The sequence below is a fragment of the Xanthomonas sp. GW genome (genome assembly GCF_014236815.1).
Taxonomy (GTDB): Bacteria; Pseudomonadota; Gammaproteobacteria; order Xanthomonadales; family Xanthomonadaceae; genus Xanthomonas_A.
Window position 1 is genome coordinate 4942254 of sequence record NZ_CP051189.1, and the last position, 115343, is coordinate 5057596.

Here is a 115343-nt window from a genome sequence, read left to right on the forward strand (position 1 = left end):
CGCCGCGCAGCGCGTCGAGGACACCCAGCGCAGCACGCTGGATGCGGCCGATCCGGTCTACGACGCGACGCGCCAGCGCATGCTGTTCGTGCGCAACGGCGACGTGTTCCTGCGCGACCTGCGCAGCGGCGCGTTGACCCAGCTGACCCGCAGCAACGAGGCGGCTTCGCGCCCGCAGTTCGGCACCGACGGCGGCGCGCTGTGGCGGGTCGGCAACGACTGGTACCGCTGGAGCGCCGGCGGCGGCACGCTGCAGGCGGCGGTGCTCAAGGCCGAGCGCGATCCCGACGCTGCGCCCAAGCCCGACGCGCTGCGCGAGCAGCAGCTGCGCACCCTGGAAACCCTGGCCCGCGACCGCGCGCAGCGCGAGCTGGCACGGCAGCAGGAACAGGCCTGGCGCCGCGCCGACGGCAGCCGCGCGCCGGCGCCGGTATACCTGGGCGAGGACGTGGCCATCGACGACAGCGCGCTGTCGCCGGACGGCCGCCACCTGCTGGTGGTCACCCACGCCAAGGGCGGCGACGAAGGCCGCGACGGCAAGATGCCCAAGTACGTGACCGAATCGGGCTACGAGGAATTCCAGGAAGCGCGCACCCGCGTCGGCCGCAATCCGCCACTGGCGCAGACTCTGTGGCTGGTGGACGTGGTCGCCGGCAGCGCGCGCAAGCTCGATGTGGCCGGCCTGCCCGGCATCGACGCCGATCCGCTGGCGGCGCTGCGCAAGGCGGCCAAGCAGGAACCGCTGAAGGGGCCGCGCGTGATCCGCGTGGAGACCGACGGCGACGGCGCCGGTCCGGCGCTGCACTGGAGCGCCGACGGCCGCAATGTCGCGGTGATGCTGCGCGCGGTCGACAACAAGGACCGCTGGATCGCCAGCGTCGATCTGGACAAGGCCACCCTGCTCAACCGCCACCGCCTTACCGACGCGGCCTGGATCGGCTGGAGCTTCAACGACTTCGGCTGGCTGCCGGACAACCAGACGCTGTGGCTGCTGTCCGAGCAATCCGGCTATGCGCACCTGTACACCCAGCGCGGCACCGACAAACCGCGGCAGCGCACCTCGGGCAAGTGGGAAGTCTCCGCACCGGTCGCCACGGCCGACGGCCAGGGCTTCCTGTTCCTGTGCAACCGCAAATGGCCGGGCGACTACGAAGTATGCAAGCTCGACCTGCGCGACGACCGCATCAGCGAACTGACCGCACTCGACGGCGTGGAAGACTTCGCGCTGTCGCCGGACGGCCAGCAGCTGCTGGTGCGCTATTCGGGCAGCTACCTGCCGCCGCAACTGGCGGTGGTGCCGGTCGCCGGCGGCAACGCGCGCACCCTCACCGACACCCGCAGCGCCGCGTTCAAGGCGCGCAACTGGATCCAGCCGCAGTACGTGCAGGTGCCATCCAAGCACGGCGCCGGCGTGGTCTGGGGCAAGTACTACGGCCCGCAGCATCCCGAACCCGGCAAGCGCTATCCGATCGTGATGTTCGTGCACGGCGCCGGCTACCTGCAGAACGTTTCGGCGCGCTACACCCCGTACTTCCGCGAGCAGATGTTCCACAACCTGCTGGTGCAGAAGGGCTACGTGGTGCTCGACCTGGACTACCGCGCCAGCGCCGGCTACGGCCGCGACTGGCGCACCGCGATCTACCGCAACATGGGCCATCCGGAACTGGAGGATTACCTGGACGGCCTGGACTGGCTGGTCGCCGACAAGCAGGGCGACCGCGACCGCGCCGGCATCTACGGCGGCTCCTACGGCGGTTTCATGACCTACATGGCGCTGTTCCGCAGCCCCGGCACGTTCAAGGCCGGCGCCGCGCTGCGCCCGGTCGGCGACTGGACCCAGTACAACCACGAGTACACCGCCAACATCCTCAACACCCCGGAGCTGGACCCGGAGGCCTATCGCACCTCCTCGCCGATCGAATACGCCGCCGGCCTGCGCGACCACCTGCTGATCGCCCACGGCATGATCGACGACAACGTGTTCTTCCGCGATTCGGTGAGCATGAGCCAGAAGCTGATCGAGCTGCACAAGGACAACTGGGAGATCGCCCCGTACCCGCTGGAAAAGCATGGCTTCACCCGCGCCGATTCGTGGCTGGACGAATACAAGCGGGTGCTGAAGCTGTTCGAGCAGCAGTTGAAGTAGCGCTGCCTGTGGCGAGCGGTCGCGGCTGAAGCCGCTCCTACAGGGGTTTCCTGCTAACCGCAGGGTCTGTTGTGGGGGCGACTCCGGTCGCGACGGGCGAAGCGCCGGCTTCCCGGTAACCGACGGGCGAAGGGGCGCAGCTTGCGCCGGCGGCAACCCGCCCTATCCTTGCCGGATGCTTCGCGGCGCCCTCATGCCGCCACCCCATCGAAGGACCGCCGATGCCACCCCCGCCGCTGCCTGCCGCACGCAATCCGATGATCGACACGATGGCGAAGATCTCGCTGGTGGTCGGCGTGGTCTGGCTGCTGTACGCGCTGGGCCAGCTGGCGGTGCTGGCGCTGCTGCCCGATGGCGCGCTGCAAGAGGTGGTCGTGCGCATCGGCATCGCGCTGCCGGCGCTGTGGCAATGGTGCCTGGACCATCTGTTCGCGCTGTCGCTGCTGTCGGCGTTGCTGGCGCTGCTGTTCAGCGCCTCCGCATGGGGACTGCAGCAACGGCGCGAATGGGCACGGCTGAGCTTCGTCGCCTTCCTGGTCATCACCGGCCTGGCCAACTTCGCCAGCCTGCCGCTGCTGTGGCAATTTTTCGGCGCGATGCGCCAGATGCTGCCCGAGGCGATGCTGCATAGCGCCGACGGCGCGCAGTTGCTTGGCCAGCTGCAGAACGGACGCATGATCAGCATGGCCACCGCCACGGTGACCGCGCTGGTGTTCGCCGCGCTGCACGGCTGGATCGTCTACCAGTTGTACCGGCCGGCGATCCGCGCCGAATTCCGCAGCTGATCCCACCCGCCGGCATCGCGCCGGCTTCGAAAAGGACTTCCGATGACATCGCATTGCCCCAGCCGCCGCTTCCTGGCCGGCGCCACCCTGTCCGCCCTGGCCTGGTTCGGCATCGCCGCCTGCGCCGACGCCGCGCCCGTCGCCCCCGTCTGCGGCCTGTACGTGGACGGCGCACAGAATGCGCTGTATCTGGAAAGCGCCGACAGCGCGCGGCTGGAACCCGAGCAGGACACGCCGCGGCGCTTCCATCTGCTGCGCGAGGGCAACGCCTTGCAGTTGTTCGATCTGGCCAGCGGCCGCAGCGAGCGCTACACGCTGTCGGCAGACGCCGCGCAGGTCAGTGCGGCGGACGGCACCGTCTATCGGCGCGGCAACAGCACGCCCTGCGCCGCATCCGCCCCGGCGCCGACAGCGGCGATCGCCCAGTGCCGCGCGGACCTGCCGGCCTGCGCACAGCGGCTGGCGCAAGGCGACCGGGCGCAGGCCGCGGCGCTGTGCGGGCCACAGCTGCCGTTCGCCTGCGGCGCGCTGCTCGATCCCGCAGCGGCGACGACCGACGCGCCCACCCAGGCCAACGCCGCAATGCAGCCCGAAGCCGTGTGCCAGCGCAGCGCCTCCCCGCAGATCTGCACCGCGGCGGCGGAACGGCAGTGGGACGCCGGCCAGTTCCTGCGGGCCAAGGCGCTGCTGGAACAGGCCTGCGCCCTGTCCGATCCGGTGGCCTGCGGCCGCACCACGGCACTGGAAGACGTGGACGCGGCGCTGCTGCAGTCGCCGCCGGCCACGCGGCTGCCATGCGGCCGCTTCGTCGCCCCCATCGGCGACGCGATCAGCCTGCAGTTCGGTGCCGATGGCCGCGTGCGCAGCGGCGAGGGCGAGGTCATGGAAGCGCGCCTGGAAGATGGCCAGGTCACGCTGCGCCAGCAGGATGGACAGCAATGGCGGCTGCGTCCGCTTGGCGCGAAGCGGCTGCTCGGCCTGGATCCCGCGCACCGCTTCGTGGTGTTCTTCGGCGACGAAGCCGGCCACTGCGGTACCGCGGCGCGGTAACGGCGCAATCAGCCGGCCACAGGGCCGCAGCGCCAGCGCTTGCTGGCACTGTCCGACAGTGGCCCCCTTCTCCCCACGGGGGAAGGTGCCCCGAAGGGGCGGATGGGGTTACGGGCGAAGCTCCTCGGGCAACTCGAACGCCGCGCCCGGCCGCCTGGCAATGCCGGTCGGGTTAACAGGCTCTGGCGATCGGCACGCAATAATGTGCGCCGCGCCGCTGCCTGCCGCCCAGCGCAGGCGGCCCGCCCCCTCCCCGCCGCCTGACTGCCATACCGCCACCATGACCGAGTTCGACCGAGTACGCGATTACCTGACCGGGCTGCAGGACCACATCTGCGCCGCCATCGAGGCCGCCGACGGCCAGGCCCGCTTCGCCGAAGACCTGTGGCAGCGGGCCGAAGGCGGCGGCGGGCGCACCCGCATCCTGCGCGACGGCGCGCTGTTCGAGCAGGCCGGGATCGGCTTCTCCGACGTGTCCGGCACGCGCCTGCCGCCCTCGGCCAGCGCCAACCGCCCGGAACTGGCCGGCGCCTCGTGGCGCGCCACCGGCGTGTCGCTGGTGTTCCACCCGCACAGCCCCTACCTGCCCACCACCCACGCCAACGTGCGCTTCTTCCGCGCCGAGCGCGACGGCCAGACCGTGGCCTGGTGGTTCGGCGGCGGCTTCGACCTGACCCCGTACTACCCGTTCGACGAGGACGTGCGCCACTGGCACCGCACCGCGCAGGCGCTGTGCGCGCCGTTCGGCGAGGACCGCTATGCCGCGCACAAGCGCTGGTGCGACGAGTACTTCTTCCTCAAGCACCGCAACGAGACCCGCGGCGTGGGCGGGCTGTTCTTCGACGACCTGCACGCCGATTTCGAACGCGACTTCGCCTACCAGCGCGCGGTCGGCGACGGTTTCCTGGACGCCTACCTGCCGATCGTCGAGCGCCGCCGCGCGCTGCCGTGGGGCGAGCGCGAGCGCGAGTTCCAGTTGTACCGGCGCGGGCGCTACGTCGAGTTCAACCTGGTCTACGACCGCGGCACCCTGTTCGGTCTGCAGAGCGGCGGCCGCAGCGAGAGCATCCTGATGAGCCTGCCGCCGCGGGTGCGCTGGGAATACGGCTTCCAGCCCGAGCCGGACAGCGCCGAGGCGCGTCTGGCCGACTACCTGGTGCCGCGCGATTGGCTGGCATGAGCGAGGCGCGCCATACGCCGCTGCCGGCAAGCGTGCTGGGGCGCGAGGACAAGGAGCACATCGCCGAGCAGTTGCAGCGCTATCTGCGCGAGGAACTGCAACAGGAGATCGGCGGCTTCGAGGCGCAATTCCTGCTCGATTTCGTCGCCGAGCGCATCGGCGCGCAATTCTACAACCGCGGCCTGCAGGATGCGCGCGCGCAGCTCGCCACCCAATGGGACGCGCTGGACGACGCGCTGTATCAGCTGGAGCAACCGACCGAGACGCGCCGCTAGTCGCGGCGACGCCGCCGCCCCTGTAGGAGCGGCTTCAGCCGCGACCGGGCGTTACCGGGAAAGCCCCGGTCGCGGCTGAAGCCGCTCCTACAGGGGTTTACAGGGATCAACCGTCCTTGGCGGTCAGGATGGTGATGTGGCCGTTGGTCTCCAGCAGCGCCAGGCGCACGTTGTCCAGGCCCGGGCAGCCCTGCTGGCGCATCGCCGCCTCGAAATCGGCGTTGCTGACCAGTTCGCGGCGCAGCACCTGGCGGAACACATGGCCGTCGCGCGCCAGCACCACCGGCTCGCCTTCGATCAGGCGTTCGGCGCGATCGCTGCGCGAGGTAATGAGGCCGACCCCGAAGTTCAGCGCGATCAGCGTCGCCGCCAGCAACAGGCCGCCGCCGAGCGAGGTGTCCTGGCCCAGCAGGGCGTTCTGCACCGCATTGCCGAGCAGCACGATCAGCAGCATGTCGAACGGTGTCAATTGCCCCATCGCGCGCTTGCCCGATACCCGCACCATGGTCAGTACCGCCACATACACCACCACCGCGCGGAAAATGAATTCCCACCACGGCATCGACAGACGAAAAAGATCGGGCATCGCGCGGCTCGCAGGTAGGTGGTTGCACCCCGGCGTGTGCCGGCGGCGATGGCGCTGAGCTGGATTTTTTCGCAGGCAATAAAAAGCCCCGCGGACCAGGGGGAGGTCGGCGGGGCCAGGGAACGGAGACTTGGGGAGGAGTCGCCGTTCCTAGATCTGCTCCAGGGGATGGGAGGAGATCCGCGACAGGTATTGCGCCTGTCGAGGGATATAAAACCATTTTGCACCTTGCTAGTTCGTGAAGATTTTAGTTAAAAATTCATCGAATTAAGGACCGATTCATTCACGAAATCCAGCGCAACGCAGGGTTCCAGAAACAACTGCTTTTTATAGGATGGATCCGTGCACAAGAACGCGGCGGACGCGCGTTTGTGATGCGGAGTGGATCCCGAAACTGTGCGCTGTTCGCCGGTCTGGCGCATGGATGCTCCAAAACCGGTGCGATGCGATCCAATCCGCCACGCAAGCAACGACAGGAGCAGCGCGTAGACAGTTGCGCCGCGACGCTCCCCGCGCGGCCCATCGCCAAGCCGCGCGGTTTCGAATAAAGGCGTTCAGGCGTGCCGCAACATCACCAGCACGGCCCGACCACCACTCCTGCGCCTGCGAATCGGGCCGCCCACGGCAACGCGCGCCCATCCCTGCTCACCACACCCAGCCCCGGCCGCTGGCCGGCCCGGCTTTCCCATTCCCGATTCACGATTCCCGATTCTCCATTCCCCGCCCCAACTAATGCGCCTCGTCCCAGTTGTCGCCGACCCCGCTATCCACTACCAGCGGCACCTTCAGTTCGGCGGCGCCGGCCATCAGCCGGGTCACTTCCGGTAGCAAGGTGTCGACGAAGTCGGCATCGGCCTCGAACACCAGTTCGTCGTGCACCTGCAGGATCATCAGCGCGCGCTCGCGGTGCTGCTCCAGCCAGGCGTCCACGGTGACCATGGCGCGCTTGATGATGTCCGCGGCGGTGCCCTGCATCGGCGCGTTGATCGCGGCGCGCTCGGCGCCGGCGCGCAGCCCCTGCTGCTTGGCGTTGATGTCGTTCAGGTACAGGCGGCGGCCGAACAGGGTCTCCACGTAGCCCTGGGTGCGCGCCTGCTCGCGCATGCGCTCCATGAAGTCGCGCACCGCCGGGTAGCGGCTGAAGTACAGCGCCACGTAGTCCTGCGCCTCGCCGCGGCCGATGCCCAGGTTGCGGGCCAGGCCGAACGCGCTCATGCCGTACATCAGGCCGAAGTTGATCGCCTTGGCGGCGCGGCGCTCGTTGTTGGTGACGTCCTCGAGCTTGCGCCCGAACACCTCGGCGGCGGTGGCGCGGTGCACGTCCACGCCGGCACCGAAGGCGCGCAGCAGGCCTGGGTCCTCGGACAGGTGGGCCATGATCCGCAGTTCGATCTGCGAGTAGTCGCAGGCGATCAGCTTGCGTCCCGGCGGGGCGACGAAGGCGCGGCGGATGCGGCGGCCGTCGTCGGTGCGGATCGGGATGTTCTGCAGGTTCGGATCGGCCGAGGACAGCCGCCCGGTGGCGGCGCCGGCCTGGTGGTAGCTGGTGTGCACGCGGCCGGTGTCGGGATTGATCATCTCCGGCAGCTTGTCGGTGTAGGTGCTGCGCAGCTTGGCCAGGCCGCGGTATTCCAGGATCACCCGCGGCAGTTCGTGCTGGTCGGCGATCGCCTCCAGCGCCTCTTCGTTGGTGCTGGGCTGGCCCTTGGGGGTCTTCATCAGCGCCGGCAGCTTCAGTTCGTCGAACAGCACCGCCTGCAGCTGCTTGGGCGAGTCCAGGTTGAAGGTGCGCCCGGCCAGCGCGGTCGCCTTCTGCTGCGCGGCGAGCATGCGCTGGCTCAGGTCCTGGCTCTGCCTGCGCAGTTCGGCCATGTCCACACTGACGCCGTTGGCCTCGATCCGCGCCAGCACCGGCACCAGCGGCATCTCGATCTCGCGGTAGACCCTGGCCAATGCCGGCTCGGCATCCAGCTGCGCGGACAGCGCACGGTGCAGGCGCAGGGTGATGTCGGCGTCCTCGGCGGCGTAGCCGGTGGCATCGTCGATGGCCACCTGCGAGAACGCGATCTGCTTGGCGCCCTTGCCGGCCACGTCCTCGTACTTGACCGTGTCGTAGCCCAGGTAACGCCGCGCCAGCGAGTCCATGTCGTGGCGGCTGGCGGTGGAATTGAGCACGAAGCTCTCCAGCATGGTGTCGTCGGCGTAGCCGCGCACGTGCACGCCGTGGCGGCGCAGCACGTGCAGGTCGTACTTGCCGTGCTGGCCGACCTTGGGCTTGGCCGGGTCTTCCAGCAGCGGCTTCAGCGCCGCCAGCGCCAGGGTCCGGTCCAGTTGCACCGGCGCCCCCGGGTAGTCGTGGCCCAGCGGCAGGTACTCGGCACGGCCCGGCTCGATCGCGAAGCTGAGCCCGACCAGGTTGGCACGCATCGCGTCCAGCGCGTCGGTCTCGGTATCGAAGGCGAAGCCGGCGGACGCGCGCAGGCGCTGCAGCAGGTGTTCGAACTGCTCCGGGGTCATGATCGCGGCGTAGTCGCCCTTGGCGGCCAGCGCCGGGTCCAGCGTGTCGTCGATCGGCGCGGCGGCACGGGCGTAGCCGGCAGCGGTACCGCGCAGGCTGGGGGTCACCTCGGCGGCGCCGGCCGGGGCGGCCACGCCGCCGTCTAGGTCGCGCAGCGCCTGGGTGAAGCCGTAGCGCTGGTACAGGCCGCGCAGCAGGTCCGGCTCCTGCTCGCGCAGGGCCAGCGTGCGCGGGCCGCCGGGCAGCGCCACGTCGGTCTTGATCGTGACCAGTTCGCGGTTCAGCGGCAGCCGCGCCAGCGCCGCGCGCAGGTTTTCGCCGATCTTGCCCTTGATCGCGTCGGCATTGGCCATGACCCCGTCCAGCGAGCCGTATTCGGCCAGCCACTTGGCCGCGGTCTTGGGCCCGCACTTGTCCACGCCCGGCACGTTGTCGATGGCGTCGCCCATCAGCGCCAGCAGATCGACGATCTGGCTCGGCCACACGCCGAACTTCTCCATCACCGCCGCGTCGGAGTCCATGCGGCTGCCGCTCATGGTGTTGACCAGCTGCACGCCGGGGCGCACCAGCTGGGCGAAGTCCTTGTCGCCGGTGGAGATGGTCACGTCCAGGCCGTCGCTGGCGCCCTGCAGGGCCAGGGTGCCGATCACGTCGTCGGCCTCCACCCCGCCCTCGCGCAGGATGGTGATGCCCAGCGCGTGCACGATCTGGCACATCGGCTCGACCTGCGCGCGCAGCTCGTCGGGCATCGGCGGGCGATTGGCCTTGTACTGCGCGTACAGGTCGTCGCGGAAGGTCTTGCCGGGCGCATCGACCACGAAGGCGACGTACTCGGGACGCTCCTTCAGCGTGGCACGCAGCATGTTGACCACGCCGAACAGCGCGCCGGTGGGCTCGCCGGCGGGGTTGGTCAGCGGGGGAAGCGCGTGGAACGCGCGATACAGGTAACTGGACCCGTCGATCAGGACTAATCGGCTCATCGGGCAATTCTACGCTGGGCGTGGGTGGGGACCGGAGACCAAAGCCCCTCTCCCCTCGGGAGAGGGGTTGGGGTGAGGGTAAGCCGCGAAGCGTCTCGTGGAGTTTGGATGCACGAGGCTTCGCCCGTACCCTCATCCGCCCCTGCGGGGCACCTTCTCCCGATGAGAGAAGGAACAGCGCTAGCCCCTCTCCCATCGGGAGAGGGGTTGGGGTGAGGGTCCGGCGCGAAGCGACTCGCGGAGTTTGGATGCACGAGGCTTCGCCCGTACCCTCATCCGCCCCTGCGGGGCACCTTCTCCCGAGGGGAGAAGGGACAGCCGCTTTAGCCCCTCTCCCACCGGGAGAGGGGTTGGGGTGAGGGTAAGGCGCGAAGCGACTCGTGGAATTTGGTTACACGAGGCTGCGCCCGTACCCTCATCCGCCCCTGCGGGGCACCTTCCCCCGAAAAGGGGGCCATGGTCCCGATGGGAGACGGAACAGCCGCTAGCCCCTCTTCCATCAAGGGAGGGGTTGGGATGAAGCGCTACGCGCGTCCAGCCGTTGCGCGCCGAATACGGCGGCTCGGCGCATAATCCGTGGCGACGACTTCAAGCTGTGGAGAATGCTGCGATGAAAGCCCTGATGCTGGTTCCACTGTTGCTGCTGGCGGGCTGCGCCTCGACCGGGATCGGCCCCGACGGTCCGCCGGTGGACGTCCGCGGCGCCGACGTGACCCACCGCACGATGGACAACGGCGACAGCGTGGACGAATACCGGGTCTCCGGCCAGCTGCGCGCGGTCAAGGTGACCCCGGCCAATGCCCCGGCCTACTACCTGTACGACCAGAACGGCGATGGGCACATGGACGGCAGCAAGGACAACGTGTCGCCGGTGTACTGGAAGCTGTACAGCTGGTGAGGCCGGCGCGCCGGCCTCCAGGCGCCAGCGCGCGACCGCTGCCCAGGGCATGTCACCCATCTCTTAGCGGCTGGCGCCACGCCTGCGCGCGCGTGGAGCGCCGATACGGCAGCGTGTCCGCGCAAGAGCGCCCATCGATGACACGTTCTACAGGGTGATCGCGGCGAAGGCCGGGATCGCCGGGAAACCGGCCGGCGCCGCCGCGGTCCCGCCCGTCTTGACCCCGTTGCGGTACCACAGGTAGTACGGATAGATGGTCGCCGCCGGGTTCTGCCCCAGGCCGTGGTCGGCCGAATAGGCGCCGTTGTTGGCGGTGACCTTGACCAGCAGCGGCAGCCGCTGCTTGGTGAACGCCGCATCGCAGACCGCGCAGGGAAACGCATCCTGCACGATCAGGAACGGCCCGGCCGCCGCCTTCGCCCCAAGCGCGTTGTAGACGCCGATCTCCGAATGCTGCTGCTTGCCCTGGCCGCTGACCGAGCCGGTCGCACCGGATTTCCATTTGCCGTTGGCAACGTAATAGCCTTCCGTGTTGATGGTCATGCACGATCTCCTTGCAGGTTTTGTGGGGGGAGTGGGGACGGCTCAGCCGCGCGCGGCGATCAGCACACGCTTGGTGAACTGCCCGTAGTTGTCCGCATTGACCAGCGCATAGGCCGGATGGAACTGCGCCAGAACCTTGTCCATCGGCTCGGTGCTGCTCTGGTGGGCGAAGGGCGACACCGAATTGCCGAAGTCGGCATGCGCCGGATCGTCGCTGACCCGCGCGCACTGGAAGCTGCCAGCCGCGTCGAGGTCCGGGACGTCCACCGCGTTCAGTGCGCCGTGCGCGAACTCGTGCGCCAGGGTGGCGATGGTGTCGTCGGTGCTCTTTTCGTAGTTGCCGCCGCCGAGGAACGCGCGCCCCATCAGCATTTCCACCTTTCCGCTCAGCGACAGTTCGCCCTTGGCGCTCTTGGTCGCCAGGTTGCGGCGCACGCAGCCGCCGTAGGTCTCGGCCCAATCCACGCGGTTGCGCACGTCGATGAAGTCCGGCGTGCCTTCGAACGCCAGCACCAGCGCGCGGAAGTTCTCGACCAGCTTCTGCAGGCGCGCAGCGTCGTAGGCGCCGAAGAAATCGAGATAGGTGCGTTCCGGCAGCGGCACCGGAACGGCGGCGAAGCGCTTGAGCCTGGCAGCGTCGAGCACCGCATCACGGGCCAGCGTCACCGCCGCCCTGGCGCGCCGCACCGCCTCGTTGATGCGCGCGATTTCCGCGGTGGTCAGCGCCGCCACGCGCTGCGCCGCCGGCAACAGCGTGCCGCCGTGCCTGGCCGGATCGTAGGCGACGAGCCGCCAGCCGACCGCAACCACCTGGGCCGGCGCCGCAGCGGCGGCCGGCGCCGGAGCCGGAACCGCCGATTGGCGGACCACCTCGGCGTTCAACTCGTCGGCCACCAACCGCAACCTGGCGTATTCGGCCGCCTGCGCGGACTTCCATGCGTCGAACTGGGTGCGCACCGCGTTGACGTTGGCACCCTTCACTCCGTTGCCCTGCTTCGCCCAGGCCAGGACGGCGACGTCCACGCGTTTCAGTTCGGCGCTGCGCGGCTGCAGGCGCGCCTTGAGTTCCCATTCGCTGACGATGCTCATGCTGCGACTCCCTCGTCCGGTGGCAGGCGCCGATCGCAGGATGCGAAGGCGGCGCGGTGGCTGGACGCGTGCGCTGCTGTCGTGTACCTGCGGCGCATGCGTCCTTGGCAGCCAGGGTCGGCGCAAGCCGCAGGCCGGACCATCGGTGCAAACCTGATTCCGTGCTGCCGTGGGGCCGAGGGATAGGCTCGCGCCGTGGTTCGGCAGTGGCATGTGCGTGGCGCATGCGCACGCGACGGCGCGCAGCAGGCGGCAGGTGCCGCCTTCGCCGTGTGGTCCGTTCGTTCGCGAAGGAGAGTGGCGCGCCCTGTTACGCGCCTTGTCTTGCGGCTGAGGATCGCAGGCGATGCGGGAAGCGCGTCGCGCTTATCCGTGTGTAAGCCGCAGCCGTGCGGCGCCGCGAATACCCGCGCGCGGCGCGCGGGCGTGGTGCCGCGCTGCCGCGGCTAGGCGTCCTCGTCGCGGACGCCAGCCACGTGCTGCAGTTCGCTGACCCCGGCCGGGGCCAGTTCCTTGAGCAGGTCCAGGAAGTTGCGCCCGACCAGGCGCTGCGCGCGGCGCAGCAGCAGCGGCACCGGGCTGGAGGGTTCGTGGCTGGCGTAGTAGGCGCAGATCTCGTCGAGCCGGCGCATCACGTCGTCGGGGCTGGCGATGCGGGCGTTGCCGCCGCCGGTTCCGGCAGGCGCAGCGCTGTCGCCCTGGCCACCGGCCTGCTCCTCGCCCGCCGCGTCGCCTTCGGCTGCGCCGCCGTTGCGCGCGGTCCATTGCGGCAGCAGGAAGCGCTCCAGGTCGCGCAGATCGCCAAGCAACGGCTTGAGGTCCGGTGCGGCGCTGCCGATGCGCTCGGCGAACAGCGCGTCCAGCTCGCGCGCCAGCTGCTGCGCGCGCTGCACCGCGGCCACGGTTTCGCCCAACGCTTCCAGCGGGCAGTCCAGGCAGCAGGCCTCGATCTCGGTCAGCGATGGCACGCTGTCGCCAGCGTTGGCCGGTTTGATGCTGCCGTTGGCCACGCGCAGGTCGCGCAGGCTGAAACGGCCCAGCCGCGGCGATTGCACGAAGGCGGTGCTGCGCAGCGCGCCGAGCAGGCCCAGCGGATCGCCCAGCGCGACCACGGCGTTGACCCGCGCGGTCGGGTCGTCGTCGTCCTCGGCGTCCAGCTGCGGGTGCACGCTGTCCCAGCGCTGCGCCAGCAGCGCATGCACCAGGGCCAGGCCGTCGGCCCAGCCGGGCAGGCCGCGCAGGCGCAGCCAGGCCGCGCTCAGGTGGATCGCCACGCGCAGGTCGTGGCTGCGGCGGAACAGCGCCAGCGCCAGGGTCTGCACCTTGTCCCAGTCGGGCTCCTCGGCGGCGATCACGCTGTCGCCGACCGCGCGCTCGGCCTTGTTCGCCGCGGCGCGGTCCAGCGCCAGGAAGTCGGGGTCGTATTCCAGGTCCGGGCCGGACGCGGCGTCGTCGGCGATCGGCGCCAGCAGCGTCTCGAGGGTCTGTTCGGTGCTCATGCGCAATCACTCCGGTACGGATGCGGCCGGCGTGGCGATGGCGCACGCCGGCAGGGAAACGGGACGGCAGCGCGCTGCGCTCACTCCTGCGTGCACTGCGCATCCGGATCGTCGGCGTCGCAGGCCGGCTGCTGGTCGGCCGGCAGGCGCAGGCCCGGTTTGACCAGGCCGAACGCGCGGTAGCTGGCGTTGGCCGCGCTCAGGTCCACATAGGCGATGGTGCGGCTGTTCGAACTCTGCGCGCGGCTGGCGAACGCCGAGGTCGGGACGTTGAAGCCCGACTCGCCGTCCACGACCAGCAGGCTGCCGTCGGCGGCGACCGCGTAGAAGTACGCTGGCGGCAGGCCGACCGCCGCCACGGTCTGGTTGCTCACGCCCAGCACGTAGATCGGATTGGCGACGGTGCCGATGCGGCCGCTGGCCGAGAAGGTGCCGGCGCCGTCGTACAGCCAGGCGGTGTCGGTTTGCAGCAGATCGCCGAGCACCGCCAGGTACAGCGCCGAGGTGCCGGCATTGACGGTGTAGGCGCTGCCGTTGAGCGCGGACAGGGTCAGGCTCTGGCCATTGCTCAGGCTGAAGCCGCCGGGCGAGGCGAAATCGCCCAGGGTGCCGATACGGTTGTCGATCGCCGCACCGGCCGCGCCCAGCCGGGTGCTGCCGCCGACGCTGCCGCTCAGCGTGTCGGCGCTGATGCGGCCGCTGCTGGTTTCGCTCAGGTCGCCGCCGACCTGCAACCAGACGCTCTGGCCGCCGAGTGCGCCGTCGATCGCCAGATCGCCGCCTGCGTCCAGACGCAGCGCACCGGCAACCGCGACCGGACCCGTCACGCTCAGGTCGCCCAACGTGCGCAGGCTCAGCTGCGTCGCATCGAAGGCACCGAGCGCGGCGATGGCGTTGGCGCCGGTCAGGCTGGTGGCGCCGCTGGAACTGCCGCTCAGCGAGGCGGCACGCAGCGTGCCGGCGGTCTGCGCAATCGTGCCGCCGCTGCGCAACTGCAGCGCGCCACTGCTGCTCACGTCGTGGCCCAGGCCCAGGTCGCCGCCGGCGCTCAAGCCGATGCTGCTGCCGCTCAACGCGCCGGCCGTGCGCAGCGCACCGCCCGCGCTCAGCGCCAGCGTGCCGCTGGCCTGCGCCGCCACCGTCAAATCGTTGCGATCGGCGATGGCGATATCGCCGCCGCTGGCTTGCACCGTTCCCTGGAAATCGTTGCCGGCATCGGTCAGCGCGATCGCGCCGCTGCCGGCATCGAGCGTGGTGCTGCCGGCGACGCTCAGCGCGCCGCGCTGGCCGATACCGCCGCCGCTCGCCGCGGGCGTGGCGCTGGCGGTGACGATGGTGGAGCTGGTGCCGCCGCCAGCGTCGCTGCGCGCGACCAGGTCGCCGCCGATGCGACCCTGGCCCAGCGACAGGGCGCCGCCGCTGGTCACGTTCAGCGCGGCGACCGCCACGCTGCCCAGCGACAGTGCATTGCGGTCGCGCAGAGTGGTGGCGCCGCCGGCGAGGTTCACGTCGCCCTGGAAATCGTTGCCGGCGGTGTCCAGCGCGATCGCGCCGGCACCGCTGTCGATCGTGCTGCTGCCGCCCACCTGCAGCGCGCCGCTCTGGCTCACTGTACCGCCGCCGCTGGTGGCGACCAGATCGCCGGCGATGCTGCCTTCGCCCAGGTTGAGCGCGCCGTGGCTGGCAACGTCCAGCGACCCTAGCGACAGCGTGCCCAGCGACAGCGCGTTGGCGTCGCGGACGCGCGCGGCGCCGCCGCTGAGCGCGAGCAGGCCCTGGAAATCGTTGCCGGTGTCGTCGAGCGCGAGCGCGCCGCTGCCGGTGGCGATCGTGGTATCGCCGGTCACGCGCAAGGCGCCGTTCTGGCTCAGCGCGCCGGTGCTGGTGAGCTGCAGCGCGGCGGCGTTCGAGGCGCCCAGGGTCAGCGCGCCGAGCGCGCCGATGCGGACCGCGCCGCCGTCGAACGCCAATGGGCCGGCGAAGCGATTGGCCTGGTCCAGCGTGATCGCGCCGCTGCCGGCCGTCAGGCGGGTAGCGCCGCCGATGTCGAGCGCGCCGCTCTGGCCGATCGCGGCGTTGCCGCTGTCGGCCTGCAGGGCGCCGCGTACGCTGCCGCTGCCCAGGTTCAGCGCGCCGCCGCTGCTCACCGCCAGGCTGTCGACCGACAGCGTGCCCAGGCGCAGCGCACCGCTGTCGTGCAGCTGCACCGCGCCGCCGGCGATGTCCACGGTGCCGGCGAAATGGTTGCCGCTGCCGGTCAGGGCGATGCCGCCGCTGCCGGTGTTCATGCTGGTGCTGCCGTCGACCGTCAGCGCGCCGGCCGTCTGCACGATGGCCGCGTTGTCCGTGCTCAGCAGCAGAGTGCCGGTCACGGCGACGTCGTCGGCCAGGCTCAGGCCGCTGCCGCCGCTGAGGGTCAGGTTGTGGCCGCTCAGCGCGCCGCCCAAGCTCAGGGTGCCGTGGCGGGCGACCAGGCTCAGGTCGCCGCTGCCGGTGTCGATCGCGCCGCCCGGCAGGTCGAGCGAACCGTCGGCGAGCAGCGACAGCGCGGCATTGTTGCCGTTGTGCACGGCGGCGATGCTCAGATCGTTGCGGTCGGCGAGCTGGATGCCGCTGCCGCTGAGATCGACCGCGCCGACGAAGTCGTTGCCGGCGTTGGTCAGTGCGATCGCGCCGCTGCCGGCGTCGATGCTGCTGGTGCCGGCGACGGTGACAGCGCTGCTGGCGGACTGGGAGATGCCAGTGTTGGTGGTCTTGAGCCGCAGCGTGTCGCGGGCAGTCACGTTGTCGGCAAGGACGATGCCGCTGGCGCTGTCCAGGTCCAGCCGGTTCCCGGACAAGGCCGCCGCGGTGGTCAGCACGCCGCCGCTGCGCAGGGTGATGTCGGCGCTGCCGGTATCGATCGCGGTGGCCGGCAACGACAGGGTGCCGCCTGCGGTCAGCGACAGCGCACTGTTGCTGCCCAGGCTCAGCGCCCCGACGCTCAGGTCGTTGGCGTCGGTCAGGGCAACGCCGCTGCCGGCGACGCTGACCGCCTGGCCGAAGTCGTTGCCGGCCTGGTTCAGGGCGATCGCGCCGGTCCCGGCATCGAGCGTGCTGGTGCCGGCGACAACGAGCGCACCGCCGATCTGCGAGATCGCCGCGTTGCTGGTCTGCAAGCGCAGCGTGGCGCCGGCGGTGACGTCGTGGGCAAGGACGATGCCGGCCGCGCCGGCCAGGTCCAGCCGGTTCCCGGACAGGGCGGCCGCCGTGGTCAGCACGCCGCCGCTGTGCAGGGTCATGTCGGCGCTGCCGGTGTCGATCGCGATGGCCGGCAGCGACAGCGCGCCGCCCGCGATGAGCGACAGCGCGCTGTCGCTGCCCAGGGTCAGTGCGCCGATGGTCAGAGCGTTGGCGTCGGCCAGGGCGATGCCGCGGCCGGTGGCGCTGACCGCCTGGCCGAAGTCGTTGCCGGCGTTGGCCAGCGCGATCGCGCCGCTGCCGGCGTCGAGTGCGCTGGTGCCGCTGACCGCTAGCGGATTGGTCGTGGACTGGCCGATCGCGCCGCCGTTGCTGGTCGCGACCAATGCGCCGTTGACCGTGCCGCTGCCCAGGTTCAACGCGCCGCTGCTGGTGGCGGTGAGGTTGCCGGTGGCCAGCGTGCCCAAGGTCATCGCGCCGCTGTCGGTGATGGCCGTGGTACCGCCGGTCAGGCTCACCGCTTGCCCGAAGTCGTTGCCGGCGCCGGTCAAGACGATGGCGCCGGTGCCGGCGTCGATGCTGCTGGTGCCGGAGACGGCGAGTGCGCCGGCGCTCTGGACGATCGCGCTGTTGCTGGTCGTCAGCGCCAGCGTGCCGGCGGTGACGTCGTGCGCCAGGGTGATGCCGTCGTCGCCGCTGAGGCTCACGTTGGTGCCGGACAGCGCCGCCGCGGTGGCCAGCACGTTGCCGCTGTGCAGGGTCAGGTCGGCACTACCGGTATCGATCGCGTTCGCCGGCAAGCTCAGCGTGCCGGCTGCGATCAAGGACAGGGCGCTGTTGCTGCCCAGGGTCAACGCGGCGACGTTCAGGTCGTTGCTGTCGACCAGGCGAATGCCGCTGCCGGTCAGCGACACGGCGCCGCCGAAATCGTTGCCGGCCTGCTCCAGCGTGATCGCGCCGGTGCCTGCATTGAGGCTGCTGGTGCCGCTGACGGTGAGCGGGCTGGTCGTGGACTGGGTGATCGCGCCGCCGTTGCTGGTCGCCGACAGCGTGCCGGTCACGGTGCCACTGCCCAAGTTCAAGGCGCCGCTGCTGGTCGCGGTGAGCGCGCCGGTGGCCAGCGTGCCCAGGGTCAGCGCGTTGGTGTCGGCGATCACGGTGCTGCCACCGGTCAGGCTGACCGCCTGGCCGAAGTCGTTGCCGCTGGTGGTCAAGGTGATCGCCCCGGCACCGGCATTGAGGTTGCTGGTGCCGGTGACGGTGAGCGGGCTGATCGTGGACTGGCCGATCGTGCCGCCGTTGCTGGTCGCCGACAGCGTGCCGTTCACCGTGCCGCTGCCCAGATTCAAGGCGCCGCTGCTGATCGCGGTGAGGTTGCCGGTGGCCAGGGTGTCAAAGGTCAGCGCGTTGGCATCGGAGATCGCGGTGCTGCCGCCGGTCAGGCTGACCGCCTGGCCGAAATCGTTGCCGGCACTGGTCAAGGCGATGGCGCCGGTGCCGGCGTCGATGCTGCTGCTGTTGTTGACGGTGAGCACGCCGGCGCTTTGGCCGATCGCGCTATTGACGGCGCTCAGCGTCAGCGCGCCGGCGGCGGTGACGTTGTGCGCCAGCGTGATGCCGTTGTCGCCGCGCAGGTTGACGTTGGTGCCGGACAAGGCCGCGCCAGTGGTCAGCGCATTGCCGCTCTGCAGGGTCAGGTCGGCACTGCCGGTATCGATCGCGTTCGCCGGCAGGGTCAGCGTGCCGGCGGCGATCAAGGACAGCGCGCTGTTGCTGCCCAGGGTCAACGCGGCGACGTTCAGGTCGTTGCCGTCGACCAGGCGAATGCCGCTGCCGGTCAGCGAGACGGCGCCGCCGAAATCGTTGCCGGCCTGTTCCAGCGTGATCGCGCCGGCGCCGGCATCGAGGGTGCTGGTGCCGCTGACCGTGAGCGGATTGGTCGTGGACTGGCTGATCGCGCCACCGTTGCTGGTCGCGGACAGGGCGCCGCTCACCGTGCCGCGGCCCAGGTTCAGTGCGCCGCTGCTGATGGCGGTGAGAGAGCCGGTGGTCAGCGCGTCAAACGCCAGCGCGTTGGCGTTGGTGATCGCGGCGTTGCCGCTGATCAGAGTGAGCGCTTGGCGGAAGTCGTTGCCGGCGGTGGTCAGGGTGATCGCACCGGTGCCGGCATTGAAGTAGCTGGTGGCGGTGACCGTGAGTGGGTTGCTCGCGGACTGGGTGATCGCGCCGCCGTTGCTGTACACGGTCAGCCCGCCGGTCACCGTGCCGTGGCCCAGGTTCACGTCCCCGGTGGCGACGGCGAAGAGGTCGCCGGTGGCCAGCGTGTCCAGGGTCAGCGCGCCAATGTCGACGATCGCAACGCTGCGGCCAGTCAAGCTCACCGCTTGCCCGAAGTCGTTGCCGTTGGTGGTCAGGCTGACATTTCCCGTGCTGCCGGCATTGAAGTTGCTGATGCCGCTGACCGTGATCGGGTATAACCCGGACTGGCGGATGTTACTGCCGTTGCTGGTCGCATCCAGGGTGCCGGTCACGGTGCCGGTGCCCAGGTTCAATACGCCGTTGCTGATCAGGGTGAGGTTGCCGGTGGCCAGCGTGCTCAGGGTCAGCGCGTTGGCGTCGGTGAGCGCGGTGCTGCCACCGGTCAGGCTGACCGCCTGACCGAAGTCGTTGCCGGTGGTGGTCAGCGTGATCGCGCCGGTGCCCGCATTGAGGGCGCTGGTGCCGGTGACCGTGAGCGGGTTGCTCGCCGACTGGGTGATCGCGCCGTTGTTGCTGGTCGCGGCCAACGTGCCAGTCACCGTGCCGCGGCCCAGGTTCAAGGCACCGGTACTGATCGCGGTGAGTTTGCCGGTGGCCAGCGTGCCCAAGGTCAGCGCGTTGGCGTCGGTGATCGCGGTGCTGCCGCCGGTCAGGCTGACCGCCTGGCCGAAGTCGTTGCCGCTGGTGGTCAGGGTGATCGCGCCGGTGCCGGCATTGAGGGTACTGGTGCCGGTGACGGTCAGCGGATTGCTCGCGGATTGGGTGATCGCGCCGCCGTTGCTGGTGGCGGACAGCGTACCGGTCGCCGTGCCGCGGCCGAGATTCAGTGCGCCGGTGCTGATGGCGGTGAGGTTGCCGGTCGCCAATGTGCCGAGGGTCAGTGCGCCGCTGTCGGTGATCTGGGTGGTGCCGCCGGTCAGGCTCACGGCCTGCCCGAAGTGGTTGCCGGTGCCGGCCAGGGTGATCGCACCGCTGCCGGCGTTGACGCTACTGGTGCCGGAGGCGGCGATTGCGCCGGCGCTCTGGGCGATCGCGCTGTCGACTGTGGTCAGCGCCAGCGTGCCGGTCGCGGTGACGTCGTGCGCCAGGGTGATGCCGGCGTCGCCGCTCAGGCTCACGTTGGTGCCGGACAGCGCTGCCGCGGTGGCCAGCACGTTGCCGCTGTGCAGGCTCAGGTTGGCGCTGCCGGTGGCGATCGCACTGCTCGGCAGGGTCAGCGTGCCGCCGGCGTTCAACGACAGCGCGCTGTTGTTGCCCAGGCTCAGCGTACCGATGGTCAGGGCGTTGGCGTCGGTCAGGGCGATGCCGCTGCCGGTCAGCGACACGGCGCCGCCGAAATCGTTGCCCGATTGCTGCAGCGTGATCGCGCCGCTGCCGGCATTGAGGTTGCTGGTGCCGGTCACCGTCAGCGGGCTACTCGCGGATTGGCCGATCGCGCCGCCGTTGCTGGTGGCGGCCAGGGTGCCGGTCACGCTGCCGCTGCCGAGGTTCAAGACGCCGGTGCTGGTCGCGGCGAGGTTGCCGGTGGCCAGCGTGCCCAGGGTCAGCGCGCCGCTGTCGACGATCGTGGTGTTGCCGGCGCTCAGGCCGACCGCCTGCCCGAAGTCGTTGCCGGCGTTGTCCAGGGTGAGCGCATGGCTGCCCAGCGAGAAGCTGCTGCTGCCACCCACCGTCAGTGCACCGGACTGCGCCAGGTCGATGGCGTTGGTCAGGCTCAGGTTGCCGTCCACGCTCAGGCTGGCGAGGGCGGCGATGTGGTTGCTGCCGCTGAAACTGGCGTCGCCGCCGATGCTGCCGCCCAGGGTGCCGGCCGTGTAGGTGCCGCTCTGCTGCACGCTGTGGTCGGTGCTGATGTTGATCGCGCCGCTGCCCACATCGATGCTGCCGCTGCCGCCGACGCTGGTCTGGCTGCTGCCGTTGGCGACCAGCGACACGCTGCCGTCGCTGCCGCCGCTGAGGGCGGCGGCGGTGATGGTGCCGCTGTTGTTGATCAACTGGTCGAACAGGCCCTGCGCGGCGCGCGCCTGCAGCGTGATGATGCCGCCGGGCGCGCTGAGGGTGCCGCTGTTGCTGTTGTCCACCGCCACGCTGTCCAGCTGCAGCTGCAAGGCCTTGTCGACGACGACGCCGAAGCCGCCGCTTTCGAAGGTGAGGGTGACCTTGTCGGCACCGACCAGGTTGATGTTGCCGGCGCTGGCGGTGATGGTGCCGCTGTTGACCACCTTGCCGCCGATCAGGTCGACCGCGCCGGCGGCGGCGTTGATGGTGCCGCTGTTGGACATCAGCGCGACCGTGTTGCCGCCGGCGTCGAGCGTGTCGTTGCCGCTCATGAAGGCGGAGGCGGTGGTGCCCAGGGTGCTGGCCACCAGTCCGCCGACGTTGAACTTTGCGGTGCTGCCGAAGATGATCCCGTTGGGGTTGATCAGGAACACCTGGCCGTTGGCGTTGAGATTGCCGAAGATCTGCGTGGGATTGCCGCTCTGCACCAGGTTGAGCACCGCTGAATTGGTGGACGGCTGGTTGAACGTCACCGTGGCCGCCGAGCCGATATCGAACGCGGACCAGTTCAACGCCATCCGGCTGGAGGTCTGGTCGATGGTCAGGGTCGCGCCGCTGGCCGCATTGATGGTGCCGGTGCCGCCGACGATGCTGCCGCCGGTCGGCAGTTGGGTACTCGCCACCTGCGCCGCCGCGTCGCCGGGCGCCGCGGCGCCAATGGCGAGCGCCAGGGCCAGCGCGAGCGGCGAGTGGCGCAGCGCGCGCGCGGCACGGGGGGCGATCGAAGTCTGGGCGATGGCGGACATGAGCGGATTCCTCAAAAGGTGAAACCGAAACGCGAATAGAAACGGACGTCGCGTCCGTCGGACGCGTCGCGCCCGCCGGTCGGCTTTGCGGCGCTGAGCCGCAGTTCGAAGCTCTTCCATTGCGGCACGCGCAAGGTGACGCCGGCACCGGCGCCATCGAACGTGGTCACCGCCGCGGTGGTCGCGCGGTTGCCGCTGGCCGGATAGACCTGCGCGTGGTCGGCGAACACGTCCAGCTCCAGCACCTCGCGCCACGGCCGGCCGTTGAACGGCGAGGCGGCGTCGGCGAAACCGGGCGCATCGACGTGATACTCCAGCGCGGCGTAGTAGCCGCGGTCGCCGAGCGCGTCGGACACCGGATAGGCGCGCACGCTGTCCGGCCCGCCGACCGCGAACTGCTCCATCGGAGTCAGCGCGTCGTCGCTGTACTGGCCGTTGAGCTTGAGGTACAGGCGCTGGGTGCGGCTGAGGTACTGCATGCGCGTATAGCTCAGCCGCGCGATGCTGAAGTGGCTGTCGTGCTCCGGGCTGACCAGGTCCGGCGTGGCCGAGCGGTCCTTCAGCGACTGGCGCAGGCTCAGCTGCAGCAGATCGATGCCGCGCCAGCGCAGGTCGGTGCGGCGCAGCGCGGTGCTCAGTTCGACCACGTCGAATTTCTGGTCGGACAGCTGGATGCCGGCGGCGCTGAGCCGCGACTGTTCGCGCAGGTAGCGCGCCGAGGCCTGCCATTGCAGGTTCTCGCGATTGACGAACTTCCAGTCGCTGCCGAGGTAGACCACCGAGGTCGGACCCTGCAGGCCGAGCGTGGCGAACACGCCGTTGCGCACTTCCAACTCGCTGCGGCTGGCGCCGATCACCGCGCCCAACCCGGGCACCGACGGCACCGGCAGCGCGTAGGACAGCGCGCCGATCCGGCTCTGCCGCGGATCCAGCGAATAGGCGTAGCTGGCGGACAGCACATCGCCCAGCCCGAGCGGACTGTTCCAGGCCAGGCCGAGCTGGGCCCGGTAGCGGCCGGTCAGCTCGGTGCCGTAGTTATTGCCGCCCAGGCTGATCGCATACGGGCGCGGCGCCTCGCTGGCGACCAGCAGCACGTCGGTCTCGCCTTCGTGCTGGCCCGGCTGCAGCACCGAGGACACCGACACGCCCGGCAGGTCGCGCACGTACAGCAGCGCACTGTCCACGTCCTGCTTGCGCAGCGCGCGCCCCTGCAATGCCTGCAGCGGCGCGGCCAGGGTGCTGGCGCGGTAACGCGACGCGCCCTTGACCTCGACCTGGCCGACACGGCCTTCGAGCACGCGGATCTCGACGATCTGTTCCGGCCCCGGGGTCTGCGCCGGCAGGTAGGCGGTGCTGACGATGAAGCCGGACAGGCGGTAGGCGCGGGTGATGGCGTCGGCCACCGCCTGCAGTTGCTCGAAGCGCAGCGCCACCACCGGCTGGCCCTGCGCCAAGGCCTGGAATTGCGCATCGGCCAGCGCCTGCACGCTGGCCGGGGTGACGCCGGCCTTGGCGTGTTCACCGACATCGCGCACGCGGAAGCCGCGCACCTGCAAGGTCACCGCGTTGTCCTCGCGGTCTTTCAGCGGCGGCAGCGTGGCGCTGGCGCCGCTGGCCGCGGTGCCGGTGTCGGCGGCGGCAGGCGGCAGCTGCGCCCACGCCGGAACGGCAGCGAGCCACGCGGACACAGCCGCGGCCAGACACGTCATACGCATGCGATTTCCCCTGGAACGATTCCCTGTCGTGCGCCGGCCTCGCCCCACTGCGCCCCGGGTACCGCGGCGGCAGCGGCGGACCGATGCGCGCGCGGGCCGGGATCGGCCGCCGCTTGCGCCTGCCCTGCGAATGCGGGCAAGGCGCCAGCGAAGAATAGCAGTAAAAGTGCGATAAACGTCACGAAAATAAACAGCATGAGCCAGCGCCGACGGCGGCGCGCCGGCGCGTCGGCGAACAGCGCACGCAGCGGTTCGTGCGCGGCGCGGGTGGCGGCCGGCGCGGCGGCGGCCACGGTCGGTCGCAGCGCATTGCGATGGGTCACGCCCTGGCCGATATCGCGCACGGAGGCCAGCACGTTGCGCCGCCGCGCGCGGTATTCGTCGCGGCCGATGCGGCCGTGCTGATAGGCCTCGGCGAGCGCGTGCAGATGCGCGTTGGCCAGGTGCTGGGCCTCGTTCATGGCAGCTCCCGCAGCACGCGCAGGCCCACGTCCGGCTGCGCCGAGCCGTTGTCGGCGCGCCGCGCCTGCACCGTGCAATCGGCCCAATAGCTGGCGAAACTGCCGCCGCGCGCCTGCACCCCGGCGCCGCTGGACACCCACTCCCAGACGTTGCCGGTGACATTGATCAGCCCCCACGGATTGGGCTCGCGGCCGCGCGGCGGCAACGGTGCGCGGCTGGCGTCGCCAGCGCTGGCGGTGGGCGGCACGCAATTGCTGTCCTCGGCTTGCCGCCAGTCGCTGCCGGCCTGCGCGGCGTGCTGCCATTCGGCATCGCTGGGCAGGCGATAGCGCCAGCCGCCGCTGGCGATGGTCAGCCAGCGCAGGTAGGCGCGGGCCTGGGTCAGGCTGATGTTGCGCACCGGCGCGCGCGCCAGTTCCGCGTCCCCGGCCGGTTGCGCGGTGCACTTGCCGGTGGCCTGGCAGAACAGGTTGAAATCGGCCACCGCCACTTCCGCGCGCGACAGCGCGTAGGGCTTGCCGCCGGCCAGGCCGGGCACCACCACCAGCATCGGCCCGCGCTGCGCGCCGAGCGCATCGAAGCAGGCCTTGCCGCGTCCGGGCGCGGCAGCGGCGCAAGGATCGGGGCCGGTCGGCACCGGCGGCAGCGGTTCCTCGTCGCTCGCCGCGCCTGCAGCAGGCGCACGCGCGCTGGCCGCAGGCGCGGTCGCCGGCTTGGCGGCGGGCTTGCCGCTCGCGGGTTTGCGCGTGGCGTCCTTGGCGGCCGGCTCGGCCGCTGCGGCCGCGGCCGCTGTCGGCGCCAATGCATCGGAACTGGGCGCATCGCTGCCGGCCTGGCGCTGCAGGCGCGCGCCGAGCGTGCCTTCGGGCAGCTGCCCGCGCGCCTTCAGGTCGGCTTCCAGCTGCGCCATCGCCTGCGCGTCGCTGCGGTACAGCGCCTCCAGGCGCTGGCCGAGTTGCTGTCGCGCGGCAGCGGGCAAGGCCTGCGCGCTGCCGTCCATCACCGCGGCGACGACGTCGTAGCGGGCCTGCGCGGCGCGCAGGTCGGCGCGGTCGCCGAGCGCGGCGACGCCCTGGCCGAGCACGTCGGCGGCCTGCCGATAGCGGCCCTGGCGGAACGCGCCGGCGGCGTTGCCGAGATAGACCCCGGCCAGCAGCTGCGGCGCTTCCTTCTGCAGGAACGGATGTTGCGGTTGCAGTGCGCCGATGCGCGCCAGCGCCTGGCGCGCCTTGTCCAGATCGTTGGCGGCCGCGGCGCGGCGCATCGATTCGATCCGCGAGGTCACTTCGGCCTCGGCGCTCTCGCGCGCCAGCATGGTCTGCAACTGTTGCTGCAGGGTCTGCAGGCGCTCGCGCTGGGCCAGCAGCTGCGGCGCCTGCGGCGCCTGGGTCAGGCCGAAATCGACCAGCGCTTGCGCGCCCGGCAGCTGCAGCGGATCGCTCTGCGGCGCGACCGCCGCGGCGATCGCCGCCGCCAGCGCCGCGTCCTGCGCATCGCGTTCGGCCGCTGGCAGGACCGCCAGCGCCGCCTCGACGTTGTCCTGCCAGTCCGGGTCGGCGGAAGGCTCGGCCAGCAGCGCCGCCAGCGCCTTGCGCGCCTGCGCCGGATCGTGCAGCGCCGCTACCGGCGGCTGGCTGGCATGGTGCTGCGCCAGTTCCAGCTGCGCGCCGCGCAACTGCAGCCGCAGCGAATCGGGCAGCGCCGCGCGCGCCTGCTGCAGGCGGGTGCGCGCCTGCGCCCACTGCTGCGTGTCGGCCGCCTGCTGGATCGCCGCGTCCAGGCGCAGCTCCAGTTCCGGGTGGCGCAGCAGCGCGCTGTTCGGATCGATGCGCCGCACCTGGTCCAGTGTGGCCAATGCGTTGTCGGCGCGGTCGCGGAAGATGGCGCCGGCGGCGATCTGCGCGTTGAGCGCGGTATCCAGCGCGTTGAGGCGTTCGTTCTTCTCGCGCTCCATGCTCTCGCGGCGGGCGTCCAGCGCCGGCGAATACAGCCGCAGCCGGTCGCGCAGCGCGAACGCCTGCAGCGCGCCGCGGTAGTCGTAGCGCCCGCTGGCCGGATTCCACAGCGCATCCAGGCGGCGCAACAGGAAATCCTGGATCAGGTCGCCGCGGTCCACCAGCAGGCGCCGGCGGTCGTCGTCGTCGAGACTGGCCAGCGCCTGCAGCGCCTGGGTCTCGTCGACGTAACGCTGCGGATCGGCGGCGCCGAAGCGCGCGGTGACCTGCTCCACATGACGCTGATGCAGATAGCGCGACGCGCCCCAGCCGCCGGCGCCGACCAGCACCAGCGCCGCGGTGCCGTAGCCCAGCAGCGGCAGCGCGCGCTCGCGCAGCGGCACCTCGCGCAGGCCTTCCAGCAGCGCCTCGACCTTGCTCAGGCGGTGCGCGGCGGGAAACGCCACCGCTGCGCACAGGGTCTGGTACTGGCGCTTGGTCAGGCCCGGCACCGGCGGTGGCACGCGCTTGTCGCGCAACGCCACTTCGGCGCTGAGCTTGTCGAACGGATGCTTGCCGGTGAGCAGCTCGAAGCACACGCAACCGAGCGCGTAGATGTCGTCGGCCGGCGTGGGTTCCTGGCCGCGGATCATTTCCAGGCTGGCGTAGGCCGGGGTCAGCGCGCCGAGCGTGGCCGCGTCGAACACGGTCTGCTCGCCGGCCACGTCGGCGGCGTGCTTGCCGGCGCGGGCGATGCCGAAATCGAACACCTTGGCCACGCCGTCGCGAGTAACCATCACGTTGCCCGGCTTGAAATCCGAATGCACCACGCCGGCGGCGTGCGCCCGCGCCAGGGCCCGCACCATGCCCTCGATCAGCGGCCGCGCGCGCGCCAGCGGCATGCCGTTGTAGGCCTTCTCGCGGATCAGCGTCTTCAGGTCGCAGCCGTCGATGTACTCCATGGTCATGAAGACCAGGGTGCGGTCCTTGTCGAAGTCGTAGACGCGCACGATGTTGTCGTGGGCCAGCTTCTGCGAGCGCCGCGCCTCGCGCTGCAGCGCGATCAACGAATCGGGATGGCGGCGGAACTCGTCGCTGAGCACCTTCACCGCCAGCCACGGGTCGCGGTCGCGCGCCTCGACCTTGCGTTCGTCGCGCGCCAGGTAGACCACGCCCATGCCGCCGCGGCCGAGTTCGCGCTCCAGGTAGAAGCGGCTCTTCAGCAGCGTGCCGACCGTGGCGTAATCGCCGCCGGCGGCATCGGCCAGGCGCTGCCAGCTGGCCAGGCTGGCGGTGCCCGCGGTGCCGGTCGCGCCGCCGGTGCCGGTGCCGGTCGCGCCGGTGCGGTCGGCGCCGGCCTGCGGCAGCGGCATTGCCGGCTGCACGCGGGTGGCTTCGTCGTCGACCGCGGCCGGCGGCGGCGGCGCACGGCGCGGCATCACCACGGTGGCGTCGTCGTCGATCGGTGCGGCCACGGGCGCGGTGCCGCCATCCGCGCGCAAGGCGTCGAGGCGGGTCACCAGCGTGGTCACGGTGACGTCGTCGAGCAGATGCTGCTGGCGCAGCTGCCACAGCGTTTCCACCCCGGCCCGGTAGTCGGCCTCGGGCACGGCGCTGCGTTTGGCCAATGCGTCGAGCACGGCCTTCAGGTCCAGCTCGCCGGTGCGCATCGCGGCGACCAGCTCGACGACGGTAGCGGTATCTTCATGCACGTCCTTCACTCCTGCAGGCGGACGACGACGGCGGTGACGTTGTCGCGCGCCGCCCGGCTCATCGCCAATTCGAACAACCGCGTCAGCAGCGCCTGCGGCTCGCCATGCAGGCGGCACTCGGCATCCAGCTCCGGGTCGGGGATTTCCTTGTTGATGCCGTCGCTGCACAGCAGGAACTGCGCGCCGGACGCGCTCGGCGCCAGCACCCAGTCCACGAACAGCGGTTCCTGCGCGCCGACCGCACGGGTCAGCACGCCGGCGTTGGCGGCCGGTTCGGCGCTGGCGCCGGCGTGCGCGAACTGGGTGGCGTCGTCCTTGACCCCGTGCACGTGGTCGCGGGTGAGCTGGTGCAACGGCCCGTCGAGGCGGCCGTAGCCGCGGCTGTCGCCGACCCAGCCGTACAGCATGAAATCCGGGTCGTGCACCAGCACCACCACGGTGGAGGCGATCATGTCGACCTGGCGCTGTGCGGCGCAGTGCAGCAGTTCGCTGTTGATCTGCGCCAGCGCGTCCTCGATCGCCTCGATGAAATCGCACACGTCGGCGGCGCGCGGCAGCGTCGCCAGGCGCTCGACGATCAAGCCGCTGGCGTAGTCGCCGGCGGCATGCCCGCCAAGCCCGTCGGCGACCACCCACAGCCCGGCATCGTCGCGCAGCAGCAACGCGTCCTCGTTGTGGCGGCGCACCTTGCCGACTTCGGTATGCCCGGCCGAGCGATAGTGGTGTGCGGTCATCAGCGCGTGGCCTCCGGCAGCGCGAGCGCGGCCGATGTCAGCCAGCCAAGATAGTCGTGAGCGGACAACAGGCCGACGCTGTGCTGCACCACGCCGTCGCCGCTCCACCACAATGCCTGCCCGACCAGCGCGCGCGGCGCATTGGGAATGGCGGTGGCGTCCGGATCCGGCGCCAGCGCCTGCAGCTGCGCGTCGAACGCCTCCACGCCCAGCGCGCGATCGGCCAGCGCCTGGCCGAGCAGCGTGGCCGCACGCGCATACCAGCTGCGCTCCGGCGCGGCGCCCTGCGTCAGCGGCAGCGCGATCGCCAGCGGGAAACAGCGGCCGACGCGGTCCTCGCCGGGCCCCAGCACGCCGGCCCAGGCCATCCCGCCACACAGGCCGCTGCCGAGCACGAACGCATGCAGGCCGCTGCCGCGATAGGCCGGCGCCCACTGCGTGCCGAGCTGCTCGCGCGCGCCGGCGATCAGCTGCGAGAAGTGCCGGTCCCAGGGTTCGACGAACGCCGGCGGCAGCCGCCGCTGCACGAAGTCGCCAGCGCTCGGCAGCTTGCCGAAGAATCCGGGCAATGCCATCGGCTGCATCCTCAACCCCCACACGCGAAACGACGCACGTCGGCGTCGAGGAAGGGATGGCGCAGGTTGCCGGCGCGCAGCGGCAGTTGCACCGCATGACCCCCGACGTCGAAATGGGCGACGAAGCGCAGGTCCGAGGGGTTCTGCAGGTCGCCGGCCTGCAGCGCGCGGAACAGCGCCCAGTCGCCCTGGTAGTCGAGCCGCCCCAGCGCGGCGCCGTCGGCGCCGAAGGCGGCGATGCTGACGTGGCCCGGCGTGGGCCCGGGCCATTTCATCGGCATGCTGTCCACGCCGCCGGCGGTGTAGTCGAAGCGCTGGCCTTCGATGTCCACGGTCAGCCGCGCCACGCCGGCATCCAGGATCGGCGCCAGCACGGTGAAGCCGACTTCCGGCTGCGCCGCACCGCGGAAGTATTTCTGCTTGATGCGCTCGGCCAGCTGCAGTTGCGCCGGCAAGCCCGGCGCGCCGGCCAGCGCATCCGGGCCGTTCTTCCAGCGCCAGTCGCGGCCGCTGGTGTCGAGCAGCTTCTGCAGTGCGTCGCGGTACAGCGCGTCGAAGCGGCCGCCGACGCCGAACAGTTCGCCGAAATTCTGCAGCGGGATCTCCTGCGCGCTGGCCGGATCGAACGGATAGCGGCCCTTGACGTATTCGCCGCAGACCACGCCCACCGCTTGCTGCACCTGCGCGTCCAGCGCGGTCTGCGCGCCGCGGGTCATCAGCGCGGCGCTACTGCCGGTCAACGCCTGCAACCAGCCCGACAGCGGCGGCGGCAGTTGCGCCGCTTCCTGTCGCGCCAGCAGCAATTGCGCATTGGGCTGCGGCGTGGCGGTGGCCGGATCGGTCATCGTCAGCAAGGTCTTGCTGAGCTGGTCTAGCACGCCGAGCAGGTGGTCCAGCGGCGTAGCGCCGGGCGCACCGCTGGCGAGCGCGTTGAGCGCGGCGAAATGGCTGGCGATGGCCTCGCCAGGCGGCGCGGCACCGGCATCGCCGGCGTCGCCGCTGGCGGCCAGCGCTGCGGCCATGGCCGCGTTGCCGCCGGGCAGCTTGGCCGCCAGTTTGGCGCCGGCCTTGCCGGCCGCCTTGCTCGCCGCGTCCTGCCCGGGCTTGGGCGGCGGCGCACGCAGCAACTGCTGGGTGTTGTCGCGGACCACGCCGAGCAGCAGCCGCAGCGGCGAACTCGGCCCGGCCAGCTTGGCCGCGATCGCGCTGGCCTGCTGCAGGTCGGCGGCCGGCTGCAGCTGCAGGTCGGCCAGCAGGCCGTCCCAGTAGCGGATGTAGTCCTGTTCGTAGAGCACGCGCACCTGCTGCGCCAGCCGCGCCTTGCCCAGCGCGTCGATGCGGCGCGGGCCGAACACCCAGTCGTCGCGCACGAACTGTTCGACCGCCTCGCCGATGCCCTGCCCGGCCAGCGCGGCGAACACCGGTTGCGTGTACAGCGCCGGCAGCGGTTCGGACAACGCGGTGCCGCTGTTGCGCTGGAACACGTTGCCGAGCAGGCCCAGCGCCTTGTCCAGCTGCAGCGGCTCGGCGCCGGCCTGCGGTTGCGACAGCTTGAGGTTGCCGTACACCAGCGTGGCCAGGTCGGCCGAACGCAGCGTGTTGCGCGCCTGCTCCAGCAGCGCCGGATCCAGCGACAGCGCGCGCAGCCGCCCGGGTTCGTCGAGCAGCGCCTGGAAATGTCCGGCCAGGGCCTGCTGCAGCACCGTGTCGGCGGGGAACAGCTTGCGCCATTCGATCGCGCTCAGCGCGGTCAGCTGCGGCGCGTCCAGATGCTGCGGCTGGCCCAGCATCAGGTAGCCCTTGAGGTAGTAGTACAGCGCCTGCGGCGCGCCCGCGTTCTCGGCCATGCCCTGGCGCAGGCGCAGCGCCACGCCGGGCACCAGCGTGCCGTTGAGCTGGCGCAGGTAGGCGTCGTGCAGTTCTTCGCCGACCGCATCGCCCTGGTACAGGCCCATCCGCATCGACCACGGCGCGCCGTCGCGATATTGCTGCGCGACCTGCGCCAGCGCGCGGGTGCCTTCCAGTTGCTGCAGCGCCAGCGCGAAGTACTGCGGCGTGGTCGCCGCGCTGTCCGGGTCCGGACTGTGCGGGCGCGCATCCAGCGCCGCGCGCACCTGCTGCAGGTAGGCGCGGTTGCCCAGGTAGCTGCCGCTGAGTCCGCCCAGCAGCAGCACGCCGAGCAGCGCGATGCCGGCGTAGCCGGCGACCTGCAGCCAGGCACGGCGCCGCTCCAGCGCCGGCGCGCGCCCGGCCAGGCCCGATTCGCGCAGCAGCACCTGGCTGAGCAGGCGTTCGACGAAGAAGGTGCGGCGCTGCGCGCCCGGCGCCTGCACGCTGGCTTCGGCCAGGCCAAAGGTGCGCGCCACCGCGCCCATCATGCGGTCGATCGGCGTGCCTTCCTGGGTGCCCGAGGTCAGGTACACGCCGCGCAGCAGCGGCGGCGTGCCGTAGGCGGTGCCGGCGAACACGCCTTCGACGAACTGCCGCGCCGCTTCGCCGAGCGCGGCGAACTGTTGCGGGAACGACAGGATCGCCGCGCGCCGGGAACGGTCGCGCTCCACGTGCATGCGTTCGAACAGGCGCGCGTTGAGCCGCTCCTGCAGCAGCGCGTATTCGTCGGCGAAGCCGCGCGCGGCGCTGCCGTCGAGGCTGCGCGGGAGCGGGAACGACACGCCCCACACCTGCGCGCGCTGCTCCGGATTGAGATCGTCGAAGAACTCGCCGAAGCCGCCGATCAGGTCGCACTTGGTGAATACCAGGTACACCGGCACGCTCATCTTCAGCTGCTCGCTGAGTTCGTCCAGGCGGCGCCGGATCGCCTGCACGTGCAGGTCGCGCTCGGCGTCGTCGAGCAGCAGCAGGTCGGACATGCTCATCGTCACCAGCACGCCATTGAGCGGGCGGCGGCGGCGGTAACGGCGCAGCAGGCGCAGGAAATCGATCCACGCGCCGGCATCGACCTGGCGATCGGAATCCTGTGTGGTGTAGCGGCCGGCGGTATCCAGGAACACCGCTTCGTCGGTGAACCACCAGTCGCAGTTGCGGGTGCCGCCGATGCCGCGCAGCGCCTGCTGGCCGAAACGCGCGGCGAGCGGGAAGTGCAGCCCGGAATGCTGCAGCAAGGTGCTCTTGCCCGAGCCCGGCGGGCCGATCACCACGTACCACGGCAGCGTGTACAGATCGCCGCCGCCGCGGCGCTTGCGCAGGATCTGCACCGCCTCGTGGAAGCGCGCCTGCAATTGGTCGCGTTCGTCGGCGCCGCGCGCCTGGCGGTCGTCGCCGAGCGCGTCCAGCGCCGACGGGGTGGCCATCTCGGTGGCCAGTTGGCGGCTCTGCCGGCGCGCGCGCAGCTGCTGCCACTGCAGCCAGCCGGCCCACGCGCCGACCAGCAGCAGGATCAGCAGCAGCCGCGGCACCGCGCCGGCCAGCGGCTGGTGTCCGGCGATGCCGATGTACGGGCCGATCAGCCAGATCAGCAGCGCCGCCAGCAGCAGCCCGACCATGGTCACGACCCAACCGGATCGCAGCATTCCCAGCAGCTTGCCCACGACGCTCACTCCCCCGGTTGGAACAGGATTTCGACGCGGCGGTTGCGCGTCCGGTTGGCCGCCAGGTCCGGCGGCACGGCCACTGGCTGCGAATCGCCGGCGCCGGACGATTCGATCCGCCCCGGCACCGACAGGCGTTGCCCCAGCAATTGCGCCACCGCGTCGGCACGTGCGGCCGACAGCGCGTAGTTGTCCTTGAAGCGCAGCGAACGCAGCGGCTGGTCGTCGGTATGCCCGACCACGATCACCCGTCCCGGCAGCTGCTCCAGTGCCGCGGCGATCTTGCCCAGCAGCGGCAGTTGGTCCGGATCGACCTCGACCCCGCCGGAGGCGAACATCGCGTTGGCGTTGAGCCGCACCCGCGCCTGGCCGTTGGCCTGTTCTTCGACGACGAGCAGGCCGGCGCGCTCCTGCGGCGCCAGCAACTGCTTGAGCGTGACCCGCGGCGGCGGCGGCCGCAGCGCGTCCGGCGGCGTGCCGCGCTGCAGGCCGATCTGCGCGGCGGCGGCGCTGATCGGCGCCGACAGCGCATTGAGCCGCGCGTTGAACCACGCGAACGCCAGCAACACGATGCAGGCCATGCCCAACGCGGCCACCCACAGCGGCAGGTAGCGCGCCAGGCGCCGGCGGCGGTCGTCCACGCCCTGCCAATGTGGCGCCAGCGTGTCCGCCGCGGCGCCGCGCTGGGCGCGGATGCGCCGGTACAGGTCGTCCTGGATCTCGGCCAGCTTGGCGCGGCCGCCGGCCTCGATCTGGTAACGGCCGCAGAAGCCCAGCGCCAGGCACAGATACATCAGCTCGATCAGATCGACGTGGCGCGGCACGTCCGCGCACAGGCGTTCGAGGATCTGGAAGAACTTCGCGCCGCCGTAGGACTCGCCATGGAACACCACCAGCAAGGTCTTCTGCGACCAGCCGCTGTGCTCGCCCCACGGTGCATTGAGCACCGCCTCGTCGAGCATCGCGCACAGCACGTAGCGGGCGGCGGTGACCGCTTCGGGGGCCGCGCCGCCGTCGCGCGCACGCTGCTCGAAGCGCCGCACCTGCGCGGTCACCTGCTCGCGCAGCCGCGCCACGTCGGGCAGCGCCACGCTGTGCCGCAGTTGCACCGCCAGCAACAACAGCGGGCTGGCCGCCTGCACCAGCGGGTTGACGCTGCGGCCGAGGAATTCGCTGATGTCGGCATCGCCCGGCGCAGGCGCGGAGGCCATGACCGGTGCGGCGGCGGCGGCGGGCGTTGCGGCGCCGCGCTGCGGGCGCATGATGGTGGCATCGCTCAACGGATCGACGGGCGGTCGTGAATTCATGCGCTCAGCTCCGGATCGCCCACAGCTGCAGGTCCAGCCCGGCGAACTCGCTGCCGAAATGGAACGCGATGCCGCCGGAGCCCTTCAACGTGCGCCACAGCGGCGACTGCTTGTCGAATTCGAAATACAGGTAGCCGGCGTGGTACGGGATCTGCCGCGGCGCCACCGGCATCGGCATCGCCGCGATGCCGGGCAGCTGCAGATTGACCAGATCGCGGATCTTCTCCACCGGGCCGATCTTGGCCTGCAGCGGCAATTGCCGGCGCAGCTCTTCGGCGGGCACGTCGGCCTTGGCCGCAAGCACGAACGCGGCGCTGTCGAACAAGGCCGCGTCCGGCACCATCGCCACCCACACCCCGAACTTGCGCGCCTGCACCGGGATCGGCAGCGCGGTCTGTTCGAGCACCGCGCTGAGGCTGCAGCGCAGGCTGGCGATCACCGGCTCGAAACTCGGCTGCAGCGCGTCGTGGCGATACGCCGGCCACGCCGGCGGGCGCTTGCCCGCGGTGGTGAAGGTGCTCAGTTCGCCGGCCAGCGCGACCAGCGCGGCATACAACTCCTGCGGATGCAGCAGCGGCGCCGACGCCCAGTGCGCGATGAGCGGCTGCCAACGGTTGACCACCTGCAGCAACAGGAAATCGGCGATCTCCGCCGCACCGCCGCGGTCGCCGACCGACACCCGCGCGGCCAGCGCTTCGCCGCGCTGGTGCAGCAGGCCGAGCAACTCGACCAGGAAAGTGGCCAGCCGCGGCGCCGCCTGGCAGGCCAGCGCGGTCGGCACGAAGGCCTCGTCCAGCGTCACCTGGCGATCGGCGCGCGATTCGACGATGCGCGCCAGCGGCATCCGGGTCAGCCCGTCCAGCGGCTGCGACTGCGGCAACAGGCGCGTGCTCATCCCGCCCACTTCCATCAGCACCGCGCCCTGCATGCTGCCGGAGGCGTCGTCGACCTCGGTCTCGCGCACCCGGTAGCGGAACAACTGGTCCGGCGGCGCTTCGGCGCGGCCCACGTCGGCCTGCGCGGCGGCGCGCAACGGCAGGGTCAGGTACACGGTCTGGTCGCGCCAGTTCGGCTCCACGTCCAGCGCCGGCGGCAGCGGATCGTCGCCCGGCATCGCGAACGGGGTGCCGTCGGGAAACACGCCACGCGCGCGGCGGATGCCGAGCTTGCCGATCGCCAGCAGGTCGGTTTCCAGTTCCAGTTCGGAGAAGCCCCAGGCATACGCATGCAGGCCGCCGGCGCGCAGCTCCACGTAGCGCTCCAGGTAGCGCTCCTGCTGCTGCAGATGCTGGGGGCGCAGAAACAGCCCCTCGCTCCAGACGACCTTGTTGTTGTGCATGATCCGCCGTGTCCGCTGCTGTCGATGGCGATGCGGCCGCGGCGTTGCACGCAGCAGCCGACCCCAATGTGCGATCCCCTTGCCGACGGCCCGGACGCGGCGCGCGGCGCGCGCAGTCCAGGCTGGCGGGATGCAGTGTGGCCAGCGCGGATGCGCGCTACCCGACAATTCGTCTCAGGCAGTTGAGAACGCCGCGGCGCTGCACTGCGGCGAGAAGATGGCCTGCGCAACGATGCCGATCGCGGCACGTGCATTGCGGGTCAGCGTCTTCGATTTCCTGGTGTTGTGCGCCGGCATGCGTCGCTTCGCCGACGCGATCGACGACGCCCTACAGGCTACCCGCACCATGGTGCCGGCGGCATGCGCCGCGCGTGCGTTCCTGTCTCTGCGACCACGCAGCTTTTTGTAGGAGCGGCTTCAGCCGCGACACGTGCTGCGGACACTGCCTGTCGCGGCTGAAGCCGCTCCTACAGGTGCGGTTTGCCGGCGCGCCTTGCCGACTTGAGCCGCGCCAGCTGCGCCTCGTAGGCGCGGGCGAACTCGTCGCCGAACAGGCGCCGGAAGCATTCGTCCGGGTCCTTGGCCAGGGCCTGGAAGTTGTCGCGATAGCGCTCCCAGTAGCGGCCCTTGCCGGCGAACGCCAGGCGTTTGCCGCTGGCGTCCACCTCCTGCTCCAGCCGGTCGGGGCTGAAGTGGAACAGCATCGATTCGAATGCGGCGCGCATGCCGGCCAGCATCGCCATCTGGTGGCAGCGGATGTCGTCGAACGCATCGTCGAACGCGGCCACGCCGGACAGGAACGCCGGGCTCGGCGGCGCCAGCAGCTTCTGCAGCGCATCCTCGGGCGTAGCGGCGAACTTCAGCGGGTTGTTCTCCGAACGCTGGATCACCGTCACCGGCAGGCGGAAGGTGTTCTTGATCTCGGCGCGCGCGCGCAGCACCTCCATCACCCCATCGACCACGATCTCGAAGATCCGCGCCACGTCCTCCGGCATCTGCGCGGACGGCGCCGAGGGCGCGGAGGGCGCGGCCTGCGCCGCGAACGGCGGCGGTGCCGCAGGCGTGGCCGCGGCGCTCGCCACCGGCGGCGCCGCTGGCGCGAAATCGCCGGTGGTCAGGTCCCAGTTTTCCGGCAGTTCGAAGCCGCGCGCGGCGGCCGCTGCCGGCGGCGCGGGCACGCGGAAATGGTCGTGGCCGGCATCGCTGTGGTTCCAGCTCTGTGTCGGCTGCGGCGGCACGGGCGGCGCCGGCAGCGGATCGAGCAGGCGCAGCGGGTCCAGTTCGCCGGCCGTGCCCGGCACGCCGAGATCGCCGAGCAGCGCATCGTCGTAGGCGCCGCCCACAGGTGCGGCGGCGGCGCCGAATCCGGGCAGGCCGAAATCGAAATCGAACGCGCCAACACCTGCACTGGGCGCACTGCTGGCCGCGTGCGGCGGCAGCGCCGCCGGCACCACCTGGGTCAGGTCCGACGCGTCGTCCGGCACCGCCATGGCGGGCGGCGGCGGTGCGGCGGGCGCTTCGGCCTGCAGCTGCACCTGGATCTCGAAGCTGTCCAGCTGCAGGTGGTCGCCGTCGCCGAGCGCGGCCGGGTCGCCGCGTTGCAGCGCGGCGCCGTTGAGCAGCATGCCGTTGGTGCTGCGGTCCTCGATGAAATACATGCCGTTGAGATAGCGCACCACCGCATGCGTGCGCGACACACCGGGCGCGGCCAGTACCCAGTCGCTGTCGTCGGCGCGGCCGATGCTGCCGCCGCGCTGCGCGAACGCCATCTGCGCGCGCGCGCCGAACTGGGCGGCGGCCTGGCCGGCGACGGTGAGGGTCAGTTTGGACGGTAGGGACACGTGGCGCTTCCTTCGGATCGGGTGTCGCGGCGCGGCCGCGGACACGCTGTTGCGGATGGGCTAGGCGTTGCCGCGCGCGCGTGGCATCGCGCCGCGACCGCGCTCATGCCGCCGCTCCGCCGGCCAGCAACTCCAGCGCGTGCAGCGCATAGCCATGGCGCCGCGCCTCGAACTGCGCCGGCTGCAGCGCGGCGAGCAGGTTGATCGCCGCCACCGCCGCGCGCGCGGTCAGGTGCTCGGCCGGCGGCACCGGCGTGTCCTGGCTCGGCGGCGCCAGGCTGCCGCCGGACCAGGCCACCGCCGCCGCCAGCCACGCGCCCAGCGAGGCGTAGCCGCCGGCCTGGGCGAACGCGAACGCGGCGCGGCGGTTGGCCTCGTTCGGCTCGCGCACCCATTTCTCGGCCAGTGCGGCGCCGGCGCGGTCTTCCGGCGACAAGGCTTCGCCGCGCGCGCACTGGCACAGCCAGGCCACCACGTAGCGCTTGGGCAGCAGCCGCGCCAGCAGCTTCAGCGCGTCCTGCGGCTGGCCGCTGTCGAGCAGCGCGCGCACCGCGGCCTGCGCCGGTTGCGAGGTGTCCAGCTGCGCGCGCGCCGGCGCCGACAGCTCCATCTCCACGCAGGCCTTCTCGATCGCATTCATCGCCGCGCCCTCAACCGATCATGATCAGCGCGCCGCCGATCTGGTGTAGCGCGTCGGCCTTGAGGCTGAGCATCGGCGCCTTCAGCGTGCCCATCGCCCCGCCCTCCAACGCCAGCATCGCGTCCGAGTGCACCTTGACGCTGGCGCCGGCGCCCATGTCCACGCTCGCCCCGCCCTTGATCGCCACCTGCACCTTGCCCTCCACGTTCACCGCGTTGTTGCCGGTGACGGTGATGGTCACGCCCTTGATCTCGATCTCGCCGCTGCTCTTCATCACGATGCTGGACGCGCCGGTGACCAGTTCGATCTCGCTGCCCGCACTGAGCTTGAATTTCTGGCCGATCGCGTGCGTGGCATTGTTGCCGACGTCCAGCGTCTCGTCGTTGTCGACCTTGTGCTTGCGGTCGTGCTTGACGGTGCTGGTCTGGTCGTTGTCGACGGTGGCGAAGTGGTCGTGCTCCACTTCCTCGCGCAAGTCCTTCTGCGCATGCACGAACAGCTCCTCGCTGCCGAGCTTGTCCTCGAAGCGGATCTCGTTGAAGTCCGCCGCGCCGCCGCCGGCACTGCGGCTGCGCACCCCGCTCTGGGTCTTGTTGTCCGGCAGCGCGAACGGCGGCATGTGATCGGCGTTGTAGACGCTGCCGATCACCAGCGGGCGGTCCGGATCGCCTTCCAGGAAGCTGACCACCACTTCCTGCCCCACCCGCGGCAGGCTCATCGCGCCCCAGCCCTTGCCGGCCCACGACGAGGCCACCCGCACCGGGCACGACGGCTTGCTGCCGTCGCGCGCCGAGGTGTTCCAGTGAAAGGTGACCTGGATGCGACCGTACTGGTCGACCACGATGTCCTCGTCGGTGTCGCTACCGGTGACCACCGCGGTCTGCAGGCCGGCGATCAGCGGCTGCCGCGCGCGCGCCGCGGTGCGGAACGGCAGCTTGCTCTCGATCGCCTCGAAGCGGCACGCGAACGGCGCCGCGCCGCTGCCCGCGCCGGAGGCATAGCCCGGCGCTTCCAACGAAGTCTGCGCGCCGATCACCAGGTATTCCTGGTTCCATTCCGGGCGCGGGAACGCCTTCAGCGAGAACAGCGCGCCCACCCGCAACCCGACCGCGTCGCTGTCGCCCCGGTAGCGCGAGCGCTGCACGTTGTGCGCTTCCGCACGCACCTGCGCGTAGCGCTTGCCATCGGCGACCTGCACATGCGCGCCGGGGTAGTCGAAGGCGGTCAATCCGCTGACCGGATGCAGATCGCCGCCGTGGCCGATATCCTCGTCTACCGCCAGCGACACGCGCGGGCGCAACGGATCGTAGTCGGTGAGCTGCTGCGCGCTGGTATGCACACTGCGCGCCAGCTGCCATTCGCTGACGGTGGCGCCCATGCCGTTGGCATGCTGGCCCGGCGGCACGTACGGCAGGGTCTCGAAGCCGCTGCTGCTGGCATGCGCGCCGAGCGCGTCGGCCAGCACCAGCGTATGCGTGGTCTGGCTGTGGGTGAAGAAGTAATAGATGCCTTCCTGCTCGAGCAGGCGGCTGATGAAGTTGAAATCGTCCTCGCGGTACTGCACGCAATAGTCGCGCTTGGGATAGGTGCCGCTCAGGCTCAGGGTCACGTCGCCGTAGCCGATGCCGTCGAGCACCGTGCGCACGATCTCCGGCACGCTCTGCGCGGTGAAGATGCGGCAGTCGCGGCGCTGGGTCAGCAGCCACGGCTTGGGCACCAGGGTCACCTCCAGCACCGCGTAGCTGAGCCGGTCGACGACGTGGAAGCCGGTCTGCGCGACATGCGCGACGATGCCGTGGTACCAGCGCACATGGCCTTCGCCCGCCTTCAGCTGCACCGCCATCGAAGTGCCGAGCAGCGCGCGCAGGTCCGGCCGCGGCTGCGTGCTGAGCACGGTCAGGCGGTACTCGAACAATTCGCCCAACGCTTCCGTCGCCTGCATGCGCCAGAACAGCAGCGCATCGCCAAGGTCGGAGTGCAGCGTCATCATCGGCGTGGGCATCGTGGTGTCCGGGAAGTCGAGCGCCGCGCAATGCGGACCTGGGCCGGCGATCGCGAGCGGCGTTCGCGGTGCGGCGCGCAACGCCGGCACCGGCCCGAACGCCGCCCGCGTGCGCTGCCGGCAGGGCGATACTCACACGGTGCCCGGCGCGAAAGCCGACATTTCGTCTCAGCGCTGCGGCGGCCGGCACGCGTCCTCGCCGCACACCGGCGTCGAAGCACGGGCCGCTAGCGGCGTGCCAGCACCACCCAGCCCTGCACCGGCGCACCGCCTTCCTTGCGCAGCTGGTCGGCACGCAGTTGCACGCGGGCGAAGCCGGCCTGCGCCAGCGCGGCCTGCACGTGCGCGCGGCTGTGCCGGTAGCGCCCGCTCGAACCGAGCTGTACCCGATCGGCCGCATCGTCCAGCGCCTCCACGGTGAAGGCCAGCCAGCCGTCGCGGCGCAATGCCGCGTGCGCGGCGGCGCAGACCTCGCGCAAATCGCCGAAGTACACCAGCGTATCGGCCGAGACCACCACGTCCCACGCCTGCGGCTGCGCCTGCAGATACGCGGTCAGTTCGCCGACCACCAACGCGTCGTAACCGCCGCGCTGGCGCGCCTTGTCGATCATGCCGCCGGACAGGTCCACCCCGGTCAGCTGCCGCGCATGCGGCCGCAGCAGCGGCGCGCACAGGCCGGTGCCGCAACCGGCGTCGAGCACGTCCAGCGCCGCGCTCGGCGCATGCAGCACCTGCGCCAGCTCCGTGGCCAGCAGCTGCGGCGCGCGATACTCGAGGTTGTTCAGCAGTTGCTCGTCGAAACTCTCGGCGAAGCCGTCGAACACTTCGCGCACGTAGGCATCGTCGGCGCGCGGCGGCGCGTCGCTGCCGCCGCAGGCGGCCAGCATGTGCCGCGCGACCGCGTTGTGCGGATCGCGCGCCAGCCAGTCGCGATAGACCGCCACCGCTTCGTCGTGGCGGCCGAGCAGATACCAGGCGGTGCCCAGCGCCTCCAGCGCGCGCAGGTTGGCCGGATCCAGCTGCCACGCGGTGCGGAAGCACTCGGCCGATTGCTCCAGGTGTTCGTGCTGCTGCGCGTGGTTGCGCAGGAACAGGCCGAGCAGATAGTGGCCATGGGCGTACGTGGGTACCTGCTGCAGCAGTTGCGCATAGGCCAGGAACGCCTCGTCCAGCCGCGCCTGCGCTTCCAGCACCACCGCCAGATTGCTCAGCGCATTGTGGTGCGACGGCGCGCAGGCCAGCGCGCGCCGGTAGCAGGCCTCGGCCTCGGCCAGGCGCGCGCATTCCTTGTGCACGTTGCCCAGGTTGTTGTGCGCGTCCGGGTAGGCGGGAATCAGCGCCAGCGCGCGCTCGATCAGTTGCTGCGCTTCGTCGCTGCGCCCGCGCTGATGGCACAGCACGCCGAGGAAGTGCAGCGCGTCGGCATGCGCGGCGTGCTGCGCAAGCAGGCCGCGATAACCGCGCTCGGCCGCGTCCAGGTCCCCGGCCCGGTGCACGGCGATCGTCTGCGCCAGCGTCGCTGCGGCCGGCATCCCCATGCCGGCCGCGGCCGCTTCCGCCTCCCCATGCCGCGCCAGCGCGGCCCCCGCCTGCTGCATCGCCCCGCTCCCCTTATCCGATCAACACGGTGAAACACCCCAGCACGATCGCGCCGCCGTGCGCGGTGCTGTCGCCCAGCCGCGCCGCGGGCATGCCCGCGATCAGCACGGTCGGCGCGCCGGACACGATGCTGTCCGGCGGCCCCACGCACACCGCCATGTCGCCGATCCGCGCCGCCGGCAGCCCGCCGATCAGGACCGTCGGCGCGCCAGGCGCCAGGATCGGTCCGCCCACATGCGGCACCACCCCGGTGACCATCGGGCAGACGTGCAGATCGGTGAGGCGGGCGGCAGGTTGCATGCGGAGCCGAGAGCGCAGTGGCCAGGCATCCAGCTTGGCGCGCGCGGCGGCGCGCGACCCGTCATTTCGTCTCAGCCACCAACGCCGAGCGTGGCGCATCCGGCGCGTCCAGCTTGGCCAGCGTTTCGCGCACCTGCGCCAGCGGCCCGGGCGCATCGCCGTACAGGCCGACCAGGATCTCGCGTGTGCGTTCGGCATGCGCGCGCGCCTGTGTGCGCTGGCCCAGTGCGATCTCCGCCTCGGCCAGGCCGCGCAGGATTTCCGCGGTCACCTCGTGCTTGCCGCCGAGGACACGCTCAGCATCGGCCAACACCGCCCGCTGCTCAGCTGCGGCAGCCTGCGCCTGGCCGTCGTCGAGCAGCCAGAACGCATGGTTGGTGCGCGCCATGATGGTGGTGGGATGGTCCTCGGGGTATCTTGCGCGCGCATTGTCCAGCGCCTTGCGGTAGTAGGGTCCGGATTCGGCGACCTTGCCCTGCTGGCGCAGCGCCCCGGCCAGGTTGTTGTAGATCATCTGGGTATCGGAGCCGTTCACCCCGTACAGACGGATCATGACCGGCTGCAATGCCTTCAACTCCCGCTCCGCCGCCGGATAGTCGCGCTTCATCAGCAGATAGACCGCCAGGCTGTTGCGCATCGACAGGGTCAGGGGATGCTCCGCGCCCAGGCGCGCGGCGCGGCGCGCGATCAGGTCCCGGATCAGGGCGATTGCCTGGTCGTAGTCGCCCCCGTCGGCCAGCGTGGCGGCATAGCGATCGCCCGCGCTCAGCACGCTCTGGTCGTCGGCCGGCAGTACCCGCAGGATGCCCGTGTACGCCTGCCTGCTCTCGCGCAACGCCGCCTTCGCTTCGCCCTGCACGCGCAGCGCCCAACTCAGCCGCGACTGCATGTCGTAACCCAGCGGCGCGTCGGCGCCGTGGCGCAGGCGCACCTGCGCAACGCCCTCGCGCAAGATGGCTTCCGCGCGCTTCGGCTCGCCCACGTTCACCAGCGCCTCGCCGAGCAGGCGCATGATCTGCAGCTCGTCGGCGCTGTAGGCGCCCAAGTGCGCCTGTGCATGGCGCCGCGCCGCCTCAAGCTGGGTCACCGCGCGCTTGTACTCGCCCAGCCCGACCAGGCTGGTGCCGATGGTCAGTTCCACCTCCACCAACGCCTGCGGCTGGCTTGCCAGTTCGCGCGTGGCGCGCTGCGAGGCCTGGTCCATCACCTGCAACAGCAGGGTCTTGTCCTTGTCCTGGGCCACCGCCGGATCCACGCTGGACAGCAGCGAGCCAAGGAAGTCCGCGGTCACCTGCGCCCGCTGCGCTTCACGCTGCGCGTTGCGCAGCGACCACAACGTACTGGCCAGGCCGCCGCACAACGCGACCAGCACCAGCAGCGAAGCCAGCACCGCACCACGGTTGCGTTGCACGAACTTGCGCACCTCGCGCTGCCGCGAGCGGCGCAGCGCCCGCGGCGGATAGTCGCCGAGCCAGCGGCGCAGATCGTCCAGCAGCGACGACACCGAGGCATAGCGCGCTGCGCGGTCCGGCGCCATCGCCTGCAGCACGATCGCGTCCAGGCCGTCGTGCAGCCCACGCAACAGTTGCGCCGGCGACCGGCCACGCTGCAGCGCCAGCTCACGCTGCAGCGGCTGCGGCTGCGCCTGGATCCAGCGCGAGGGCGCTTCCGGCACCCCGGCCTCGAACAACTCCGGGCGCACCCCGCAGATCAGTTCGTACAGCAGCGCGCCCAGCGAATACACGTCGCTGCGCGCGTCCACCCCACCGTCGTCGCCCTGCGCCTGCTCCGGGCTCATGTAACCGGGCGTGCCGCTGGCGCCGGCCGGATTGCGCGAAGGCTGCGCGGTTTCCACCGCGATGCCGAAGTCGATGATGCTCGGCGCCGGGCGCCCGTCGACCTCGCCGACCAGCACGTTGTTCGGCTTGAGATCGCGATGGATCACGCCCTTCTGGTGCGCGTGCTGCACGCCCTCGCCGACCCGCACCAGCAGCTCGATCCGCGCGCGCAGCGACAAGCCGCGCTGCGCGCACCAGCGGGTCAGCGGTTCGCCGCGGATGTACTCCATCACCAGATACGGCCGCCCCTGCGCATCGGTGCCGGCATCGTGGATCTGCGCGATCGCCGGATGCTGCATCTGCGCCAGCAGGCGGCACTCGAACTCGAACACCGCCCGCTGCTGCGCATCCAGGGCGGTCGCGGCGATCAGCTTGATCGCCACCTCGCGTTCGTAAGCGCCATCGGCGCGATGCCCCAGATAGACCTGGCCCATGCCGCCGCGGCCGATCAGCCGGTCGATCGCCCACGGGCCGAAGCGGGTCCCGGGCGGCAACTCGGCGGCGTTGCCATCGCCGCCGAGCAGCGTGCCGAGCAGGCCCGGACGCGGCAGCTCGGTAGCGCGCACGTCGGCCGCGAGCAGGCCGAGCAGCTCGTGCAGCAGCTCTGGCTCGTCGCCGGCCTGCGCCTGCGCGAAGGCCGCGCGCTGCGGCTCGGGCAGGGCGCAGGCTTGATGGAACAGCGCCTGCAGGCGCTGCCAGGTGGCGGGGTTCAGCGGCATGGCGGGGAGGCCTTTTGCACGGTCCAACGCGGTGCGATGCCCGAACCGCGGCATGGGGCGTGATGCGCCAAGTCTTGGACAGCGATCGGGAGCGGCCTGGGCACGACGTCGAGCATGGCTGGCGGAAGAGTGAGGGCCACGCAAGTATCACGCATAAAAGTGACGCGACTCGCATTCCGTCGCCTGCCGGTTGGATGGATCAAGCGGCACGCGCCGGATCCGCCCGCCGCTTCGTGCCGGATTCGCCACAGACCCTGCATGATTTCGCTTGCCGGGCTCATGCGCCGTACCGGACGCTCCTACCAGCGCAGGCACATCGCTGCGTGATCGGAACCAAAACGACGCTTGATCTCGGCATGCGGCGCAGCCTGATCGAAGGCACGAAAGACCAGCACCGGCTGGAAGTTCGACAAAGCGTAGTCGAGCTTGCGCCCGCTGATTCTCGTCGGACCGACGGGCGCGCAGATTTCGCCGGCCGGTACCCCCTGAGCCAATAGCTGGCCGGGTTCGGCGTTGAGATCACCGAACAGGATGCTGTTGCCGACGTGATTGGCTTTGATGAAGTTCCACATGGCAGCGACGACCTGGCCGTTGCTGCCAGACGGCGCATGCCAGAAGAACAGGTTGATGCCGCCGTGGATCACCCACCTGGGAATGCGCCTATTGCCGCCGGCGAGATGCGGGCCGCCCGGCGGCCCAGGCACGCCGGCACCGACCGCCGGAAAGGCCAGCGGTTCGGCGAGCGCGCCGAGAATGTTGGTCCAATAGCACAATATCTTGGCCCCAGGAGCGACTGCGTTGCGTAACGAAGAGGTGTTGCCTGGAAAGCCCTGCTGAACCTCGCAATAGAACACCGGAGACGGCTGGCTTTCGAGCCAGCGTTGCGTCTGGACTTTGCGCAGGCTGACGCCGGCCTTGTATTCGAGTCTGTTGACTTTAAGAAGCTGGCTCAACTCGGTCTCAACTTGGCGCTGCACCCTGCGGTCTTCGCTGTAGATGGTCCGCGCGTAGGGATGATAGGACCCGGCCTTCACTACCTCCCTACCTGCGACCCGACGCATCGAGCGCGTAATTGGCGGGGTTACGACGGCCCCTTTCGCCGCGTGGTTTTCAAGCTGCCGCATCGTGTCGAGTTGAGCGCGCTCGGCTTCCGCCTCCCTTTCCTGGGAAAGCAGTTCCGCATTCGTTGAGAGATGTTCCGCATTCCAAAAGTAGATTTTTGGCACAACCCTTCTCCTCGATTTCATCCGTTCGCTTCGACCGGCATGCCCATGCAGTGAAATCGGCGACAGACCGGCCGTCGAATGCCTGGACGCGACCGGACAGCGCTTCGTTAAACAATCCAATTTTCAATCGACTTATCGCCACCGCGTCGCGCAGACGCATGGCAGACGCGCCTATGCTGCAACCGCCAGATAGGCCTCGATCAGCGCATCCAGTTCATCGGTAGCCGTGACGTGACCATTCTTCACGTTCAGGCGATACAGATAGCGATAGCTCCCCACCAACTCAAAGGAAAGCGAACCAGCTCCGTAGTAAGCGGCCAGTTCCTCCTCGATTTCCAGATAAAGCCCACGCTCCGGAAACTGCGCCACGTAATGCATTCGGGTAGTGCCATTGGGCGTATCGGTTCTTTTTTGCTTCGAACCGTAGCTGTAGCCCATGGTATGGATGTCGTGCTCGATGGCGATGGCAATGCCTCGCGCCTTTATCTGGCCGTCGCTGTATCCCATTCCGGAAAGCGGCCCCGTATTTAGCACGTTCGCACGATACTTAAGCGCGCCGTCGGAACTGATATGGTCCCGCTCCAATGTCGCGCTTGCCACGTTGTGCTTCAGCGATCCGACACCTGTACTGTAAGGCCCGACATCGCCCTCGCGGACCAAGTCGTTTCTTCTGTCCAACCTGCTCCGCGGCTTCGCTTTCTTGCCTACGCCCTTGGGAACCGCAGCGCCACTGGGGAGCCGCTTTCCGCCATTCTTGAAGCGCACGAAATTGTCGGCGCTAAGCTGAATGGAATTGGTTGCGAAAACCTGGAATACAATCGCGTTGCTCACGACCAATGTGTTCAGATCGTGGTTGGTGGAAACGTGCCCATACTGGCTGACCTGCCCGGCTTTCGAATAATGCGAATAATAGACCATCGAGTCCTTGATGCTCACGGCCACATAGCCCATAAATCCTCCAAAAACATTGATCGACCGAACCACAGGATGGTTTGACGTCAGCCTCCTTCGTACAGGTTTCCGTCCAAGCCATGGAACGATTTCGCATAGGTTTTGTGTGAACTCGCCACCACCGCGGCGGCATCGTGCGCTACGTCGCGCACCCAACGGGCTTTACCGGTTTCACCGGGGCGCGTGCTATTGGACCACTGCCCGTCGGCTTTCTTGGCTTCCGCGCTGCCCTTCGAATCGCCTTGCAGCTTCCTCATCGGGAGCTTGTTGCCTTCCTTATCTTTCGTCGCTGCCGAAATCCAGCCGCGCTTGTCGTAGCGCATGCACAGGAAGCTGGAGACAAAGTGATTCTTGAGCGGTCCTTTCAGCCCGCGCACCAAGTAATCCGTGATCACTTGTGGCGAGCGATAGCTCTGGGATTCCAGTGTCTCGCCATTCTTCAACACGGTACCTGCAGCATCCGCATGCATGTCCGAAGGGAAGCAGTCCGCCAGCCATTGCCAGAGGAACACGGTCTTGCGCTCGGCCGCGTTGGCGCGGTAATTTCCTAGTTGCGCATAGAGCCTCGCTGCCGGACGGCCGAACTTGCTGGCGATGCTCAGCCATTGCAAGGCATGCGTATATTCGCCATGCCGATTGTGCATCGAATCCTTCCAGAACAGCTTGTTGCGCAACATGTAGCCAAGCTCCGGGTCACCAGCGATCAGCTTGAGCTGCATTGCGGCACCGCGCGCATGATCCGGCGCGAGCCGAGTGGACACTCGGAATCCGTATGGTTCCGCGACCAAGGCGATGACACGGGTGAACTTGTTTCGCTCGTTGACATCGAGTGTTACGTAACGCTTCCACATCGCTTCCGAAACTATTCTAAGCTGCGCTTCGAATTGAGACTTATTGCAGAGAAACGCAGCGATCTGCGCCGCAAGCTTAAGATCGCCATCGATGAGCGTCTCGTCCAGACCGGTGTGGTCGTGAGGCTTGAATCCATTGTCCCGCAAGCTACGCTCAGCCGTGACCGCATCGGCGAATACTGTGTTTGCCATGCTCTTTCCCCGTAATGACACTATCCGCTACGGCGCAATGCCGCGCTCGACCGCACTGAATTGCTCGCACTTCGATTGATCCGACTTCAGGCGAAGCGATAGGAAAAATCGCCGCCCGTCGTGCCCAGCTTCACGCCGGTGACTGGCTGGCCTTCGATCATCCGACCGAGGAACTCGCGCGAAATCTCCGGCAGCATCGAATTGGTCAAGATCGCATCGATCATGCGACCGCCCGATTCGCTCTCGGTGCAGCGGCCGACCACCAGCTTGACCACGTCTTCGTCGTAGTCGAACGGAATCTTGTAGCGGGCTTCCACGCGCTTTTTGATCCGGTTCAACTGCAACTTGACGATCTCGCCCAGCATCGCGTCGCTCAGCGGGTAGTACGGAATGGTGACCAGGCGGCCGAGCAGCGCCGGCGGGAAGATCTTCAGCAGCGGCTCGCGCAGGGCCTTGGCCATGCCGTCCGGATCCGGCATCAGTTCCGGGTCCTTGCACAGGCTGGCGATCAGTTCGGTGCCGGCATTGGTGGTGAGGATGATCAAGGTGTTGCGGAAATCGATGCGGCGGCCTTCACCGTCTTCCATCACGCCCTTGTCGAACACCTGGAAGAACAGTTCGTGCACGTCCGGGTGCGCCTTCTCCACTTCGTCCAGCAGCACCACCGAGTACGGCTTGCGCCGCACCGCCTCGGTCAGCACGCCGCCTTCGCCGTAGCCGACGTAGCCGGGAGGCGCGCCCTTCAGCGAGGACACGGTGTGCGCTTCCTGGTACTCGCTCATGTTGATGGTGATCAGGTTTTGCTCGCCGCCGTACAGCGCTTCGGCCAGCGCCAACGCGGTCTCGGTCTTGCCGACGCCGGAGGTGCCGGCGAGCATGAACACGCCGATCGGCTTGTGCGGGTTGTCCAGGCCGGCGCGGGTGGTCTGGATGCGCTTGGCGATCATCTCCATGGCGTGGTCCTGGCCGATCACGCGCTTGGCCAGCAGTTGCGGCAGGCGCAGCACGGTGTCGATCTCGTTGCGCGCCATGCGCCCGACCGGGATGCCGGTCCAGTCGGCGACCACCGCGGCCACCGCCTGGTAGTCGACGGTGGGCAGGATCAGGGGATTTTCGCCCTGCAGCGCGCCCAGTTCCGCCTGCACCTGGCGCAGCCGCGCCAGCAGCGCGTCGCGTTCGTTGCCCGAAGGCATCTGCGCCGGTATCTCCTGCATCTGTTGCGCAGGCTCCTGCTGCGCCAGCGTCTGTGCCGCCGCTTCCAGCGGGCTGCCGGTGCCTTCGATCGGGGCGATGCCGGCGCGTAGCTGCGCGCGCAGCGCCAGCAGTTCGTCGACCAGCGCCTTCTCTGCGCTCCAGCGCTGCTCCAGATCGGCCAGGCGCAGCTGCTCGGCGTCGAGCAAGGCGCGGCAGGCGAGATCGCGCTCGTCCACCAGAATGCCGATCGCGCGCTCGCGTTCGATGATGCCGCGTTCGGTCTGCAGCGATTCGATGCGGCGGCGGCTGTCGTCCACGTCGGCCGGGGTGGCGTGCAGGCTCACCGCCACGCGCGCGCAGGCGGTGTCGAGCAGGCTCACCGACTTGTCCGGCAGCTGCCGCGCCGGGATGTAGCGGTGGCTGAGCTTGACCGCCGCCTCCAGCGCCTCGTCCAGGATCTGCACCTTGTGGTGCTGCTCCATGGTGCTGGCCACGCCGCGCATCATCAGCACCGCCTTGACCTCGTCCGGCTCGTCCACCTGCACCGCCTGGAAGCGGCGGGTCAGCGCCGGGTCCTTCTCGATGTATTTCTTGTACTCCGCCCAGGTGGTGGCGCCGACCGTGCGCAGGGTGCCGCGCGCCAGCGCCGGCTTGAGCAGGTTGGCCGCATCGCCCGTGCCCGCGGCGCCGCCGGCACCGACCAGGGTATGGGTCTCGTCGACGAACAGGATGATCGGCTTGGCGCTGGCCTGCACTTCGTCGATCACCGCGCGCAGGCGCTGCTCGAACTCGCCCTTCATGCTGGCGCCGGCCTGCAGCAGGCCCACGTCCAGCGTGCGCAGTTCCACGTCCTTCAGCGCCGGCGGCACGTCGCCGCGGGCGATGCGCTGGGCCAGGCCCTCGACCACCGCGGTCTTGCCGACGCCGGCCTCGCCGACCAGGATCGGGTTGTTCTGGCGGCGCCGCATCAGGATATCCACCACCTGGCGGATCTCGTCGTCGCGGCCGATGATCGGGTCGAGCTTGCCGTCGCGCGCCTGCGCGGTCAGGTCGGTGGTGAATTTCTTCAGCGCTTCCTGCTTGCCCAGCGCCGCCGGCGCGATCGCGCCGCTGGCTTCGCCCGGCGCTCCGGCCTGGCCGAGCTGGAAGCCGTCGCTGGGCAACTGGCCGTCTTCCGGCGAGCCGGCGACGATCTCGGCGAAGCGCTCGCTCAGCGCCTCCGGCTTGATCTTCTCGAACTCCTTGGAGATGCCGAGCAACGCATTGCGCAGCGTGCGCACGCTGAGCACGCCGACGATCAGATAACCGGTGCGCACCTGCGCTTCGCCGAAGCTGAGCGAGGCGTACACCCAGCCGCGCTCGACCGCTTCCTCGACCGTGCCGGACAGGTCGGTGACGCCGCTGGAACCGCGCGGCAGCCGGTCCAGCGCCTCGGTCACGTCGCGCGCCAGGTTCGACGGGTTGAGCTCGAAGCGCTTGACGATGCGGTGCAGGTCCGAGTCCTGCAGCTGCAGGATCTGGTGCAGCCAGTGCACCAGTTCCACGTACGGGTTGCCGCGCAACTTGCAGAACACGGTGGCGCTTTCGATGCCGCGATAGGCGAGCTTGTTGAGCTTGCCGAACAGGGCGCTGCGACTGATTTCGGCCATGGCGGTGATTCCTTGTGCGAATGCGGAAAGAGAAAGAGAAAAGACGTGCTCAGCCGGACGGCCGCAGCACCACGTCGTCGGCGTCGGCGATGTCCCAGCTGCGCTGGCCGAGCCAGGTGTCCAGGCCCAGGCGCCCGCCGCGCGCCAGCGTGGTCGCCGGCACCTCGTCGGACTGCAGCAGCAGCTGCAGATCCCAGCCTTTTTCGTCGCCGACGTAGCTGCGGACCGCCGCAGCCAGCTGGCGCAAGGCCTCGCCGCCGGGCAGGAAGCGTTGGAAGGCGCTGCGCGACAGCGGCCCCAGGCGCAGCCGGAAACGCTGCTGCGCACCGCGCGCATGCGCGCCGAGCACGGTGCTGTGGCCGAGCGTGGCGACCTCGGGCGAGGCACCCAGCCGCAACCGCGCATCGTCCGGCAGGCGCATCCATTCGGCGACGAACTCGAGCACCTGCACCGGCACCGCGAACAGCTGTTCGAGCAGGCCGCGCAGGCCTTCGGCATTGCGCGCCACCGGCAGCAGGCGCCCGGCGAAATGGCGGCGCGCATCGTCGGGCAGCGCGTCGCGCCCGCGCAGGTGCGGCGAGGCGATACCGGCCAGCGCGTCCAGGTAGCCGCGGAAACGGTCCTCGTGCGGGCGGTCGGCATGCACGGTCGGCTGCGCGTCGGCCCAGGCGCGGTAGAACAGGCTCAGCATGCGGTGATGGAACAGGTCGGCGAACGCAGCCAGGGTCGGATCCTTGGCCTGCGCCTGGCGCTCGATCGCGTATTCGGTCAGGTGCAGCGGCAGCGGCGCGTTCGGCCCGAACAGGCCCAGGAACAGCCCGTACAGCTTGCCCGGCTGGGTGCCGGCGGCGGCCACGTAGCGGTCGATCGAACGCGGCGCGAACGCCAGCGACGGCGTATGCCGCAGCCGCACCGGGTCGTCGGACGGGCGCGTGGAACGGCCCAGCCGCGGCTGCTGCGGATGCGCGCGTTCCAGCGCGCGCAGCGCGGCGAAGAACTCGAAGTCCTGCGGCCGCTCGCGCAGCGCCTGCTCCAGGGCGGCCAGATCGGTGGCGCTCACAGCAGCTGCCGTTTGCCGAGCTGCGCCGGCCAGCGTGCGATCTCGTTGCGCTCGCTGGTGCGCAGCACGGTCTCGGTGAACGAGTTGACCGACACGTAGCGGGCGAAGAAGTGCTGCAGCACCGCGCCGAGCAGGAACGCGCCGCTGCCTTCGAAGGCGCTGTCCTCGCAGGTGAGGGTGATTTCCAGGCCACGGCCGAAGCTGATCGGCCCCGGCGCGGGAATGCGGCGCACGATCGGCTGCGCGCGCACCTGCTTGATGCCTTCGATCTGGCGCAGCGCGGCGGCGTCGAACGGATCGCAGTACAGCGTGAGCATCTCGCGCAACGCGGCGGCGCCGTCCTGGCCGTCTTCGAACAGCGACAGATAATTCAACTGCAGGTGGCTGAGCAGGCGCCACGCGGTCTCGCCGTCGCTCAGCGCCGGGCGCGGCTTGGTCGGTCCGGCCACGCAGCGCACGCTGTGCACCGGCGCGCCGGCGTCCATGGTGAAATCGGTCGCGCCCTTGCCCACCGGCATGTGCAGCGGCAGGTCGCGGTTGCTGCACAGCAGCTGCAGGCCGAGCTGGCGCAAGGAGGTGGCGTAGGCGCCGTCGTCGGCATCGACCAGGCTCACGTAGACCTCGCTGCCGACATAGCTGGAGCGCGCGCCCTGGCGCCGCTGCCGCGCCGACAGCAGGCGCGGTTCGCGGCGCATGGTGTAGAACGCGCCGTGGCGCGCGTGCCAGGTGTGCGCGTCGCCACCGTAGAACGGCAGGAAGCGCTGCTCCGGTTCCTGGCGGTCGCCGAAGCCTTCTACCTCGCCCAGGCTGTGGATCTCGAAATCCATCGGCCGGGTGCGGTCGGCGAGCACGTGGTATTCGGTCTTGCCCGGCGCCAGGTGCAGGCGGTCGGCGCGGCGCGGGAACAGGTTGATCGCCGGCGTGCAGAACAGCCGGAAGTTGTCCGCGCTCACCGCCTGCGCCAGGCTGGGCACGCTGCGCTCCAGCAGCACCACGATCTCGAAACCGGTGCCGTGCAGCCGGCGCAGCGCCGCGCGCAGCCCGCCCAGTTCGGCGAACAGGAAGCGCTGCGGGCAGGCGAAGTATTCCTGCAGCAGGCGATAGCCGCTGAACGCGCGGCCGTCGTACGGCACCAGCGCCTCGTCGTCGGCGAAACCGCGCGCGCGCAATTCGCTGCGGCCGCGCTGCAGTTCCACGCTCGCGCCGGCCGCATCCTGGCCGCGTACCACGAAGCCGGCGGCGTGGCCGAGCAGCTGTTCGTACAGGCGCGTGGGCAGTTCGTCGGCGCCGGCCAGGAACAGCGGCAGCGCGTCCAGCGCCAGCATATTCGCCTGCACCCCGGCCAGCGTTTCGAAACGCAGGCGCAATGCGGCGCGCACCGGTTTGGCCGCGGCCTGCGCCGGTGGCAGGCCGATGCCGGCCGCGGCGATCGCCGCCGGCGTGTCCAGGTACTTGGCTTCGCGCAGCGCCAGCGGCCACAGCGTGAGCGCTTGCGCGGTGCGGTATTCGCAGGCGGTGCGCTCGCCGCCGGCGACCAGGCTGCGCAGCGCGGTGTGGCGCGGCACGGTGTAGCCCGCGGCCAGCGCGCTTTCCTTCAATTCCGGCTGCAGCTGCACCACCGCCATCGACGGCATCGGCGTCAGATAGTGCGGGTACACCATCTGCAACAGGTGCTGGGTGAACACCGGATACTGCGCGTCGAGCTTGAGCTGAACGCGTGCGGCCATGAACGCGAAGCCTTCCAGCAGGCGCTCCACGTAAGGATCGGCGCATTCGAAGCCTTCCAGGCCCAGGCGTCCGGCGATCTTCGGGAACTCGCGCGCGAACTCGCCGCCCATCTCGCGCACGTGCTGCAGTTCGCGGTTGTAGTAGCCGAGCAGGCGCGGGTCCATCAGGCGTAGCCCTCGCTGACGTCCAGGCGTCCGGTCTCCAGGTCCAGCTCGGTCTTCAGGTACAGGTTCAGCGGCAGCGGCTGCGCCCACATCTCCGATTCGATGAAGAACACCAGCGAGCGCCGGTCCATGCGCCGCGCGTCGGCCTGCACGGTGACGCGCAGGGTGTCGGCGATCAGCCGCGGCTCGAACGCCAGGATCGCCTCGCGCAGGTGCAGCTGCAGTGCCGCCGCGTCGATGCCGGACATGGCCACGCCGGCCAGGTCGGGGATGCCGAAATTCAGCACCGAGCGGCGCACCTCCGGATACGCGTCCAGCGGTTGGTCGGTAGCCAGGTTGACGCAGTTCAGCAACCACGACAGGTCGCGCATCACGCACTCGCGCAGGCGCGCGGCGGAGATCACCCGCTTGTCGCGGCTCTCCTCCTGGCGCAGCGGTTCGTCGTCGCTGAGCCGGTCCAGCAGCGAAGGCTGCAGGCGTTCCTGGGTGGTGAGTTCGGCCATCGCAGCGGCTCAGCTCAGGTCGGATCGAACAGGATTTGGCGCACGTCCAGCAGCGCGTGCTCGCCGGCATCAGTGGCCCACAGGCGTTGGCCCAGGCCGACGTCGCCGTCGCTGCCGCTCCAGTCGGTGCGCCGCGCCAGCAGCAGCTGGCCGTCGTCGCTGCGCTCGGTGCCGGGGTAGCGCACCGGCACGAAGCCGAACGCCTCGCCGCCATTGCGCCAGGTCACCGCCACCGGCGCCCATAGCATGTCGCGCAGGTCGGCCGGCGCTTCGAACCGCAATGCCTGTATCTGCGCGAACGGCACCCAGGCGTAGCCGCCGTTGACTACGAGTTCCAGGCACGGACCGAAGCGCGGATCGGCGTCGGCGATCCACGCGAAGCGCGTGTCGTCGAGCTCGCCGGCGCTGGCCGGGGCCTGCTCGAATGCCTGCGCACGCAGCTCGGCGGCCTGCGCGCTGGCGCCTTCGGCCGACAGCCGCAGCGCCTGCAACAGCAGCGCCAGCCACGGTTCGGGCGCGCCGAGCACGGTCGGCAAGGCCTGCCCGGCGAACACCGCCGCGCGCTGGCGCTCGGCCTGCACGGTGATCGTATAGGTGGCGGCGAGCGCGGCGTTTTCGGCATCGAGTTCGCGACAGGCGGTGAGCTGGTCGCGGGCGCGGTCCCATTGGCCGAGCACCGCCAATAGCTGGAACAGGAACACACGCTGACGCGCGTCGGCCGGATGCTGGCGCACGCGTTGGGTCAGCAGTTTCAGCGCTTCGTCCGGACGCCCGTGACGCAGCAGCAGTTCGGGAGTGGTGTCCATGGCCTGTCCGCACGAAGGGAATGTGCGGCGCCGTCGCAACGACGGCGCCGGGGTGCGAGGCGGCCGCAGCCGCCGCCGCGGTCAGGCCTTGGCCACGCCCTGGATGTCGTAGGTGAATTCCTTCGCCCCGCCCTGCGCGATGCCCTTGTCGTCCTGCGGCTGGAAGCTGTACTTGAACTTGCCGAAGTGCAGGGTCACGTTCTCGGTCAGGCGATCCTCGCCACCCGAGCCGCCGGTGGACAGCGAAGTGATCAGCACGCCTTCGCTCAACTCGATGGTCAGGAAGTCGCTCTGTTCGCCGGTGGCGTTGGTCACGTACAGCCACGCCGTGTCCACACGCGCGCCGGTGCACACCGCATCGAGCAATGCGTTGGAGCAGCCATCGACGTACTTGGTGATGGAGATGTCCTGGATGTGCGCCTTGCCGCCGCTGGCCGAACCGCCACCGGTATGCAGGTCGCCGGAATTGCTCGCGCCCCACGACCAGGCCAGGATCGGCACCTCGCCCTTGTGCTTCTTGTGGTTGGACGCGCCTTCGATCTTGACCTTGCCGCTGCCGAACTTGATATGCATGTCGAACGCCATGGAACTGCTCCTCTAGTGAAAAACGGACAACGATGGATCGGTGTACGGCGCGCATCGTCTGCGCGCCGACGCCGTGGCACGATGGCGCCGGGTCAGGCCTTGGCCGCCGACGGCAGCCGCGACACCAGTCGCAGCGACACGGTCAGCCCTTCCAGCTGGTAATGCGGTTTCAGGAAGAACTTGGAGGTGTAGTAGCCGGGCGCGCCCTCCACTTCCTCCACCACCACCTCGGCCGCGGCCAGCGGCTTGCGCGCCTTGGTGTCTTCGCTGGAGTTGGACGGATCCCCATCGATGTACTGGGTGATCCAGCGGGTCAGCCACGCCTGCATCTGCTCGCGATCGCTGAACGAGCCGATCTTGTCGCGCACGATGCACTTCAGGTAGTGCGCGAAGCGGCAGCAGGCAAACATGTATGGCAGGCGCGCGCCCAGTGCGGCGTTGGCGGTGGCGTCCGGATCGTCGTACTCGTCGGGCTTGTTCAGCGACTGTGCGCTGATGAAGGCGGCCATATCCGAGTTCTTGCGATGCACCAGCGGCATCAGCCCCATCTTGTCCAGTTCGGCCGAGCGGCGGTCGGTGATCGCCACCTCGGTCGGGCACTTCATGTCCACGCCGCCGTCGTCGGTGGGGAAGGTGTGCGTGGGCAGGCCCTCGACCGCGCCGCCGGACTCGATGCCGCGGATCCGCGAACACCAGCCGTACTGCTTGAACGAACGGTTGATGTTCACCGCCATCGCATAGGCCGCGTTCTGCCAGGTGTACTTGGCCGAATCGGCGCCGGTGGTCTCTTCCTCGAAATCGAATTCCTCCACCGGATTGGTGGTCGCCCCGTACGGCAGCCGCGACAGCGTGCGCGGCATCGCCAGGCCGATGTACTTGGAATCCTCCGACTCGCGCAGCGAACGCCATGCGGCGTAGTCCGGCGTGGAGAAGATCTTGGCCAGGTCGCGCGGATTGGACAGCTCGTTCCAGTTGTCCATGCCCATCAGCTTGGGCGCGGCCGCGGAAATGAACGGCGCGTGCGCGGCGGCGGCGACCTGGGCGATGCCGTTGAGCAGCTCCACGTCGGGCGGGCTGTTGTCGAAGTAGTAGTCGCCGACCAGGCAGCCATACGGCTCGCCGCCGAGCTGGCCGTATTCCTGCTCGTAGACCTTCTTGAAGATCGGGCTCTGGTCCCAGGCAGTGCCCTTGTAGCGCTTGAGCACCTTGCCCAACTCCTTCTTGGAGATGTTGAGCACGCGGATCTTCAGCTGCTGGTCGCTCTCGGTGTTGCTGACCAGGTAGTGCAGGCCGCGCCAGGCACCTTCCAGCTGCTGCATGTCGGCGTGGTGCAGGATGTGGTTGAGCTGTTCGCTGAGCTTGCGGTCGATCTCGGCGATGTAGGCCTTGATCGTCTGCGACACGTCCTCGCTGACCACGTCGCTGCGGCTGAGCACCTGTTCGGCCAGGGTGCGCACCGCCGACTCCACTTCTTCCTTGGCGCGTTCGCTCTTGGGCTTGAATTCGCGGTTCAGCAGCGCGGCGAAATCGCCCGCTTCCAGAACCTGGGTGCCGCTGCCGGCTTCGGCCAGTTGTTCGCTCGCCATGGCTCAGCCCTCCTTCGGATCGGCGGGCTTGGCCGCCGAGACCAGCGACTGCAGCAGGGCCGGATCGCGCAGCGCCTGCGCGATCAGGTTCTCGGCGCCGGCCTTGCCGTCCATGTAGGTGTCCAGGTTGGCGAGCTGGGTGCGCGCCTCCAGCAGCTTGGCCAGCGGCTCGACCTTGCGCGCCACCGCCGCCGGCGAGAAGTCGTCCATGCTCTCGAAGGTGATGTCCACCGCCAGCTCGCCTTCGCCGGTGAGCGTGTTGGGCACCTTGAAGGTGGCGCGCGGGCGCATCGACTGCAGGCGGCTGTCGAAGTTGTCCACGTCGATCTCAAGCGCCTTGCGTTCTTCCAGCGACGGCAGCTCGCCGGCATTGGCGCCGGACAGGTCCGACATCACTCCCATCACGAACGGGATCTGCACCTTCTTTTGCGCGCCGTAGACTTCCACGTCGTACTCGATCTGTACCCGTGGCGCCCGATTGCGCGCGATGAACTTCTGACTGTTTGCCATTGCCTTGTCTCCGATTGAGCTTTTCGACCCGGCCCGCCGGCAATGCCGTGCAGGCCGGCCGCGCACCTGCCGCCGGTTGATCCCCGGGACGCCGACGCGAAACGCCGGCGGCGCTCCCCCATCGCGCGCTCGCCGCCGTTCCGCCTCCACGTTCCCCTTGCGCCGTCGGCGCGCGGGCAGATCGCCGCACACCGGGCATCGCATGCCATGCGTCGCGCCGATCCCCTCGGCGCATCCTTCTGCACGGCGCTTTTCAGCGATGCGGCGAGTCTAGGAACGCCCCCGGAGGACCACCCGACATTTCGTCTCAGCGAAGGCCGCGTCTACGCTCGTGCACAAAGTGTGACGACGGTGATGGTTTCGCCCTGCTTCTTCCGGTTGTACCGATGACAGGCCCAGGGGTGGGCCGCGACCGCCGCAGATGACCACGATCCGTCGCATCACCGTACCGGCGCGCATGCAAGCGCGCGCGCACCTCGCCGACGCCGGCGAACCGTTGTTGATCGACCTGCTGGCCTACATCGAGGAGAACATCGGCGAACCGGACTTGGGCGGCGACATGCTGCTGGCCGCGTTCCCGCTGTCGCGCGCCACCTTGTACCGGCTGTTCCAGGCGCGCGGCGGCGTGGCCAGCTACATCCGCGAGCAGCGCCTGCGCACTGCGCACCGCTACCTGCAGTTGCACCCGCAGTGCAGCCTGACCTGGTTGTTGTACGAAATGGGCTTCGCCTCGGAACGGCAGTTCCAGCGCGCGTTCCAGGCCCGCTTCGGCATGTCGCCGGCGCAATGGCGCAAGGCGTGCCGCGCGGCGCCGTGCCAGCCCAGAGAAGAGCGTCGCGGCCCCTACATCCCGATGTGGCGGATCATCCGCGAACTGTGCCGCACCTCGATGGTGGACGATGCGCCGGTGTACGCGCCAACGGAGCCGGCGACGGCGCAATAGCCGCCGCCGCGTTCCCTGTAGGAGCGGCTTCAGCCGCGACAGAAGCCTTCCCCGCGCGACCGTTCCCGGCAAGATCCTGTCGCGGCTGAAGCCGCTCCTACAGGAAGCACCGCCGCCGGCAGGTGTCCAACCTCAACGAATCACCAGCACCGGCACCTGGCTGCGCGCCAGCACCTCGGCGGTCTGGCTGCCGAGCAGCACCCGGCTCATGCCGCGGCGGCCGTGCGAGGTCATCACGATCAGATCGCAGCGGTGCGCCATGGCGATATCGATGATGCCCTCCGCCGGATAGCGATCGAGCACATGGCAGCCGTGCGCGATCACCCCGGTGGCCTCGGCGGCGGCCAGCGCCGGCGCCAGGATCTTCTGCGCGCCGTCTTCGCGGTCCTGCCGGTATTCGGGCGTGGCCTCGTAGCCCACGCTCCAGCCCATCGCGTCGTACATGCCCATCGCCCAGGGCTCGGACACGGTGACCACATCCACTTCCGCACCGAGCCTGGCGGCCAGCGCCAGGCCCTGCTGCAGCCCCTTGGCGGACAACTCGGAACCATCGATCGCAATCAGAATGCGCTGGTACATATGCGTGCTCCGGTAACGCCGCTCACAGCGGCATGGGCAGCATTGGACACCCGGCGCGGACGCCGCGCCTTGACCGGGATCAATTTCCGGGCGATCGCGACGCCAGCGCGCGCGCCGGATTGCCGGCCACGCGCGCACCGGCAGGCACGTCGTGGGTGACCACGCTGCCTGCGCCGATCACCGCATCGTCGCCGATCGTCACCCCGGGTAGCACGATCGCCCCGCCGCCGATCCACACATTGCGGCCGATCGTCAGCGGCCGGCCGAATTCCAGCCCGGCCGCACGCTGCGCCGCATCGCGCGGATGGTCGGCCGCATACAGCTGCACCGCCGGCCCGATCTGGGTGCCATCGCCGATGCTGACCTTGCACACGTCCAGGATCACGCAATTGAAGTTGAGGAACACGTCCTCGCCGAGGAAGACGTTGTAGCCGTAGTCGCAATGGAACGGCGGCCGCACCACCGCCCCGCGCCCGACCGCGCCCAACCGCTCGGCCAGCAACGCGCGCCGCGTCGCCGGGGGTTCGGCCAGCGCCGCGTTGTAGCGCACCATCCACGCCTTGGCCGCGGCCTGATCGGCCTGCAACTGCGCATCGCCGGGCCGGTACGGCTCGCCGGCCAGCATCTTGTCTTTCTCGCTACGCATCCTGCCCTCCCAGGCATTGGGGAGCGCGCATCATCGCACCGACCACCATCGCACGCCGCCACGATGGACCGATCCATCTGCCGCACTGGGCGTCCCCACCGGTGCTACTGTCGCGCGCTTGACGTCACCCAATCCAGACCCGGAGCCCCGCCATGCCCGCTGCCACCCGTCTCGTCCCCCGTCGCGCACGCCTGGCGCTGGCCCTGAGCGTCTCCTTGTCGCTGGCGGGTAATGCCGGCGCGCAAACCGTGCGCACGCCCGACGTGCCGCCGCCGCAGGACACGCCGTATCCCGGCAGCATCGCGCTGCAGGTGGATGCCGGCGACATGCGCCAGGGCATCTACCGGGTGCGCGAGACGATTCCGGTCGCGGCCGGGCGGCTGACGCTGCAGTATCCGCAGTGGATCCCCGGCGACCATTCGCCAAGCGGGCCGGTGGCGATGCTGGCCGGGCTGACGCTCACCGCCAACGGCGCGCCGCTGGCGTGGCGCCGCGACACCTTCGATGTCTACAGCTTCCACGTGGACGTGCCGCAGGGCGTGTCCGCGATCGAGGCCAGCTTTCAGTACCTGTCGCCGCGTGACGACGGCTTCGAGATGACCGACAGGATGCTGCAGCTGGAATGGAACAAGCTGGCCTTGTATCCGGCCGGCCACTACACGCACGGCATCACCGTGGTGCCCAGCGTGACCCTGCCCGCAGGCTGGCAGTTCGGCACGGCGCTGGAGACCGCCACGCAGTCCGGCGCCACCACCACGTTCAAGCCGGTCGATTTCGAAACCCTGGTCGATTCGCCGATCTACGCCGGCCGCTACTTCAAGCGCGTGGATCTCACCCCGCCGGGCAGCGCGCCGGTGCATCTGGACGTCGTTGCCGATACGCCGGCGTCGCTGGAGATCACGCCCGCCCAGCTGCAGGCGCACCGTAATCTTGCCGTGCAGGCGCTGAAGCTGTTCGGCTCGCACCACTACGACCACTACGATTTCCTGTTCTCGCTGTCCGACGTGCTGGGCGGCAACGGCCTGGAACACCACCAGTCCAGCGAGAACGGGCTGGAGGCGGACTACTTCAGCGCCTGGGCCGACAACGCGCCCGACCGCGATCTGCTGGCGCACGAGTACACGCATTCGTGGAACGGCAAGTTCCGGCGTCCGGCCGATCTGTGGACGCCCACCTTCAACGTGCCGATGGGCGATTCGCTGCTGTGGGTCTACGAGGGGCAGACCCAGTATTGGGGCTATGTGCTCACCGCGCGCGCCGGGATGTGGACGCCGGAACAGTTCCGCGATGCGCTGGCGATGACCGCGGCCAACTACGACCGCAACCGCGAGGGCTTCCAGTGGCGCTCGCTGGAGGACACCACCAACGATCCCACCGCCGCGCATCGCGCGCCGCTGCCGTACCGCAGCTGGCAGATGAGCGAGGACTACTACAGCGGCGGGCAGATGCTGTGGCTGGCGGTGGATGCGAAGCTGCGCGCGCTCAGCCACGGCCGCAAGTCGCTGGACGATTTCGCCAAGGCCTTCTTCGGCGTGGACGATGGCAGCCACACGGTCAGGACCTACAGCTTCGACGACGTGGTGGCCGCGCTCGATGGCGTGGCCGCGTTCGACTGGGCCGGCTACCTCGCACCGCGCGTGAATGGAGTGAACCCGCCGCTGCTGGAAGGGCTGCAGGCCAGCGGCTGGAAGCTGGTCTATACCGACCAGCCGAGCGCGTTCGAGAAGCAGTACGACAGCCGCCACCAGTCGGCGCGCCACCGCTACAACTTCGCCTGGTCGATCGGCCTGGTGATGAACGACGACGCCAGCATCAACGACGCGGTGTGGGACGGCCCCGCGTTCAAGGCGGGCGTCAGCACCGGCGCCACGCTGCTGGCGGTCAACGGCCAGGACTACACGCGCGAGGTACTCAAGCAGGCCATCGCCGAGGCCAAGGGCGGCACCGCGCCGATCGTGCTGACGCTGAAGTTCCAGGGCGGCGTGCGCAGCGTGGAGGTGAACTACCACGACGGCCTGCAGTACCCGCACCTGGTGCGGGTGGACGGCACGCCGGACAGCCTGAGCCAGGTCATCGCCGCGCGGCGCTGATGCGGCTGGCTACCGGTTCCTAGCCGGCTTGGCCCACATCGCTTGCGCCGCAGCCGCTCGGCGCAAGCTGGATGGCTGAGGCACCTACCCGCGCTCGCCTCGGCCGCTCGCCCAGGCCATGCGTCGATGGCACCGAATGGCGGTGCCATTGACCTGCGAGTTGCAGGCTGCAGCGTCTCGCGCGGCGTTCTCGATCGTCCGGCCTCCTCTGTGAGACCACTCGATGCGCCAGGCGCGGCGGGAACGCACGCCGGTTCGCCGTGAGGCACGCCAACGGTCAGCGATGGGCGGGAAGCGCAGTCGAACCGGCGCGCCTGCAATCCTCACGCCCCGCACGCACCGCGTCGGCAGAATGAAGGACGGTTCCCCGTCCGGGTCGCGCATGCCCTCGATCAACGTGCTGACCGTCAACGTGCACATGGGCTTCAATCTGCTCAACCGCCGTTTCGTGCTGCCCGGATTGCGCGAGGCGATCCGCGCCGTGTCCGCCGAGATGGTGTTCCTGCAGGAAGTGCTGGGCGAGCATGCGCTGCATGCGGTACGCCATGCCGATTGGCCGGCGCAGACCCAGTACGAATTCCTCGCCGACACCCTGTGGCCGCAGTTCGCCTACGGCCGCAACGCGGTCTATCCGCACGGCCACCACGGCAACGCGCTGCTGTCGCGCTTCCCGATCGCGTCGTCGGCCAACCGCGACGTGTCGGTGCACGGTCACGAACAGCGCGGACTGCTGCATGCCATCGTGCGGATACCCGGCCTTGATGCCCAGGTGCACACGGTCTGTGTGCACCTGGGCCTGCGCGAGGCGCACCGGCAGCGGCAGATCGGGCTGCTGTGCGGCATCGTCGCCGAAGAGATTCCGGCCGACGCGCCGCTGATCGTGGCCGGCGATTTCAACGACTGGCGCGTGCGCGGCCATCCGCTGTTGCGCCGCTGCGGTTTGCAGGAAGCCTTCGAGCACCTGCATGGACGGGTGGCGCGGACCTTCCCGTCGCGCTGGCCGCTGCTGCCGGTGGACCGCATCTATCTGCGCAACGCCCGCATCGAAGCGGCGCGCGTGCTGACCGGTAGGCCCTGGTCGCACCTGTCCGACCATGCGCCGCTGCTGGCGAGGATCGCGCTGTGAAGCGGGCGCGGGCGATCGATTCGCGCTGGCGCCAGGGCCACCGCCTGCGCCTGCTGGAGAACGGCGATGTCTACTTCGCGCGGGTGTATGCAGCCATCGACGCCGCGCAGCGCGAAGTGCTGCTGGAAACCTTCCTCTGGTTCGAGGACAAGGTCGGCATCCCGCTCAAGGACCGCCTGGTCGCGGCAGCGCGGCGCGGCGTACGCGTGCACCTGCTGGTGGATGCGTTCGGCTCGCCGGACCTGTCGCCGGGGTTCGTGCGCGAGCTGATCGAGGCCGGGGTCGAGTTGCGCATGTTCGACCGCCAGCCGACGCTGCTCGGCATCCGCCTCAACGTGTTTCGGCGCATGCACCGCAAGCTGCTGGTCGTGGACGGCACGATCGGCATGGTCGGCGGCATCAACTACGCCGCGGATCACCTGACCGATTTCGGCCCGGAGGCCAAGCAGGACTACGCCGTGGAGGTCGAGGGACCGGTGGTGGCGGACATCGTGTCCTTCATGCACCGGGCGATGCGGACCCACGGCACCGGCGAAGGATGGCAGCCGCAGGAGCTGGCGGACGCAGCGCGCGCCGCGGGCGCGGCCGAGGTGTGTTTCCTGCCGCGCGACAACGGGCGCCGCTCGCGCAGCATCGAGCGCGCCTACCGGCAGGCGTTCCGCCAGGCGCAGCGCGAGATCGTCATCGCCAACGCGTATTTCTTCCCCGGCTACGGTTTCCTGCGCGACCTGTGCGCCGCATCGCGGCGCGGGGTCAGGGTGTGCATGCTGTTCCAGGGGCAGCCGGACACGCCGCTGGCGCTGATCGCCGCGCGTGCCCTGTACCGGCACCTGGTGGACGCGGGCGTGCACATCTTCGAATACTGCGAACGCCCGTTCCACGGCAAGGTCGCGGTGATCGACGACCACTGGAGCACGGTGGGGTCCAGCAATCTGGACCCGCTGAGCCTGTCGCTCAACCTGGAGGCCAACCTGCTGATCCGCGATGCGGCATTCGCACGCGAACTGCGTGGTTGCCTGGGCCGGCTCATGGACGCGCACTGCCGCCGGGTCGCGCCGGCGAACGTGCCGCGTGGGCGCTTCTGGCAACCGGTGCTGCGCCCGGTGCTGTTCCATGTGCTGCGCAATTTCCCGCAATGGGCCAGCCGCCTGCCGGCGCGCACGCCGCGCACGGCGCTGCTGCGCCCGCCGCGCAGCGGCGGTCCGTCGCCATGACTGCCGTGCCCACCGCGCCCGCCCGCCGCCGACGCTGGCAGTGGATGCGCCGCGTCGCCTATCTGGCGTTCCTGGCGCTGGTGGCGTTCCTGCTGGTGCGCTATGGACGTTCGGTGGACTGGGCGCAGGTCGGCGCCACGCTGGCCGGCTACGGCGGCGGCACCCTGGCGATCGCGGCCGGGCTGACCCTGGCCAGCTACGCGCTGTACGCCTGCTACGACCTGGCCGCGCGGCGCTATGCCGGACACACGCTGGCCACGCCGCGGGTAATGTCCATCGCGGTCATCGCCTATGCGTTCAGCCTCAATGTCGGCGCGCTGGTCGGCGGCGCAGGCTTTCGCTACCGGCTGTACGCGCGCGCGGGACTGCCGCTGGCCACCATCGGCCGCATCGTCGCCTTCACCATCGGCACCAACTGGATGGGCTACCTGCTGCTGGCCGGCGCACTGTTCGCCAGCGGCCGCTTGCGCACCCCGCCGCAGTGGCCGCTGGGCACGGCGCACCTGCCGTGGCTGGGCGCGGCGATGCTGCTGGCCGTGGCCGCGTATCTGCTGGCCTGCCACCTGGCGCGCGGACGCGCGCTCGAGGTCCGCGGCCATGCCCTGCATCTGCCGCCGCTGCGGCTGGCAGGGCTGCAGCTGGCGCTGGGCGCCGCCAATTGGACGCTGATGGGCACCCTGCTGTTCGTGCTGATGCCGCCGGGCGTGGACTATGTGTCGGTGCTCGGCGCGCTGCTGATGGCGGCGGTTGCCTCCGCCATCGCGCACATTCCCGCCGGCATCGGCGTGCTGGAGGCGGTGTTCCTGCCCATGCTCGGCGCGCAGGCGCCGCAGCCACAGCTGCTCGCCGCCTTGCTCGCCTATCGCGCTTTCTATTATCTGGGGCCGCTGCTGCTGGCGACCGCCGGCTACGCCGTGGCCGAGGCGCGCCGGCGCCGCGGCAGCGCAGCGATACGGCGCGGCCATGGGACGGGCCACCGCGACGACCGCCAACCGCGGTGACCTCCGCGCGGCATCGTCTCCGCTCGGCGTGGGGCGATCTTCCGATCCAGGGCAGGCGGCGGCGGTGAACGGCCGCACCCTCCGGTGCCGAGTCCGACCGCCATCCGACCACCGACCGGCGCAGGAGTCGGTAGGTCACGACGACTCGGGCCAACCACCGCGGCGCAGCGCCAAGCCACCCGTTGCCCCCGTTCGAAATGTGGCGGGACTCGCGCATATTGTGTGATCATCAGCACATTCCTGTCGTACGCCTTCGCTGTGCCGGACGCTCACCCGTTCGCGTCAGTGCGTGGCGGCGCAGCTCATGCAACGGACGCCAGAAGGAAGTTCCATGTTCGATCGGTTCGTGAAGACGACAGCGCCAGCCCCGGTGTTCGCCGCACGTATGCGGCGCGATCCCGCCATTCCCCTTTCCTCGCTGAAGACCGCCGGGCGCGCGGTCTTGCTGATGCTGGCGGCGCTGGCGTTGAGCGGTTGCCAACCGCGCCAGACCGGCATGTTCTCGACTCTGGAATTGGACAAGGACGGTCTGCTGTACGGCTACGAGATCTTCATCGTCAAGGCCGATCGCAACGCCGGCGCGGGCCAGGACTACTACGCGATCGTGCAGTGCGCCGACGGCAAGGCCGGGCCGCCGGCGATCGGCCAGGTGACGATGACCGCCGACCAGGTGCGCATCGCGCTGCCGTCGCACGCGACGCCGGGCTGCCCCTCCTCCACCTTCGTCGGCACCGTGGGGTTCAAGGAGCTGGCCGGCCATTTCGCCGGCGGCGAGCAACTGGCACTGGCGCGCAAGTACAGCTTCTGGGAATGAACGCGTTCCCCCAGGCGCAAGCGTCCGGCGCTTGATGCCGTGCCGCGGCGCGGCTTGACGCTGCGCTCAGGCCGCGAAACCATCCTCGACCATCGCCCCGTCCTGGAACATCCGATGAAGCGCGTCACCGGCATTGGCGGCATCTTCTTCAAGGCCAACGACGCTGCGGCGTTGCAGGCCTGGTACAAGCGGCATCTGGGCATCGACGTGCAGGAATGGGGCGGCACCGCGTTCGCCTGGACCGACGCTGCCGGCACGCCGGTCGCCGGCAGCACCATCTGGTCGATCGGCGCGGCGCAAGGCGATCAGTTCGCGCCCAGCACCGCGCCTTTCATGATCAATTACCGGGTCGAGGATCTGCACGCGCTGGTCGCGGTATTGCGCGAGGAAGGCTGCAACGTGCTCGAGCGCGTGGACGATTCCGAATACGGGAAATTCGCCTGGGTCATCGATCCGGAAGGCAACAAGGTGGAGCTTTGGCAACCGCCTGCCGGGCAGTGAGCCGCCAGGCTGCATCGGCGGGCGCTGCGACTGCGGGCGCCCAGCATCCCCCGCGGCCACGATTGCAGACGAAGCCGACGCCAGGCGCCGCCGGGGTGTAACCGCGCCGCGCTGCGAACAAGGGCGACGCAGCGGCCTGCAACGGCGCTAAAGTAGCGGCCCGATTGCCGGACATGCCCTCCGTGACGCCCAAGTTCTGGCTGCTGCAAGCGTTCGGCTGGTCGCTGTTCCTGTCGATCGCCTACGCCGCGCGTCCGAGCGAAGCCGCGATCGCCGATGCGCTGCAGTTCATGGCGATGTGCGCATTGAGTGCGGCCGGGCTGGCGGGAAGCCTGGGGTTGCGCTGGCTCTACCGGCGGTTGCAGGCCGATGGCTATGGCGATGTGCGCTGGCTGGGCATCCTGTTTGCCGCAAGCCTGCTGGCCGCCGTGGCGATCGACCTGCTGTTCCACGCCGCGCTGTCCCTGGGCGCAGGCCTGGCCCCGGCCCTGGCAGCGCTGCGGGAAGCGCAACCGGCGATGTCGCGCGCGCCGCTGCTTGCCGTGGCGTATATCGCCTGGAGCCTGCTGTACCTGGCCATCAGCCGGCAGACCCGGCTGCAGCAGGCGGCACGCACCCAACGCGATCTGCAGCTGGCGTTGAAGGACGCGCAACTGCAGCGCCTGCTGGGCCAGCTCAGCCCGCATTTCACCTTCAATACGCTCAACAACATCCGCGCGTTGATCCTCAAGGACCCGGAAGCGGCGCGCGAGCAACTGACGCGCTTTGCCGCCACGCTGCGCTATCAGTTCTCCGGCGGCGACGAGGCCCTGGTGTCGGTGCGCGAAGAACTCGACGTGGTGCGCGACTACCTGGGCCTGGTCGGCCTGCAGCTGGGCGCGCGGCTGCGCTACCGGGAACAGGTGGACCCGCAGGCGCTGGCGTTGCGCGTGCCGCGCTTCTGCCTGCAGCTGCTGGTGGAGAATGCGATCAAGCATGGCCTGGGACCGAGCAGCACCGGCGGCGAACTGCAGGTCTGCGTGGCGATGCAGCGCGGCGGCCTGCACCTGGAGGTGCGCAATAGCGGCCGGCTGCGCAGCGACGACGGACAAGGCACCGGCTTGAACAACCTGCGCCAGCGCCTGCTGCTGTCGTTCGGGCCCAGCGCCGGCTTGCGCCTGGTTCAAAAGGAAGAGTGCGTGGTGGCCAGCGTGTGGATAGGAGCGGCGGCGTGATCGAAGCGGTGATCGTGGAAGATTCGGAACTGGCCCGTTTCGAGTTGCAGCATCAACTCAAGGCCTATCCGCAGGTGAGCGTGGTCGGCCACGCGGCCGACGTGGAGGCGGCGGTCGCGCTGATCGAAGCGGTCGCGCCGGATGTGGTGTTCCTGGATATCGACCTGCCCGGCGGCAATGCCTTCGACGTGCTCGAACGCCTGTCGCAGGTGCCGCGCATCGTCTTCACCACCGCCTTCGATGCCTATGCGCTGAAGGCCTTCGCGTTCAACACCGTGGACTACCTGCTCAAGCCGATCGAACCGCAGCGGCTCGCGCAGGCGATCCAGAAGCTGTCCGAGTCGATGCCGGCGAGCCCGGCGCGGCGTTCGATGGACAGCGCCATCTTCATCAAGGACGGCGAGCACTGTTTCTTGGTCAAGCCGCGCGACGTACGCGTCATCGAGGCGGTCGGGAACTACAGCCGCGTCCACTTCCAGCAGCATGCGCCGCTGCTGTATCGCCCGCTCGGCGCGATCGAGGCGCAGCTGGCGCCGGAGAAGTTCTTCCGCGCCAGCCGCAAGTACATCGTCAACCTCGACTACGTGGAGCAGGTGGCGCCCTGGAGCAACGGCGGCCTGCTGCTCACGCTGCGCGGCGGGTTGGAGGTGGAGGTATCGCGGCGGCAGAGCGCGCGCTTCAGGGAACTGTTGAGCCTGTAGCCGCATCCGCCTCGCGCACGCCGGTGCTGTCGCCCATCAGCCGGTCGTGCAAGGTCATCGTGGCCCGGCCAGCGCGGTCCTGGCCGAAGCTCAACGCATCCAGTCCCCCGTCCAGATAGTAGCGGCCGTCCGCATGCGCCTGCAGCGGCAGCGCATCCTCGCCGTCGCGCTGCAGCTGCAGGCGGCCATCCACTTGCGCAAGCGTGCGGGCGCCGTCGGCGAACCGGTACTGCCCGGTGCGGCCCGGCGGCAGCGCAGGCGCCGGGTCCGTGCCGGCATACGGCCGCCCGGCCGCCATCGCCGCCAGGCGCACGGCCAGCGTGGTGGGATCCAGGAACTCGGCATTGGTGAGCACCGCCACGAACACGTCCGGCTCGCCGATGCGCACCACGTAGCTGTTGAAGCCGTTGATGAAGCCGCCGTGCTCCACATCCGGCAATCCGTTCGCCTGGCCGATGATCCAGCCGAAGCCATAGGGCGACAGGGTGCCGTCGGCGAGCCTGGTCTTGGCCATGGCTTGGGCGAGCGCGGCGGCCGGCAGCAGCGTGGCGTCGCGCAGCGCGCGGTGCCAGATCGCCAGGTCGTCCACGCTGCTGATCAGGCCGCCGGCGCCCTGCGGCTGCGACATGCTGATGAAGTCCGCGTTCTGCAGCGCCTGCCCGGCACGGCGGTAGCCATGGGCACGGTGCGGGATCAGCGCCAGGTGATCGTCGTAGCGCGTGTGGGTCATGCCCAGCGGCTGAAAGATGGCCTGCTGCATGTAGGCCGCGTAGGGCTGGCCGGTGAGGCGTTCGATCAGGTGGGTCAGCACGATGTAGTTGGAATTGCTGTAGCGGAACCGCGTCCCCGGCGCGAACTCCAGCGGCAGGTCCTGGAAGTACCCGATCAGGCGCATGGCGTCGGTGTCCTCGCGGCGCGCGGCGCGCGAGGCGGGGATGCTGCTGACGTTCTTGATGCCCGAGGTATGCGTCAGCAGCTGGCGGATCGTCACCTTCGCCAATGGGCCGTGCAATGCCGGATCCAGTGACAGCAGCGTCGCCTCCAGGTCCAGCTTGCCGGCCTGGACCAGCTGCAGCACCGCCACCGCGGTGAACTGCTTGGTGACCGATGCCAGGCGCAATGCCGACTCCGGCTGCATCGGCACGCCGTTCTCCACATCGGACAGGCCATAGGCCTGGCGCAGCAGCACCCGATCGCCGCGGGTCACCAGCACCACGCCACCTGGCCCGGCGTCCTTGAAGAAGTCCGTGGCCGCCTGGGCCAGGCCCGCCTCCGCTGGGGCTGCAACCGCCCCCGTCGCGGCATGCGCGGTGCCGGCCATGGCCAGGACCGCTGCCAGCAACCACGCCAAACGATGTGTCATGCGCCTTCCCCTTGGTGATGTGGGGCAAGGCTGGCGCGCCCGGGCGCCACGCTCCAGCGGCCTATGACGGACGGGCGGCACGCCGCGTGAGCGGTTGTCGGAACGGACGAGTGGCGGCGCGAGCACGGGATCTGCGCGACAAACGCGGCCATTGCAGCGGCGGCTGGCCGGCGGGACCGGCGAATGCGCCAGCGGGGAACGCCGCCGCCGCGAGGCGACTGCGTGCTTGCAGGCCCACTCGCCAAGCGCCGCGCCACGTGCCGCGGCACGCGGCGCGGCGACGAAGAGCAGGGCCAGGGCGTGCGGCCGATTCCCGAGCAAGCCGCCCAGGAATGGCAGACGCGGCCTGGGGCCTGTCGACGCGATCGGGACTCGGCAACGTGGCCCCATCCCGATCGCGCTAACGGCCTAGATCACCGTCAGATTGGCGTACGCCATCACCAGCCACTTCGCGCCGACCTCGTCGAACTGCACCTGCACGCGCGCGTGCGCGCCGTTGCCTTCGTAGTCGATGACCACGCCGCCGCCGAACTTGGGGTGCTGTACGTTGGCGCCGAGCCGGATCGCCGGCGCTTCGATGGCGCTGTGTCCGAGGTTGCGCGGCGCGCCCAGCGAGGCATTGCGCGACACCTGCACCTTCGGCCGCACTTCGTGCAGCAGCTCGCGCGGGATCTCGCGCAGGAAGCGCGAAGGCACGTTGTAGTTGTCCTGGCCATGGATGCGCCGCGACTCGGCGTAGCTGAGCACCAGCTTGTGGCGGGCGCGGGTGATGCCGACGTAGGCCAGGCGCCGCTCTTCTTCCAGGCGCCCGCTCTCCTCCAGCGAACGCGCGCTGGGGAACAGGCCATCCTCCATGCCGACCAGGAACACCAGCGGGAACTCCAGGCCCTTGGCCGAATGCAGCGTCATCAGCTGCACGCCCTCTTCGCCGGCCTGGGCCTGGCCTTCGCCGGCCTCCAGCGAGGCATAGGCCAGGAACGCGACCAGTTCGGTCATCGCCTGGCGGCCCTCGTCGGCGTCCTCGTCGTTGTCGGCGCGCACGAAGCGCGAGGCGACCGAGACCAGTTCGTCGAGGTTGTCGGTGCGCGATTCCGAATCCAGCCCGCCGCGGCTTTCCTTGCTCCAGTGCTCGCGCAGCGCCGAGCGCGCCAGCACCTGGTCGATCTGCTCCGGCAACGGCAGGCCGGCCACTTCGGCGGAGAGCTGCTCGATCAGCCCCAGGAACTGCGCCAGCGCGTTGCGCGCCCGCGCGGCCAGGTCGCCGCCCTGCTGCGCGGCCTGTTGCGCGGCGGCCCACAGCGACAGCGACTGCGCGCGCGCCAGGCGCCGCACTTCGTCCAGGGTGCGATCGCCGATGCCGCGCGTGGGCGTATTCACCGCGCGCTCGAACGCCGCGTCGTCGGCGCGGTTGGCGACCATGCGCAGGTAGGCCAGGGTGTCCTTGATTTCGGCGCGCTCGAAGAAGCGCATGCCGCCGTAGACGCGGTACGGCACCTGCTCGGCGATCAGCGATTCTTCGAACGCGCGCGACTGCGCGTTGCTGCGGTAGAGCACCGCCGCCTCGCTGTAGCTGCCGCCGTCGCGCACCCACTGGCGCACGCGCTCAACCACGTAGCGCGCCTCGTCGATCTCGTTGTAGGCCGCGTACAGGTCGATCGGGTCGCCGTCGCCCGAGTCGGTCCACAGCTGCTTGCCGATGCGGTCCGGGTTGTGCGCGATCACCGCGTTGGCGGCATTGAGGATGTTGGCGCTGGAGCGGTAGTTCTGCTCCAGGCGGATGGTCTGCGCGTTCGGGAAATCCTTCAGGAAGCGCTGCACGTTCTCGACTTTGGCGCCGCGCCAGCCGTAGATCGCCTGGTCGTCGTCGCCGACCACGAACACGCGCCCCGTGTCGCCAGCGAGCACGCGCACGAACGCGTACTGGATCGCGTTGGTGTCCTGGAACTCGTCTACCAGGATCTCGCTGAAGCGGCTGCGGTAATGCGCCAGCAATGCCGGGTTGTCGCGCAGCAGCTCGTGCGCGCGCAGCAGCAGCTCGGCGAAATCGACCAGGCCCGCGCGGTCGCAACGCTCCTGGTACAGCGCGTAGGCGCTGCGCAAGGTGGTGGTCCACTCGTCGCGCGGCTCGGGCTGGATGTGCTGCGCACGCCGGCCCTCGTCCTTCTGCTGGTTGATCCACCACACGATCTGCTTGGGCGGGAACTTGCCCTCGTCCAGTTCCAGCTGCTGCACCACGCGCTTGACCAGGCGCAGCTGGTCGTCCGAATCCAGCACCTGGAAGCTTTCCGGCAGCTTGGCGTCGGGCCAGTGCAGGCGCAGCAGGCGATGCGCCAGGCCGTGGAAGGTGCCGATCCACATGCCGCGGCTGCCGTTGCGCAGTTGCAGGTCGGTGCGGTGGCGCATCTCGCCAGCCGCCTTGTTGGTGAAGGTGACCGCAAAGATGCCGTGCACCGGCACGCCGTGGACTTCGTTGAGCCAGGCGATGCGGTGGGTGAGCACGCGCGTCTTGCCGGACCCGGCGCCGGCCAGGACCAGGTAATGGCCGGACGGGGCGGAGACGGCCTCGCGCTGGGCGGGGTTCAGATCATCGAGCAAATGGGAGACATCCACCGGGGTATTTTACCGGTTGCGGCGGCGCACCGGCTGCGACCGGGCAACCGGATCGCGAAAAAGCGGCCGCGGCGGCGCGTTCACCCCGCCGGGAGCAGCCGGCCGGCGACGATCGCCACGCACGCGCGCAGCGTCGGCCACAGCAAGACGGACAGGCCGCCGCCCGGCTGCCGTCGATCAGGCGCTGCAGGCGGCCATCGTCGACGCCTGCGCGCCAGGAACCGAGCATGCGGCCGATCCCCATGCGGCGCCTGCGGCAGCGCCTTCGCGGCGTCCAAAGCCGACGGGACTGGCTTAAGATCCGCACTCCCAATTCCCGCACCGGCATCATGGACCGATCCCGTACGCACCTTGCCTGGCGCCAGCGCCTGTTCGCGTCGGCCGCCACGCTCACGCTGCTGCTGTGGTGTACCGCGCCTGCGATGGCGCAGACCGCGCGCAAACCGTCGCCCTACGAATACCGCCAGAGCAGCGGCACCTCCCCGCTGCAGCCGACGCAGGGGCCGGATTACCTGTCGCGCATCGACAGCCGCGCGCAGTTCATGCAGCTCGCCCGGGTCTACAACGCCGGGACCGCGCTGGAGATGCCGCATCTGATCTTCGTGATCGACCGGCAGAATGCAGCGCGCATCTACTACATCAATACGCCCCGGCATGCGCTGCACGAGCAGTTCGTGCAGCAGCAGCGGCTGGTGCGCGCCATGGACAAGGCGACGCGCAACGCGCAGTACCGCGATCCGCAGCGGCGGTTCCTGTTCGGCACCATCAGCTGGCAGCGGGATCTGTCGGGCTACACCTACGAGTTCTGGGAGGGCGACCAGCTCACCGCGGCCTTGCTGCGGCAGACCGACGACGTGGTCCATGCCTCGTTCCGCGAGCCGATCCGCTTCAAGACCAACTCCACCCAGCACGAGCAGCTGGCCAGCTCCATGGGCCTGGCCTACGTCAGCCAGGAGGCGCTGCTGCGCGAGCAGCGGCTCCTGCCATTGAACACGGGCCGCGCCGAAGGGCGGCTGCGCATCGTGCGCTCCGAGGAACAGTTGCGCACGCTGTCGCCGCGCGACATCCCGGTCCTGGACGAGGTGCCGATCGCCTTGGCGCCGGTCGCGGGGCTGGTGACGCAGCGCCCGTCCACCCTGCTGTCCCACGTCAACCTGCTGGCCAAGGGCTGGGGCATTCCCAATGTCTATGTGCGCGATGCGCAGACCGCCCTGCGCCAGTACGACGGACGTTGGGTGGCGCTGGAGGTCACCCACAACGACTACCGGGTGACGCCGCTGACGCGCCCGCCAAGGACGCCATCGCCCACGGCCGCTCGTCCGGCGGCGCGCAAGCTGCCGCGCCCGGACCTGACCGTGGTCGCGCTCAAGCCCCTGGCGGCGCTGCGTGCGCGCGACAGCGGCCACTGCGGCGTCAAAGCGGCCAACCTCGGCACGCTGAAGGCGGCGCTGCCGCCGGCCGCGCGTGTGCCGGACGGCTTCTGCATCCCGTTCTCGCATTACCAGGCGGCGATGCAGCGGCTGCAGATTGCGCAGCGCCTGCAGGACCTGCAGCGTCGCCCGGGTTTCGCTACCGACGCGAACGTCCGTCGCGAGGCGCTGGCGGCGCTACGTGCCGAGATCGCCGACGCCGCGCCCGATCCCGCTTTCGTGCGCGTGCTGGACGCGCAATGGCGCGATCAACTCCAGGGCGGTCCGGTGTTCGTGCGCAGCTCGTCCAACTCCGAGGATCTGCCGGGCTTCAGCGGCGCCGGCCTGTACACCACCGTGCCCAACGTGACCCGCGCCGATGCCTTGGCCAAGGCCGTGCAGACGGTGTGGGCCTCGGTCTACAACTTCGAGGCGTACGAGGCGCGCACGGCGGCAGGGTTGCGCCAGGATGCGGTGGCCATGGCGGTGCTGGTGCAGCTGGCCGCGCCCTCGGACAGTTCCGGGGTGATGATCACCCGCGATCCGTTCGACGCCGCCCGCCGCCACATCACCTATATCTCGGCCAAGCGCGGGCTCGGCATCCGCGTGGTGGAGGGCAAGCGCCAGGCGGAACAGGTGATGTATTCGACCTGGTCCAAGGCGGTGCAGGTGCTGAGCCGCTCGGCGGAAGACACGCAGCTCGTGGCGAACGCCGCTGGCGGCGTGCGCGAAGTGCCCATCACCGGCTCGCGCCAGGTGCTGACCGATGCGCTGATCGCGCGGCTGGCCAGGGTCGGCGCCTCCACCAAGCAGGCGCTGGGCGGCGCGGACCAGGACATCGAGTGGGCCGTGGTCGGCGACGAGGTGGTGATTTTGCAGTCGCGGCCGTATGTGGACAGAAGCGCGCCATGACGCGCTATTGCCGTGCCGCCTTTCATACCGCTGCCTGAAGCCTGCGCCGCGGGGGCCGTCTTCGTCGCATCGCGTCGACTTCGCTGTGCGGGACCATGTGCTGCGTTCGTCTGCCCATGTCCGCTTGTTGCCGGTGGCGGACCTTGGGCCGCCACGGCAGCATGCGAGCCAAGGCAGATGCTTGCAAGTACGGACGTTGATGAGGCAGGCCGCAGATGAACTCAATTATTGCGAATGAAGTGATCTGGGGGCATCGTCCCGGTGAGGATGCGTTCCAGATCCATATCGAAATCGGCACTCCATATCAGGTCGGGGATGAGCCTCAAGAATGGGCTTGTCCGGTGGAAGTGCGGCCACTCTATGAAAGACTTCGCGACTCTCATGGCAGCAGCTCGCTTCAGCCCTTTGTCTAGCATCTTCACTGGCGTTCGACTTGCTTCAAGGGTTCAAAAAAAAGGGCGGCGCCCTATTCTATTCGCCCGACGAGGACTTTCCCATCGAGTCTTATGCGTTTGGCATTGCCACAAAGCAGGACAACCAATAATTGGTGATTGAAGCAAGACTAGGGACCAGCTTCGCGGGTTTGCTTGACCATTGCGTGAGCCAGCGACGGCCTTTGGCCGAAAGCGGAAAACGAGGGGCCAGCTTCCACCGCCTGCGAAAGCTGATGTGAATCAGTTTACGATAGGAGCAAGCCTGTCAACGTACTGGGTCAGATTCCAGCGTAGTGAGAAGGCAACGCAAAGGCTTAGGTGATAACAGGTGCGGCAGATGCTCTTTCCGGAAGATCTTGAGCTGGGATGTTCATTCTCTGGCTATGATAAGAAATCTCGAATACGCGTGATGCTGTTCCACCCAAGGGGTGGAAGCTACCCTCGGGGAACGTTTTTCTGCGACGACGGCTTCTTTCATGCCGATGAAGATCTTACCTTTACCGTTGTGCGCTGCTCAGGCTGGCGGTCCATCAACGAAGATGTTCCATTCTCCGAGTTCGCTTGGGCTTCGCCTGCCCAGGTGAGGGTGCTGGGCGCACTTCTTCTCTGTCAGACCTTCGACGGGGCTTGGATCCGGCTTTACCCGGTGGTTGGACCGGAGTTGATATTGAGTACGGATGAGCTTGATCTCGATGTGCCTTACTCGGTCCAGATGATCAAAGAGCGATTGCTGCTCTCGGCGAAAGAGCGGCACCTTCTACCGAACATTCCCTGTGTTCCGGCTAACCTACTGAACGAGCCTTATCACCTGTTGGACCAGGACATTGATATGGACCGCTTCTTGCCATCGTACCAAAGGATAGATCCTTCAAACTTTGTACTGATGCGAGGACTTCAGGCGCTAGTGAAGTCAGACATGTTGGGACGGCATCGAGAGTTCGGCGAGGAATCGGTCATTGCCGCATTCATCGCATTAGACGCTTCGTTTTCCCTTGTCCAGCGGGAGTTGAGACTGAAGGGTCTGGCCAATCCATCGGCGAATGATGCGGCCCGATGGCTACATCGCAATTTCTATGAGCCATTTGGGCACGAGCCCCCCGGGGACCTAGAGAAGTACTTTGAGGAGTTCTACGACAGCAGGATATCAACGCTGCATCCAGGAAATCGGTTTGGAGATTTCCCATTCTCGCCGACCATGTGGGACGACGCAATTCATTTAAGATCGCAGCTAAGGCAGGTCTTTTCATTCCTTGTACACGGAAGGCATTTCAAAGACTTTGAAGATGCGGTCGATGATTATCACGCGCAGCGTAATCCACGGCCTGTGTCGCCGGCTTAAGCTCTTGCTGCAATACTTGGGCTAAGAAGTGGACCCACATGTAGCTGTGTGCGGCGCCGACACGCTTATTGCGGCCGCCCGCGCTACAAACCGCCGCCGCATCATCCGCTGAAGATAGCACCATGACCCCGATGCTCGATTGTTACCGCTCGGCCATCCTCGATGCCCTACCGTCCGACAGGCTTTCCAGGGATCTGCTGATCTCGCGCTCCGGGCAGCTGGCCACCTACTACGCGCCGTTCGAGCACGTGAACACTGCGGCCCGCGTGGTGCTCGTGGGCATTACGCCCGGCCTGTTCCAGGCGCAGAAGGCCCTTGAGAAATTGCGAGCCGGTCTGCGTTCTGGGCTCAGCGACGCTGAAGCCCTGCGCCAAGCCAAGGATGTCGCCAGCTTCTCGGGTCCGATGCGTACCGCGCTCGTCGAGATGCTCGACTACGTGGGTCTGCACACGGCGCTCGGCCTGCGCAGCTGCGCCGAGCTATTTACTAGTGCCAACGATTTGGTGCACTACACGTCCGCATTGCGCAATCCCGTGCTGGCTGGTGGCCAGAACTACACCGGAAGCCCAGCGATTCTGCGCACGCCCTATCTGCGGTCCATGGCGGAGGACTGGCTTACGGACGAGGTCCGCCAGCTGCCCGACGCGCTGTGGGTCCCGCTGGGCAAGGAGCCGACCGCGGTGTTGCGCAGCTTCGCAGCGAAAGGGCTGGTCGAAGGCGAATGCCTACTCGACGGTCTGCCACATCCATCCGGTGCAAATGCCGAGCGGATCGCCTACTTCCTGGGGCGCAAGCAACGCGAGAACCTCTCGGCTAAGACCAAGGCTGACACCATCGATGCTGCGCGCGATCAATTGGTGCTCAAGATGACGAGTCGCGGCACTCGATGATCGTGCACGGAGGCAATCGGGGGCCGCTTTGGGTCGAAAGCGGACGTGCCTCAGTCGGTGCCGTTGACGAGAAGCTCGATCGCGCCTGGATTCGACTTGAACCCGCTCGAATGGGCCTTCACCGGGTTGCTCGCGACGAACAGCCAACGCAACTTGGCGTTCGGTAGCGTGACGTTCACGACGTCAACTGGAAGCCTGACTTCGCGGAACCCTTCGGTCGACGTCGAGCGGTTGGTCGCGTCATCAGCGCCCGCGGCGGGCATTCGAGCGCTCGTACAGCGCGCCTTGAATCGTTCAGTGAGGTGGTAGCTCAGAAGATCGTTTGGGTCGGTAAATGCGATGACCTGAACTCGGTCGTCGGTTGCCACCGGCTCGGTGCGCTCTAGCATGCTAGCCCTAGCGCGCCGTCTTGTGCGTGCGGCGGAAGTGGAACGCGCCACTGCAAAGGCATTCCTTCTCCCGGGTGGGTCGGCGGTAACGCCTAGTATCGACCGATCGCGGAGGTTCGAACGCGCGACCGTTGAAAACCGGCCAGCGCGCACTGCGCAGGCGCCATGACGGTAGCCAGGCGCGCCTTTAGTCCGCGCCGGCGCTCGCCGGCCGCACTTCGCACAGCAACGCCTGCGCCTGCTGCTGCGCCTGCACGCGCAACTCCGGGATCGCCAGGCTTTCCCACAGGCTGCCGATGCGCAGGCTGCCGAGCACGCGGATGTTCGGGTCGGCATGGCCGTCGGCATCGAGCAGCGCGCCATCGGACGCGGTGGCGACGCCGATGCCGTGCGGGCCGGGCGCGGCGTGGCCGCGGCCGAGCAGTTGGTGCAGCAGCGGGTTGCGCATGGTCTGCGCGCGCAGCTCCACGCCGGTGGCGTTGATCAGGTAGTGCGCGTCCAGCTGCAACGCCAGCCCGTCGGGACCGACCGCGTTGACCTGCACGCAGGCGCCAACTGGGAACACGGTGTCCAATCGCGCGCGATGCACGCGCAGCTGGCCGACCCGGCGCATCGCCTGCAGTTGCGCGAACACCGGTGCGGCGATGCGGTGCCGGTGCGCATCCCAGTAGCGCACGGCATGGCGCAGGAAGCGCCGCTGTTCGGTGGCCGACAGCGACTGCCACAGCGCCTGGCCCAGCGGCCGCAGCCGCTCCATCACGCTCTGCCACGGCAGGCCGCGCGCCTGTGCCGCGGCCGCATGCCGGCGCAGCGCGCGCAGGCGCTGGCGCAGCGGCAGCGCCAGCAACGGCTGCGGGTCGAAGTCGGCCGCGGCGTGGCCGGCATGCTCGGCATGCGGCAGCGGCAGGACCGCATGCCGCGAGATCACGTGGACCGGGCCACGGTGCGCGTTGGCGAGCAGGGTGAGCACGCTGTCGGCCATGCTCAGGCCGGCGCCGACGATGCACACCGTGGATTCGCGCGGGATCGCGCGCAGCTGCTCGTAGTTCCAGGCATCCACCCGCACGTGCGCCGGCAGGCTGGCCGCGCCGCGCGCCGGCAGCGGACGCAGGCTGTTGCCCAGCGCCAGCACCGTCGCCTGCGCGCGCAGCGTCGCGCCATCCTGCAGTTGCAGCGCCTGTCCATGCGCATCGCGATCCAGCGCCAGCACCCGCTGCTGCCGCCACTGCAGCTGCGCCGGACTCGCCGCGCGCGCCTGCGCCAGCCGCGCGCGCAGGTAGTCGGCGTAATGGCGGCGCTGCACATAGGCCTGCGCCAGCGCGTCGCGCTGCAGCGCCGGATACAGCGCCTGCTGCTGCAGCCAGTCGAGGAAGTCGTCGGGCAGTTCGGCGAAGGCGCTCATGCGCCCGGCCGGCACGTTCAGCAGGTGCTCCACGCACGGCGTCGCATAGGCCACGCCCTGCGCCAGCGCCGCCTGCGGTTCGATCAGCTGCAGCCGCAGCGCCTGCGTGGCCTGCCGCAGCAGGTGCAGCGCCACCAGCGTGCCGGCCGCGCCGCCGCCGACGATGGCGATATCGCAGTCGCAGTCGCCATCGGAGGCGGTGGGCAAGAGGTCGCTCATGCCGGCGATTGTAAGGGATGCCCTCGCCGGCTCCGCCCACGGCTAAGAACCATCGCTCATGTCGGCGCGAACATCGCGCATGGCGGCGACATCATGCTGTCATGGACGTGCGCACTCACATCAACGCATCGGCCAGGCGGGCGATGCCTTCGCGGCTGCGGCGCCAGGTGGGCCGCTTGCGCCAGTCCTGCAGCGACAGCGCGCGCGCATCGGCCAGGTAGTCGGCCTCCACCGCGCGCAGCCGCTGCACCACCTCGGCGCAATAGCACAGCACGCCGATCTCGGCGTTCAGCGCGAAGGAGCGGATGTCCAGGTTGATCGAGCCGACCAGGGCGATGCCCTCGTCCACGCTCAGGTGCTTGGCATGCAGGAAACACGGCCGGTACAGCGCGATCTTGACCCCGCTGCGCAGCAGTTCGTCGTAGTACGCCTCCTGCGCCCAGGCGGTGAGCCGCTGATTGCTGCTCTCCGACAGGATCAGCTGCACGTCCACCCCGGACAGCGCGGCGATGCGCAGCGCGCTGAGCGTGGCCTCGTCGGGCACGAAGTACGGCGTCACCATCACGATCCGCCGCCGCGCCAGATGGATCAGCGCGTTGACCGCATCGCGCGCGTTCTCGAACGGATACGCCGGGCCGCTGGGCAGCAGTTGCATGGCGGTGTCGGCACCGTGCACCCCGGTGCCGTCGGCCACGCGCAGGCGCTGTCCGGTCTCGATGAACCAGTCGCTGGCGAACACCGCCTCCAGGTGCCCGACCACCGGTCCCTGCAGGCGCACCACCAGTTCGCGGTTGGGATGGCCGCGCACGAATTCGGCCGCGGCCAGGTTCTGCGAACCGGTGTAGCCGACGCGGTTGTCGATGACCGCGATCTTGCGATGGTTGCGCAGGTCCATGCGCCCGCTGCGGCGCCAGCGCAAACCGCCCGGCAACAGCGCCTGCACCTCGACGCCGGCCGCGCGCAGGCGCTTGCGGTAGCGGCGCAGCCCACGCTTGCCGCCGCGCGCATCGAGCAGCAGGCGGCAGCGCACGCCGCGCGCGGCGGCACGCAACAACGCCGCCACGACCGCGTCGCCGACCGCATCGTCGAACATCAGGTAGTACAGCAGGTGCACGCGCTCTACCGCCGCGTCGATGTCGTCGATCAGCGCCTGCAGCGAGTCCGCATAGCGATCGAGCAATTCCACCGTATTGCCATGGGTGGGCATGAAATCGCCCTGGCGCTCGATCAGCGGCACCACTTCGGCGATCGCGGTGTCGGCGGGCGGGGTCCAGCGCAGCGCGGTCAACGGCACCTGCTGCTCGCGGATCACCTGCGAGGCTTGCGCTTGGCGCTGGATGCGCTCGCGCGACAGCCACGGATGGCCCAGCAGCAGGTACAGCGGCAGGCCGAGCACCGGCACGAACCCGACCAGCAGCAGCCAGCTGCGCGCTGCGCCGGGCGTGGTGCGCGCGGGAATCCACAGCAACGCCACCAGCCGGATCAGCCAATCCAGCGCCAGCAACCAGGTGCCTTCCAACCAGAACGGCAGCATCGCGACCCTTCGCAAGCCAAGTCGCCCGATTCTGCGGGCTGCGGCGGCAAACGCAACCGTTGCGTGCAGCGCCGCGGCTGGCGGCGCGCGCCGGGCGTCCGCCTCGCGCAGCGGCGACGGCCCACAACCAGAACAAGATGTGCAGGCCCCAGACGCACGAAACCCGCCTTGCGGCGGGTTCCGTGTCGACCTCGAAAGGCGATCCAGCGATCAGTCGATCACTTGATCTTGCCTTCCTTGTACATCACGTGCTTACGCACGACCGGGTCGTACTTCATCATTTCCATCTTCCCCGGAGTGTTCTTCTTGTTCTTGTCCGTGGTGTAGAAGTGGCCGGTGGCGGCCGAGGAAATCATACGGATCTTGTCACGCTTGCCTGCCATGATTGTTTACTCCTCAGACCTTTTCGCCGCGCGCGCGCAGCTCTTTCAGAACGGCATCGATCCCGTTCTTGTCGATGGTGCGCAACGCATGCGCGGAAACACGGAGCTTGATCCAGCGGTTCTCGCTGGCGACCCAGAAGCGGCGCTCGTGCAGGTTGGGCAGGAAGCGGCGACGGGTTCTGTTGTTGGCGTGGGAGACGTTGTTACCCGTCTGCACACGCTTGCCGGACACTTGGCATACGCGGGACATTACGCACCTCGATAGAAAGTTTGAGTCGCCCATAGCCTGGGAGACGGCGGCCCCGGCAGCCTTGCGGCCACCACGCGACGTGGGAAATCAAGCAGTTACGCTGGGAGAGGCCGGCCGGAGATCGCGCATCCAGCCGCCGTTCCGACCGGAGCCGGGCACAGCGAGCCGCGCATTATGCATGCCTTTCCCTTGTGTCGCAAGCACTTACCGCGGCCGGGAAGTGCCGCCGCGCCGTTGCGAGTGAAGTCGGGCCTGCTCAGGCGAGATGGCGCTCGACCTCGCGCATGCCGATATCGGATGCACGCCTGAAGGCCGTAGCCACGGCATCACAGTCCCGCATCGGGACTCCCAGTTCTTCGAAGACCTCTCGCCACGTTCGGGTCGCCGCTGCGATCCCGCCGATCAGTTGCGCGGCGCGCGCGGGGAACAGGCCGAATGCTCCGCAGCCATGCAGCGCATTGTCCAAGGTGGCGCGCCTACCTCGCGGACCGACACCCAGGTGCAGGTTGCGCTCGGTTCCTGCCTGCCCCTTGGGAACCACATCGTAGAGCGGACTCAGATTCCAGGCGCCATCCTCGTGGACAAAGGCATGGTTGCGAAGGTGGTCGTCGTCATTGGTGACAAGGATGTTGAACACCATGCGCGAGAACAGCTCTTCCCGCTGGGTCGCGACGCTGCCTTCTGCCGCAAACCCTTCGATCGCGCTGACGATAGCCGCGTAGCTGGATGCCGGGGACTGACGCTCATCCAGGCCGAGCATCGTCAGCGCGCTGACCACATGCTTCCGACTCATCCCGCGCTCCACCGGCTCCCGGTCGAAGCGCTCGATCAGCATGATCTGTCGACCATCGACCAGGGTGACGAGTTCGGTGCGGGGTACGGTGAGACCCGCACGACGTGCCAGTTCCAGGGTGGCTCGCTCGACTGCCGGTACGTTGAAACGGTCCCTGACCGACGGGAACTTGGCGATCCACTCCCGGCCCGCATGGGCGATCGGGGCCTTGGGCCGCGCCCCGCCCAGCGAAGGAGCGCCTTCGAAGTAAAACTGCAGATGCGCCGGCACCGGCAGGCCTTCCTCGACCCGCCCAGCCGCGTCCACCAGGTGCTGCAGGTCGAGTACCCGTGGCAACGCGCCAGCGGCCGGCCCGCTCTCCAGTTCTTCGCGAACATCCAGCGCACCTACGCGGTTTGAACCAGCCAGCAACAGATACGTGGATTCCGGCAACCCGTTCGCCGGCGCGCCCAGGCGGTTCTCGATCACCCGGCGACCCCAGTCGTCCGGGGTGGCATCCCGAAGCGCGCCGAACATGGCCAGACCGTTCGCCGGAAGCTGCTCTCCCGCTGAATCGGCAAGGGGCAGCGATACCGGATCGACTGCCACCGCGCTCGGGTCGCGCCGGTCCAGATAACGCCGGCCGTAGGCGAACCTGGACGCGCGCAACTCGGTGCCGTCTTCCAGCAACGTCAGGCGACCGGCAGGAACCGCATCGACTTCATCGGGCAAGTGAATGAAGACCACAGGCATGTCAGAAGTCCAGGTCCTGGCTGGACGTACGGATGGGCCGCTTGGTCTTGGTGCTGTCCATGATTGCCTTGGAGGCTGGATCGTCCAACTGGTTCAGTTTGTGCAGTAGCCCAACCCGCTCCAGCACAGCCAACCAAGCGCCAAGGGAGGCCCCCAGGGCCCCCTTCTCGATACGGTTCATCGTGGGTGCGCTGATGCGTGCCCGCTCAGCCAGCCCGGCCTGGGACCACCCACGGGCCATCCGCGCCTGTTTCACCAGCATCGCCAGGTGCTTGGCGGTGTTCACAGCGCTCATGGTGGCGAACTCGTCTTCGTTCCGGCGCATAATTAACATAGATGTTAGTGATCTCGAGCAACCATATCATTTAAGAGATTTCGATGCCAATGATCGCTCGCATGGGAAACCTAGCATAGATGTTATCAATTCGAAGGATTAATAAAATTTAAGAAATCGCGTCGCTCCCGACATTGATGGACCGTCATAACGGGTGGCCTGCATGCACAGCGGACGCCGCTGCTGCAGCGTCGCGCCGGTGCAGCCAGCGGTACAGCACCGGCAACACCAGCAGGGTCAGCAGCGTGGACGAGACGATGCCGCCGATCACCACGGTGGCCAGCGGCCGCTGCACCTCCGCGCCGGCGCCGACGTTGAACGCCATCGGCACGAAGCCCAGCGCCGCCACCAGCGCGGTCATCAACACCGGTCGCAACCGCGCCAGCGCGCCTTCGCGCAGCGCCTGCGCCAGCGGCAGGCCGTCCTCGCGCAGCTTGCGCACGAAGGCGATCATCACCAGCCCGTTCAACACCGCCACCCCGGACAGCGCGATGAAGCCGACCCCGGCCGAGATCGACAGCGGGATGCCGCGCAGCGCCAGCGCGACCACGCCGCCGGTCAGCGCCAGCGGCACGCCGCTGAACACGATCGCCGCATCGCGCAGCGACCCGAACGACCAATACAGCAGCGCGAAGATCAGCAGCAGCGTGGCCGGCACCACCCAGGCCAGGCGCTGCCCGGCCGAGATCAGTTGCTCGAAGGTGCCGCCGTAGCCGATCCAGTAACCGCTGGGCAGTTCCACGTCGGCCTGCACGCGCCGCTGCAGTTCGGCGACGAAACCGCCGAGGTCGCGGTCGCGCACGTTGGCGGTGACCACGATGCGGCGCTTGCCGTCCTCGCGGTTGATCTGGTTCGGCCCCAGCACCGTCTGCACCTTGGCCACTTCGCGCAGCGGCACGGTGATCGGCGCGCCGCTGCGCCAGCCGGGCGCGCGGCTGGACTCGTCGGCGTCGCCGCGTTCGCCGTCGCCGCTGAGCGGGATCGGCAGATCGGCCAGTGCCGCCGGATCCTGGCGCAGCGCTTCGGGCAGGCGCACCACGATGGCGAAGCGGCGGTCGCCCTCGAACAGCTGCCCGGCGTCCTGCCCGCCCACCGCGGCGGCCACCGTGTCCTGCACCACGCCGGGATTGAGTCCGTAGCCGGCGAGCGCGGCGCGGTCCGGCAGCACGGTCAGCATCGGCAGGCCGGTGGCCTGCTCGAGCTTGACGTCGGCCGCGCCGGGCACGCTGCGGGCGACCTCCTCGACGCGCCGGCCGACCGCCACCAGCGTGTCCAGATCGTCGCCGTAGAGCTTGATCGCCACGTCCGCGCGCACCCCGGAGATCAGCTCGTTCATGCGCATCTGGATCGGCTGGGTGAACTCGTAGTTGTTGCCGGGCAGCTGCTGCACCGCCGCCTCGATCTCGGCCAGCAACTGCGCCTTGGGCTTGCGCGGATCGGGCCATTGCGCGCGCGGTTTCATGATCAGGAAGGTGTCGGCCACCGACGGCGGCATCGGGTCGGTGGCGACCTCGGCGGTGCCGAGCTTGCCGAACACGTGCGCCACTTCCGGGAACTGCTTGATCCGCCGCTCCAGCGTGGACTGCATGGCGATCGCCTGTTCCAGGCTTGTGCCGGGAATGCGCAGCGCGTGCAGGGCGATGTCGCCTTCGTCGAGGTTGGGAATGAACTCGGTGCCCAGCCGCGTGGCCAGCACGCCGCACAGCAGCACCAGCGCCAGCGCACCGGCGCCGATCCAACGCGCGTGGCGCAGCGCGCCGTCCAGCAATGGCGCGTACGCCTGCCGCGCCCAGCGCATCGCCCGGTTCTCGTGCTCGGCGACCTTGCCGCCCAGCATCAACGCGATCGCCGCCGGCACGAACGTCAGCGACAGCAGCATCGCCCCGGTCAGCGCCAGCACCACGGTGATCGCCATCGGGTGGAACATCTTGCCCTCGATGCCGGTCAGCGCGAACACCGGCAGGTACACCGCGGCGATGATACCCACGCCGAACAGGCTGGGGCGGATCACCTCGGCGGTGGCCAGCGCGGTCAGCTCGAAACGTTCTGTGGCGCTGAGCACCCGGCCCAGGCGCTGCTGCGCCTGGCCGAAGCGGCTCAGGCAGTTCTCCACGATGATCACCGCGCCATCGACGATCAGCCCGAAATCCAGTGCGCCCAGGCTCATCAGATTGCCGGACACGCCGCCGCGAACCATGCCGGTGAGGGTGAACAGCATCGCCAGCGGGATCACCGCCGCGGTGATCAGCGCCGCGCGGAAATTGCCCAGCAGCAGGAACAGCACCGCGATCACCAGCAGCGCGCCTTCGACCAGGTTCCTGGCTACGGTGGCGATGGTGCGATCGACCAGCGCGGTGCGGTCGTACACCGGTACCGCCTGCACGCCCGGCGGCAGGCTGCGGTTGGCCTGTTCGAGCCGCGCCGCCGAGGCCTGCGCCACCGCGCGGCTGTTGGCGCCGACCAGCATGAACACCGTGCCCAGCACCACCTCGCTGCCGTCCTGGGTGGCGGCGCCGGTGCGCAGTTCCGGACCTTCGCCGACCTGGGCCACGTCGCGCACCCGGATCGGCACGCCTTCGCGCCGGTCCAGCACGATCGCGCCGATCTCGGCGATGCCGCTGACCTGCCCCGGCACCCGCACCAGGAACTGTTGACCATTGCGCTCGATGTAGCCGGCGCCGACGTTGCGGTTGTTGGCCTCGACCGCGCGCGCCACATCGTCCAGGGTGAAACCGAGCGCGACCAGCCGCGCCGGATCCGGGGTGATGTGGATCTGCCGCGCATAGCCGCCGATGGTGTTGACCTCGGTCACGCCCGGCACGTTGCGCAGCTGCGGCCGCACCACCCAGTCCTGCAGCGTGCGCAGGTCGGTGGCGGTCCACGCCGTGCCATCGGGCTTGCGCGCGTTCGGCTTGGCCTCGACCGTGTACATGAAGATCTCGCCCAGGCCGGTGGCGATCGGCCCCAGCTGCGGCTCCAGTTCCGGCGGCAACTGCGACTTCACCTGCTGCAGGCGCTCGGCCACCTGCTGGCGCGCGAAGTACAGGTCGGTGCCGTCGGCGAACACCACGGTGACCTGCGACAGCCCGTAGCGCGACAGCGAGCGCGTGGAGTCCAGCCCGGGCAAGCCGGCCAGCACCGTCTCCAGCGGGAAGGTGACGCGCTGTTCGGCCTCCAGCGGCGAATAGCCGGGCGCGGCGGTGTTGACCTGCACCTGCACGTTGGTGATGTCCGGCGTGGCGTCGATCGGCAGGCGCGAGAAACTCCACGCGCCGATCGCGATCAGCACCCCGGTCAGCGCCAGCATCAGCCAGCGCTGCGCGATGGCGAAACGGATCAGGCTAGCGAGCATGGCGGCGGCCTCCGTTCTCAGGACAGACACGTGGCGCCCCGCTCTTTTGTAGGAGCGGCTTCAGCCGCGACCGATCTGCCGGCATCCCGTTTACGTTCGAATTTCTGTCGCGGCTGATGGCCCGAGGCCACGTAGAGCCGCTCCTACAGGGGGGCCGGGGCGCGGTGCGCAGCTCAATGATCATGCGACGCCCCCGACTTCTCGATGTCCGCCTTGACCAGGTAGCTCTGCTCCACCACCACCTGGTCGCCCGCCTTCAGCCCGGACAGCACCTGCACCTGGCGCGCATCGCGCGCGCCGAGTTGCAGCGGTCGCACTTCATAGGTGTCGCCCACGCGCACGAACGCCACGTCCCAGTCGCGAAATGTCTGCAAGGCGGTCACCGGCACCACCAGGTCGGCCGGCTGCTGCGCCACCGTGACCCGCGCCTTCACCGCCGAGCCCGGCCGCCACAACCCGTCCTCGTTGCGCAGCACCGCGCGCGCCACCGTGCTCTGGCTGGCGGTGGCGGTGCCCGGCAACACGCGTTCCAGTGTGGTTTGCGCGACCGTGCCGTCGCTGATCCGGGTCACCGTCACCGGCGCGCCGGCGGCGATGTGGCCGGCATCGGCGCCGAAGATGTGCAGGTCCACCCACAGCGTGGACAGGTCGGCGATCTCGAACAGCGCCTGGCCCTCGGCGGCGCTGCTGCCGACGCTGGCCGTGCGCGCCAGCACCGTGCCGGCGATCGGCGCGCTGATCGTGTAGGTGGTCAGGCTCAGGTTGCTCTCCACCGTGGCCAGCGCCTGCCCGGCGCGCACGCGGTCGCCGACGTTGGCGCGCAGGCTGCGCACCGGGCCGGGGAAGCGCGCGGTGGCCTGCGCCTGGGCGCCTTCGGCCGGGGTCAGCAGGCCTTGCACCTCGTGCTCGTCGGCGATGCTGCCGGGGCCAACCGGGGCAACACGGATGCCCGCATCGGCGGCGATCTTCGCCGCGATCTCGGTGCGGCCTTCGTAGCTGGGATAGGTCCAGCGTAGCGCCTTGCCCTGCACCGTGGCGCGCACTTCCACGTCGAACGAATGCGGCTCGCCGACCACGCTGTCGGCCAGCAGGCTGCCGTCGTCGTGCGCGCGCAGACGGTGGGTCTCGGCCACGCCGCCGAGCCGCGTGAGCCTCACCTCGACGCTGCCGGCGCCTGGCGGCAACGGCTTACCGTCCCGATACAGCCAGGCTCGGTAGGTGGGCGGCGTGCCGTCCTCGGCGATCGCCAGTTCGACCGCGATGCCATCCTGCTCGAGCAGGCGGCCGCCATGCGCACCCTTGCGAGCTTCCTCGGCATGGGCTTCGCCGGCTGCGCCATGCCCTTCGGCTTCGTCGTGGCTGGCGTCGTCGCCAGTGCCGGCGCAACCGCCGAGCAACAGTCCAAGCAACAGCGGCGCGATCACCGCAGCGGATTCGAGTTTCATCGTAGGGCGTCCTGAAAGACGCCGGCGGCGGGCGCCAGGCGTCGGGAGAAGGTGGTCGGAAGCGATTGCGTTCGCCGGCGCCGCGTGGCGCGGTTCGCGCGGCGGCATAACAGGCGGCGGATCCTTGCGATCGGCGCTGGCGATCGGTGTACCCGCAGAGCGGCTGGAATCCGTCGCCATTGCACACAGCACCTGCGCTGCAGGCTGCGCGCGACGCTGGCGCAGCGCGCGGCGTAGTGCGGCTAACGCGAACATGATCGCGCCGGCCGGCAACCGCTGGCACGAGGCAGGCGCGACGCTGCCGACGGCGTGCCGCGCGGACCACGGCAATGAAGATCCGTGCGCCGGTGCGGCGGCGGCGGACGCCAACGCGTTGCGGATGCGCAACGGCAACGAACGGCTCATCGCGCCACCTGCGCCGCGGGCGCGAGTACGAATGGTTGCCCGCTCAGGCGCTGGATCTCGATCAGCGCGGTCTGCGCCTCGATCGCGGCGGCGAGCTGCTGCCGCCGCGCATCGCCATGCTGCGCCTGCAACTGCGCCCACTCCAGATAGCTGATCGCACCGCCGCGATAGGCGCGCTCGGCGGCGGTCTCGGCACGCGCGAGTTTCGGCAGCACGTCGTCGTGCATGCGCGCCACTTCCAGTTGCGCGGCGCGGTAGCGGCCGTGCGCGTCGGCGAGCGTGGAGTACAGCGCCAGCGCCTGCGCTTCGCGCTCCACGCCGAGCAGCTCGCGCTCGGCCTCGGCGGCGCGGATCTCCGGCTGCGCGCGCGCGGCGCTGCCCAACGGCAGCGAGATCCCGGCCACCAGCGCGGTGGCGTCGCCGTCCTGCAGCCGGCGCACGCCGAACTGCCAGTCCAGGTCGGGCCGCGCCTGGCTGCGCGCCAGCCGTAGCCGCGCCTCGCGCACGCGCGCCTCGCCGGCGAAGCGCGCCAGCTCCGGGGTGGCATCGAGCAGCGCGGCCAGCACGTCGAAGTCCGGTATTGCCGGCAACGCCAGCGGATCGCCGGTCACCTGCGCGAAGCCGGGATCGCGTTCGCCCCACAGCACCGCCAGGTGGCGGCGCGCAGCCGCGTGCTCCTGCTGCGCGCGGTCGCGGTCCAGTTCCGCACGCGCCTGCAGCGCCTGCGCGGTCAGCAGCACCGATTCGGGCGAGGCGCCGGCCTGCAGACGCTGCCGCGCCGCGGCGACGGTGCGCTGGCGCTGCGCCAGGTCGGCGGCGGCGATGGCCTGGCGCTGCGCAGCGGCGGCGATCGCCAGGTAGCGGCGCGCGACCTCGGCGAGCAGGTCCAGCCGCGCCAGTTCGCGCTGCGGCGCCAGCGCATCGATACGCGCCTGGGCCAGGGTGCGGCGCGCGTCGAGCTTGCCGCCGCGTTCGAGCACACCGGCCAGGGTGACGGTCAGTTCGGCCTGATCCAGGCCGCGCGCGGCGCCGCTGCCGAACGCGTTCTCAAGCTCGGCGCCCAGCCGCAGCGGCGGACGCAGCGCGTCGCGCTCGGCCTCGGCGGCGAGCACGCGGCGCTGGCCGTCGGCCAGGCGCAGGTCGGGATGGGTCTGGGCGACGCGGGCAAAGGCGTCGTCCAGGGTAAGCACAGCATCGGGCGGCACGGCCTGCGCCCACGCGCAGGGCGCGACCGCGAAGGCGGCAACAGCCGCCAGTCGCAACCACATGGGACTTCTCCGGATTCGGGGATCGATGGACGGGCCGGCAGGCGCCGGCGGTGCATCAAGCCGCGATCGGAGGTCGCAGCGGGGTTTCCAGCAGGTGCGAGCGATAGTCCTGGTGCGCGGCGGCTGGGCGCGGCTGCACAGCCAACGGCAAGCCCTGCCAGATCAGCGACGACAGCAGCGCCGGGCTCTGCCCATGGCAGTAACCGCTGTGCATCAGCGCATGCAGCAGACCGGCGCCATCGCGTTCGCCGGCGCCATCACCGTCGCCGCGGTGCGGCGCTTCTTCGTCCACGTGCGCCTGGTCGTGCGCCAGTGCATGCACATCGCCCAGCGCGCAGGCCACCGGCGCCACCAACACGCCCAGCGCCAGCATTGCCAGCGCCATCAGGCGCAGCAAGGGGTGGAGCAGGCGGGCACGGCGGATGGACATGGCGCCAGCCTAGCGATGCGGGTGGGGTTACACAATCGCAGGTGGGGGATGAGGCGAGGCGAAAGCGGATCGAGCGGCGACCGGCTTGGCCTCATGCGGCGTCGATGGTCGTCGCCTGATCCGGCGCTGGCGGTCGCCGTCTCGTTTGCGCTCGCGCACTGGCGGTTCCCCGGGTCCTCGGTAGTGGTCGCACCTTGGTTGCCGCACCTCTATCCGGCATTGCGGCTATCGCCTCAAAGCCTCGCTAGCGGTCGTACCCTCATCCGGCGCTTCGCGCCACCTTCTCCCGGTGGGAGAAGGAAGAGCGCGCGGCGGTTATTTGGGCTTGGTTGCGGTGGATTTGCGTGCGGCGGCCTGCTGCTTGCTCTCGGCGATGAACGCGCGCACCTGCTGTTGCAATACCGGCAGCGGCACCGAGCCTTGCTTCAGCACTGCGTCGTGGAAGGCCTTGATGTCGAAGTCCGCGCCCAGTTCCTGCTCGGCCTCGGCGCGCAGCTTGACGATGGCGATCTCGCCGAGCTTGTAGCTCAGCGCCTGCCCCGGCCAGGAGATGTAGCGATCGACCTCGGTGGTGACTTCGTGCTCGCTGAGCGCGGTGTGCTCGCGCAAGTAGGCCAGTGCCTGCTCGCGGGTCCAGCCCTTGTGGTGCACGCCGGTGTCGATCACCAGCCGGCAGGCGCGCCACATTTCGTAGCTGAGCCGGCCGAAATCCTCGTACGGGGTTTCGTAGATACCCATCTCCTTGCCCAGCTTCTCGGTGTACAGCGCCCAGCCTTCGCCGTAGGCGGAGATGTAGTTCTCGCGGCGGAATGCCGGCTGCGCGCCCTGCTCTTCGGCCAGTGCGCCCTGCAGCGAGTGGCCCGGCGAGGATTCGTGCAGGGTCAGCGCCGGCAGGTTGTACAGCGGGCGCGACGGCAGGTTGTAGGTGTTGAGCCAGTAGGTGCCGACGCCGCCGCGACCGGCGGTCCAGAACGGCGCGATCTCCGGCGGCACCGGCACGATGGTGAAGCGCCCGCGCGGCAAGGTGCCGATGAACTTGCCGACTTCGCCATCCACGCGCTTGGCGATCCACGCCGCGCGATCGAGCAGTTCCTGCGGCGTCTTGACGTAGAACTGCGGATCGGTGCGCAGGAACTGCAGGAACGCAGGGAAGGTCTGCTGCCCGGCCGGCGCCTTGAAGCCGACCTGCTGGATGATCGCGTCCATCTCCTTCTGGATCCGCGCCACTTCCTGCAGGCCCAGTTGGTGGATCTGCTCGGGGCGCATCTCCAGCGTGGTGTATTCGCGGATCTGCTGCTGGTAGTAGGCCTTGCCGTCGGGCAGCGCTTCGGCGGCAAGCGTGGTACGCGCCTGCGGCACATACTCTTCGCGATAGAAGCGCAGCAGTAGCGCGTACGCCGGGATCACCTTGTCGCGGATCGCCGCCTGCGCCTGCTCGCGCAGCGCCTGCTGCTCGGCGGCCGGGATCTGCGCCGGCAGCTGCTTGAACGGCGCGTACAGCGCGGCCGCGGTGGGATCCTTGAGCTCGGCGACGTTGGCGATCGAACCGTCGCGCCCTTCCAGTACCGCGCGCGGCACGCTGAAGCCGCGCTTGAGCCCGGCGCGCATGTTGTCGGTCTGCTGTCCGAAGTAGCGCGGCACGTCGTCGAGCCGCGCGATGTAGGCACGGTACTCGGCCGGGGTGCGCAGCGTGCGCCGCGCCATGAAGCCCAGGTCGGACCAGAACGAGCTGTCGGAGTTGAACGGCATCTCGTAGGCACGCAGGCGCACCGCGGCGGCGAGGTTCTCGATCTGCGGGCGGTACACCGCCAGGTTGACCTGGTTGTCGGCCGACAGCTGCGCCGGGTCGATCGCTTTGAGCTGGCGCAGCACGTCGTCCCATACCTTCAGCCGCGCCGCCTGCGCCGCTGCGCCGACGTCGGGCAACTGCTGGTTGTCGCCGCTGCTGTCGCTGTCCTCGTCGGCCTGCCCGACCTGCGCCTGCCGCCACTTCCACTCCTTTTCGTAGATGGCCTGGAAGCGGGCATCGGCTGCGGAGGCGGTGGCCGCCGCCGGCGGTACGGCCGGCGCTGCGGCCAGCGCCGGCGTGGCGAATGCGAGCGCGAGCAACAGGGAAGCGGCCAGCGGGGTCTTGGCGATCGGCATGGGCGGCGACAGGCAGTGGGAACGAGATCCCGATGATCGCATCCCGCGTGCGGCAGGGGGTGGGCCGGAAGTCCTGGTTCCACGCAACGCGCGATCCCGGGCATCCGTCCGCGCGACGCAGGGCATTTCCCGACACGGCGCACGGACTTCGGCCGATAGGCGTCGCTCGCTCCTGCGGGCACGCTGCACGCCATGCCTCCGCTCGCTCATTTTCCAGGACATGCCGCATTGCGCCGCGGCCGCCATGATGAGGGCGGGCGTACCTATCTGTTGACGGTGGTGACCTTCCAACGCGCAACGCTGTTCTCGGACTGGCGTTGCGCACGTGCAGCGGCTGCCTGCCTTTCCGCGCCCGCCAGCTGGCCGCAGGTGCAACTGCTGTGCTGGGTATTGATGCCCGACCATTGGCACGGCCTGATCGAACTGGGTCCGCGCGCGACGCTGTCAGAAGCGATGCAACACGCCAAGGGCCGATGCGCGCATGCGGTGAATCGCGCACGCGGCCGCGGCGGCAGGGTGTGGTCGCCGGGCTTCCACGATCGCGCGCTGCGGCGCGAGGACGACATGCTGACCGCGGCGCGCTACATCGTGGCCAATCCATTGCGCGCCGGCCTGGTCCGTCGTTTGGGCGATTATCCGTATTGGGATGCGATCTGGCTGCCTGCGCATCGGTGAGAACGCGCGTCCATAGATTCTGTCGCGGCTGAAGCCGCTCCTACAGAAGAGCAGGGCTCCCTGTAGGAGCGGCTTCAGCCGCGACAAGATCCCCACCGGAACTGGGAAGCACTACCGCGCCAGCCTCAATGCGACGCACGATCCCGGTGCCAGCCGCGGTGCTTGATGTCCAGGTACAGGCTGTAGAACGCGGTGAAGGCGGGGAACAGGTTCTGCAGCACGCCGACCGAGTCCTGCTTGGCCGAGAACAGGAAGTAGCTCAGCGTCATCAGGCTGCCGACCACGCTCATGTACCAGAACAGGCGCGGGATCACCGGCTTGCCGGCGCGCTTGGAGGCGACGAACTGGACCAGCCAGCGGCCGCCGAACATCAGCGCGCCGACGTAGCCGATCAGCTTCCAGCCGGTGACGTGCAGCCCGGTCCAGTACAGCGCCTGGATCGGTTCGTTGAGGAAATGCGACTCCATCTCAGCGCTCCTGCACCACGGTGCGGCGACTGCGTGCGATCAGCCAGGCCACGCCGCGCAGGTCGCGGATGCCGACCAGCGCGCGGTTGAGATTGTTGTACTTGGACACGCCCGAGGTGCGGTGGCGATGGTTCACCGGCACGCTCAGGGTCTGCCAGCCAGCGCGCTGCATCAGCGCCGGCAGGTAGCGGTGCATGTGGTCGAAGTACGGCAGGTCCAGGAACGCCTCGCGTTCGAACAGCTTGATGCCGCAGCCGGTGTCGGGGGTGTCGTCGCGCAGCATGCGCGCGCGGATCGCATTGGCCCACTTGGAGGCCCAGCGCTTGCTGCCCGAGTCCTGCCGCGACACGCGCCAGCCGGCGAACAGCTTGACCTGCGCGGTAGCGGCAGCGCGCGCGGTCAGCAGCTTGGGGATGTCGGCCGGGTCGTTCTGGCCGTCGCCGTCGAGGGTGGCGATCCATGCGCCGCGCGCCGCCTTGACCCCGTTGCGCACCGCGGTGCTCTGCCCGCTCTGGGTGACGTGGTGCAGCACCCGCAGCTCCGGCGTGCTCGCCTTCAGCCCGTCCAGCACCGCAAGGGTGTCGTCGCGCGAATGGTCGTCGACGTAGACGATCTCGAAGTCGGTCACGCCGCGCAGCGCAGCGACGATCTCGGCCACCAGCGGCGGCACGTTGTCGCGCTCGTTGAACACCGGGACGACGACGGAAAGGGAAGGCTGGTTCATGGCTCGATTAGGCTCGACGGCAACGCAATGGGAAAACGCGGGGAACGGCGACAACGACGCAAAAAGACCGCGCATTGTGCCCCGGGCCGGTGACCCGGGGCTGAAGGTTCAGGCCGCGGCGCCGAAATACTCGCGGCACCACTGCACCACCTGCGGCAGCCCGACCTCGATCGGGGTGCTCGGATCGAAGCCGAACGCAGCGTGGGCGCGCGCAGTATCGGCCATCGTCTCCACCATGTCGCCCGGCTGCATCGGCTTGTACACCTTCTCGGCGGCGCGGCCGGCGGCGGCCTCGATCACGCCGATGAAGCGCTCCAGTTCGACCGGGGTGTGGTTGCCCAGGTTGAACACACGGTGCGGCACCGCGTCCGCGGACGGGTGGTCGAGCGCGCCGAGCACGCCGGCGACGATATCGGCGACGAAGGTGAAGTCGCGGCGCATGCGGCCGTGGTTGAACACCTCGATCGGGCGCCCGGCCAGCACCGCGCGGCTGAACAGCAGCGGCGCCATGTCCGGCCGGCCCCACGGGCCGTACACGGTGAAGAAGCGCAGGCCGGTGGCGCGCAGGCCGTACAGCTGCGCATAGGTATAGGCCATCAGCTCGTTGGCGGCCTTGGTCGCCGCGTACAGCGAGCGCGGCTGGTCGATGCGCTGGTCTTCGGAAAACGGCGGCGTCGCCGAATCGCCGTACACCGAACTGCTTGAGGCATAGGCCAGGTGCTGCACGCCGCGGTGCCGGCACAGCTCCAGCACGTTGACGAAGCCGACCAGGTTGCTGTCGACGTAGGCGTACGGGTTCTGCAGCGAATAGCGCACGCCCGCCTGCGCGGCCAGGTGCACCACGCGCTCGGGGCGGATCTCGTCGAACAGCGCGGTCAGGCCATCACGGTCGGTGAGGTCGAGCCGGCGGATATCGACCTGCGGGCACAGCGCGGCGACGCGGTCGCGCTTGAGCTGCGGGTCGTAGTAGTCGTTGTAATTGTCCAGCCCCACCACCGTCTCACCGCGCGCTGCCAGCGCACGGCAGGTATAGGCGCCGACGAAGCCGGCCGCGCCGGTGACCAGCACCGTCATCGGCGGGCGCCTTGCGCGATTGCGGGGACCAGGGCGGACGTCATGCGGAGCGGCGGCGGCTCAGCCGACCTTGCCGCGCAGCCGCTCCAGCACGCCGTCGAGCGTGTCCAGGTCGGTGTAGTGGATCACCAGCTTGCCCTTGCCGCCGCGGCCGTGGGCGATGGCGACCTTGGTGCCCAGCGATTCGGACAGCTCGGTCTCCAGCGAGGCGATGTCGGCCTGCGGCGCGACGCGGCCGGGCTTGGCCTTGCGGTTGCTGGGCACCTTGCCGGCGGCGAACTGCTGCGCGCGGTGCTCGACCTCGCGCACCGACCAACCCTGGTCGGCGGCGTCGGAGGCCAGGCGGCTGGCCAGGTCCGGCGACAGCGTCAGCAGCGCGCGCGCATGGCCCATTTCCAGGCGCCCGGCCTCGAGCAGCGCACGGATCGCCGGCGGCAGCTCCAGCAGGCGCAGCAGGTTGGACACCGAGGCGCGCGAGCGGCCCACCGCTTCGGCGGCCTCGGCGTGGGTCAGCGCGAATTCGTCGATCAGCCGCTGCAGCGCCTGCGCTTCTTCGAGCGGATTGAGGTCCTCGCGCTGGATGTTCTCGATCAGCGCCATGGCGATGACGGTGCGATCGTCGAGCTCGCGCACCACCACCGGCACTTCGCTCAGCCCGGCCAGCTGCGAGGCGCGCCAGCGGCGTTCGCCGGCGACGATCTCGAACTTGCCCGGCGCCAGTTCGCGGGCGACGATCGGCTGGATCACGCCCTGCGCCTTGATCGACTCGGCCAGCTCCTGCAGCTTGCCCTCGTCCATTTCCTGGCGCGGCTGGTACTTGCCCGGCTGCAGCTGCCCGACCGGCAACTGGCGCAGGCTCTCGCCCGGCTGCGCTGCGGCGTCGGGCGCCGGCGCGGCCGTAGTGCCACCCTTCGGTCCCAGCAGCGCTTCCAGGCCACGGCCCAGGCCGCGCTTCTTCGCTCCGAGGGCGGGGGGCTTGGCGGTCATCAGTAGCTCTCCATGGCCGGGGCGGGCCTGTTGCGTTCGTTGCGACGGCGCACGATCTCGCCGGCCAGGCCCAGGTAGGCCACACCGCCCCGCGAGGTGCGGTCGTAGCCGACGATGCTCTGGCCATGGCTGGGCGCCTCGGCCAGGCGCACGTTGCGCGGCACGATGGTGCGGAACACCTTGTCGCCGAAATGGTTGGTCAGCTCCGCCGACACCGCGTTGGCCAGGTTGTTGCGCACGTCGAACATGGTGCGCAGCACGCCCTCGATCTCCAGCGTCGGATTGAGGTTGGCGCGCAACGCCTCGATGGTCTCCAGCAGCGCGGTCAGCCCTTCCAGCGCGTAGTACTCGCACTGCATCGGCACGATGATCGAGTCGGCGGCGGTCAGCGCGTTCAGGGTCAGCAGCGACAGCGCCGGCGGGCAGTCGATCAGGATGAAGTCGTACTCCTCGCGCAGCGGCGCCAGCGCGGTCTTCAGCCGCTGCTCGCGCGCCGGCTGGTCCATCAGCTGGATCTCGGCGGCGGTCAGGTCGATGTTGCCGGGCAGCAGGTCGAAGCCTTCCGGCGCGGTCACCCGGATCTGCGCGGCGCTGCTTTCGCCCAGCAGCACGTCGCAGGTGGACGCGGCCAGCTCGCGCTTGTCGATGCCGCTGCCCATCGTCGCGTTGCCCTGCGAATCCAGGTCCACCAGCAGCACGCGCTGCGGCTGGCGCGCAAGAGCCGCCGCCAGGTTGACCGCCGTGGTGGTCTTGCCGACGCCGCCTTTCTGGTTGGCGATGGCGATGATGCGGGCCATGCGGGAGCCTCGTCGGCGATTGGTGGGACCGGGCATTATGCGGTCACACCCCCCTGGGGCGGAAATCGGCGTCGGCGCGCCGGCCCCGCCCGCCGGCTCAGCCGCGCTCGACCACCACCAGGTGGCGGTCCGCGCCCAGCCCCGGCACCTGCAGCGGGTGCACCGCCTGCGCCACCCAGCCCGGCGGCAGCGCGGCGATCTCTTCGTCCGGGCGCAGGCCCTTCATCGCCAGCAGCCGCCCGCCCGGGCGCAGCAGGTGGCCGCCGACGGCGACGATGCCGGCCAGCGTGTCCAGCGCGCGCGCGGTCAGGAAATCGTAGGCGCCGGGTTCGTCCACCGCCTCGGCGCGCGATTCGGCCACGCGCGCGTTGTCCAGGCGCAGCTGGCGCACCGCCTCGCGCAGGAACCGCGCCTTCTTGCCGTTGCTCTCGACCAGGGTCACCCGCAGCTGCGGCCGCGCGATCGCCAGCGGGATGCCGGGCAGCCCCGGGCCGGTGCCCAGGTCGGCCAGCGTGCCCGCTTCCACGAACGGCTGCATCGCCAGCGAATCGAGCAAATGCCGGGTCACCATCTCGTGCGGGGCGCGGACCGCGGTGAGGTTGTACGTGCGGTTCCAGCGCGCCAGCAGCGCCAGGTAGGCCAGCAGCGGCGGCGCCAGCGCGGCGGCGTCCAGGCCTTGCGCGCGCAGGCCCTGGTCGAGCGCGGCGCGGACGGAGTCGGGAAGGGAGGCGTCGTTCATCGCCGGATTATCGCAGCTGCCGCCACCATCACCGCCATGTAGCCGACATCATCGCGGCCGATGATCCGCAGCGGTTCATTGCGGTCGTGGTGCAGCGGCATGCCGGATCTCCAGGAAACGCCATCGGCCGGTGACCTGCAACGGCCGCGCCGGCGCGGTGGAGGCATGAGCCGCGGCGGCGGATGCAACCGGCGCGCTGCCGCTTCGTTGTGGGAGCGGCTTCAGCCGCGACAGGCACTCTCTATCCCTGTAGAACCTGTCGCGGCTGAAGCCGCTCCTACAGGGGATTGGGGGCGCTATGTCGACTCGAGCGGATACCAGGCAAGCGCGGCGCGATAGCCGGGCGCCGGTACCCACTCATGCACCCGCCAGCGCGCGGCCATGCCCAGCGCCGGGTCGCACCAGGCCAGTTGCAGCACGCCATCGGCATCTTCGGCGAAGCGCAGCCGGTGCAGCCCGAACGACAGCCCGTGCCCGTGCGCCTTCAGCAGCGCTTCCTTGGCGCACCACAGGCGGAAGAACAACGCCTCGCGTGCCGGTTCGGCCAGCGCCTGCAGCGCCGCGACCTCGTCGGGATGGAAGAAGCGCTGCGCTAGCTCCAGCAACCGCGGCCGTGCGCGCTGGTGTTCGATGTCCACGCCCAGCCGCGTGTGCGCGCCGATCGCCACCAGCAGATAGTCGCCGCTGTGGCTCCAGCCGGCGCCGACGTGCGCCAGCGGCGCGTGCAGCCACGGCCGGCCGCGTTCGTCGCGGCGCAGCGGCAGTTGCGCCTCCGGCGTGGCCAGTTCGGCGGACAGCAGGCGCCGCGCCTGCGCCTCGCCCGGCGTGCGCGGCGGATGCGTGCGCAGCCACAGCGCCACCGGGCCGAACCGCCAATCCGGTGGATCCGGGCGCAACGGTGCGTCGGCGGGACCACTCACGCTGCGTCCACAAAGCACAATGGCCGCTGCGACAGGCCTGCCTGGGTACACGGGCGCTTCACGGCAGCGCTCCTTAAATGGCGCACGCCACACCGCTCCCGGTGTGGGCAGAACCGAGGAGTCTTACCCATGGGCATCATCATCTGGTTGATCGTCGGCGGCATCGTGGGCTGGCTGGCCAGCATCATCATGCGCCGTGACGCACAGCAGGGCATCATCCTGAATATCGTCGTCGGCATCGTCGGCGCGTTGATCGCCGGCTGGTTGTTCGGCGGCGGCATCAACCAGGCGATCACGCTGTGGACGTTCCTGTACTCGTTGATCGGCGCGGTGATCCTGCTGGCCATCGTCAACCTGTTCACCCGCGGCCGCGCGCGCTAAGCGCCAACGCCCCCGCAGGTGTGCGCAAACGCCCGGTCCGCCGGGCGTTTGCGTTTGCGGCGCCGCTCACGGGGCGGCGCGGTCGGCAGGATGATGCACGCCGTCGCTGACCGGCACCGCGATGGCAAGCGCATACGGATCCACGCCTTCCAGGCAGCCGACGTTGTAGCCGTATTCGCTGGGATCGGAGCGGCGCTGGTGATGCGTATAGATCCCGCACACGCCGCAGAAATAATGTTGCGCGGTATGGGTGTTGAAGCTGTACAGACGCAGCGCGTCGCCCCCCTCGCGCACGTGCAGTGCGGCCAACGGCACCGAGGCGACGATCGCGCCGCGGCGCCGGCACAGCGAACAGTTGCAGCGGCGCGGATCGACGATGCCGTGCGGCAGTTCCAGGTCGATCTGTACCGCGCCGCAGTGGCAGCTGAGCCGGTGCAGCGGCGCGATGACGGTGTCGCCGACCTTGTCGATACAGCGGCGCGGATGACGTTCGTTCATGCGCTGGCCTCGTCCAGTTCGATCCAGGCCGGCGCATGGTCGCTGGGGCGGTCCCAGGTGCGCGGTTCGCGGTCGATGCCGGCCGCGCGCGTGTGCGCCTTCAGCGCGTCGGAGACCAGGGTCAGGTCGATGCGCAGGCCGAGGTCGCGGCGGAAGCCGGCCTGGCGGTAGTCCCACCAGCTGAAGATGCCGCCGTCTTCGTGGTGCAGGCGGAAGCCGTCGTGCAGGCCCAGCGCCTGCAGCTTGTGCAGCGCGCCGCGCTCGGCGGTGGAGGTGAGGATGTGGTTGTCGCTCCACACCAGCGGATCGTGCACGTCGCGCGCGTCCGGGGCGATGTTGAAGTCGCCCAGCACCACCATGCGCGGATGGCGCTGCAGTTCGGCGGCGAGCCAGTCGTGCACCGCCTCGAGCCAGCGCAGCTTGTAGGCGTACTTGTCGGTGCCCACGTCCTGGCCGTTGACCACGTACAGGTTGACGATGCGCAGGTCGCCGACGCTGGCGGCGATGACCCGCTGCTGCGCGTCCTCCAGCCCGGGCACGCCGATCTGCACGTCGCTCAGCGGCGCGCGCGACAGGATCGCCACGCCGTTGTAGGTCTTCTGCCCGGCGAACACGCTGCGGTAGCCGGCCGCGGCCAGCGCCGCGTCGGGGAACTTGTGGTCTTCCAGCTTGGTTTCCTGGATGCCGACCACGTCCGGCGCGAACGCCTCCAACCACTGTTGCAGGTGCGGCAGGCGCACGTTGAGCGAGTTGACGTTCCAGGAGGCGATCTTCAAGGGGAAATCCATGACGGGGCGGCTGGCGGGTATTTTGACCGTTGCCCGCCGCGACGGCCAATCCTGCAGCGCCCGCCAGGCGCCAGCGCCGCATAGGCTGGATCGGCGATGGCCAGGATCGGCGACTCCAGCAGTGGCGCCGGTGCCTCGATCGACGGCCGGTCGCCACGCAGCGCATGCGCCGGCGGATCGCGCGCCGCGGGTCCGTCTCGGGTTCGAAGCGGCCGTGGACGTGGCGGGCGTGCCAGGCCTGCGCGATCAGCGCAGCAGCAGATCGATCAGCCGCGCGATCTTCGTGTACGGCGGCTTGAGCCGATCGCTGGCGGCCCAGCGCGACTGCCACAAAATCGGCAGCGCCTTGCTGAAGGCGTCGAAGCCGGCGCGGCCGTGGTAGGCGCCCATGCCGCTAGGGCCGATGCCGCCGAACGGCAGCGCGTTGGCGGCGAAGTGCAGCAGGCTGTCGTTGACGGTGACGCCGCCGGCGACGGTGGCGTGCAGGATCGCCTCCACCTGCGCGCGGTCGTGGCTGAAGGGATACAGCGCCAGCGGCCGGTCGCGGCCGTTGACCATGGCGATCGCATCGTCCAGCGTGCGGTAGCTGCGCAGCGGCAGGATCGGGCCGAAGATCTCCTCCTGCATCAGCAGCGCGTCGTCGCCGGGCTGCAGCACCACGGTCGGCACGATCAGGCGTTCGCGCTCGGCGCGCTCGGGTTCGATGCTGGCAAGTTCCACGACTTCCAGCCCGCGCGCGCGCGCGTCGTCCAGATAGCCGCGCAGGCGCCGGTACTGGCCTTCGTTGACGATGCGGGTGTAGTCGTCGGCCGCGGCGAAGTCGCCGTAGCGCGCCAGCACCTGCGCGCGCAGCGCCTGCACCAGCACCGCACTGCGGCCGGCGTCGATCAGCACGTAGTCCGGCGCGATGCAGGTCTGCCCGGCGTTGAACCACTTGCCGGTGGCCAGGCGCGCGGCGGCCTGCTCAAGCGGGTAGTCGGCGCAGACGATGGCCGGCGACTTGCCGCCCAATTCCAGGGTCAGCGGGGTCAGGTTCGGCGCGGCGGCGGCCATCACCTTGCGCCCAACCGCGGTGGAGCCGGTGAACACCAGATGGTCCAGCGGCAGCGCAGCGAAGGCGCCGGCCACCTCGGCCGCGCCCAACGCCACCGCCACGCGTTGCGGCGGGAATACCTCGGCCAGCAGCGACTGCAGGAACTGCGCGGTGCGCGGGGTGTGCTCGGACGGCTTCAGGTAGACGTGGTTGCCAGCGGCGATCGCGGTGGCCAGCGGGATCAGCGCCAGGTTGACTGGGTAGTTCCACGGCGCGATCACCCCGACCACCCCGACCGGCACTGGCCGCACTTCGGCGCGCGCCGGCCACAGCCGCCAGCCGGCGCCGACGCGCTGCGGCCGCATCCAGCGCTTGAGGTGGCGCAGCAGGTGATCGATTTCGCCGAGCACGGTCATGCCGTCGGCGAGCAGCGATTCGTGGCGCGAGCGGTGGCCGAAATCGGCGGCGATGGCATCGGCCATTTCCGGCAGGCGCCGCTTCAGTGCCGCGCGCAGACGTTGCAGGTCGTCGCGGCGCTGCGCCTGGTCGGGCTTGGCCGCCTGCCAGGCCGCGCGCAGCCGCTGCAGGGTGGCCGGCAGGTCGGCAAGCGGCGTGTCGGCGCTGTGGGAAGCGGGGTCGGAAATGGGCATGGGCGCACTATACGATGCCGGCGTATGGCGCGATGCGGGTGGTGCAGGACAGAGTGTGGTGTCGGCCGGGCATGTTTGCGGCGATGCAGAAGAGTGCTTGGCAGGTGCCTGAGGGTGTGCCGCGTCGCGACTGAAGTCGCTCCCACAATGCGCCGATCGGCGCGCTGTGCCTGTAGGAAGGCTTCATCCCCGACGGTGCCCGGCGTGCGGAGGCGTGCCGCTGGCAAAATTCTGCATGGGCTTCGATCCCTGCCCCAGCGAGCATGGCTTGCGCCGACGCGGGGTGTCGCGGCTGAAGCCGCTCCTACAGGGTGCGCTTCAGCCATACAGGGCGTGGCATCGGCCGGCCATGGTGGTGGCGATGCCGGCGCGTGATTGGCAGGTGCTTGAGGGTGTGCCGCGTCGCGACTGAAGTCGCTCCCACTAGGGGTCGATCGGCATGCCGTCTCCTTGTGGGAGGGACGTCACCCCGATGGGGTCCGGCATCCGGATGCGTGTCACTGGCATCCTGCAAGAGCTTGGTTCCCTGCCCCAGCAAGCATGATGTGCGCCGAGCCTGTGGGTCGCGGCTGAAGCCGCTCCTACAGAAAGCGCTGAAGGGTTTCGGCTGCGGCGCGCGGTGCAATACGAGCGGTCATGCCTCCCCTAGCAGCAAATCCTGCAACTGCGCCAGCGTCGCCACTTCGTAGTGCGGCACGATGCCCTCGGGCGCCGGGAGGCCGTGCGCGTTGACCCAGCAGGTGTGCAGCCCCGCGGCCAGGCCGCCGGCGATGTCGGCGTGCGGGTTGTCGCCGACCATCAGCACCTGCGCGCGCGGCGGATCGCCCAGTTGCGCCAGCGCGTGCGCGAAGATGCCCGGGTGCGGCTTGGCCACGCCGATCTGTTCGGAAATGGCGACGACCTCGAAGCGGTCGTGCAGGCCGGTGCGCAGCAGCCGCGCCTGCTGTAGCGCGGTGAAGCCGTTGGTGATCAGGCCCAGCCGTGCGTGCCCGCGCAGCGCGTCGAGCAGCGCCACCGCGCCGTCCAGCGGCGCGCACAGTTCGGCCATCGCCGCCAGGAACGCCGCGTTCAAGGTCTCCGGCGCGGTCTGCAGGCGTTGCGCCCAAGACGCGAAGCGACGTTGCTGCAGCTGCAGCGCGGTGATCGTGCCGTTCTGGTACTCCACCCACAAGGGCCGGTTGAGCGTGGTGTAGTCGACGAAATCCTGCTCGGCAAAGGCCACGCCGTAACCGGCGAACATGCGCTGCAGGCCGGCATAGGCATCGAAGCGGAACAGCGTGTCGTCGGCGTCGAACAGGATCCAGCGGTAGCGCATGCGGCGGTCTGCGTGTATGTCCAGCGCGCATGGTAAGCGCACGCCGCCGCCGATTCCGGGGCCGCCGGCGGACCGCGCAAACGACGACGCCGGCACGAAGCCGGCGTCGCAGTGCCGGACGCATCCGGCGCAAGGACAAGTGCGCTTACTTGGTGATGTCCACGTTGCGGGTTTCGCGCAGGAACAGCGTGCCCAGTACCAGGGTCATCAGCGCGATGCCGATGGGATACCACAGGCCGTAGTAGATGTTGCCGGTGCCGGCCACCAGGGCGAAGGAGATCGCCGGCAGGAAGCCGCCGAACCAGCCGTTGCCGATGTGGTACGGCAACGACATCGAGGTGTAGCGGATGCGGGTCGGGAACAGCTCGACCAGGAACGCGGCGATCGGGCCGTAGACCATGGTCACGTAGATCACCAGCACCCACAGCAGCAGGATCGTCATCGGGATGTTGATGCGCGCGGTATCGGCCTTCTCCGGATAGCCGGCGGCGGTCAGCGCGCCCTTGAGCTCCTTGCCGAAGGCATCGGCCTTGGGCTTGGCATCTGCCTTGCTCAGCCCGGCGGCCTCGTAGGACGCGACCTGGCTGCCGCCGATGCGCACCTGCGCCAGCGAACCCGGCGCGGCCGGCTGCACTTCGTACGGCACGCCCGCCTTGGTCAGCGCGGCGGTGGCCACATCGCAGGAGCTGGTGAACTTGCGCACGCCCACCGGATCGAACTGGAAGCTGCAGGTGGCCGGATCGGCCAGCACCTGCGCCGGCGACTTGCTGCGCGCCTCTTCCACCGCCGGGTTGGCGAAGTGGGTGATGCCCTTGAACAGCGGCATGTAGGTCACCGCCGCCAGCAGGCAGCCGAACAGGATGATCTTCTTGCGCCCGATCTTGTCCGACAGCCAGCCGAAGAACAGGAAGAACGGGGTGGCCAGGGCCAGCGCCGCGGCGATCAGCAGGTAAGAGACGGTCGGATCGACCTTGAGCGTGCTCTGCAGGAAGAACAGCGCGTAGAACTGGCCGCCGTACCAGACCACCGCCTGGCCGGCGGTGGCGCCGAGCAGCACGATCAGCATCAGCTTGAAGTTGCCGTCCTTGAGGCTGTCGCGGAACGGTTGCTTGGAACCCTTGCCCTCGGCCTTCATCTGCTGGAACAGCGGCGACTCGCTCAGCTGCAGGCGGATCCACACCGACACGCCGAGCAGGATGATCGAGCCCAGGAACGGGATGCGCCAGCCCCAGGCCTCGAACGCCTCGGTGCCCAGGGTCAGACGGCACACCAGGATCACCAGCAGCGACAGGAACAGGCCCAGCGTGGCGGTGGTCTGGATGAAGCTGGTGTACAGGCCGCGCTTGCCCGGCGGCGCGTGTTCGGCGACGTAGGTCGCCGCGCCGCCGTATTCGCCGCCCATCGCCAGGCCCTGGGCCAGGCGCAGCACGATCAGGATCACCGGCGCGGCCACGCCGATGCTGGCGTAGTTGGGCAGCACGCCGACCAGGAAGGTGGAGATGCCCATGATCAGGATGGTGACCAGGAACGTGTACTTGCGGCCGATGCGGTCGCCCAGGCTGCCGAAGAACGCCGCGCCGAACGGGCGCACGAAGAAGCCGGCGGCGAAGGCCAGCAGCGCGAAGATCATGCCGGTGGTCTCGTTGACCCCGCTGAAGAACTGTTTGGCGATGATCGCGGCGAGCGAGCCGTAGAGATAAAAGTCGTACCACTCGAACACGGTGCCCAGGCTCGAGGCGAAGATCACCTTCTTGTGGCCCTTGGTCAGCGGCTGGCCCGACGGGTTGATGGCGGTGCTGGACATAGGAAGCTTCCCCTCCGAAGCGGGTGGTGTGGCGGTGGCGGTCAGAATGGTCGGGTGGCGCGATCCGTCGCGAGTGCGGGGCGAGTCCGCGGCGGCGCGGCGCGCCCTCCCAGGGCGCCGCGCCGGCCGCAGCCTCAGAAGCTGTACTTGGTGGTGAACTGCAGGCGGGTGATGTCGCCCTTGGCGCCGCTTTCGATCTCGCGCTTGCCGTACATCAGCTCGGCGCCGACATCGACCTTGGGCATCGGCGTATAGAAGATGTTGCCGCGGATGCTCTGCACGCTCTTGGTCACGCCCAGCCCGGTCAGCGCGGTGTCGTTGTCGTAGTCGCTGCGCGCGTAGATCAGGTTGGTGCGCAACTTGGGCGAGAACGCGTGGCGCCAGCCGATGTAGCCGGCGACCACGCCGACCGTGTCCAGGTCGTGGTCGGCCGCGTCGTAGACCGCGTTCTGGGCGATGCCCAGGCCGACGTAGCGGCCGATGCCTTCGCCGCCGCTGAGCTGGTAGAACAGGCTGTCGCTGTCCCCCGCCACCCACTTGCCGCCCAGGGTCAGGCCGCCGGAGACCTTGCTGGCGTCGGCGCCGGTGGCGCGGTTGTCCACCTTCTGCTGGCCGAGCAAGCCGCCGATGCCGAAGCTGCCCCAGTCGCCCTTCCAGCCGTAGCGCACGGTCAGGTCCGGCAGCGCGCCGCGGTCGGAGCTGGCGCTGGTGATCACACCGGTCGCGCTGCGGTTGTAGACAGTGGTTTCCGGGTTCTCCAGGGCGACGCTGAAGCCGCCGTTGGTGTAGCGCACCTGCGCCTGGCGCACAAAGATCACGCCATCGGTGGGGCCGATGAAGTCGGCCGCTTCCGGCAGCGCCGCCGGGTCCATGAAGTTGGACCAGGTCTGGCCGGCCAGCCAGTGGTTCCAGTACATGTAGGCGTGGCGCAGGGTGGCGCCGTAGGTGTTGGTGGCGGTTTGGGTGCCCAGCGAATTGCCGAAGAAATCCAGTTCCACCAGCGCGCCGGCCTTGTTGCCGCCCTCGGTGACGCTGTCCACGCCGAAGTTGATGCGCGAGAACTTGGCGTGCGCGTTGTAGTCGGTGCCGGACTTGCCGCCGCCGACCGGGGTCTGACCGGGCAGGTACAGCGCGCGGCCGGTGGCGTCGTCGGCAAGCTGGCCGTCGCCGGTGCGGGTGGCCAGGAAATCGGCCTTGATGAAGCCGCCGACCTTGAACGTAGTGCCTGGCGCGGCACCGGGGGTGATCGTGGTCACCTGGATCGGCGCCTTGCCGGCCGGCACCGCCGGTGCCGTGGCCTGGCTCGACTTCACTGCGGCAACCTCGCTCTGGGCCTGCGCGATCTGGCCCTGCTGCTGTTGCTGCGAGGACAGCAGCAGCTGGACCTGGCGCTCCAGCTCGGCCACGCGGGCTTCCAGCGCCTGTTCGCGCGCCGACGGGGTCTTGCCGCTCTGGGCGAAGGCCGCGCCCGGGGCGATCAGGGCGACGAACAGCGCGGCGGCCAACGGGCGCCGTGCCAAAGATGCGATGCGGTTGCTCATTACTCCCTCCCGAATAATGGATGTCCGCCGCGCGCAGGCACGGCTGTGTGCACAGTGCGCGCCGCGGCCGGCCGCGCCTATTGGCCATTAGTCGAACGGGGCGGGGTTTACGACCATCGTCTAAAGCCCGGCGCGTGCGCGCTTAACAGTGAATGCGGCAAACTGCGCCATGACGCGCCGCCGCATGCGGCGCCCCGTTCATTGCAGAGGGCACCATGGCCGATATCTACCCCGTCGATCCGCAGTTCGCCGCCCGGGCACGGGTCGACAAGACCCAGTACCAGACCCTGTACCGGCAATCGGTGGAACAGCCGGAGGCGTTCTGGGGCAAGGCGGCCGAACGCCTGGACTGGTTCAAGAAGCCGACCCGGATCAAGGACGTGAACTTCGCCCTGGACGATTTCCATATCCGCTGGTTCGACGACGGCGAGCTCAACGCCAGCGTCAATTGCCTGGACCGGCAGCTGGCCACCCGCGGCGACAAGACCGCGCTGCTGTTCGAGCCGGACAGCGCGGACGCGCCGTCCTACACCGTCAGCTACCGCGAGCTGTACGAACGCGTCTGCCGCCTGGGCAATGCGCTGCGCGCGCTCGGGGTCAAGAAGGGCGACCGCGTCACCATCTACCTGCCGATGATTCCCGACGCGGCGGTGGCGATGCTGGCCTGCGCGCGCATCGGCGCGATCCACTCGGTGGTGTTCGGCGGTTTCGCACCCAACTCGATCGCCGACCGGGTGATCGACTGCGGCAGCAAGCTGATCATCACCGCCGACGAAGGCCTGCGCGGCGGCAAGAAGATCCCGCTCAAGGGCAACGTCGATGCGGCGCTGAAGCTGCCCGGCACCACCACCGTGGAAACCGTGCTGGTGGTGCGCCACACCGGCGGCGCGGTGGACATGCAGGCCCCGCGCGACCGCTGGTTCCACGATGTGGTCGACAGCCAGCCGGCCGAATGCGAACCCGAGCGCATGAATGCCGAGGATCCGCTGTTCATCCTCTACACCTCCGGTTCCACCGGCAAGCCCAAGGGCGTGCTGCACACCACCGCCGGCTACCTGCTGTACGCGGCCTACACCCACGAGACCGTGTTCGACCTGCGCGAGGACGACATCTACTGGTGCACCGCCGACGTCGGCTGGGTCACCGGCCACAGCTACATCGTCTACGGCCCGCTGGCCAACGGCGCCACCGCGCTGATGTTCGAAGGCGTGCCCAACTACCCGAACGTGTCGCGCTTCTGGGAGGTCATCGACAAGCACAAGGTCACGATCTTCTACACCGCGCCGACCGCGATCCGCGCGCTGATGCGCGAAGGCGAGGCGCCGGTCAAGCGCACCTCGCGCGCGTCCTTGCGCCTGCTCGGCAGCGTCGGCGAGCCGATCAATCCCGAAGCCTGGCGCTGGTACTTCGACGTGGTCGGCGACGGCCGCTGCCCGATCGTGGACACCTGGTGGCAGACCGAGACCGGCGGCATCCTGATCACCCCGCTGGCCGGCGCGATCGACCTCAAGCCCGGCTCGGCGACGCTGCCGTTCTTCGGCGTGCAGCCGGCCCTGGTCAACGCCGACGGCGAAGTCCTGGAAGGCGCCACCGAAGGCAACCTGGTGCTGCGCGATTCGTGGCCGGGGCAGATGCGCACCGTCTATGGCGACCACCAGCGCTTCATCGACACCTACTTCCGCACCTACCCGGGCAGCTACTTCACCGGCGACGGCTGCCGCCGCGACGAAGACGGCTACTACTGGATCACCGGCCGCGTGGACGACGTCATCAACGTCTCCGGCCACCGCATCGGCACCGCCGAAGTGGAGAGCGCGCTGGTCTCGCACCCGAAAGTGGCCGAGGCCGCGGTGGTCGGCTTCCCGCACGACATCAAGGGCCAGGGCATCTACGCCTACGTGACCCTGGTGGCGGACGAGCAGCCGAGCGAGGCCCTGCATAAGGAACTGGTGGCCTGGGTGCGCAAGGAGATCGGCCCGATCGCCGCGCCCGACCATCTGCAGTGGGCGCCGGGCCTGCCCAAGACCCGCTCGGGCAAGATCATGCGCCGCATCCTGCGCAAGATCGCCGAGAACGCGCCCGACCAGCTCGGCGACACCTCGACCCTGGCCGATCCGTCGGTGGTCGATTCGCTGGTGAACGAACGACTGACGCGCTGAGAGCCGGGATTCGGGAGTCGGGATTGGGGATTCGCCAAAGCGGTCCCCTGCCCGTGTCCAATCTCCTGACGAGGTCACGCTCCGCTGTTGCTGTTGCTCCACGAATCTCCAATCCCCCAATCCCGAATCCCCGCCCCATGCCCACCCTGCTGATCGCCGACGACCACCCCCTGTTCCGCGAGGCGCTGCGTGGGGCGGTGCAGCGGGTGATGCCGGGGGTGCAGCTGTACGAGGCCGACAGCGTCGAGGCGCTGTACGCGCTGGCCGATCATCACGCCGATGCCGACCTGTTGCTGATGGATCTCAACATGCCCGGCGCACAGGGGTTCAGCGCGCTGGTGCACATGCGCGCGCTGCATCCGCAGTTGCCGGTGGTGGTGGTGTCCGCACGCGAGGAACCGACGGTGATGCGCCGCGCGCTGGACCACGGCGCGTTCGGCTTCATTCCCAAGTCGGCCGACTCGGACACCATCGGCCTGGCCCTGAGCACGGTGCTGGACGGCGAACGCTGGGCGCCGCCGGAGGCGCACAACCTGCCGCCCACCGACCGCGCCGAACGCGAGGTCGGGCAGCGCCTGCGCGAACTGACCCCGCAGCAGTTCCGCGTGCTGCAGATGCTTGGCGCCGGCCGCCTCAACAAGCAGATCGCCTACGACCTGGGCGTGTCCGAAGCCACCATCAAGGCGCACGTCACCGCGATCCTGCGCAAGCTCGGCGTCACCAACCGCACCCAGGCGGTGCTGATGGCCGGCAAACTGGCCATCGACAGCGACGCCATCGTGTTGCCGTTGGAAGAGGAGTGAGCGCGCTGCGTTCTGGTGGGTGCGTGCAACTAGGTTCACCGCGGCGTGGCATGACCTGATCGCTATGCGCGAGGCCGGTGCGGTTCCATTTGTAGGCGGGGTTTCAACCTCGACCGTTGTTTGCATGTCGCGGCATTCGTCGGCGTGCTCCCCGGCTTTAGCGGCGCCTGAAGATTTCGGTCGCGGCTGAAGCCGCTCCTACAAGGGCCGAAGCTCGACGCCGTCCCACTGTAGGAGCGGCTTCAGCCGCGACCGCTGTTCGCACATCGCAGGCCATCGCCGGCATACCCAGCGATTGCTGATGCGCACCAGATCGGCGTCCCGGATCACCTTCAGCGCACCGATGCCGCGATGCCGTCGGCATGCCGCACATATAGCCGCTGCTAAGAAAAAAAGCTGCAGGTTCGCGTGCGTTCGAAGCGTATTCGCTGGCATTTGCCGCTGTTAGACTGCGCGTCCCTTGGGGAGTAGCCTGCTGTCCGGCGTGTTTCGGACAGCGCCCGCATCAACACACTCGGCCGTTGCGCCGTGGTGCGGGCAGCCATCTCGGTTGGCGAGACCAGCGGCGAGCTTGCGTGGCGAAAGCCGGGCGCGCGCGCTCGTCGTTCGTCTTCTGCCCCGGCGCGGTCCCCCACATGTCGTTTCTTTCGATTCTGTTGCTCGGCATCGCCATGTCCACCGACGCCTTCGCCGCGGCGGTCGGCAAGGGCGCGGCCATGCGCAAGCCGCTGTGGCGCGATGCACTGCGCGCCGGCCTGATCTTCGGCTGCATCGAGGCGCTGACCCCGGTGCTGGGCTGGCTGCTGGGCCAGGCCGCGGCCAAGTACGTGGTCGCGTTCGACCACTGGATCGCGTTCGGCCTGCTCGGCGCGCTCGGCGTGCACATGATCGTCGCCGGGCTCAGGCCCGAGGCGCCCGAGGACGCCGCCGAAGCGCCCAGGCGCCATGGCTTCTGGAACCTGGCCGCGACCGGCCTGGCCACCAGCATCGACGCGATGGCGGTCGGCGTCGGCCTGGCCTTCCTCGAGGTGAACATTGCCGAGGTCGCGGTGGTCATCGGCCTGTGCACGCTGACCATGGTGACCCTGGGCATCATGCTCGGCCGCGTGCTCGGCAGCCTGGCCGGCAAGCGCGCGGAGATCGTCGGCGGTGCGCTGCTGATCGCGATCGGCAGCACCATCCTGTACGAGCATCTGCAGTGAGGCCGGGATTGGGGAGTCGGGATTGGGGATTGGTAACAAGCGGATCGCGGCGCCGGCGTGGTGCTGAATTCGCCCGGCGTCAGCGCTGCGATGGGGCTGGCTTGGCGGTGAATTCGAGGTAGGTGGAGAGGATGTACTTGTCGCCGCTGCGCGGCGGCAGCGCGGCGTGCATGTACATCCAGTACGGCGGGAACATCAGCAGGCGCCCGGCGCGCGGCGCGACCTCCAGGTCCAGGTCGACGAAGCGGGTCTGCCCGCCCTCGGCGACGTCGTTGAGATACCACAGCAGCACCAGGTAGCGGCCGGTTTCCTCGTCGCAGGCGTCGAAATGCGGCTGGAAGCGCTCGCCGGCGCTGGCGCAATAGCGCTTGATCCGCAGGTCGGCCAGGCGCGGGCGCCACGGTACCGGCGCGGACAGGCCCAGATCGGCGTTGTAGCGCGCCAGCGCCGCGCGCACCTGTTCGATGAAGAAGCCCTGGAAGGCCGGATCGGCGGCCCGGGTCACGTTGAGTTCGGTCCAGGCGCTATCGTCCAGGCCGTCGCGCGCACCGGCACCGTTGTGGCTGTGCTGCGCCGACGTGCGTTCGAACTGCGCGACCAGCTGGCTGCAGAAGCCGGCATCCAGCGCTGCATCGTAGACGCGGACGTAATGGCGGAGATCGGCATGCTTCGCTTTCATTGGCGTCCCCTCAACAAAGAAACGGCGCGCCCGGTTGGACGCGCCGCATGTCACCACCTCGCGTCCTCGCTACCGCAAGCGACGTTGGCCGACATCCCTCAGAACCGATAGGTCGCGCGCATCCAGTAGTAGCGGCCGACCGTGTCGTAGGTGCTCACGTCGGTGTTCGCGTTCAACACGTTGTTCTGGTACAGCACCGGCGGCTGCTTGTTGAACAGGTTGTCCACGCCCAGGTCGAAGCGGATGTTGGCGTCGCCCATGTCGTAGCCCAGCTGCAGCGCGTGGTACATGTAGCTGCCGTAGTTCAGCACCACGCCCTTGTCTGCCGCATCGGCGGACATGTTCTCCGACAGGTCGGTGCTGCCGACCTGGATCTTGCCGACCCAGCGCGTGGTCCAGGTGGCATCCCAGTTGCCCAGCTTCCAGCCGATCTGGCCGCGCGCGCGCCAGCGTGCGTAGTTGCCGTAGGACGAGTTGTACTTGCCGGCCATGTGCACCACCGAATCGCCGGTGTCGATGTCGTAGCGCTGCAGGTAGGTGCTGTCCAGGGCCAGGGTGAACTTGCCGAAGGCGGTTTCCGGCAAGGCGTAGTTGGCGCCGAAGTCGATGCCCTGGGTGTCCAGCTTGCCGATGTTGACCACCGGGGTTTCGATGTAGTCGATGTTGCCGGCGCTGACCGTGCCTGCCGCATAGCGGTGGATGTAGCTGCAGTACGGGCTGCTGTTGTCGTTGTAGCAGATGTTGGCGACGGTCTGCGCGGAGATCGACTGGATCAGGTCGTCGAGCTTGACCTTCCACCAATCGACGTTGAGCGACAGGCCCTGTACCGACTCCGGGCTGTAGACGATGCCGTAGTCGTAGGAGGTGCCCTTCTCCGGCTTCAGGTCGTAGTTGGCGTAGCTCGCCCCGGACACGATCGCGTTGGTCTGCGACAGGCCCGAGCCGGTCCAGCCGGCGGCCACGCCTTCGCAGGCGCTCTCGTGGCCGCTGCCGCTGTAGTCGATGCACGGATCGGTGAAGGTCGGCGAGTTCGCGGTCGGACCCTGGTACAGATCGTAGATGGTCGGCGCACGGAACACCTGCGCCACGGTGCCGCGCACCATCAGGTCGTGGATCGGGCGCCACTCCAGCTGGAACGAGGCGCTGTTGTTGGTCGAGCTGACGCTGCTGTAGTCGGAGAAGCGATCGCTCAGGGTGACGTTCAGCGCGCCGATCGGCGAGGACTGCGCCAGCACCGGGATGAACAGCTGCGCATAGGCTTCCTTCACGCTGAAGGAACCGCTCAACGGCGAGGAGCAGGCCTCGGAGGAGATGTCGCAGGTGTTGTCGCTGTTGATCACTGCATTGCTGGAGACCGTGTAGCCCAGGCTCTCCTTGCGATACAGCGCACCGACCGCCAGCTGCGCGCTGCCGGCCGGCAGCTCCCACACGCTGCCGTTGGCGCTGGCTTCCCACTGGCGGGTGATGCTCGTGGTCTGGTAACGCGGGATCGACTCGTGGCTGTTCATCCAGTCGATGGTGTTGGCATCGGTCTGGTCGAAGATGTTCACTTCGCCCGCATCGATCGCATCCTGCAACGCCGCGTAGTCCACGTAGCCGTGGCTCCAGCTACGCTGCTTGTAGTGGCCGTAGTTGAAGTTGACGTCCCAGACCCAGCTGGTATCGCCGATGCTGCCCTTCAGGCCGAGCACGTCCTGATCGGTGGCGGTGTCGTAGAAGGTTTCGCGCTGGCCCAGCGAGCTGAAGCGGGTGCGGTACTCGTAACCGTCGGGGCCGAACTCCACGCCGAACGGGTTGTACGGATTGTCGGCGGCGATGGTGATGCCGTCGCTCTGCGCATCGAACGGCAGCGGCGCGATCGCCGAATGCGACATCGTGTGGTTGTGGTAGGCGTTGACGTAAGCCTGCACCTTGTCGGTGATGTTGAAGCTGCCGAGCACGAAGCTGTTGACGCGCTGCTGCGGGGTCATCAGCAGGTTCTGCGCCTGGTAGTTGTAGGCGTCGGAGGAGGAGTAGCACTTGTAGCCGCCGCTGCCGTTGCTGGTCATCGCGCCGTTCGCGCTGCAGCCGTTGGCGGCCAGCGTGCTCGCCGGCAGCTTGTAGTAGCCGCTCGGGGTACGGCTGGAACCGCCCTTGTAGACGCTGCCGCTGGACAGGTACATCGCGTCCTTGGAGAACGCGCGATTGGCCGAGGAGATCTCTTTCTGCTTGTTGTAGTCGATGCCGACCACGATGTTGCCGCGGTCCCAGGTCTTGCCGAAGGTGAAGGCGCCGCCCTGGCGCGCGCCGTCGCCGCGGCTGGCCTGGCCGTAGTTGGCGACGAATTCGCCGCCTTCGAAGTTCTTGCGCAGGATGAAATTGACCACGCCGCCGATGGCGTCGGAGCCGTACAGCGCCGAGGCGCCGACCTTCAGCACTTCGACATGGTCGATCATGCTGGTCGGGATCGAGTTGATGTCGTTGTTGAGGATGCGGTGGCCGTCGATCAGGATCAGGGTGCGCTGGTCGCCGAGTCCGCGCAGCGACACGGTCGAGGCGCCGTCGCCGCCGCCGTTGTTGACCTGCGGGTTGGTCGCATCGCCGGCGATGCCGGGCAGCGACTGCATCAGGTCGCCGAGGGTCTGCTTGCCGCTCTGCTGGATCTGCTGGCGATCGACCACGGTGACCGGGCTGGCCGTTTCCACATCCACGCGCCGCACCAGCGAGCCGGTCACGGTGACCCGGTCCAGGTCGACCGCGCCGCTCGCGGAGGTCGCAGCGGTATCGGCGCTCTGTGCGTAGAGCGAAGCGGCGGGAAGCGCCGCCAATCCCAGGCAGATGGCCTGGGCGAGTCTGTTCTTTGGTGCGGACATTGGGAAAACCTCATGTGATGGGCAACAGAACGCCAGCGGTGCACGCGGACGTGAACCGATTCGAATCGCGCTGGGCGCGACGTCTTCGTTGGATGCTTCGGACTTGCGGGCCAACCGGACCGTCAAGCACTTGTTAGTTTTTTATAAGAAAAGTGTTGTTTTGATGTGCCGCATTGCGCCAGCGCTTGGCACAATCGCTACATCGTTCGAAAACATGCGCGTCCACGCGGGTGGACGGCGAAGGCGCCATGGGCGCCCGTGCAGGCGAAACCGCGTGCCCGAATCAGTCGACGCGATAGTCCCAGCGCTGCAGGTAGGGCTGCAGCAGCGGCAGCACCGGCTCGAAGAAGTCGCGATACGGGCGCCAGCGGTCCAGGCCCTTGCGATTGATGCCCTCGACCACCTGCGCATAGCTCGGCGTGCTGATGAAGCCCTTGGCGCGCGCATGGCGTTGGAACTCCAGCAGGCGCTCCGGTTGTTCAAGCTCCAGAAAGCTGCCCAGGCGCGCGACCTGCACCTGCGGATCGGCGACCAGGTCTTCGTAGCGCAGTTCCAGCGCGCGCGGTTGCAGCAGGTCGACGTGGTAGAGCCAGAACGCCATCGCATCGGCATAGCCCTGCGCCAGACGTTGCGCGCTGGAACACAGCACCGCGAAGGCCGGGGAGCGGAACGCCTGCATGTAGCAGCTCAACAGCACGTCGCAGGGATGGCGCAGCGCCAGGATGACGTGCGCGTTGGGGAACAGCCGCTGGATCAGCGGCAGGCGCAGCAGGTTCAGCGGATTCTTGTCGACCAGGCGTTGTCCGGGCTGCAGCTGCACCACGCCGCGTACCGACTGCCAGTAATTGGCGCGCAAGGCTGCGCAAGCGGCATCGTCCAGTTCGCCCAGGCCATCGGGCCAGGCCAGGCCACGGCGCTCGCTGCGCTCGGCCAGCCCTTGCAGGAACGGCCGCTCGTCCATCGCGCACAGCTGCGGATGGGCATCGAGCATCTGTTCCAGCAAGGTGGTGCCGGAGCGCGGGAAACCGACCACGAAGATCGGCGATGCATCGCGCGCGGGGCCCGCCACCGGCAGCGCGGCGGCGTAGCGCGCCGGATCCCAGCGGCGCCGCGCGACCGGCAGCGGCGCCGCGTCCGCCGCGAGCAGCTCGGGCACCAGCGAGGCGACGCCATCGACCTGTCCGGCATGCCCTTGCGCGCAGGCCGCCAGCGCTTCGTCGTGGCGCCCCAGGCGATCGCAGACGCGGGCCATCGCGAACAACAGGTTGCTCTGCTTGCGCGTGTCGGTGGTCGCGTCGATGGACGCGCCGGCGGGCAGCAGGTCGC

General features: G+C 69.3%; 86 protein-coding genes and 1 pseudogene (2 of these 87 cut by a window edge). 24 read left to right on the plus strand and 63 right to left on the minus strand.

From position 1 onward, the window contains the following. From HEP73_RS21380 to HEP73_RS21400, 5 genes are all read left to right on the plus strand, one after another. On the plus strand, positions 1-2146 hold the 3' portion of the coding sequence (locus HEP73_RS21380) for a S9 family peptidase (RefSeq protein WP_185821474.1). The gene continues 236 nt to the left of window position 1, outside the view; the window shows 2146 of its 2382 coding nt (coding positions 237-2382); its start codon lies off the left edge, out of view; the stop codon is at positions 2144-2146. A 221-nt stretch (positions 2147-2367) separates the two neighbouring features. Then, positions 2368-2931 (plus strand): hypothetical protein, encoded by a 564-nt coding sequence (locus HEP73_RS21385; RefSeq protein WP_185821475.1) that lies wholly within the window; start codon positions 2368-2370, stop codon positions 2929-2931. Between the two features lie 42 nt (positions 2932-2973). Next, entirely contained in the window at positions 2974-3981 is a 1008-nt protein-coding gene (locus HEP73_RS21390) for a hypothetical protein (RefSeq protein WP_185821476.1), read from the plus strand. Between the two features lie 280 nt (positions 3982-4261). Beyond that, positions 4262-5161, plus strand: a complete 900-nt coding sequence (hemF, locus tag HEP73_RS21395) for an oxygen-dependent coproporphyrinogen oxidase (protein ID WP_185821477.1) — start codon at positions 4262-4264, stop codon at positions 5159-5161. Then, positions 5158-5436 (plus strand): DUF2164 domain-containing protein, encoded by a 279-nt coding sequence (locus HEP73_RS21400; RefSeq protein ID WP_185821478.1) that lies wholly within the window; start codon positions 5158-5160, stop codon positions 5434-5436. The genes hemF and HEP73_RS21400 overlap by 4 nt, the downstream gene beginning before the upstream one ends. Positions 5437-5542: 106 nt before the next feature. Here the strand turns inward: HEP73_RS21400 and HEP73_RS21405 are convergent, their stop codons facing one another. Both HEP73_RS21405 and polA read right to left on the minus strand, forming a co-directional pair. Continuing rightward, positions 5543-6022 carry a DUF421 domain-containing protein gene (locus HEP73_RS21405; protein ID WP_185814472.1) on the minus strand — a complete coding sequence of 160 codons (480 nt, stop codon included), beginning with the start codon at positions 6020-6022 and terminating at the stop codon, positions 5543-5545. Between the two features lie 729 nt (positions 6023-6751). Next, positions 6752-9520, minus strand: coding sequence for a DNA polymerase I (gene polA, locus HEP73_RS21410; protein WP_185821479.1), 2769 nt, complete (start codon positions 9518-9520; stop codon positions 6752-6754). Between the two features lie 610 nt (positions 9521-10130). Between polA and HEP73_RS21415 the strand changes: the two genes are divergently transcribed. Continuing rightward, a complete protein-coding gene (locus HEP73_RS21415; protein WP_145703958.1) occupies positions 10131-10418 on the plus strand; it encodes a DUF2782 domain-containing protein in 288 nt (95 codons plus the stop codon). A 147-nt stretch (positions 10419-10565) separates the two neighbouring features. Here the strand turns inward: HEP73_RS21415 and HEP73_RS21420 are convergent, their stop codons facing one another. The 12 genes from HEP73_RS21420 to tssK form a co-directional block, all read right to left on the minus strand. Beyond that, positions 10566-10961 carry a hypothetical protein gene (locus tag HEP73_RS21420; protein ID WP_255423595.1) on the minus strand — a complete coding sequence of 132 codons (396 nt, stop codon included), beginning with the start codon at positions 10959-10961 and terminating at the stop codon, positions 10566-10568. Positions 10962-11003: 42 nt separating this feature from the next. Beyond that, positions 11004-12050, minus strand: coding sequence for a hypothetical protein (locus HEP73_RS21425; RefSeq protein ID WP_185821480.1), 1047 nt, complete (start codon positions 12048-12050; stop codon positions 11004-11006). A 446-nt stretch (positions 12051-12496) separates the two neighbouring features. Continuing rightward, positions 12497-13549 (minus strand): type VI secretion system protein TssA, encoded by a 1053-nt coding sequence (gene tssA, locus HEP73_RS21430; RefSeq protein WP_185821481.1) that lies wholly within the window; start codon positions 13547-13549, stop codon positions 12497-12499. An 80-nt stretch (positions 13550-13629) separates the two neighbouring features. Then, positions 13630-21792 (minus strand): two-partner secretion domain-containing protein, encoded by an 8163-nt coding sequence (locus HEP73_RS21435; RefSeq protein ID WP_185821482.1) that lies wholly within the window; start codon positions 21790-21792, stop codon positions 13630-13632. Positions 21793-21803: 11 nt separating this feature from the next. Beyond that, positions 21804-23501 (minus strand): ShlB/FhaC/HecB family hemolysin secretion/activation protein, encoded by a 1698-nt coding sequence (locus tag HEP73_RS21440; protein WP_185823540.1) that lies wholly within the window; start codon positions 23499-23501, stop codon positions 21804-21806. Then, complete coding sequence (locus HEP73_RS21445) at positions 23498-23968, minus strand: hypothetical protein (protein ID WP_185821483.1); 471 nt, start codon at positions 23966-23968, stop codon at positions 23498-23500. The genes HEP73_RS21440 and HEP73_RS21445 overlap by 4 nt, the downstream gene beginning before the upstream one ends. Beyond that, positions 23965-27615, minus strand: coding sequence for a bifunctional serine/threonine-protein kinase/formylglycine-generating enzyme family protein (locus HEP73_RS21450; protein WP_185821484.1), 3651 nt, complete (start codon positions 27613-27615; stop codon positions 23965-23967). The genes HEP73_RS21445 and HEP73_RS21450 overlap by 4 nt, the downstream gene beginning before the upstream one ends. 5 nt (positions 27616-27620) lie before the next feature. Continuing rightward, a complete protein-coding gene (locus tag HEP73_RS21455) occupies positions 27621-28349 on the minus strand; it encodes a PP2C family protein-serine/threonine phosphatase (RefSeq protein WP_185821485.1) in 729 nt (242 codons plus the stop codon). Further along, complete coding sequence (gene tagF / locus HEP73_RS21460; protein ID WP_185821486.1) at positions 28349-28924, minus strand: type VI secretion system-associated protein TagF; 576 nt, start codon at positions 28922-28924, stop codon at positions 28349-28351. The genes HEP73_RS21455 and tagF overlap by 1 nt, the downstream gene beginning before the upstream one ends. A gap of 11 nt (positions 28925-28935) precedes the next feature. Next, a complete protein-coding gene (gene tssM / locus HEP73_RS21465) occupies positions 28936-32454 on the minus strand; it encodes a type VI secretion system membrane subunit TssM (protein WP_185821487.1) in 3519 nt (1172 codons plus the stop codon). A gap of 23 nt (positions 32455-32477) precedes the next feature. Next, positions 32478-33734 carry a type IVB secretion system protein IcmH/DotU gene (gene icmH, locus HEP73_RS21470; RefSeq protein ID WP_458309700.1) on the minus strand — a complete coding sequence of 419 codons (1257 nt, stop codon included), beginning with the start codon at positions 33732-33734 and terminating at the stop codon, positions 32478-32480. 49 nt (positions 33735-33783) lie between these two features. Continuing rightward, on the minus strand, positions 33784-35118 hold the full coding sequence (tssK, locus tag HEP73_RS21475; RefSeq protein WP_185821489.1) for a type VI secretion system baseplate subunit TssK: 1335 nt from the start codon (positions 35116-35118) through the stop codon (positions 33784-33786). A gap of 130 nt (positions 35119-35248) precedes the next feature. On the opposite strand from tssK, the gene HEP73_RS21480 reads away from it, so the two are divergent. Beyond that, a complete protein-coding gene (locus HEP73_RS21480) occupies positions 35249-35527 on the plus strand; it encodes a hypothetical protein (RefSeq protein ID WP_185821490.1) in 279 nt (92 codons plus the stop codon). Between the two features lie 58 nt (positions 35528-35585). On the opposite strand, the gene tagH is transcribed toward HEP73_RS21480, so the two are convergent. The 17 genes from tagH to tssB all read right to left on the minus strand — a co-directional run bounded on the left by tagH (position 35586) and on the right by tssB (position 57062). Beyond that, the gene (tagH, locus tag HEP73_RS21485; protein WP_345776859.1) at positions 35586-36887 is read right to left on the minus strand and encodes a type VI secretion system-associated FHA domain protein TagH; all 1302 of its coding nucleotides are present in this window, start codon (positions 36885-36887) and stop codon (positions 35586-35588) included. 175 nt (positions 36888-37062) lie between these two features. Then, positions 37063-37599 (minus strand): DUF6931 family protein, encoded by a 537-nt coding sequence (locus HEP73_RS21490; protein ID WP_185821492.1) that lies wholly within the window; start codon positions 37597-37599, stop codon positions 37063-37065. A gap of 10 nt (positions 37600-37609) precedes the next feature. Then, positions 37610-39601 carry a type VI secretion system tip protein TssI/VgrG gene (tssI, locus tag HEP73_RS21495; protein WP_255423596.1) on the minus strand — a complete coding sequence of 664 codons (1992 nt, stop codon included), beginning with the start codon at positions 39599-39601 and terminating at the stop codon, positions 37610-37612. A 227-nt stretch (positions 39602-39828) separates the two neighbouring features. Then, on the minus strand, positions 39829-41139 hold the full coding sequence (locus tag HEP73_RS21500; protein WP_185823542.1) for a tetratricopeptide repeat protein: 1311 nt from the start codon (positions 41137-41139) through the stop codon (positions 39829-39831). 73 nt (positions 41140-41212) lie between these two features. Next, entirely contained in the window at positions 41213-41500 is a 288-nt protein-coding gene (locus tag HEP73_RS21505; RefSeq protein ID WP_185814486.1) for a PAAR domain-containing protein, read from the minus strand. 61 nt (positions 41501-41561) lie between these two features. Beyond that, positions 41562-44057 carry a serine/threonine-protein kinase gene (locus HEP73_RS21510; protein WP_185821493.1) on the minus strand — a complete coding sequence of 832 codons (2496 nt, stop codon included), beginning with the start codon at positions 44055-44057 and terminating at the stop codon, positions 41562-41564. Between the two features lie 299 nt (positions 44058-44356). Beyond that, entirely contained in the window at positions 44357-45283 is a 927-nt protein-coding gene (locus HEP73_RS21515; RefSeq protein ID WP_185821494.1) for an exonuclease/endonuclease/phosphatase family protein, read from the minus strand. 171 nt (positions 45284-45454) lie between these two features. Then, the gene (locus HEP73_RS21520) at positions 45455-46234 is read right to left on the minus strand and encodes a hypothetical protein (RefSeq protein WP_185821495.1); all 780 of its coding nucleotides are present in this window, start codon (positions 46232-46234) and stop codon (positions 45455-45457) included. Positions 46235-46281: 47 nt separating this feature from the next. Beyond that, entirely contained in the window at positions 46282-47277 is a 996-nt protein-coding gene (locus tag HEP73_RS21525) for a LirA/MavJ family T4SS effector (RefSeq protein ID WP_185821496.1), read from the minus strand. 86 nt (positions 47278-47363) lie between these two features. Continuing rightward, positions 47364-50120, minus strand: a complete 2757-nt coding sequence (gene tssH, locus HEP73_RS21530) for a type VI secretion system ATPase TssH (protein ID WP_185821497.1) — start codon at positions 50118-50120, stop codon at positions 47364-47366. Positions 50121-50169: 49 nt separating this feature from the next. Then, positions 50170-51213 carry a type VI secretion system baseplate subunit TssG gene (tssG, locus tag HEP73_RS22715; protein ID WP_255423819.1) on the minus strand — a complete coding sequence of 348 codons (1044 nt, stop codon included), beginning with the start codon at positions 51211-51213 and terminating at the stop codon, positions 50170-50172. Further along, complete coding sequence (tssF, locus tag HEP73_RS22720; protein ID WP_255423597.1) at positions 51177-53072, minus strand: type VI secretion system baseplate subunit TssF; 1896 nt, start codon at positions 53070-53072, stop codon at positions 51177-51179. Before tssF ends, tssG begins: the two co-directional genes overlap by 37 nt. Further along, positions 53072-53575, minus strand: a complete 504-nt coding sequence (gene tssE, locus HEP73_RS21540) for a type VI secretion system baseplate subunit TssE (RefSeq protein ID WP_185821498.1) — start codon at positions 53573-53575, stop codon at positions 53072-53074. Before tssE ends, tssF begins: the two co-directional genes overlap by 1 nt. Positions 53576-53589: 14 nt before the next feature. Continuing rightward, positions 53590-54381, minus strand: a complete 792-nt coding sequence (locus HEP73_RS21545) for a type VI secretion system accessory protein TagJ (RefSeq protein ID WP_185821499.1) — start codon at positions 54379-54381, stop codon at positions 53590-53592. An 81-nt stretch (positions 54382-54462) separates the two neighbouring features. Beyond that, positions 54463-54966, minus strand: a complete 504-nt coding sequence (locus tag HEP73_RS21550; RefSeq protein ID WP_185814493.1) for an Hcp family type VI secretion system effector — start codon at positions 54964-54966, stop codon at positions 54463-54465. Positions 54967-55058: 92 nt separating this feature from the next. Continuing rightward, positions 55059-56552, minus strand: a complete 1494-nt coding sequence (gene tssC / locus HEP73_RS21555) for a type VI secretion system contractile sheath large subunit (RefSeq protein ID WP_185821500.1) — start codon at positions 56550-56552, stop codon at positions 55059-55061. Positions 56553-56555: 3 nt separating this feature from the next. Continuing rightward, the gene (gene tssB, locus HEP73_RS21560; RefSeq protein ID WP_145704028.1) at positions 56556-57062 is read right to left on the minus strand and encodes a type VI secretion system contractile sheath small subunit; all 507 of its coding nucleotides are present in this window, start codon (positions 57060-57062) and stop codon (positions 56556-56558) included. A gap of 386 nt (positions 57063-57448) precedes the next feature. Here tssB and HEP73_RS21565 point away from each other — a divergent pair. Further along, positions 57449-57939: pseudogene (locus tag HEP73_RS21565) on the plus strand (helix-turn-helix transcriptional regulator); the annotation flags it as partial. A gap of 198 nt (positions 57940-58137) precedes the next feature. Here HEP73_RS21565 and HEP73_RS21570 read toward each other — a convergent pair. Together HEP73_RS21570 and HEP73_RS21575 are read right to left on the minus strand one after the other, a co-directional pair. After that, positions 58138-58584, minus strand: coding sequence for a universal stress protein (locus HEP73_RS21570; protein WP_185821501.1), 447 nt, complete (start codon positions 58582-58584; stop codon positions 58138-58140). Between the two features lie 79 nt (positions 58585-58663). Further along, positions 58664-59230: a maltose acetyltransferase domain-containing protein gene (locus tag HEP73_RS21575; RefSeq protein ID WP_185821502.1), complete on the minus strand. Its 567-nt coding sequence runs from the start codon at positions 59228-59230 to the stop codon at positions 58664-58666. Between the two features lie 152 nt (positions 59231-59382). Between HEP73_RS21575 and HEP73_RS21580 the strand changes: the two genes are divergently transcribed. From HEP73_RS21580 to HEP73_RS21615, 8 genes are all read left to right on the plus strand, one after another. Then, positions 59383-61320, plus strand: a complete 1938-nt coding sequence (locus tag HEP73_RS21580; RefSeq protein WP_185821503.1) for a M61 family metallopeptidase — start codon at positions 59383-59385, stop codon at positions 61318-61320. Between the two features lie 382 nt (positions 61321-61702). Then, positions 61703-62446, plus strand: coding sequence for an endonuclease/exonuclease/phosphatase family protein (locus tag HEP73_RS21585; protein WP_185823544.1), 744 nt, complete (start codon positions 61703-61705; stop codon positions 62444-62446). Then, on the plus strand, positions 62443-63660 hold the full coding sequence (clsB, locus tag HEP73_RS21590; RefSeq protein ID WP_185821504.1) for a cardiolipin synthase ClsB: 1218 nt from the start codon (positions 62443-62445) through the stop codon (positions 63658-63660). The genes HEP73_RS21585 and clsB overlap by 4 nt, the downstream gene beginning before the upstream one ends. Further along, positions 63657-64661: a putative bifunctional lysylphosphatidylglycerol flippase/synthetase gene (locus tag HEP73_RS21595; RefSeq protein WP_255423598.1), complete on the plus strand. Its 1005-nt coding sequence runs from the start codon at positions 63657-63659 to the stop codon at positions 64659-64661. Before clsB ends, HEP73_RS21595 begins: the two co-directional genes overlap by 4 nt. 331 nt (positions 64662-64992) lie before the next feature. Next, positions 64993-65475 (plus strand): hypothetical protein, encoded by a 483-nt coding sequence (locus HEP73_RS21600; protein WP_185821506.1) that lies wholly within the window; start codon positions 64993-64995, stop codon positions 65473-65475. Between the two features lie 114 nt (positions 65476-65589). Continuing rightward, positions 65590-65976 (plus strand): VOC family protein, encoded by a 387-nt coding sequence (locus tag HEP73_RS21605; protein ID WP_185821507.1) that lies wholly within the window; start codon positions 65590-65592, stop codon positions 65974-65976. Between the two features lie 173 nt (positions 65977-66149). Next, entirely contained in the window at positions 66150-67190 is a 1041-nt protein-coding gene (locus HEP73_RS21610) for a sensor histidine kinase (protein WP_185821508.1), read from the plus strand. Further along, positions 67187-67891, plus strand: a complete 705-nt coding sequence (locus HEP73_RS21615) for a LytR/AlgR family response regulator transcription factor (protein ID WP_185821509.1) — start codon at positions 67187-67189, stop codon at positions 67889-67891. The genes HEP73_RS21610 and HEP73_RS21615 overlap by 4 nt, the downstream gene beginning before the upstream one ends. On the opposite strand, the gene HEP73_RS21620 is transcribed toward HEP73_RS21615, so the two are convergent. Together HEP73_RS21620 and uvrD are read right to left on the minus strand one after the other, a co-directional pair. Continuing rightward, positions 67869-69254: a serine hydrolase domain-containing protein gene (locus HEP73_RS21620; protein ID WP_185821510.1), complete on the minus strand. Its 1386-nt coding sequence runs from the start codon at positions 69252-69254 to the stop codon at positions 67869-67871. The genes HEP73_RS21615 and HEP73_RS21620 overlap by 23 nt on opposite strands. Positions 69255-69662: 408 nt before the next feature. Beyond that, positions 69663-71864, minus strand: coding sequence for a DNA helicase II (gene uvrD / locus HEP73_RS21625; RefSeq protein ID WP_185821511.1), 2202 nt, complete (start codon positions 71862-71864; stop codon positions 69663-69665). 329 nt (positions 71865-72193) lie between these two features. Between uvrD and HEP73_RS21630 the strand changes: the two genes are divergently transcribed. From HEP73_RS21630 to HEP73_RS21640, 3 genes are all read left to right on the plus strand, one after another. After that, positions 72194-74185: a PEP/pyruvate-binding domain-containing protein gene (locus HEP73_RS21630; RefSeq protein WP_185821512.1), complete on the plus strand. Its 1992-nt coding sequence runs from the start codon at positions 72194-72196 to the stop codon at positions 74183-74185. Between the two features lie 771 nt (positions 74186-74956). Further along, positions 74957-75958, plus strand: a complete 1002-nt coding sequence (locus HEP73_RS21635) for a polysaccharide deacetylase family protein (RefSeq protein WP_185821513.1) — start codon at positions 74957-74959, stop codon at positions 75956-75958. A gap of 122 nt (positions 75959-76080) precedes the next feature. Beyond that, entirely contained in the window at positions 76081-76848 is a 768-nt protein-coding gene (locus tag HEP73_RS21640; RefSeq protein WP_185821514.1) for a hypothetical protein, read from the plus strand. A gap of 50 nt (positions 76849-76898) precedes the next feature. Here HEP73_RS21640 and HEP73_RS21645 read toward each other — a convergent pair whose 3' ends face one another. The 12 genes from HEP73_RS21645 to HEP73_RS21700 form a co-directional block, all read right to left on the minus strand. Beyond that, positions 76899-77237 (minus strand): hypothetical protein, encoded by a 339-nt coding sequence (locus HEP73_RS21645; protein ID WP_185821515.1) that lies wholly within the window; start codon positions 77235-77237, stop codon positions 76899-76901. A gap of 187 nt (positions 77238-77424) precedes the next feature. Further along, positions 77425-78858: an FAD/NAD(P)-binding protein gene (locus HEP73_RS21650; protein ID WP_185821516.1), complete on the minus strand. Its 1434-nt coding sequence runs from the start codon at positions 78856-78858 to the stop codon at positions 77425-77427. A 115-nt stretch (positions 78859-78973) separates the two neighbouring features. Further along, complete coding sequence (gene cls, locus HEP73_RS21655; RefSeq protein ID WP_185821517.1) at positions 78974-80392, minus strand: cardiolipin synthase; 1419 nt, start codon at positions 80390-80392, stop codon at positions 78974-78976. Between the two features lie 218 nt (positions 80393-80610). Continuing rightward, positions 80611-80778, minus strand: a complete 168-nt coding sequence (gene rpmG / locus HEP73_RS21660; protein WP_170874102.1) for a 50S ribosomal protein L33 — start codon at positions 80776-80778, stop codon at positions 80611-80613. A gap of 10 nt (positions 80779-80788) precedes the next feature. Further along, on the minus strand, positions 80789-81025 hold the full coding sequence (gene rpmB / locus HEP73_RS21665; protein WP_003467012.1) for a 50S ribosomal protein L28: 237 nt from the start codon (positions 81023-81025) through the stop codon (positions 80789-80791). 256 nt (positions 81026-81281) lie between these two features. Next, entirely contained in the window at positions 81282-82550 is a 1269-nt protein-coding gene (locus HEP73_RS21670) for a type II toxin-antitoxin system HipA family toxin (RefSeq protein WP_185821518.1), read from the minus strand. A 1-nt stretch (position 82551) separates the two neighbouring features. Further along, complete coding sequence (locus HEP73_RS21675; RefSeq protein WP_221893144.1) at positions 82552-82845, minus strand: helix-turn-helix transcriptional regulator; 294 nt, start codon at positions 82843-82845, stop codon at positions 82552-82554. 184 nt (positions 82846-83029) lie between these two features. Next, positions 83030-86236, minus strand: coding sequence for an efflux RND transporter permease subunit (locus HEP73_RS21680; protein WP_185821519.1), 3207 nt, complete (start codon positions 86234-86236; stop codon positions 83030-83032). Positions 86237-86409: 173 nt separating this feature from the next. Further along, positions 86410-87681 carry an efflux RND transporter periplasmic adaptor subunit gene (locus tag HEP73_RS21685; RefSeq protein WP_255423599.1) on the minus strand — a complete coding sequence of 424 codons (1272 nt, stop codon included), beginning with the start codon at positions 87679-87681 and terminating at the stop codon, positions 86410-86412. Between the two features lie 401 nt (positions 87682-88082). After that, positions 88083-89354 (minus strand): TolC family protein, encoded by a 1272-nt coding sequence (locus HEP73_RS21690; RefSeq protein WP_185821520.1) that lies wholly within the window; start codon positions 89352-89354, stop codon positions 88083-88085. 55 nt (positions 89355-89409) lie between these two features. After that, positions 89410-89784: a hypothetical protein gene (locus tag HEP73_RS21695; protein ID WP_185821521.1), complete on the minus strand. Its 375-nt coding sequence runs from the start codon at positions 89782-89784 to the stop codon at positions 89410-89412. 315 nt (positions 89785-90099) lie between these two features. Then, on the minus strand, positions 90100-91929 hold the full coding sequence (locus tag HEP73_RS21700; protein WP_185821522.1) for a DUF885 domain-containing protein: 1830 nt from the start codon (positions 91927-91929) through the stop codon (positions 90100-90102). Positions 91930-92121: 192 nt separating this feature from the next. On the opposite strand from HEP73_RS21700, the gene HEP73_RS21705 reads away from it, so the two are divergent. Further along, positions 92122-92604: an REP-associated tyrosine transposase gene (locus HEP73_RS21705; RefSeq protein WP_255423600.1), complete on the plus strand. Its 483-nt coding sequence runs from the start codon at positions 92122-92124 to the stop codon at positions 92602-92604. A gap of 125 nt (positions 92605-92729) precedes the next feature. On the opposite strand, the gene HEP73_RS21710 is transcribed toward HEP73_RS21705, so the two are convergent. From HEP73_RS21710 to HEP73_RS21740, 7 genes are all read right to left on the minus strand, one after another. Further along, the gene (locus HEP73_RS21710; protein WP_053838122.1) at positions 92730-93071 is read right to left on the minus strand and encodes a lipid-A-disaccharide synthase N-terminal domain-containing protein; all 342 of its coding nucleotides are present in this window, start codon (positions 93069-93071) and stop codon (positions 92730-92732) included. 1 nt (position 93072) lies between these two features. Beyond that, positions 93073-93795 (minus strand): glycosyltransferase family 2 protein, encoded by a 723-nt coding sequence (locus tag HEP73_RS21715; protein WP_185821523.1) that lies wholly within the window; start codon positions 93793-93795, stop codon positions 93073-93075. A 108-nt stretch (positions 93796-93903) separates the two neighbouring features. Then, positions 93904-94869, minus strand: coding sequence for an NAD-dependent epimerase/dehydratase family protein (locus tag HEP73_RS21720; RefSeq protein WP_185821524.1), 966 nt, complete (start codon positions 94867-94869; stop codon positions 93904-93906). A 60-nt stretch (positions 94870-94929) separates the two neighbouring features. Continuing rightward, complete coding sequence (locus HEP73_RS21725; protein WP_185821525.1) at positions 94930-95856, minus strand: ParB/RepB/Spo0J family partition protein; 927 nt, start codon at positions 95854-95856, stop codon at positions 94930-94932. Further along, positions 95856-96653 (minus strand): ParA family protein, encoded by a 798-nt coding sequence (locus HEP73_RS21730; RefSeq protein ID WP_185814523.1) that lies wholly within the window; start codon positions 96651-96653, stop codon positions 95856-95858. Before HEP73_RS21730 ends, HEP73_RS21725 begins: the two co-directional genes overlap by 1 nt. 97 nt (positions 96654-96750) lie before the next feature. Beyond that, positions 96751-97392, minus strand: a complete 642-nt coding sequence (rsmG, locus tag HEP73_RS21735) for a 16S rRNA (guanine(527)-N(7))-methyltransferase RsmG (protein ID WP_185821526.1) — start codon at positions 97390-97392, stop codon at positions 96751-96753. 296 nt (positions 97393-97688) lie between these two features. After that, positions 97689-98312 (minus strand): 4'-phosphopantetheinyl transferase family protein, encoded by a 624-nt coding sequence (locus HEP73_RS21740; protein ID WP_185821527.1) that lies wholly within the window; start codon positions 98310-98312, stop codon positions 97689-97691. Between the two features lie 129 nt (positions 98313-98441). Between HEP73_RS21740 and HEP73_RS21745 the strand changes: the two genes are divergently transcribed. Next, positions 98442-98693: a GlsB/YeaQ/YmgE family stress response membrane protein gene (locus tag HEP73_RS21745; protein ID WP_003466992.1), complete on the plus strand. Its 252-nt coding sequence runs from the start codon at positions 98442-98444 to the stop codon at positions 98691-98693. A gap of 66 nt (positions 98694-98759) precedes the next feature. Here the strand turns inward: HEP73_RS21745 and HEP73_RS21750 are convergent, their stop codons facing one another. From HEP73_RS21750 to HEP73_RS21775, 6 genes are all read right to left on the minus strand, one after another. Then, positions 98760-99191: a GFA family protein gene (locus HEP73_RS21750; protein WP_185821528.1), complete on the minus strand. Its 432-nt coding sequence runs from the start codon at positions 99189-99191 to the stop codon at positions 98760-98762. Then, entirely contained in the window at positions 99188-99967 is a 780-nt protein-coding gene (xth, locus tag HEP73_RS21755) for an exodeoxyribonuclease III (RefSeq protein WP_185821529.1), read from the minus strand. The genes HEP73_RS21750 and xth overlap by 4 nt, the downstream gene beginning before the upstream one ends. A 258-nt stretch (positions 99968-100225) precedes the next feature. Further along, positions 100226-101662 carry a coniferyl aldehyde dehydrogenase gene (locus HEP73_RS21760; RefSeq protein WP_185821530.1) on the minus strand — a complete coding sequence of 479 codons (1437 nt, stop codon included), beginning with the start codon at positions 101660-101662 and terminating at the stop codon, positions 100226-100228. Positions 101663-102296: 634 nt separating this feature from the next. Further along, entirely contained in the window at positions 102297-102977 is a 681-nt protein-coding gene (yjjG, locus tag HEP73_RS21765) for a pyrimidine 5'-nucleotidase (protein ID WP_185821531.1), read from the minus strand. Positions 102978-103122: 145 nt separating this feature from the next. Then, on the minus strand, positions 103123-104781 hold the full coding sequence (locus HEP73_RS21770; protein WP_185821532.1) for an MFS transporter: 1659 nt from the start codon (positions 104779-104781) through the stop codon (positions 103123-103125). 134 nt (positions 104782-104915) lie between these two features. Next, complete coding sequence (locus HEP73_RS21775; protein ID WP_185821533.1) at positions 104916-106322, minus strand: DcaP family trimeric outer membrane transporter; 1407 nt, start codon at positions 106320-106322, stop codon at positions 104916-104918. Positions 106323-106537: 215 nt separating this feature from the next. On the opposite strand from HEP73_RS21775, the gene acs reads away from it, so the two are divergent. The 3 genes from acs (at position 106538) to HEP73_RS21790 (ending at position 110486) form a co-directional block, all read left to right on the plus strand. Beyond that, the gene (gene acs, locus HEP73_RS21780) at positions 106538-108481 is read left to right on the plus strand and encodes an acetate--CoA ligase (RefSeq protein WP_185821534.1); all 1944 of its coding nucleotides are present in this window, start codon (positions 106538-106540) and stop codon (positions 108479-108481) included. Positions 108482-108618: 137 nt separating this feature from the next. Further along, positions 108619-109284 (plus strand): response regulator transcription factor, encoded by a 666-nt coding sequence (locus tag HEP73_RS21785; RefSeq protein WP_185814533.1) that lies wholly within the window; start codon positions 108619-108621, stop codon positions 109282-109284. Positions 109285-109919: 635 nt separating this feature from the next. Then, positions 109920-110486, plus strand: coding sequence for a manganese efflux pump MntP (locus tag HEP73_RS21790; RefSeq protein ID WP_185821535.1), 567 nt, complete (start codon positions 109920-109922; stop codon positions 110484-110486). Positions 110487-110565: 79 nt separating this feature from the next. Here the strand turns inward: HEP73_RS21790 and HEP73_RS21795 are convergent, their stop codons facing one another. The 3 genes from HEP73_RS21795 to HEP73_RS21805 all read right to left on the minus strand — a co-directional run. Further along, positions 110566-111165 carry a 2OG-Fe(II) oxygenase gene (locus HEP73_RS21795; RefSeq protein ID WP_185821536.1) on the minus strand — a complete coding sequence of 200 codons (600 nt, stop codon included), beginning with the start codon at positions 111163-111165 and terminating at the stop codon, positions 110566-110568. A 98-nt stretch (positions 111166-111263) separates the two neighbouring features. After that, a complete protein-coding gene (locus HEP73_RS21800; protein ID WP_255423601.1) occupies positions 111264-114017 on the minus strand; it encodes a TonB-dependent receptor in 2754 nt (917 codons plus the stop codon). 283 nt (positions 114018-114300) lie between these two features. Continuing rightward, positions 114301-115343, minus strand: the 3' portion of a protein-coding gene (locus HEP73_RS21805) for a tetratricopeptide repeat-containing sulfotransferase family protein (RefSeq protein ID WP_185821537.1). The gene runs 826 nt beyond the window's last position; 1043 of the gene's 1869 nt are visible here — the last part of the coding sequence; its start codon lies off the right edge, out of view; the stop codon is at positions 114301-114303.

Bases quoted from the DNA above. Each gene is read 5' to 3' on its own strand.
- HEP73_RS21385 (WP_185821475.1), top strand. From the start codon at position 2,368: ATGCCACCCCCGCCGCTGCCTGCCGCACGCAATCCGATGATCGACACG.
- HEP73_RS21390 (WP_185821476.1), top strand. From the start codon at position 2,974: ATGACATCGCATTGCCCCAGCCGCCGCTTCCTGGCCGGCGCCACCCTG.
- hemF (WP_185821477.1), top strand. From the start codon at position 4,262: ATGACCGAGTTCGACCGAGTACGCGATTACCTGACCGGGCTGCAGGAC.
- HEP73_RS21400 (WP_185821478.1), top strand. From the start codon at position 5,158: ATGAGCGAGGCGCGCCATACGCCGCTGCCGGCAAGCGTGCTGGGGCGC.
- HEP73_RS21405 (WP_185814472.1), bottom strand. From the start codon at position 6,022: ATGCCCGATCTTTTTCGTCTGTCGATGCCGTGGTGGGAATTCATTTTC.
- polA (WP_185821479.1), bottom strand. From the start codon at position 9,520: ATGAGCCGATTAGTCCTGATCGACGGGTCCAGTTACCTGTATCGCGCG.
- HEP73_RS21415 (WP_145703958.1), top strand. From the start codon at position 10,131: ATGAAAGCCCTGATGCTGGTTCCACTGTTGCTGCTGGCGGGCTGCGCC.
- HEP73_RS21420 (WP_255423595.1), bottom strand. From the start codon at position 10,961: ATGACCATCAACACGGAAGGCTATTACGTTGCCAACGGCAAATGGAAA.
- HEP73_RS21425 (WP_185821480.1), bottom strand. From the start codon at position 12,050: ATGAGCATCGTCAGCGAATGGGAACTCAAGGCGCGCCTGCAGCCGCGC.
- tssA (WP_185821481.1), bottom strand. From the start codon at position 13,549: ATGAGCACCGAACAGACCCTCGAGACGCTGCTGGCGCCGATCGCCGAC.
- HEP73_RS21435 (WP_185821482.1), bottom strand. From the start codon at position 21,792: ATGTCCGCCATCGCCCAGACTTCGATCGCCCCCCGTGCCGCGCGCGCG.
- HEP73_RS21440 (WP_185823540.1), bottom strand. From the start codon at position 23,501: ATGACGTGTCTGGCCGCGGCTGTGTCCGCGTGGCTCGCTGCCGTTCCG.
- HEP73_RS21445 (WP_185821483.1), bottom strand. From the start codon at position 23,968: ATGAACGAGGCCCAGCACCTGGCCAACGCGCATCTGCACGCGCTCGCC.
- HEP73_RS21455 (WP_185821485.1), bottom strand. From the start codon at position 28,349: ATGACCGCACACCACTATCGCTCGGCCGGGCATACCGAAGTCGGCAAG.
- tagF (WP_185821486.1), bottom strand. From the start codon at position 28,924: ATGGCATTGCCCGGATTCTTCGGCAAGCTGCCGAGCGCTGGCGACTTC.
- tssM (WP_185821487.1), bottom strand. From the start codon at position 32,454: ATGCTGCGATCCGGTTGGGTCGTGACCATGGTCGGGCTGCTGCTGGCG.
- icmH (WP_458309700.1), bottom strand. From the start codon at position 33,734: ATGCGCCCGCAGCGCGGCGCCGCAACGCCCGCCGCCGCCGCCGCACCG.
- tssK (WP_185821489.1), bottom strand. From the start codon at position 35,118: ATGCACAACAACAAGGTCGTCTGGAGCGAGGGGCTGTTTCTGCGCCCC.
- HEP73_RS21480 (WP_185821490.1), top strand. From the start codon at position 35,249: ATGCAGTGTGGCCAGCGCGGATGCGCGCTACCCGACAATTCGTCTCAG.
- tagH (WP_345776859.1), bottom strand. From the start codon at position 36,887: ATGGCGTTCGCGCAGCGCGGCGGCAGCATCGGCCGCGCCGACGACAGC.
- HEP73_RS21490 (WP_185821492.1), bottom strand. From the start codon at position 37,599: ATGAATGCGATCGAGAAGGCCTGCGTGGAGATGGAGCTGTCGGCGCCG.
- tssI (WP_255423596.1), bottom strand. From the start codon at position 39,601: ATGCCCACGCCGATGATGACGCTGCACTCCGACCTTGGCGATGCGCTG.
- HEP73_RS21500 (WP_185823542.1), bottom strand. From the start codon at position 41,139: ATGGGGATGCCGGCCGCAGCGACGCTGGCGCAGACGATCGCCGTGCAC.
- HEP73_RS21505 (WP_185814486.1), bottom strand. From the start codon at position 41,500: ATGCAACCTGCCGCCCGCCTCACCGATCTGCACGTCTGCCCGATGGTC.
- HEP73_RS21510 (WP_185821493.1), bottom strand. From the start codon at position 44,057: ATGCCGCTGAACCCCGCCACCTGGCAGCGCCTGCAGGCGCTGTTCCAT.
- HEP73_RS21520 (WP_185821495.1), bottom strand. From the start codon at position 46,234: ATGGGCTATGTGGCCGTGAGCATCAAGGACTCGATGGTCTATTATTCG.
- HEP73_RS21525 (WP_185821496.1), bottom strand. From the start codon at position 47,277: ATGGCAAACACAGTATTCGCCGATGCGGTCACGGCTGAGCGTAGCTTG.
- tssH (WP_185821497.1), bottom strand. From the start codon at position 50,120: ATGGCCGAAATCAGTCGCAGCGCCCTGTTCGGCAAGCTCAACAAGCTC.
- tssF (WP_255423597.1), bottom strand. From the start codon at position 53,072: ATGGACCCGCGCCTGCTCGGCTACTACAACCGCGAACTGCAGCACGTG.
- tssE (WP_185821498.1), bottom strand. From the start codon at position 53,575: ATGGCCGAACTCACCACCCAGGAACGCCTGCAGCCTTCGCTGCTGGAC.
- HEP73_RS21545 (WP_185821499.1), bottom strand. From the start codon at position 54,381: ATGGACACCACTCCCGAACTGCTGCTGCGTCACGGGCGTCCGGACGAA.
- HEP73_RS21550 (WP_185814493.1), bottom strand. From the start codon at position 54,966: ATGGCGTTCGACATGCATATCAAGTTCGGCAGCGGCAAGGTCAAGATC.
- tssC (WP_185821500.1), bottom strand. From the start codon at position 56,552: ATGGCGAGCGAACAACTGGCCGAAGCCGGCAGCGGCACCCAGGTTCTG.
- tssB (WP_145704028.1), bottom strand. From the start codon at position 57,062: ATGGCAAACAGTCAGAAGTTCATCGCGCGCAATCGGGCGCCACGGGTA.
- HEP73_RS21570 (WP_185821501.1), bottom strand. From the start codon at position 58,584: ATGTACCAGCGCATTCTGATTGCGATCGATGGTTCCGAGTTGTCCGCC.
- HEP73_RS21575 (WP_185821502.1), bottom strand. From the start codon at position 59,230: ATGCGTAGCGAGAAAGACAAGATGCTGGCCGGCGAGCCGTACCGGCCC.
- HEP73_RS21580 (WP_185821503.1), top strand. From the start codon at position 59,383: ATGCCCGCTGCCACCCGTCTCGTCCCCCGTCGCGCACGCCTGGCGCTG.
- HEP73_RS21585 (WP_185823544.1), top strand. From the start codon at position 61,703: ATGCCCTCGATCAACGTGCTGACCGTCAACGTGCACATGGGCTTCAAT.
- HEP73_RS21595 (WP_255423598.1), top strand. From the start codon at position 63,657: ATGACTGCCGTGCCCACCGCGCCCGCCCGCCGCCGACGCTGGCAGTGG.
- HEP73_RS21600 (WP_185821506.1), top strand. From the start codon at position 64,993: ATGTTCGATCGGTTCGTGAAGACGACAGCGCCAGCCCCGGTGTTCGCC.
- HEP73_RS21605 (WP_185821507.1), top strand. From the start codon at position 65,590: ATGAAGCGCGTCACCGGCATTGGCGGCATCTTCTTCAAGGCCAACGAC.
- HEP73_RS21610 (WP_185821508.1), top strand. From the start codon at position 66,150: ATGCCCTCCGTGACGCCCAAGTTCTGGCTGCTGCAAGCGTTCGGCTGG.
- HEP73_RS21620 (WP_185821510.1), bottom strand. From the start codon at position 69,254: ATGACACATCGTTTGGCGTGGTTGCTGGCAGCGGTCCTGGCCATGGCC.
- HEP73_RS21630 (WP_185821512.1), top strand. From the start codon at position 72,194: ATGGACCGATCCCGTACGCACCTTGCCTGGCGCCAGCGCCTGTTCGCG.
- HEP73_RS21635 (WP_185821513.1), top strand. From the start codon at position 74,957: ATGCTCTTTCCGGAAGATCTTGAGCTGGGATGTTCATTCTCTGGCTAT.
- HEP73_RS21640 (WP_185821514.1), top strand. From the start codon at position 76,081: ATGACCCCGATGCTCGATTGTTACCGCTCGGCCATCCTCGATGCCCTA.
- HEP73_RS21645 (WP_185821515.1), bottom strand. From the start codon at position 77,237: ATGCTAGAGCGCACCGAGCCGGTGGCAACCGACGACCGAGTTCAGGTC.
- HEP73_RS21650 (WP_185821516.1), bottom strand. From the start codon at position 78,858: ATGAGCGACCTCTTGCCCACCGCCTCCGATGGCGACTGCGACTGCGAT.
- cls (WP_185821517.1), bottom strand. From the start codon at position 80,392: ATGCTGCCGTTCTGGTTGGAAGGCACCTGGTTGCTGGCGCTGGATTGG.
- rpmB (WP_003467012.1), bottom strand. From the start codon at position 81,025: ATGTCCCGCGTATGCCAAGTGTCCGGCAAGCGTGTGCAGACGGGTAAC.
- HEP73_RS21670 (WP_185821518.1), bottom strand. From the start codon at position 82,550: ATGCCTGTGGTCTTCATTCACTTGCCCGATGAAGTCGATGCGGTTCCT.
- HEP73_RS21675 (WP_221893144.1), bottom strand. From the start codon at position 82,845: ATGAGCGCTGTGAACACCGCCAAGCACCTGGCGATGCTGGTGAAACAG.
- HEP73_RS21680 (WP_185821519.1), bottom strand. From the start codon at position 86,236: ATGCTCGCTAGCCTGATCCGTTTCGCCATCGCGCAGCGCTGGCTGATG.
- HEP73_RS21685 (WP_255423599.1), bottom strand. From the start codon at position 87,681: ATGAAACTCGAATCCGCTGCGGTGATCGCGCCGCTGTTGCTTGGACTG.
- HEP73_RS21690 (WP_185821520.1), bottom strand. From the start codon at position 89,354: ATGTGGTTGCGACTGGCGGCTGTTGCCGCCTTCGCGGTCGCGCCCTGC.
- HEP73_RS21695 (WP_185821521.1), bottom strand. From the start codon at position 89,784: ATGTCCATCCGCCGTGCCCGCCTGCTCCACCCCTTGCTGCGCCTGATG.
- HEP73_RS21700 (WP_185821522.1), bottom strand. From the start codon at position 91,929: ATGCCGATCGCCAAGACCCCGCTGGCCGCTTCCCTGTTGCTCGCGCTC.
- HEP73_RS21705 (WP_255423600.1), top strand. From the start codon at position 92,122: ATGCCTCCGCTCGCTCATTTTCCAGGACATGCCGCATTGCGCCGCGGC.
- HEP73_RS21710 (WP_053838122.1), bottom strand. From the start codon at position 93,071: ATGGAGTCGCATTTCCTCAACGAACCGATCCAGGCGCTGTACTGGACC.
- HEP73_RS21715 (WP_185821523.1), bottom strand. From the start codon at position 93,795: ATGAACCAGCCTTCCCTTTCCGTCGTCGTCCCGGTGTTCAACGAGCGC.
- HEP73_RS21720 (WP_185821524.1), bottom strand. From the start codon at position 94,869: ATGACGGTGCTGGTCACCGGCGCGGCCGGCTTCGTCGGCGCCTATACC.
- HEP73_RS21725 (WP_185821525.1), bottom strand. From the start codon at position 95,856: ATGACCGCCAAGCCCCCCGCCCTCGGAGCGAAGAAGCGCGGCCTGGGC.
- HEP73_RS21730 (WP_185814523.1), bottom strand. From the start codon at position 96,653: ATGGCCCGCATCATCGCCATCGCCAACCAGAAAGGCGGCGTCGGCAAG.
- rsmG (WP_185821526.1), bottom strand. From the start codon at position 97,392: ATGAACGACGCCTCCCTTCCCGACTCCGTCCGCGCCGCGCTCGACCAG.
- HEP73_RS21745 (WP_003466992.1), top strand. From the start codon at position 98,442: ATGGGCATCATCATCTGGTTGATCGTCGGCGGCATCGTGGGCTGGCTG.
- HEP73_RS21750 (WP_185821528.1), bottom strand. From the start codon at position 99,191: ATGAACGAACGTCATCCGCGCCGCTGTATCGACAAGGTCGGCGACACC.
- HEP73_RS21760 (WP_185821530.1), bottom strand. From the start codon at position 101,662: ATGCCCATTTCCGACCCCGCTTCCCACAGCGCCGACACGCCGCTTGCC.
- yjjG (WP_185821531.1), bottom strand. From the start codon at position 102,977: ATGCGCTACCGCTGGATCCTGTTCGACGCCGACGACACGCTGTTCCGC.
- HEP73_RS21770 (WP_185821532.1), bottom strand. From the start codon at position 104,781: ATGTCCAGCACCGCCATCAACCCGTCGGGCCAGCCGCTGACCAAGGGC.
- HEP73_RS21775 (WP_185821533.1), bottom strand. From the start codon at position 106,322: ATGAGCAACCGCATCGCATCTTTGGCACGGCGCCCGTTGGCCGCCGCG.
- acs (WP_185821534.1), top strand. From the start codon at position 106,538: ATGGCCGATATCTACCCCGTCGATCCGCAGTTCGCCGCCCGGGCACGG.
- HEP73_RS21785 (WP_185814533.1), top strand. From the start codon at position 108,619: ATGCCCACCCTGCTGATCGCCGACGACCACCCCCTGTTCCGCGAGGCG.
- HEP73_RS21790 (WP_185821535.1), top strand. From the start codon at position 109,920: ATGTCGTTTCTTTCGATTCTGTTGCTCGGCATCGCCATGTCCACCGAC.
- HEP73_RS21795 (WP_185821536.1), bottom strand. From the start codon at position 111,165: ATGAAAGCGAAGCATGCCGATCTCCGCCATTACGTCCGCGTCTACGAT.
- HEP73_RS21800 (WP_255423601.1), bottom strand. From the start codon at position 114,017: ATGTCCGCACCAAAGAACAGACTCGCCCAGGCCATCTGCCTGGGATTG.